At 71.0% G+C, this 111,722-nt stretch carries 111 protein-coding genes and 6 tRNA genes (2 of these 117 running past the window's edge); 57 read left to right on the top strand and 60 right to left on the bottom strand.

Going from position 1 to position 111,722, the window contains the following annotated elements; translation table 11 throughout:
• From rplI to ASG28_RS12970, 5 genes are all read right to left on the bottom strand, one after another.
• Positions 1–280, bottom strand: the 5' portion of a protein-coding gene (gene rplI, locus ASG28_RS12990) for a 50S ribosomal protein L9 (protein ID WP_055975811.1). 173 nt of this gene lie to the left of the window's left edge; the window shows 280 of its 453 coding nt (coding positions 1–280); it begins with the start codon at positions 278–280; its stop codon lies beyond the left edge, outside the window.
• 14 nt (positions 281–294) lie between these two features.
• The gene (gene rpsR, locus ASG28_RS12985) at positions 295–555 is read right to left on the bottom strand and encodes a 30S ribosomal protein S18 (protein WP_043595327.1); all 261 of its coding nucleotides are present in this window, start codon (positions 553–555) and stop codon (positions 295–297) included.
• Between the two features lie 50 nt (positions 556–605).
• Positions 606–1,181 (bottom strand): single-stranded DNA-binding protein, encoded by a 576-nt coding sequence (locus tag ASG28_RS12980; protein ID WP_043595325.1) that lies wholly within the window; start codon positions 1,179–1,181, stop codon positions 606–608.
• A gap of 4 nt (positions 1,182–1,185) precedes the next feature.
• The gene (rpsF, locus tag ASG28_RS12975) at positions 1,186–1,602 is read right to left on the bottom strand and encodes a 30S ribosomal protein S6 (RefSeq protein WP_055975808.1); all 417 of its coding nucleotides are present in this window, start codon (positions 1,600–1,602) and stop codon (positions 1,186–1,188) included.
• Between the two features lie 192 nt (positions 1,603–1,794).
• The gene (locus ASG28_RS12970; protein ID WP_055975805.1) at positions 1,795–3,234 is read right to left on the bottom strand and encodes a CCA tRNA nucleotidyltransferase; all 1,440 of its coding nucleotides are present in this window, start codon (positions 3,232–3,234) and stop codon (positions 1,795–1,797) included.
• Positions 3,235–3,398: 164 nt separating this feature from the next.
• Between ASG28_RS12970 and ASG28_RS12965 the strand changes: the two genes are divergently transcribed.
• The 6 genes from ASG28_RS12965 (at position 3,399) to ASG28_RS12940 (ending at position 11,356) form a co-directional block, all read left to right on the top strand.
• On the top strand, positions 3,399–5,657 hold the full coding sequence (locus ASG28_RS12965) for a DUF6049 family protein (RefSeq protein WP_055975802.1): 2,259 nt from the start codon (positions 3,399–3,401) through the stop codon (positions 5,655–5,657).
• Positions 5,654–7,318 (top strand): murein biosynthesis integral membrane protein MurJ, encoded by a 1,665-nt coding sequence (gene murJ, locus ASG28_RS12960; RefSeq protein ID WP_055975797.1) that lies wholly within the window; start codon positions 5,654–5,656, stop codon positions 7,316–7,318. Before ASG28_RS12965 ends, murJ begins: the two co-directional genes overlap by 4 nt.
• A gap of 211 nt (positions 7,319–7,529) precedes the next feature.
• On the top strand, positions 7,530–8,522 hold the full coding sequence (gene trxB, locus ASG28_RS12955; RefSeq protein ID WP_055975793.1) for a thioredoxin-disulfide reductase: 993 nt from the start codon (positions 7,530–7,532) through the stop codon (positions 8,520–8,522).
• Positions 8,523–8,570: 48 nt separating this feature from the next.
• Entirely contained in the window at positions 8,571–8,897 is a 327-nt protein-coding gene (trxA, locus tag ASG28_RS12950) for a thioredoxin (RefSeq protein WP_043595317.1), read from the top strand.
• A 117-nt stretch (positions 8,898–9,014) separates the two neighbouring features.
• The gene (locus ASG28_RS12945; protein ID WP_055975790.1) at positions 9,015–10,319 is read left to right on the top strand and encodes an aminotransferase-like domain-containing protein; all 1,305 of its coding nucleotides are present in this window, start codon (positions 9,015–9,017) and stop codon (positions 10,317–10,319) included.
• Positions 10,320–10,393: 74 nt separating this feature from the next.
• Positions 10,394–11,356, top strand: a complete 963-nt coding sequence (locus ASG28_RS12940; protein WP_055975787.1) for a D-alanine--D-alanine ligase family protein — start codon at positions 10,394–10,396, stop codon at positions 11,354–11,356.
• A gap of 785 nt (positions 11,357–12,141) precedes the next feature.
• Here the strand turns inward: ASG28_RS12940 and ASG28_RS12935 are convergent.
• The 8 genes from ASG28_RS12935 to rpmH form a co-directional block, all read right to left on the bottom strand.
• Positions 12,142–13,089, bottom strand: a complete 948-nt coding sequence (locus ASG28_RS12935) for a ParB/RepB/Spo0J family partition protein (protein ID WP_055975784.1) — start codon at positions 13,087–13,089, stop codon at positions 12,142–12,144.
• Positions 13,089–14,021, bottom strand: coding sequence for a ParA family protein (locus tag ASG28_RS12930; RefSeq protein ID WP_055975781.1), 933 nt, complete (start codon positions 14,019–14,021; stop codon positions 13,089–13,091). The genes ASG28_RS12935 and ASG28_RS12930 overlap by 1 nt, the downstream gene beginning before the upstream one ends.
• Before the next feature lie 214 nt (positions 14,022–14,235).
• Entirely contained in the window at positions 14,236–14,871 is a 636-nt protein-coding gene (gene rsmG, locus ASG28_RS12925; protein WP_055975779.1) for a 16S rRNA (guanine(527)-N(7))-methyltransferase RsmG, read from the bottom strand.
• A 10-nt stretch (positions 14,872–14,881) separates the two neighbouring features.
• Positions 14,882–15,445, bottom strand: coding sequence for a Jag family protein (locus ASG28_RS12920; RefSeq protein WP_082454643.1), 564 nt, complete (start codon positions 15,443–15,445; stop codon positions 14,882–14,884).
• Positions 15,442–16,398, bottom strand: coding sequence for a membrane protein insertase YidC (gene yidC, locus ASG28_RS12915; protein ID WP_043595308.1), 957 nt, complete (start codon positions 16,396–16,398; stop codon positions 15,442–15,444). Before yidC ends, ASG28_RS12920 begins: the two co-directional genes overlap by 4 nt.
• A 10-nt stretch (positions 16,399–16,408) precedes the next feature.
• Complete coding sequence (yidD, locus tag ASG28_RS12910) at positions 16,409–16,771, bottom strand: membrane protein insertion efficiency factor YidD (RefSeq protein WP_055975776.1); 363 nt, start codon at positions 16,769–16,771, stop codon at positions 16,409–16,411.
• Complete coding sequence (rnpA, locus tag ASG28_RS12905; RefSeq protein WP_043595305.1) at positions 16,768–17,103, bottom strand: ribonuclease P protein component; 336 nt, start codon at positions 17,101–17,103, stop codon at positions 16,768–16,770. Before rnpA ends, yidD begins: the two co-directional genes overlap by 4 nt.
• Before the next feature lie 8 nt (positions 17,104–17,111).
• Positions 17,112–17,249 (bottom strand): 50S ribosomal protein L34, encoded by a 138-nt coding sequence (gene rpmH, locus ASG28_RS12900; protein ID WP_043595303.1) that lies wholly within the window; start codon positions 17,247–17,249, stop codon positions 17,112–17,114.
• 389 nt (positions 17,250–17,638) lie between these two features.
• Here rpmH and dnaA point away from each other — a divergent pair, with 389 nt between their 5' ends.
• From dnaA to ASG28_RS12850, 10 genes are all read left to right on the top strand, one after another.
• Complete coding sequence (gene dnaA / locus ASG28_RS12895; protein WP_043595301.1) at positions 17,639–19,054, top strand: chromosomal replication initiator protein DnaA; 1,416 nt, start codon at positions 17,639–17,641, stop codon at positions 19,052–19,054.
• A gap of 497 nt (positions 19,055–19,551) precedes the next feature.
• Positions 19,552–20,700: a DNA polymerase III subunit beta gene (dnaN, locus tag ASG28_RS12890; protein WP_043595299.1), complete on the top strand. Its 1,149-nt coding sequence runs from the start codon at positions 19,552–19,554 to the stop codon at positions 20,698–20,700.
• 60 nt (positions 20,701–20,760) lie between these two features.
• Positions 20,761–21,648, top strand: a complete 888-nt coding sequence (gene gnd / locus ASG28_RS12885) for a phosphogluconate dehydrogenase (NAD(+)-dependent, decarboxylating) (RefSeq protein WP_055975773.1) — start codon at positions 20,761–20,763, stop codon at positions 21,646–21,648.
• A gap of 17 nt (positions 21,649–21,665) precedes the next feature.
• The gene (gene recF, locus ASG28_RS12880; RefSeq protein WP_082454642.1) at positions 21,666–22,946 is read left to right on the top strand and encodes a DNA replication/repair protein RecF; all 1,281 of its coding nucleotides are present in this window, start codon (positions 21,666–21,668) and stop codon (positions 22,944–22,946) included.
• Positions 22,943–23,497, top strand: a complete 555-nt coding sequence (locus tag ASG28_RS12875; protein ID WP_082454641.1) for a DUF721 domain-containing protein — start codon at positions 22,943–22,945, stop codon at positions 23,495–23,497. The genes recF and ASG28_RS12875 overlap by 4 nt, the downstream gene beginning before the upstream one ends.
• 166 nt (positions 23,498–23,663) lie before the next feature.
• A complete protein-coding gene (gene gyrB / locus ASG28_RS12870) occupies positions 23,664–25,637 on the top strand; it encodes a DNA topoisomerase (ATP-hydrolyzing) subunit B (RefSeq protein WP_043595296.1) in 1,974 nt (657 codons plus the stop codon).
• Between the two features lie 77 nt (positions 25,638–25,714).
• Positions 25,715–28,402 carry a DNA gyrase subunit A gene (gyrA, locus tag ASG28_RS12865; RefSeq protein WP_082454640.1) on the top strand — a complete coding sequence of 896 codons (2,688 nt, stop codon included), beginning with the start codon at positions 25,715–25,717 and terminating at the stop codon, positions 28,400–28,402.
• A complete protein-coding gene (locus ASG28_RS12860) occupies positions 28,395–28,802 on the top strand; it encodes a DUF3566 domain-containing protein (protein WP_043595295.1) in 408 nt (135 codons plus the stop codon). Before gyrA ends, ASG28_RS12860 begins: the two co-directional genes overlap by 8 nt.
• 73 nt (positions 28,803–28,875) lie before the next feature.
• Positions 28,876–28,949, top strand: a tRNA-Ile gene (locus tag ASG28_RS12855).
• A gap of 82 nt (positions 28,950–29,031) precedes the next feature.
• Positions 29,032–29,104, top strand: a tRNA-Ala gene (locus tag ASG28_RS12850).
• A 294-nt stretch (positions 29,105–29,398) separates the two neighbouring features.
• Here ASG28_RS12850 and ASG28_RS12845 read toward each other — a convergent pair.
• On the bottom strand, positions 29,399–29,935 hold the full coding sequence (locus tag ASG28_RS12845; RefSeq protein ID WP_043595293.1) for a hypothetical protein: 537 nt from the start codon (positions 29,933–29,935) through the stop codon (positions 29,399–29,401).
• A gap of 137 nt (positions 29,936–30,072) precedes the next feature.
• On the opposite strand from ASG28_RS12845, the gene ASG28_RS12840 reads away from it, so the two are divergent.
• On the top strand, positions 30,073–30,612 hold the full coding sequence (locus ASG28_RS12840) for a peptidylprolyl isomerase (RefSeq protein WP_054145712.1): 540 nt from the start codon (positions 30,073–30,075) through the stop codon (positions 30,610–30,612).
• Positions 30,613–31,461 (top strand): rhomboid family intramembrane serine protease, encoded by an 849-nt coding sequence (locus tag ASG28_RS12835; RefSeq protein ID WP_055975769.1) that lies wholly within the window; start codon positions 30,613–30,615, stop codon positions 31,459–31,461.
• Between the two features lie 161 nt (positions 31,462–31,622).
• Here the strand turns inward: ASG28_RS12835 and ASG28_RS12830 are convergent, their stop codons facing one another.
• The gene (locus tag ASG28_RS12830; protein WP_043595289.1) at positions 31,623–31,856 is read right to left on the bottom strand and encodes a cell division protein CrgA; all 234 of its coding nucleotides are present in this window, start codon (positions 31,854–31,856) and stop codon (positions 31,623–31,625) included.
• A gap of 152 nt (positions 31,857–32,008) precedes the next feature.
• Here ASG28_RS12830 and ASG28_RS12825 point away from each other — a divergent pair, with 152 nt between their 5' ends.
• The 3 genes from ASG28_RS12825 to ASG28_RS12820 are packed head-to-tail and all read left to right on the top strand — an operon-like array spanning position 32,009 to position 33,584.
• The gene (locus ASG28_RS12825) at positions 32,009–32,785 is read left to right on the top strand and encodes a class E sortase (protein ID WP_055975765.1); all 777 of its coding nucleotides are present in this window, start codon (positions 32,009–32,011) and stop codon (positions 32,783–32,785) included.
• Between the two features lie 2 nt (positions 32,786–32,787).
• Positions 32,788–32,949 (top strand): hypothetical protein, encoded by a 162-nt coding sequence (locus tag ASG28_RS16785; protein WP_043595285.1) that lies wholly within the window; start codon positions 32,788–32,790, stop codon positions 32,947–32,949.
• Complete coding sequence (locus tag ASG28_RS12820; RefSeq protein WP_055975762.1) at positions 32,946–33,584, top strand: anthranilate synthase component II; 639 nt, start codon at positions 32,946–32,948, stop codon at positions 33,582–33,584. Before ASG28_RS16785 ends, ASG28_RS12820 begins: the two co-directional genes overlap by 4 nt.
• 96 nt (positions 33,585–33,680) lie before the next feature.
• On the opposite strand, the gene pknB is transcribed toward ASG28_RS12820, so the two are convergent.
• The 7 genes from pknB to ASG28_RS12785 all read right to left on the bottom strand — a co-directional run bounded on the left by pknB (position 33,681) and on the right by ASG28_RS12785 (position 42,724).
• Positions 33,681–35,387, bottom strand: coding sequence for a Stk1 family PASTA domain-containing Ser/Thr kinase (gene pknB, locus ASG28_RS12815; protein ID WP_157485723.1), 1,707 nt, complete (start codon positions 35,385–35,387; stop codon positions 33,681–33,683).
• 157 nt (positions 35,388–35,544) lie between these two features.
• A complete protein-coding gene (locus tag ASG28_RS16955; protein ID WP_055975760.1) occupies positions 35,545–37,326 on the bottom strand; it encodes a serine/threonine-protein kinase in 1,782 nt (593 codons plus the stop codon).
• A complete protein-coding gene (locus tag ASG28_RS12805; RefSeq protein WP_055975757.1) occupies positions 37,323–38,798 on the bottom strand; it encodes a peptidoglycan D,D-transpeptidase FtsI family protein in 1,476 nt (491 codons plus the stop codon). Before ASG28_RS12805 ends, ASG28_RS16955 begins: the two co-directional genes overlap by 4 nt.
• Positions 38,798–40,153, bottom strand: a complete 1,356-nt coding sequence (locus tag ASG28_RS12800) for an FtsW/RodA/SpoVE family cell cycle protein (RefSeq protein WP_055977604.1) — start codon at positions 40,151–40,153, stop codon at positions 38,798–38,800. The genes ASG28_RS12805 and ASG28_RS12800 overlap by 1 nt, the downstream gene beginning before the upstream one ends.
• 85 nt (positions 40,154–40,238) lie before the next feature.
• Complete coding sequence (locus ASG28_RS12795; RefSeq protein WP_055975755.1) at positions 40,239–41,486, bottom strand: PP2C family protein-serine/threonine phosphatase; 1,248 nt, start codon at positions 41,484–41,486, stop codon at positions 40,239–40,241.
• A 6-nt stretch (positions 41,487–41,492) separates the two neighbouring features.
• A complete protein-coding gene (locus tag ASG28_RS12790; RefSeq protein ID WP_055975752.1) occupies positions 41,493–42,014 on the bottom strand; it encodes an FHA domain-containing protein FhaB/FipA in 522 nt (173 codons plus the stop codon).
• Positions 42,011–42,724 (bottom strand): FhaA domain-containing protein, encoded by a 714-nt coding sequence (locus ASG28_RS12785; protein WP_054145701.1) that lies wholly within the window; start codon positions 42,722–42,724, stop codon positions 42,011–42,013. The genes ASG28_RS12790 and ASG28_RS12785 overlap by 4 nt, the downstream gene beginning before the upstream one ends.
• A gap of 108 nt (positions 42,725–42,832) precedes the next feature.
• Here ASG28_RS12785 and ASG28_RS12780 point away from each other — a divergent pair.
• Together ASG28_RS12780 and ASG28_RS12775 are read left to right on the top strand one after the other, a co-directional pair.
• Positions 42,833–42,916 (top strand) — tRNA-Leu (locus ASG28_RS12780).
• A gap of 104 nt (positions 42,917–43,020) precedes the next feature.
• On the top strand, positions 43,021–43,620 hold the full coding sequence (locus tag ASG28_RS12775; RefSeq protein ID WP_055975750.1) for a hypothetical protein: 600 nt from the start codon (positions 43,021–43,023) through the stop codon (positions 43,618–43,620).
• 32 nt (positions 43,621–43,652) lie between these two features.
• On the opposite strand, the gene ASG28_RS12770 is transcribed toward ASG28_RS12775, so the two are convergent.
• From ASG28_RS12770 to ASG28_RS12720, 11 genes are all read right to left on the bottom strand, one after another.
• Positions 43,653–44,105: a hypothetical protein gene (locus tag ASG28_RS12770; protein ID WP_055975747.1), complete on the bottom strand. Its 453-nt coding sequence runs from the start codon at positions 44,103–44,105 to the stop codon at positions 43,653–43,655.
• Entirely contained in the window at positions 44,102–44,593 is a 492-nt protein-coding gene (locus ASG28_RS16495; protein WP_157485722.1) for a hypothetical protein, read from the bottom strand. Before ASG28_RS16495 ends, ASG28_RS12770 begins: the two co-directional genes overlap by 4 nt.
• Positions 44,590–45,063, bottom strand: a complete 474-nt coding sequence (locus ASG28_RS12760) for a hypothetical protein (protein WP_055975741.1) — start codon at positions 45,061–45,063, stop codon at positions 44,590–44,592. The genes ASG28_RS16495 and ASG28_RS12760 overlap by 4 nt, the downstream gene beginning before the upstream one ends.
• A 224-nt stretch (positions 45,064–45,287) precedes the next feature.
• A complete protein-coding gene (locus ASG28_RS12755) occupies positions 45,288–45,812 on the bottom strand; it encodes a T6SS immunity protein Tdi1 domain-containing protein (protein ID WP_157485721.1) in 525 nt (174 codons plus the stop codon).
• 54 nt (positions 45,813–45,866) lie between these two features.
• On the bottom strand, positions 45,867–46,349 hold the full coding sequence (locus ASG28_RS12750) for a hypothetical protein (protein ID WP_137846903.1): 483 nt from the start codon (positions 46,347–46,349) through the stop codon (positions 45,867–45,869).
• Complete coding sequence (locus ASG28_RS12745) at positions 46,339–48,780, bottom strand: DNA/RNA non-specific endonuclease (protein WP_055975735.1); 2,442 nt, start codon at positions 48,778–48,780, stop codon at positions 46,339–46,341. The genes ASG28_RS12750 and ASG28_RS12745 overlap by 11 nt, the downstream gene beginning before the upstream one ends.
• Complete coding sequence (locus ASG28_RS12740; RefSeq protein WP_055975732.1) at positions 48,780–49,136, bottom strand: DUF6507 family protein; 357 nt, start codon at positions 49,134–49,136, stop codon at positions 48,780–48,782. Before ASG28_RS12740 ends, ASG28_RS12745 begins: the two co-directional genes overlap by 1 nt.
• Positions 49,133–49,522: a hypothetical protein gene (locus tag ASG28_RS12735; RefSeq protein WP_055975729.1), complete on the bottom strand. Its 390-nt coding sequence runs from the start codon at positions 49,520–49,522 to the stop codon at positions 49,133–49,135. Before ASG28_RS12735 ends, ASG28_RS12740 begins: the two co-directional genes overlap by 4 nt.
• Entirely contained in the window at positions 49,512–50,603 is a 1,092-nt protein-coding gene (locus ASG28_RS12730) for a DUF6177 family protein (protein WP_055975726.1), read from the bottom strand. The genes ASG28_RS12735 and ASG28_RS12730 overlap by 11 nt, the downstream gene beginning before the upstream one ends.
• A 9-nt stretch (positions 50,604–50,612) precedes the next feature.
• Positions 50,613–50,921 (bottom strand): pore-forming ESAT-6 family protein, encoded by a 309-nt coding sequence (locus ASG28_RS12725; protein ID WP_043595262.1) that lies wholly within the window; start codon positions 50,919–50,921, stop codon positions 50,613–50,615.
• A gap of 12 nt (positions 50,922–50,933) precedes the next feature.
• The gene (locus ASG28_RS12720) at positions 50,934–51,275 is read right to left on the bottom strand and encodes a WXG100 family type VII secretion target (RefSeq protein ID WP_307785006.1); all 342 of its coding nucleotides are present in this window, start codon (positions 51,273–51,275) and stop codon (positions 50,934–50,936) included.
• A 272-nt stretch (positions 51,276–51,547) separates the two neighbouring features.
• Here ASG28_RS12720 and ASG28_RS12715 point away from each other — a divergent pair, with 272 nt between their 5' ends.
• Genes ASG28_RS12715 through ASG28_RS12690 form a run of 6 tightly spaced genes read left to right on the top strand, consistent with a single transcriptional unit; the run spans position 51,548 to position 59,720 of the window.
• Positions 51,548–52,555 carry an RDD family protein gene (locus ASG28_RS12715; RefSeq protein WP_055975723.1) on the top strand — a complete coding sequence of 336 codons (1,008 nt, stop codon included), beginning with the start codon at positions 51,548–51,550 and terminating at the stop codon, positions 52,553–52,555.
• A complete protein-coding gene (locus tag ASG28_RS12710) occupies positions 52,552–52,881 on the top strand; it encodes a hypothetical protein (protein ID WP_055975719.1) in 330 nt (109 codons plus the stop codon). The genes ASG28_RS12715 and ASG28_RS12710 overlap by 4 nt, the downstream gene beginning before the upstream one ends.
• A complete protein-coding gene (locus ASG28_RS12705) occupies positions 52,878–54,200 on the top strand; it encodes an EsaB/YukD family protein (RefSeq protein ID WP_055975716.1) in 1,323 nt (440 codons plus the stop codon). The genes ASG28_RS12710 and ASG28_RS12705 overlap by 4 nt, the downstream gene beginning before the upstream one ends.
• Complete coding sequence (locus ASG28_RS12700; protein ID WP_055975714.1) at positions 54,197–55,183, top strand: hypothetical protein; 987 nt, start codon at positions 54,197–54,199, stop codon at positions 55,181–55,183. Before ASG28_RS12705 ends, ASG28_RS12700 begins: the two co-directional genes overlap by 4 nt.
• Positions 55,180–59,142, top strand: coding sequence for a type VII secretion protein EccCa (gene eccCa / locus ASG28_RS12695; RefSeq protein ID WP_055975712.1), 3,963 nt, complete (start codon positions 55,180–55,182; stop codon positions 59,140–59,142). Before ASG28_RS12700 ends, eccCa begins: the two co-directional genes overlap by 4 nt.
• Positions 59,139–59,720: a hypothetical protein gene (locus ASG28_RS12690; RefSeq protein ID WP_055975709.1), complete on the top strand. Its 582-nt coding sequence runs from the start codon at positions 59,139–59,141 to the stop codon at positions 59,718–59,720. Before eccCa ends, ASG28_RS12690 begins: the two co-directional genes overlap by 4 nt.
• A gap of 81 nt (positions 59,721–59,801) precedes the next feature.
• Here the strand turns inward: ASG28_RS12690 and ASG28_RS12685 are convergent, their stop codons facing one another.
• The gene (locus tag ASG28_RS12685) at positions 59,802–60,485 is read right to left on the bottom strand and encodes an SOS response-associated peptidase (protein WP_055975707.1); all 684 of its coding nucleotides are present in this window, start codon (positions 60,483–60,485) and stop codon (positions 59,802–59,804) included.
• A gap of 94 nt (positions 60,486–60,579) precedes the next feature.
• Here ASG28_RS12685 and ASG28_RS12680 point away from each other — a divergent pair, with 94 nt between their 5' ends.
• Genes ASG28_RS12680 through crcB form a run of 3 tightly spaced genes read left to right on the top strand, consistent with a single transcriptional unit; the run spans position 60,580 to position 61,923 of the window.
• On the top strand, positions 60,580–61,098 hold the full coding sequence (locus ASG28_RS12680; RefSeq protein WP_055977601.1) for a universal stress protein: 519 nt from the start codon (positions 60,580–60,582) through the stop codon (positions 61,096–61,098).
• A 13-nt stretch (positions 61,099–61,111) separates the two neighbouring features.
• Complete coding sequence (locus tag ASG28_RS12675; protein ID WP_055975704.1) at positions 61,112–61,549, top strand: fluoride efflux transporter FluC; 438 nt, start codon at positions 61,112–61,114, stop codon at positions 61,547–61,549.
• Positions 61,546–61,923: a fluoride efflux transporter CrcB gene (gene crcB, locus ASG28_RS12670; RefSeq protein WP_055975701.1), complete on the top strand. Its 378-nt coding sequence runs from the start codon at positions 61,546–61,548 to the stop codon at positions 61,921–61,923. Before ASG28_RS12675 ends, crcB begins: the two co-directional genes overlap by 4 nt.
• A 141-nt stretch (positions 61,924–62,064) precedes the next feature.
• On the opposite strand, the gene ASG28_RS12665 is transcribed toward crcB, so the two are convergent.
• Positions 62,065–62,979, bottom strand: coding sequence for a cation diffusion facilitator family transporter (locus tag ASG28_RS12665; RefSeq protein WP_055975698.1), 915 nt, complete (start codon positions 62,977–62,979; stop codon positions 62,065–62,067).
• Between the two features lie 277 nt (positions 62,980–63,256).
• Here ASG28_RS12665 and ASG28_RS12660 point away from each other — a divergent pair, with 277 nt between their 5' ends.
• Positions 63,257–64,165 carry an SDR family oxidoreductase gene (locus ASG28_RS12660; RefSeq protein WP_055975694.1) on the top strand — a complete coding sequence of 303 codons (909 nt, stop codon included), beginning with the start codon at positions 63,257–63,259 and terminating at the stop codon, positions 64,163–64,165.
• A gap of 55 nt (positions 64,166–64,220) precedes the next feature.
• On the opposite strand, the gene ASG28_RS12655 is transcribed toward ASG28_RS12660, so the two are convergent.
• The 4 genes from ASG28_RS12655 to nucS form a co-directional block, all read right to left on the bottom strand.
• Positions 64,221–65,522, bottom strand: a complete 1,302-nt coding sequence (locus ASG28_RS12655; protein ID WP_055975691.1) for an MFS transporter — start codon at positions 65,520–65,522, stop codon at positions 64,221–64,223.
• The gene (locus ASG28_RS12650) at positions 65,519–66,196 is read right to left on the bottom strand and encodes an HAD hydrolase-like protein (protein ID WP_055975690.1); all 678 of its coding nucleotides are present in this window, start codon (positions 66,194–66,196) and stop codon (positions 65,519–65,521) included. The genes ASG28_RS12655 and ASG28_RS12650 overlap by 4 nt, the downstream gene beginning before the upstream one ends.
• Before the next feature lie 40 nt (positions 66,197–66,236).
• A complete protein-coding gene (locus ASG28_RS12645) occupies positions 66,237–66,437 on the bottom strand; it encodes a hypothetical protein (RefSeq protein WP_055975687.1) in 201 nt (66 codons plus the stop codon).
• A gap of 81 nt (positions 66,438–66,518) precedes the next feature.
• Complete coding sequence (gene nucS / locus ASG28_RS12640; RefSeq protein WP_055975684.1) at positions 66,519–67,214, bottom strand: endonuclease NucS; 696 nt, start codon at positions 67,212–67,214, stop codon at positions 66,519–66,521.
• A gap of 135 nt (positions 67,215–67,349) precedes the next feature.
• Here nucS and ASG28_RS12635 point away from each other — a divergent pair, with 135 nt between their 5' ends.
• Together ASG28_RS12635 and ASG28_RS12630 are read left to right on the top strand one after the other, a co-directional pair.
• Positions 67,350–68,012, top strand: coding sequence for a hypothetical protein (locus ASG28_RS12635; RefSeq protein WP_157510472.1), 663 nt, complete (start codon positions 67,350–67,352; stop codon positions 68,010–68,012).
• A gap of 64 nt (positions 68,013–68,076) precedes the next feature.
• The gene (locus tag ASG28_RS12630; RefSeq protein ID WP_055975678.1) at positions 68,077–69,156 is read left to right on the top strand and encodes a LacI family DNA-binding transcriptional regulator; all 1,080 of its coding nucleotides are present in this window, start codon (positions 68,077–68,079) and stop codon (positions 69,154–69,156) included.
• Positions 69,157–69,194: 38 nt separating this feature from the next.
• On the opposite strand, the gene ASG28_RS12625 is transcribed toward ASG28_RS12630, so the two are convergent.
• The gene (locus ASG28_RS12625) at positions 69,195–70,526 is read right to left on the bottom strand and encodes an MATE family efflux transporter (protein WP_055977597.1); all 1,332 of its coding nucleotides are present in this window, start codon (positions 70,524–70,526) and stop codon (positions 69,195–69,197) included.
• Positions 70,523–71,788 carry a uracil-xanthine permease family protein gene (locus ASG28_RS12620; RefSeq protein ID WP_055975675.1) on the bottom strand — a complete coding sequence of 422 codons (1,266 nt, stop codon included), beginning with the start codon at positions 71,786–71,788 and terminating at the stop codon, positions 70,523–70,525. The genes ASG28_RS12625 and ASG28_RS12620 overlap by 4 nt, the downstream gene beginning before the upstream one ends.
• 118 nt (positions 71,789–71,906) lie before the next feature.
• Between ASG28_RS12620 and ASG28_RS12615 the strand changes: the two genes are divergently transcribed.
• Both ASG28_RS12615 and ASG28_RS12610 read left to right on the top strand, forming a co-directional pair.
• Positions 71,907–73,871, top strand: a complete 1,965-nt coding sequence (locus ASG28_RS12615) for a M13 family metallopeptidase (RefSeq protein ID WP_055975672.1) — start codon at positions 71,907–71,909, stop codon at positions 73,869–73,871.
• Positions 73,865–74,782 (top strand): serine hydrolase, encoded by a 918-nt coding sequence (locus tag ASG28_RS12610; protein ID WP_235451126.1) that lies wholly within the window; start codon positions 73,865–73,867, stop codon positions 74,780–74,782. Before ASG28_RS12615 ends, ASG28_RS12610 begins: the two co-directional genes overlap by 7 nt.
• A gap of 72 nt (positions 74,783–74,854) precedes the next feature.
• On the opposite strand, the gene ASG28_RS12605 is transcribed toward ASG28_RS12610, so the two are convergent.
• Positions 74,855–75,262, bottom strand: a complete 408-nt coding sequence (locus ASG28_RS12605) for an NUDIX hydrolase (protein ID WP_055975669.1) — start codon at positions 75,260–75,262, stop codon at positions 74,855–74,857.
• 48 nt (positions 75,263–75,310) lie between these two features.
• Positions 75,311–76,597, bottom strand: coding sequence for a glutamyl-tRNA reductase (locus ASG28_RS12600; protein ID WP_055975667.1), 1,287 nt, complete (start codon positions 76,595–76,597; stop codon positions 75,311–75,313).
• A 153-nt stretch (positions 76,598–76,750) separates the two neighbouring features.
• Here ASG28_RS12600 and ASG28_RS12595 point away from each other — a divergent pair, with 153 nt between their 5' ends.
• The 12 genes from ASG28_RS12595 to hemL all read left to right on the top strand — a co-directional run bounded on the left by ASG28_RS12595 (position 76,751) and on the right by hemL (position 87,617).
• Positions 76,751–77,764 carry an NADP-dependent oxidoreductase gene (locus ASG28_RS12595; RefSeq protein ID WP_055975665.1) on the top strand — a complete coding sequence of 338 codons (1,014 nt, stop codon included), beginning with the start codon at positions 76,751–76,753 and terminating at the stop codon, positions 77,762–77,764.
• Positions 77,765–77,886: 122 nt separating this feature from the next.
• Positions 77,887–78,954, top strand: coding sequence for a uroporphyrinogen decarboxylase (gene hemE, locus ASG28_RS12590; protein WP_055975662.1), 1,068 nt, complete (start codon positions 77,887–77,889; stop codon positions 78,952–78,954).
• The gene (locus ASG28_RS12585; protein ID WP_235477787.1) at positions 78,951–80,315 is read left to right on the top strand and encodes a protoporphyrinogen/coproporphyrinogen oxidase; all 1,365 of its coding nucleotides are present in this window, start codon (positions 78,951–78,953) and stop codon (positions 80,313–80,315) included. The genes hemE and ASG28_RS12585 overlap by 4 nt, the downstream gene beginning before the upstream one ends.
• A 117-nt stretch (positions 80,316–80,432) precedes the next feature.
• Positions 80,433–80,681, top strand: coding sequence for a hypothetical protein (locus ASG28_RS12580; RefSeq protein WP_071257584.1), 249 nt, complete (start codon positions 80,433–80,435; stop codon positions 80,679–80,681).
• Entirely contained in the window at positions 80,678–81,127 is a 450-nt protein-coding gene (locus tag ASG28_RS12575) for a phage holin family protein (RefSeq protein ID WP_055975656.1), read from the top strand. The genes ASG28_RS12580 and ASG28_RS12575 overlap by 4 nt, the downstream gene beginning before the upstream one ends.
• A 46-nt stretch (positions 81,128–81,173) precedes the next feature.
• Positions 81,174–81,401 carry a DUF3618 domain-containing protein gene (locus ASG28_RS12570; RefSeq protein WP_043595223.1) on the top strand — a complete coding sequence of 76 codons (228 nt, stop codon included), beginning with the start codon at positions 81,174–81,176 and terminating at the stop codon, positions 81,399–81,401.
• A gap of 111 nt (positions 81,402–81,512) precedes the next feature.
• Positions 81,513–82,286 carry a hydrogen peroxide-dependent heme synthase gene (gene hemQ / locus ASG28_RS12565; RefSeq protein ID WP_055975654.1) on the top strand — a complete coding sequence of 258 codons (774 nt, stop codon included), beginning with the start codon at positions 81,513–81,515 and terminating at the stop codon, positions 82,284–82,286.
• Positions 82,283–83,506, top strand: a complete 1,224-nt coding sequence (locus ASG28_RS12560; protein WP_082454636.1) for a ferrochelatase — start codon at positions 82,283–82,285, stop codon at positions 83,504–83,506. Before hemQ ends, ASG28_RS12560 begins: the two co-directional genes overlap by 4 nt.
• A gap of 4 nt (positions 83,507–83,510) precedes the next feature.
• The gene (gene hemC, locus ASG28_RS12555) at positions 83,511–84,497 is read left to right on the top strand and encodes a hydroxymethylbilane synthase (protein WP_082454635.1); all 987 of its coding nucleotides are present in this window, start codon (positions 83,511–83,513) and stop codon (positions 84,495–84,497) included.
• Positions 84,494–85,285: a uroporphyrinogen-III synthase gene (locus tag ASG28_RS12550; protein ID WP_055975648.1), complete on the top strand. Its 792-nt coding sequence runs from the start codon at positions 84,494–84,496 to the stop codon at positions 85,283–85,285. Before hemC ends, ASG28_RS12550 begins: the two co-directional genes overlap by 4 nt.
• On the top strand, positions 85,285–86,274 hold the full coding sequence (hemB, locus tag ASG28_RS12545; protein ID WP_055975645.1) for a porphobilinogen synthase: 990 nt from the start codon (positions 85,285–85,287) through the stop codon (positions 86,272–86,274). Before ASG28_RS12550 ends, hemB begins: the two co-directional genes overlap by 1 nt.
• Complete coding sequence (gene hemL, locus ASG28_RS12540; protein ID WP_055975643.1) at positions 86,274–87,617, top strand: glutamate-1-semialdehyde 2,1-aminomutase; 1,344 nt, start codon at positions 86,274–86,276, stop codon at positions 87,615–87,617. The genes hemB and hemL overlap by 1 nt, the downstream gene beginning before the upstream one ends.
• Positions 87,618–87,866: 249 nt before the next feature.
• On the opposite strand, the gene ASG28_RS12535 is transcribed toward hemL, so the two are convergent.
• From ASG28_RS12535 to ASG28_RS12510, 6 genes are all read right to left on the bottom strand, one after another.
• A complete protein-coding gene (locus ASG28_RS12535; protein WP_235477786.1) occupies positions 87,867–88,682 on the bottom strand; it encodes an ABC transporter ATP-binding protein in 816 nt (271 codons plus the stop codon).
• Positions 88,679–89,368, bottom strand: a complete 690-nt coding sequence (locus ASG28_RS12530; protein ID WP_055975640.1) for a GntR family transcriptional regulator — start codon at positions 89,366–89,368, stop codon at positions 88,679–88,681. Before ASG28_RS12530 ends, ASG28_RS12535 begins: the two co-directional genes overlap by 4 nt.
• 150 nt (positions 89,369–89,518) lie before the next feature.
• On the bottom strand, positions 89,519–90,499 hold the full coding sequence (locus ASG28_RS12525; protein WP_055975636.1) for an MDR family oxidoreductase: 981 nt from the start codon (positions 90,497–90,499) through the stop codon (positions 89,519–89,521).
• A gap of 54 nt (positions 90,500–90,553) precedes the next feature.
• Positions 90,554–91,951 carry an SPFH domain-containing protein gene (locus tag ASG28_RS12520; protein ID WP_055975635.1) on the bottom strand — a complete coding sequence of 466 codons (1,398 nt, stop codon included), beginning with the start codon at positions 91,949–91,951 and terminating at the stop codon, positions 90,554–90,556.
• Positions 91,952–91,962: 11 nt separating this feature from the next.
• A complete protein-coding gene (locus tag ASG28_RS12515) occupies positions 91,963–92,472 on the bottom strand; it encodes a hypothetical protein (RefSeq protein ID WP_055975632.1) in 510 nt (169 codons plus the stop codon).
• Positions 92,473–92,655: 183 nt separating this feature from the next.
• Positions 92,656–93,681 (bottom strand): 6-phosphofructokinase, encoded by a 1,026-nt coding sequence (locus ASG28_RS12510; protein WP_043596536.1) that lies wholly within the window; start codon positions 93,679–93,681, stop codon positions 92,656–92,658.
• Positions 93,682–93,824: 143 nt separating this feature from the next.
• On the opposite strand from ASG28_RS12510, the gene ASG28_RS12505 reads away from it, so the two are divergent.
• Positions 93,825–94,508, top strand: a complete 684-nt coding sequence (locus ASG28_RS12505; protein WP_157485720.1) for a hypothetical protein — start codon at positions 93,825–93,827, stop codon at positions 94,506–94,508.
• A 99-nt stretch (positions 94,509–94,607) separates the two neighbouring features.
• Here the strand turns inward: ASG28_RS12505 and ASG28_RS12500 are convergent, their stop codons facing one another.
• Together ASG28_RS12500 and trhO are read right to left on the bottom strand one after the other, a co-directional pair.
• Positions 94,608–95,093, bottom strand: coding sequence for a pyridoxamine 5'-phosphate oxidase family protein (locus tag ASG28_RS12500; RefSeq protein ID WP_055975626.1), 486 nt, complete (start codon positions 95,091–95,093; stop codon positions 94,608–94,610).
• A 74-nt stretch (positions 95,094–95,167) separates the two neighbouring features.
• The gene (gene trhO / locus ASG28_RS12495) at positions 95,168–96,061 is read right to left on the bottom strand and encodes an oxygen-dependent tRNA uridine(34) hydroxylase TrhO (RefSeq protein ID WP_055975623.1); all 894 of its coding nucleotides are present in this window, start codon (positions 96,059–96,061) and stop codon (positions 95,168–95,170) included.
• 99 nt (positions 96,062–96,160) lie between these two features.
• Between trhO and ASG28_RS17070 the strand changes: the two genes are divergently transcribed.
• The gene (locus ASG28_RS17070; protein ID WP_055975621.1) at positions 96,161–97,549 is read left to right on the top strand and encodes a GntR family transcriptional regulator; all 1,389 of its coding nucleotides are present in this window, start codon (positions 96,161–96,163) and stop codon (positions 97,547–97,549) included.
• Here the strand turns inward: ASG28_RS17070 and ASG28_RS12485 are convergent.
• Positions 97,530–98,540 (bottom strand): LCP family protein, encoded by a 1,011-nt coding sequence (locus ASG28_RS12485; RefSeq protein WP_055975618.1) that lies wholly within the window; start codon positions 98,538–98,540, stop codon positions 97,530–97,532. The genes ASG28_RS17070 and ASG28_RS12485 overlap by 20 nt on opposite strands.
• A 61-nt stretch (positions 98,541–98,601) precedes the next feature.
• Positions 98,602–99,339, bottom strand: coding sequence for a sugar transferase (locus ASG28_RS12480; RefSeq protein WP_055975615.1), 738 nt, complete (start codon positions 99,337–99,339; stop codon positions 98,602–98,604).
• Positions 99,340–99,460: 121 nt separating this feature from the next.
• Between ASG28_RS12480 and ASG28_RS12475 the strand changes: the two genes are divergently transcribed.
• Positions 99,461–100,423, top strand: a complete 963-nt coding sequence (locus tag ASG28_RS12475) for a DNA-3-methyladenine glycosylase family protein (RefSeq protein ID WP_055975612.1) — start codon at positions 99,461–99,463, stop codon at positions 100,421–100,423.
• Between the two features lie 57 nt (positions 100,424–100,480).
• Here the strand turns inward: ASG28_RS12475 and ASG28_RS12470 are convergent, their stop codons facing one another.
• The gene (locus ASG28_RS12470) at positions 100,481–100,951 is read right to left on the bottom strand and encodes a MarR family winged helix-turn-helix transcriptional regulator (RefSeq protein ID WP_055975609.1); all 471 of its coding nucleotides are present in this window, start codon (positions 100,949–100,951) and stop codon (positions 100,481–100,483) included.
• Between the two features lie 41 nt (positions 100,952–100,992).
• Between ASG28_RS12470 and ASG28_RS12465 the strand changes: the two genes are divergently transcribed.
• Entirely contained in the window at positions 100,993–104,643 is a 3,651-nt protein-coding gene (locus ASG28_RS12465; RefSeq protein ID WP_055975607.1) for a proline dehydrogenase family protein, read from the top strand.
• Between the two features lie 60 nt (positions 104,644–104,703).
• Here the strand turns inward: ASG28_RS12465 and ASG28_RS12460 are convergent, their stop codons facing one another.
• The gene (locus ASG28_RS12460) at positions 104,704–105,141 is read right to left on the bottom strand and encodes an Lrp/AsnC family transcriptional regulator (protein ID WP_043593232.1); all 438 of its coding nucleotides are present in this window, start codon (positions 105,139–105,141) and stop codon (positions 104,704–104,706) included.
• 102 nt (positions 105,142–105,243) lie between these two features.
• Between ASG28_RS12460 and ddaH the strand changes: the two genes are divergently transcribed.
• The gene (gene ddaH / locus ASG28_RS12455) at positions 105,244–106,122 is read left to right on the top strand and encodes a dimethylargininase (RefSeq protein ID WP_342212040.1); all 879 of its coding nucleotides are present in this window, start codon (positions 105,244–105,246) and stop codon (positions 106,120–106,122) included.
• Positions 106,123–106,125: 3 nt separating this feature from the next.
• Here ddaH and ASG28_RS12450 read toward each other — a convergent pair whose 3' ends face one another.
• The 4 genes from ASG28_RS12450 to ASG28_RS12435 all read right to left on the bottom strand — a co-directional run bounded on the left by ASG28_RS12450 (position 106,126) and on the right by ASG28_RS12435 (position 108,109).
• Complete coding sequence (locus ASG28_RS12450) at positions 106,126–107,643, bottom strand: glycosyltransferase family 39 protein (RefSeq protein WP_055975604.1); 1,518 nt, start codon at positions 107,641–107,643, stop codon at positions 106,126–106,128.
• A gap of 121 nt (positions 107,644–107,764) precedes the next feature.
• Positions 107,765–107,837: transfer RNA gene (locus ASG28_RS12445), tRNA-Phe, on the bottom strand.
• Positions 107,838–107,873: 36 nt separating this feature from the next.
• Positions 107,874–107,950 (bottom strand) — tRNA-Asp (locus tag ASG28_RS12440).
• 83 nt (positions 107,951–108,033) lie between these two features.
• Positions 108,034–108,109 (bottom strand) — tRNA-Glu (locus tag ASG28_RS12435).
• A 333-nt stretch (positions 108,110–108,442) separates the two neighbouring features.
• Here ASG28_RS12435 and ASG28_RS12430 point away from each other — a divergent pair.
• Positions 108,443–109,729, top strand: coding sequence for a M23 family metallopeptidase (locus tag ASG28_RS12430; RefSeq protein ID WP_055977588.1), 1,287 nt, complete (start codon positions 108,443–108,445; stop codon positions 109,727–109,729).
• An 81-nt stretch (positions 109,730–109,810) separates the two neighbouring features.
• Here ASG28_RS12430 and ppa read toward each other — a convergent pair whose 3' ends face one another.
• On the bottom strand, positions 109,811–110,302 hold the full coding sequence (gene ppa, locus ASG28_RS12425) for an inorganic diphosphatase (protein WP_043593233.1): 492 nt from the start codon (positions 110,300–110,302) through the stop codon (positions 109,811–109,813).
• Positions 110,303–110,372: 70 nt separating this feature from the next.
• Here ppa and tilS point away from each other — a divergent pair, with 70 nt between their 5' ends.
• Together tilS and hpt are read left to right on the top strand one after the other, a co-directional pair.
• Positions 110,373–111,365: a tRNA lysidine(34) synthetase TilS gene (gene tilS / locus ASG28_RS12420; RefSeq protein WP_055975600.1), complete on the top strand. Its 993-nt coding sequence runs from the start codon at positions 110,373–110,375 to the stop codon at positions 111,363–111,365.
• A gap of 44 nt (positions 111,366–111,409) precedes the next feature.
• On the top strand, positions 111,410–111,722 hold the 5' portion of the coding sequence (gene hpt, locus ASG28_RS12415; protein ID WP_043593236.1) for a hypoxanthine phosphoribosyltransferase. 239 nt of this gene lie beyond the right edge of the window; only the first 313 of its 552 coding nucleotides appear in the window; it begins with the start codon at positions 111,410–111,412; the stop codon falls past the right edge of the window.

The raw sequence follows: 111,722 nt of genomic DNA, 5'->3' as shown, positions 1-111,722 counted from the left end.
CCGAGCCGAACAGACGGCCGTCGGCACCGGTCTTCACCGTGAGACGGATCTTCTGGGCCTCGAGGCGCTGCTTGAGGTCGTGGGCCTCTTCGATCGTCTTGAGCTCGCGGGTCTCGCGGGCCGTACGGATCTGAGCGACCTGCTTCTCGCCACCGCGGCTCCACGCCACGGCGAAGCCCTGGGGCACCAGGTAGTTGCGGGCGTAGCCGTTCTTGACGTCGACGACGTCACCGGCGGAACCGAGGCCGGAGACCTCGTGGGTCAGGATTACCTTCGACATGGTGGTCCTTCCGATCAGCGGCCGGAGCCGGCGTAGGGGAGGAGCGCCATCTCACGGGCGTTCTTCACGGCACGGGCGATGAGGCGCTGCTCCTGGACGGAGACGCCGGTGATGCGACGGGCGCGGATCTTTCCACGCTCCGAGATGAACTTGCGCAGGGTCGCGACGTCTTTGTAGTCGATGACACCGACGCGGATCGACTTCGCGGGAGCGGCGTTCTTGCCGCCCTTGCCGCGGAGGGGCTTGCGGCGGTCGCCGCTGCTCTTTCCAGCCATTGGTTTCTACTTTCGATGAATGAAGAAGTACTAAAAGGGAACGGCGATGCCTAGAAGGGCGTCTCGTCGTTGTAGGTGCCGTTGCCACCGGGGGTGTTCCACACGTCGCCGCCAGAGGTGTTGCCACCCTGCTGGCCGCCGGCGGGCTGACCCCACGGCTCTTGCGCCTGACCGCCGCCGACCTGAGCCGGCTGGCCACCACGGTTGCCACCGCCGTTGCCGCCCCCGAAGGAGCCGCCACCGGCAGCGCCGTCGCGGGAGGACGCGGCGCGCGTCACCTGAGCGGTCGCGTAACGCAGCGAGGGGCCGATCTCGTCGATCTCGAGCTCCATGCTGGTGCGCTTCTCGCCCTCTTTGGTCTCGTACGAGCGCTGCTTGAGTCGGCCCTGAGCGATGACCCGGCTGCCCTTGGTGAGGCTGCTGGCCACGTGCTCGCCGAACTCGCGCCACACGCTGGCACGGAGGAAGAGCGCCTCGCCGTCCTTCCACTCGTTCGACGCGCGGTCGAACGTGCGGGGGGTCGACGCGATGGTGAAGTTCGCGACCGCGAGCCCGTTCTGCGTGTAGCGCAGCTCGGGGTCACTGGTGAGGTTTCCCACCACTGTGATGACGGTCTCGCCAGCCATCGGACTACTCGGCAGCCTTCTCGGCGGCGGGAGCAGCCGGGGCGGCGGGTGCAGCCGGGGCGGCAGCGGCGTTGGCGGCCTTGCGGGCGGCCTTCTCGTCGCTGACCTTCTTGGCGGCGGCGACCATGGCGATCGCCTCTTCGGCACGCAGGACCTTGGTGCGCAGCACGGCCTCGGAGAGACCCAGCTGGCGGTCGAGCTCGACCGTGGCGGCCGAGCTCGAGGTCAGGTTGACGACGGCGTAGATGCCCTCGGTCTTCTTGTTGATCTCGTAGGCCAGGCGACGACGTCCCCAGATGTCCACGTTGTCGATCGTTCCGCCATCGTTGCGGATGACGTTGAGGAACTTGTCCAAGCTCGGGGCGACGGTGCGCTCATCGATCTCGGGGTCCAGGATGACCATCAGTTCGTACTGGTGCATGACTAACCCACCTCCTTCGGACTTAACGGTCACAGACGGTCTGTGACAGGAGGGTATTCATGTCGCGGCGTCGGCCATGAGGCAGACGCAACCTTCCCAGCGTAGCCGAGCGCGCCTCCTGAATCAATGCCGCCGCAGCGGCCGCCGGCTCCAGAGAGCCGAGGAGGCGCGGGTCGACACCCGCAGGACGGGTTACGCCCCAGCACCCTCGCGTGCGTTCCACCAGGCGAGCAGGCGCTCGGTGGCGACCTCGGCCCCGAGCGGCCCCTCTTCGGTGCGCAGCTCGAGCAGGAAGCGGTAGGCCTCGCCGACCTCGCGGCTCGGGCCGATGCCCAGGACGCGTTGGATGTCGTCGCCGTCGAGGTCGGGCCGCAGCGAGTCGATCTCTTCGCGTTCGCGCAGCTCGGCGATCCGCGCCTCGAGGTCGTCGTAGGCGAAGCCGAGCCGGTCGGCCTTGCGCCGGTTGCGCGTGGTCACGTCGGCCCGGGTCAGCATGTGCAACCGCTCGAGCTGGTCACCGGCGTCGCGGACGTACCGGCGCACGGCCGAGTCGGTCCAGCCGCCCTCCGTGTAGCCGAAGAACCGGAGGTGCAGCTCGATCAGGCGGGAGACGGCGGCGATCGTGTCGTTGTCGAAGCGGAGCGCCTTCAACCGCTTCTTGGCGAGCTTGGCGCCGACGACGTCGTGGTGGTGGAAGGTGACGACCCCGCCCGGCTCGAGGCGACGCGTGGCCGGCTTGCCGCAGTCGTGCAGCAGGGCCGCGAGGCGCAGGGTGAGGTCGGGCGCCTCGCCCGGGTGCCGCTCCCGCTCGTAGCCGATGGCCTGATCGAGCACGGTGAGGCTGTGCTCGTACACGTCCTTGTGGTGGTGGTGCTCGTCGACCTCGAGGCGCATGGCGGCGAGCTCGGGCATGACGTGGTCGGCCAGCCCGGTGTCGACCAGCAGCCGGACACCGTCTCGGGGGGTTTCGGTCTTGAGGAGCTTCGACAGCTCGTCGGCGACCCGCTCGACCGAGACGATCGACAGGGTCTCGGCCCGGGCGGTCATCGCCTCGCGCACCTCGTCGGACACGGTGAAGCCGAGCTGCGCCGTGAACCGGGCGGCCCGCATCATGCGCAGGGGGTCGTCACGGAACGAGTCGACCGCGGTGCCCGGGGTGGCGAGCCGCGCCTCCAGCAGGTCGTCGACGCCGCCGGACGGGTCGACGAGCACGCGCTCGGGCAGACGCAGCGCCATCGAGTTGACCGTGAAGTCGCGACGGACCAGGTCGCCCTCGAGGGTGTCGCCGAACTCGACGACGGGCTTGCGGGTCTCGCCGTCGTAGACGTCGCTGCGGTACGTGGTGATCTCGACGGTCTCGCCGTCGACGCGGGCCGCGATCGTGCCGAACGCGCGGCCGACGTCCCAGTGCGCCTCGGCCAGGGGGACGACGATCGCCAGGATCTGGTCGGGGTCGGCGTCGGTCGTGAAGTCCAGGTCGTTGACCGGCCGGCCGATGAAGGCGTCGCGCACCGGACCGCCGACGAGGGCGAGCTCGTGACCGGCCGCGGCGAACGCGGCGGCGAGCTTCTCGATGCGGGGGGTGGCGGCCAGATCGTCCAGTCGCTGCAGGGCCCGTGCGACGCTGTCCATGACGAAACAGCTTGCCACAGCCGAGGAGGCGCGGGCTGAGTCCGCGACGGCGCCTCACGACCCCGTCCTCCCGCCTCGCAGGCGCTTCGCCGCTGCTTCTTGGTCGGCGTTGCCTAGACTCGGCATGCTCGAACGGCTCCTGTCGCCGTCGACACCTGACGCCTATGAGACTCTTCTTCGCCGTGATCGCCGCCCTGTTGGCGGTGTTCGTCGTGTCGGCGGGGCTGCCGGCGACCACGGCCCGGGCGGCGTCCGCCCCCACGGGCGACGGCATCACGATGACCGTCGAGCCGGCCTCCGACGGCGTGCTGCGACCCGACGACGACCTCACCCTCGGGGTCACCGTGACGAACGACGGCGACAGCGACCTCGCGGCGACCACGGCCCGGGTCTACCTCGACCGCGAACCGTTCACCACGCGGTCCAAGCTCGCCTCGTGGCTCGATCCCGACGACGTCTCGGGCGACGACTACCTCGGGCGCCAGCTCGTCCAGGTCGACGTGCCCGCGGTCTCCGCCGGGTCGTCCGTCGCCCTCGACACCGTCGTCGTGCCCGCCGACCGCCTCGGCCTGACCGGCCGCGCCTTCGGGGCGCGTGCGCTCGGGGCCCGCGTGCTCGACGCGTCGGGCAGCCAGGTGGCGCAGACCCGCAGCAGCGTGGTCTGGTACCCCGCCGACAGCTTCCAGCCGACCCGCGTGGCGGTCGCCGTGCCGATCACGACGCCCGAGAGCGAGACGGGCGTCCTCGACGCCTCCGCCCTCGCCGCCTACACCTCGGACGGCGGGGTGCTGCGACGCGAGCTCGACGCCGTGGCCGGCACCGGCGCGACCCTGGGCATCGACCCGATGATCATCGCGTCGATCCGCCTGCTCGGCACCGAGGCCCCGCAGTCGGCCGTCGACTGGCTCACCGAGCTGCAGGCCCTGCCGAGCGACATGTTCCCGTTGGCGTACGCCGACGCCGACGTCGCCGGGCTGCGACAGGCCGGCGCGACGACCGTCCCGGCCGTGACCTCGCTCGACACCCTGGTCGACCCCACCCGCTTCGAGGACATGCCCGCACCGACCGACACGCCCACCGAGGCGCCGGGTCAGGGGACGGACGACGGCTCGGGCACCGGCGTCGCCGGATCCGACCCCTCCGCCCTGCCGAGCGACGGGGCCACCGACCAGCCGACCGGCGAGCCGTCGCCCTCCGAGACGCCCGGCGACGGCGTGGTCCTGCCCACCACCGCCCAACTGCTCGACTTCCCGTGGACGCAGCGCGACGTCGTCTGGCCGCGCGAGTCGTCCGTCGTGTCCGCCGACCTGACCGCGTTCGCCGCCGGCTCGTACACGTCGACCATCGTCTCGAGCGGCAACGTCGACGTCGACGGCGACTCGACCGAGAACGCCGCGGTCACGATCGGTGCCGTCCCGGCCGTCGTCTCGGACGACCCGTTGTCCGACCTGGTCACCCAGGCGGCCGAGGCGACGAGCCTGGCCGAGTGGCAGGCCACGATGGCCCGGCTCTCCGCCACCGTCGCGACCATCGCCTACGAGCGGCCCAGCGACGCCCGCACCCTGCTGACCACGCTCGAGCGCGAGTGGCCGTCGACCGGGCAGTTCCTCACCCGCACGCTGCAGGCCGTCGACGGCCTTCCCTGGGTCAGCGGCGCCACCCTGACCGACGCCCTGGCGAGCACCCCGTCGACGGCGACCGTCGTCGACAGTCCCGAGAGCGACGCCCGTCTCGACCAGCTGCGTGACCTCGTGTCCGCCGACGAGAGGGTCGTCGACTTCTCGACCGCCCTCGCCGAACCGCAGCTCGTCACCGAGTCGGCCCGACTGCGCACGATGGCCCTGGCCTCGCACGCCTGGCGCGACAACGTCGACGGCTTCCCCGCCGAGGTCGCCTCGGCCGTGGCCGACGCGACCGCGACGTCGGGTCTCGTGGCCGTCGTCCAGGGCTCGCCGATCTCCATCCTCGGCGACCGCTCGGCCCTGCCCCTCTACCTCGAGAACAAGACCGACTCGGTCGCGACGGTGAAGTTGAACCTGACGCCGTCGAACTCCATCCTCTCGATCGAGCGAAGCCCCATCGAGGTGACGATCCAGCCTCAGTCCCAGACCCGGGTCAGCGTGCCCGTGCAGTCCGTCGCCAACGGGACGGTCTCGGTGCAGCTCCAGCTGGTCAGCCTCTCGGGCGTGGCGATCGCCACCCCGGTCGACGTCCCGCTCTCGGTGCAGGCCGGGTGGGAGACCGCCATCACCTGGATCTTCGGCGTCGCCTTCGCCGCGCTGTTCGTCGGCGGCCTCTACCGCACCTTCCGCAAGCGCCGCAGGGCGCGCGACGAGGCCCGGTCGTCCGGCGACGGCCCGTCAGCCGATGCGGCCCCGTCACCCGATGCGGCCGCCTCGCCGCCCGTCCAGGAGTCCATGTGAGCAACCAGGGCGGTCTCGGTCGCGCCAGCATCCTCCTTGCGTCCGGGACGATGGTCTCGCGCGTCCTCGGCTTCGTGAAGGCGGCCGTGCTGGCCGCCGCGATCGGGCAGTCGGCCAGCCGGGCAGCCGACTCGTTCGCCCTCGCGAACCAGCTGCCGAACAACATCTACGCGCTGATCGCGGGTGGCCTGCTCAGCGCCGTGCTCGTGCCCCAGATCGTGCGGGCGGCGACCTCCGACGACGGGGGGCAGCGGTTCATCAACAAGATCGTGACCCTCGGCACCATCGTCTTCGCGGCCGTGGGCCTGGCCGGCACGCTGCTCGCCCCCGTGCTCGTGCGGCTCTACGCGCAGCAGAGCACGGACGGCGGGGCGGGATTCACCTCGGACCAACTCGCCCTCGCGACCGCCTTCGCCTACTGGTGCCTGCCGCAGATCTTCTTCTACGCCATGTACTCGCTGCTGAGCGAGGTGCTCAACGCCCGACAGGTGTTCGGGCCCTTCACCTGGGCGCCGGTGCTCAACAACGTCGTCTCCATCGCCGGCCTCGTCGTCTTCATGGTCATGTTCGGCGGAGCCGTCGAGAACTCGGCGGTCGACGTCTGGACCGGCGACCGCATCTTCGTCATCGCGGCGACGGCCACCCTGGGCGTCCTGGCGCAGGCGGCGTTCCTGTTGCTGTTCTGGCGCCGTGCGGGTCTGACCTTCCGCCCCGACTTCCGCTGGCGCGGAGTCGGCCTCGGCGCGACGGGCAAGGCCGCCGGGTGGCTGTTCGGCATGGTGCTCGTCACCCAGTTGGCCGGGCTGGTGCAGAGCCGCGTCGCCACCCTGGGCAGCGAGGTCGGCGCCTCGAACGCGGTGCTCGCGAACGCCTGGCTGCTCTTCATGCTGCCGCACGGCATCATCGCCGTGTCGATCGGCACCGCCTACTTCACGCGCATGAGCGGCCACGCCTCGCGCGGCGACCTGCGGGCCGTCCGCACCGACATGTCGCAGTCGCTCCGCGCCATCGGCATGTTCATGGTGTTCGCCGCGGTCGCCATGTGCGTCGTGGCCTATCCGTTCGCCCGGTTCTTCGAGGTCGACTTCGCCGGGTCGACCCGCACGGCCGAGGTGATCCTCGGCTACATGCCCGGCCTCGTCCTGTTCAGCGTGCTGTTCATCGTGCAGCGGGTGTTCTACTCGATGCACGACCAGCGCACGCCCTTCTTCCTGCAGCTCGTCCAGTCGGGCATCTTCGTCGCGGGCGTCGCGATCTCGGCCGCCGTGGTGTCGCCCGAGCACATCGCGATGGCCATCGCCATCACGACCTCGATCGCGGGCTCCAGCCAGGCCGTGGTCGCGCTCGTCGTCGTCAAGAAGCGGCTGGGCGGCATCGACGGCCGCTGGGTGCTGCGCCGCTACGTGCAGTTCTTCGTCTTCTCGCTCGTCGCCGGGGCGGTGGGCGTCGTCGTCGTGACCGTCTTGGGTGGTTTCTCCGCCGACGGCTTCGCCCAGTCCGGCCGTGTGCCGGGCGTGCTGACGGTCGTCGTGGCCGGGGCCGTCATGGGCCTGGTCTACGGCGCACTGCTCTGGTTCGCGCGGATCCCCGAGCTGCGGGTGCTGACCACGCCGGTGACCGCACGTCTCGCACCGACCGTCTCGCGCCTCCTGCGTCGCTGACCGCCGCTGGCCGTCGCGGGCGGGCGGGCGTGCACGGCACTGCCGGGCGCTGCCAGGCACTGCGGGGCCCGGCCGGGCGCCGCACTGCCAGGCCCGCGGGAATGCCCCGTCGGTAGGATGCGTTCCACCAGACGATCGAGGGATCCGACCTCCGAGCCACCGCTCGCAGGTCGTCTTCCCGCTCGTGAAGTTCTCCCCCAGGAAGGTGCCCATGCGCCAGGTCATCATCATCGGTTCCGGCCCCGCCGGCTACACGGCCGGCATCTACGCCGCCCGGGCCGGTCTGCGCCCCCTCATCGTCGCGAGCTCGGTCGAGGCCGGCGGCGAGCTCATGAAGACCACCGAGGTCGAGAACTTCCCCGGCTTCCCCGAGGGCATCCAGGGCCCCGAGCTCATGTTCAAGATGCAAGAGCAGGCAGAGAAGTTCGGTGCCGAGGTGCTGCTCGACGACGTCACCGCCGTCGACCTGACCGGCGACGTCAAGAAGGTCACCCTGGGCAACGGCACCGTCGAGGAGAGCCTCACGGTGATCTTCGCGACGGGCAGCGCGTATCGCAAGCTCGGCCTCGCCGACGAGGAGCGCCTGAGCGGCCGCGGCGTCAGCTGGTGCGCCACCTGCGACGGCTTCTTCTTCAAGGAGAAGGCGATCGCCGTCGTCGGCGGCGGCGACTCGGCCATGGAGGAAGCGACGTTCCTGACCCGCTTCGCCTCGAAGGTCTACGTCATCCACCGCTCGAGCAGCCTGCGCGCGTCGAAGATCATGCAAGACCGGGCCCACGCGAACGAGAAGATCGAGTTCCTGTTCGACAAGCAGGTCACGGCGATCCTCGGCGGCGAGAAGGCCACCGGCGTCACCCTGACCGACACGGTCGACGGCAGCACGACCGACCTCGACCTCGACGGCCTCTTCATCGCCATCGGCAACGACCCCCGCGTGCACCTCGTGCACGGTCAGGTCGACCTGACCTCGGACGGCACCATCGCCGTGCAGGGGCGCAGCTCGAAGACCAACCTGACCGGCGTCTTCGCCGCGGGCGACGTCATCGACGCGACCTACCGCCAGGCGGCCACCGCCGCGGCCTCGGGCACCGTCGCGGCGCTCGACGTCGAGCACTACCTGGCCTCGCTCGACCAAACCTTCCTGGCCGAGCAGACCGTGGGGTCGGCCGAGGGCGTCGAGACGTCCGAGTCCGTGGTCGCCTGACCCGCGCCTCCTGAAGCCAACCCAGATCACCCTGACGAAAGGAACACCATGAGCAGCGCCAAAGCAGTGACCGACGCGTCCTTCGAGGCCGACGTCCTCAACTCCGACAAGACGATCCTCGTCGACTTCTGGGCCGAGTGGTGCGGCCCGTGTCGCGCCGTCTCGCCGATCCTCGACCAGATCGCCGCCGAGCACGGCGACAAGATCGAGATCGTCAAGCTCAACGTCGACGACAACCCGCAGACCGCCATGAAGTACCAGATAACCTCGATCCCGGCCATGAAGGTCTACCGCGGCGGCGAGGTCGTCAAGACCGTCATCGGTGCCAAGCCCAAGCCGGCCCTCGAGGCCGACCTGGCGGAGTTCATCGCGTAGTCGACGCCGACACCACGACGAGAGCCCGCCCAGCACACGCTGGGCGGGCTCTCGTCGTCCCCCGGCCGCACGGGCATAGTCTTGACCGAATCACCCTCTGACAGAACAGGGACATCGATGAGCGACAAGGGCACCAACCTCGACCCGTGGTACGACTCGTACGCCGACCGTACGGCCGGCCTCAGCGCCTCCGAGGTCCGAGCCCTGTTCGCCGTCGCCTCGCGCCCCGAGGTCGTCTCGCTGGCCGGCGGCATGCCCTACGTCTCCGCCCTGCCCCGCGAGCTCGTCACCGGCGCCATCGACCGCGTCATGGCCGACGGGGGAGCGATGGCGATGCAGTACGGCAGCGGCCAGGGCACCCCGGCGATCCGCGAGCACATCATGCAGATCATGGCGATGGAGGGCATCCGCGGCAGCGCCGACGACGTGGTCGTCACCACGGGCTCGCAGCAGGCCCTCGACCTCGTCACCCGCCTGTTCGTGAACCCGGGCGACGTCGTGCTCGCCGAGTCGCCGAGCTACGTGGGCGCCCTGGGGGTCTTCAAGGCGTACCAGGCCGACGTCGTGCACGTCCCGATGGACGAACACGGACTCGTGCCCGAGGCGCTGCGTGAGGCCATCGCGACGGTCACGGCCCGCGGCGGGCGGATCAAGTTCCTGTACACGATCCCGAACTTCCACAACCCTGCCGGTGTCACCCTCACCTGGGCCCGCCGCGTCGAGATCCTCGAGATCTGCCGCTCGGCCGGCATCCTCGTCCTCGAGGACAACCCCTACGGGCTGCTCTACTTCGACCAACCGGCCCCCCAGGCGATGCGCTCGATCGACGACGAGGGAGTGATCTACCTCGGGTCGTTCTCCAAGACCCTCGCACCCGGCTTCCGGGTGGGCTGGGCACTCGCCCCGCACGCCATCCGCGAGAAGCTCATCCTCGCCAACGAGTCGGCCACCCTGTCGCCGAACTCGTTCGGGCAGTTCGTCATCACCGAGTACCTCGACCAGGCCGACTGGCGTGGGCAGATCGAGACCTTCCGCGACCTGTACCGCGAGCGGCGCGACGCGATGATCTCGGCGCTGGGGGAGTACCTGCCGTCGCTCACGTGGAACGTACCCGACGGGGGCTTCTTCGTCTGGGTGGGGCTGCCGGCCGAGCTCGACTCGAAGGCCATGCTGCCCCGAGCGGTCAAAGAGCTCGTGGCCTACACGCCCGGCACGGCGTTCTTCGCCGACGGCGACGGTCGGCAGAACATCCGCCTGTCGTTCTGCTACCCGACGCCCGAGTCGATCCGCACCGGCGTGGCCCGCCTGGCGAACGTCGTCAACGGCGAACTCGACCTGCTGCGCACGTTCTCGCCCGCGAGCCTGTCGAACCCGGCTCTTCGCCCGCAGAGCGTCGTCGTTCCGCCGCCGAACACCAACTGATCAGCACTTTCGGCGTCTCGTGAGCTTTCCGTCCACGAGACCGGCCTCCGTCGTGACACAAGGAAGAGACCCCCATGGCATCGAGTGAGCTGCGTACCGTCACCGTCCTCGCCGGAGGCATCTCGCACGAACGCGACGTCTCCCTGAGATCGGGGAGGCGCGTGGTCGACAGCCTCGTCACCCACGGCATCGAGGTGGAGCTCCGTGATCCCGACGCCTCGTTGCTCGGCCATCTGACCGCGTCACGTCCCGACGTCGTGTGGCCGGCCCTGCACGGAGCGAGCGGCGAGGACGGAGCGCTGCGCGGTCTGCTCGAGGCGCTCGACGTCCCGTTCGTCGGCAGCACGGCGGCCGCGGCGCGACTGGCCTGGGACAAGCCGACCGCGAAAGAGCTCGCCCGACGCGCCGGGGTCTCCACCCCGCGAGGCATCACCTTGTCCCACGACGCCTTCCGTGAGCTCGGCGCCGTCGGCGTGTTGGCGGCCATCGCCGAGGAGCACCCGGTACCCGTCGTCGTGAAGCCGGCGCGAGGTGGCTCCGCCCAAGGCGTGACGGTCGTCGACGACATCGGTGCGCTGCCGAGGGCCATGGTCGACGCGTACACGTACTGCGACGACGTCATCGTCGAGCAGAAGATCACCGGTACCGAGATCGCCATCGGGGTCATCGACACCGGTGACGGCCCGCTCGCCCTCCCCGCGGTCGAGATCGTGCCCCGTCAGGGTTTCTACGGTTTCGAGGCTCGCTACAACGCGGGGGAGACCACGTTCTTCACCCCCGCACGGCTCGACTCGGCTGCCTCCGATGCTGCCGCCCGCGCCGCAGTGGCCGTACACGAAGCCCTCGGGCTCCGTCACCTCTCGCGGGTCGACCTCATCGTCGATGCCGCCGGGACCCCGTGGTTCCTCGAGGTCAACGTGCTGCCCGGGCTGACCGAGACGTCACTCGTCCCGATGGCTCTGGAGTCGGCCGGCTACGAGCTCGGCATGTTCTACGCCGCCCTCGCCGAGAAGGCTGTCACCGACCACCGTCGCTGACGGACGCGGGTGCAGCGCGACGTTTCACGTGAAACGTAGCCCACCTGGAGGTCGTGACAACGGCCTAGCCACGCGTGGGGCGCGAGCGGGCCACACCGCTGGCCGGTGTTACGTGCGGAGCAGGGTCTGCCCGTGTCAGGTTTTTCGATGAGACCAACGTAAGGCCCGAGAGGTACAGCGTCGTGCTCGGGGACGACAGACTCTCATCGGCACTGTCGGGGTTGAACCGGTCGTGATCAGGCCGATCGACATCTGCTGCTGGTCGCTTTCACGAGTTGGATGAGCGTCGTCGCTCTCGGACCCCTGCCGTCCCACGACAGGTGTGCAAACTCACGGTCGCTCGAGCAACTCGGTTGTGCGACTCCTCTCGATGGTGACTCGTGTCTCTAGCCCGAATCGACACCATCCCTCTCCACGACAGGAACCTCAGATCAGCGATGGGGCAGCGTACTGATTCAGCCGTCACCAACTGGAGGAATCGATGGGGCAGCGTACTGGTTCAGCCGTCACCAACTGGAGGAATCGATGGGCCACCTCCAGGTCACACGATGAGCGACAACACGTTCAGATGGCATGCCCACTCATCTGTTTTCCTCGGTCACGCTGATGACCTACCGGGCATAGAAGTAGATGCCTAGAACAAGGCCCGTTTCACGTGAAACACCGGCGGCACACAGCGGAGAGCGCTGAGAGCCAGCCGCAGCAACAACCGCCCCTGCTCTGAAGAGCAAGGGCGGTCGATGTTTCACGTGAAACAGTTGGTCAGGGGCCCTACGAACGAGCAGTCACTCCTCTTGCTCGTGCCCCAACTGGCCGAGGATGCGGTTGAGATCCTGCATGGACGCGAAGTCAATCGTGATGGAGCCTTTGCGAGCACCCAACGACACCTTCACCCGGGTGTCGAACCGGTCACCGAGGCTCTCTGCCACCTCGTCCAAGTGCGCCTGGTGCTTACCCGGCGTCGAGGTGCGCGTCGACTTCGGCTTGGCGCTCCCACCCGCGGCGATGGCCTCGGCCGCGCGCACGCTGAGGTCTTCGTTGACGATGCGATCCGCGAGTCGAGCCATGAGCACCGGGTCACCCGTGCTCAGGATGGCTCGGGCGTGCCCGGCCGTCAGGACGCCCGAGGCGACCCGGCGCTGCACGGCAGCCGGCAGCCTCAGCAACCTCAGGGTGTTGGTGATCTGTGGGCGGCTGCGGCCGATGCGGGTGGCCAGCTCGTCCTGGGTGATGCCGAAGTCGGCGAGAAGTTGCTGATAGGCGGATGCTTCTTCGAGCGGGTTGAGCTCGGCTCGGTGGAGGTTCTCGAGCAGGGCGTCGCGCAGCATCGCGTCGTCCGCGGTGTCCTTGACGATGGCAGGGATCGTCGCGAGACCCAGCTCTTTGGTCGCCCGGAGGCGTCGCTCGCCCATGACGAGCTCGTACTGTGCTGCCCCCTTGCCGCTCTTCTTGATCGGACGGACGACGATGGGCTGCAACACACCGACCTCGCGGATGGACGTCACCAACTCGGCGAGCTCTTCGGCACGGAACTCGGCCCGTGGCTGCTGCGCGTTCGGGGTGATGTCCAACGGATTGAGGTTCGCCAGGCGTGCACCCGGCACGGCGATGAGCTCGTCGGCCGTCTGTTGTGCCGTCGGGAAGAAGACGTCTACCGGGCGGTCCTGGCTCTCGTCGGAGACGGGGATGAGGGCGCCGATGCCGCGCCCGAGTCCGGTTCGCTTGGTTGCCATTACTGGGGTGCTCCTCGACGTGCTAGTTCGGCGGCCGCCTCGAGGTACGAGATCGACCCGGGGGAGTTGGTGTCGTAGCTGATGACCGTCTGCCCGTAGCCGGGTGCCTCACTGATCCTGACCGACCGGGGAATCAGGGTGTTCAGTGCTTCATCAGGGAAATGGTCGCGAACGTCGGCGACGACCTGCTGAGCCAGGTTCGTCCGTCCGTCGTACATCGTGAGCAGGATGCTCGACACCTTGAGCTTCGGGTTCAGGTGCTTCTCGATGAGCTGGATGTTGCGCAGCAGTTGGCTCAACCCTTCGAGTGCGTAGTACTCGCACTGGATGGGGATGAGCACTTCACTGGCGGCGACGAAGGCATTGATCGTGAGCAATCCGAGAGACGGGGGGCAGTCGATGAAGACGTAGTCGTATCGCTCGCCGGCCTTCTCGGTGGCGCTGAGGTACTCGGACAGCGCTCTGCTCAGTCGCTGCTCGCGAGCGACGAGCGAGACGAGTTCGATCTCGGCTCCGGCGAGGTGGATCGTGGCCGGGATGCAGAAGAGCGTGTCGAACTCGGGGCTCTTCTGGACGACGTCCGCGACCTCGCCGTCGTTCACCACGACGTCGTAGACGCTCGGCGTCTCGGCCCGGTGTTCCACACCGAGGGCCGTCGAGGCGTTGCCCTGGGGATCGAGATCGATGACCAACACCTTCGCCCCACTCCGCGCCAGAGCGGCCGAGAGGTTGACGGTGGTCGTGGTCTTGCCGACGCCACCCTTCTGGTTGGAGACGGTGATCACTCGTGTCGAGGCGGGGGAGGGAAGAGGTTCTCGTGACAGGGCCTGCTTGCGTCGATTCAGGTCGGCGAGCTCCCGAGCCAGGGGAGTGCTTCTGTCGTCGTCAGCCGAGGAACTCACTGAAGGGGTCTCCGTATCGCCATGTTTCACGTGAAACGACCTGCCCGGAGGTGTGACCACACCGCTTGGAAACGGCTCGGTGATCATCGGGGATCGAAGGCCGAGTCTATCGTCAGGCCCCGACAAAGAGAGGGAGCCCACGTGCGCGTGCCCGACGAGACCTCGTGGGCGACCACCGTCCCGAAACAATAAAAAGACAATAATACCTGGTCAAAGGGTACTCAAGCTGAGATCCTCGGTCTGGTCAGTCCAGAGTGGCGATGAACACCCGAGTCGTCTCGTCGACGAGTCCGACGCCCAGCTCACGAGCCTCGACGTCGATCAGGTGGTGGCGCGCGATGACCTTGCGTGCGGCGGCGATCTCGTCGTCGACCCGCGCACCCTTCATCAACAGGAGTTGTCCGCCGGTCTTCACCAGCGGGGCGGTCAGCGGGATCAACTTGGAGAGGGCCGACACCGCACGGGCGGTCGCCTGGTCGAGCCAGCCGTCCAGCTGTACGTCTTCGGCGCGGGCACGGACGACCTCGACGTTGTCGAGACCCATGCGCTCGGCCTCGGCCGTCAGCCAGTCGACGCGTCGCTCCATCGGTTCGATCAGGACGAGCGTGGCGTCCGGACGAGCAGCCGCGAGCACGAGTCCTGGCAGGCCGGCACCCGACCCGATGTCGCCGACTCGACCGGAGACCAGCAGGGGCGCCAACAGCCCACAGTTGATGACGTGCCGGGTCCAGAGACGCGGCAGCTCGAGCGGTCCGATCAGGCCGAGTTCTTCCCCGTGCTGGGCGAGGTCGGCGACGTAGCGGCGCACGACGTCGAGACGGTCGCCGAAGATCGTCGCCGCGACGGCGGGCTCGACCTCGAGGGTCGACGTGTCGGTCATGTCCGTGGGCTCAGGGACGGGTGATGACGGTGTGACGGTCGCGGCCTTCGCCCTCGGACTCCGAGGTGAAGCCCCGCGCGGCCACGATGTCGTGGACGAGTTTGCGCTCGTAGGACGACATGGGCGGGAGGGACGCCGACGTGGCGCCGTCCTCGAGCTTCGCGACGGCGACGTCCACGAGACGGCCCAGCTCGGTCTCACGCGTGGCGCGCGAGCCTCCGATGTCGAGGATGAGCCGCGAGAACTCGCCCGTCTTCGTCTGCACCGCGATGCGCGTCAGCTCTTGCAGGGCGTTGACCGTGTCGGGCTTCGACAGGACGCGCAGCTTCTGCTCGCCGCTCGAATCGACCGAGATGTACGAGCGACCGCCGCGGACCTCGATGTCGATGTCTCCGTCGAAGTCGCAGATGTCGAGCAGCTCTTCGATGTAGTCGGCTGCGATGTCGCCCTCGTCGAGGACGTCGGCCGTGTCGTCCGAGGCGACCCGCGCCTCCTGGTCGTTGCTCGAGGCGACGGCACCGTCGTTCTCGGCGGCAGGCTCGACGATGTCGGTCGTGGAGTCGTCTGAGGTCATTTCTTGGGGCCGTTCTGCTTCTTGGAGCGGTTCTTGCCGACGGGCTGGGTGCGCTGGGTCGTCTTCGGCACGGCGGGTGCCGACTCGATCTCGGTCACGGTGATGCTGGGCAGGCCCTTGCGCTGCTGCTTGCGTGCGAGGCGCTCTTCACGCGCCAGTGCCGCCTCGCTGCCGGGGGTGGGCATGTTGCGGATGACCAGGAACTGCTGGGCCATGGTCCAGACGTTGGAGGTGAGCCAGTAGAACATGACGCCCAGGGGGAACGACAGACCCGAGAAGACGAACACGAGGGGGAGGAAGTACAGGAGCATGCGCTGCTGCTTGAACATGGGGCTCGCCTTGGTCTCGGGCGACATGTTCTTCGAGACGATCTGCAGCTGGGTGATGAACTGCGACGCCGTCATGATGACCACCATGGCGCCGGCCATCAGGCGGACCTCCCAGGTGGTGGCGCCGAGGAAGGTCTCTTTCAGGGGAGCACCGAAGAGCGCCGACTCACCGAACGAGTTCGACAGCGCCGAGTTCAGCAGGCCGATGCCCACCTTCTCTTGCTGGGCGTTGTGCAGCACGGTGTAGAGGCTGAAGAAGATCGGCATCTGGATCAGCAGCGGCAGGCACGAGCTGAGCGGGTTGGTACCGGTGTCCTTGTAGAGCGCCATGGTCTCGCGCGACATCGCCTCGCGGCTGAACTGGTCGCGCTTGCCCTTGTACTTGTCCTGGATCTTCTTGAGCCGGGGCGCGATCTCCATCATGCGTCGCTGGCTCTTGATCTGCCGGACGAAGATCGGGATGAGGCAGGCCCGCACCACGAGGACCAGGCCGACGATCGAGAGCACCCACGTGCTGCCGGCCGCGGTGTCCATGCCGAACGCCGTGAGGACGTTGTGGAAGCCGACGAGGATCGCCTCGACGACCCATCTCAGGGGCCAGAGGATGGTGCCGATGAAGTCCATGGTGTTCGGGTCAGCCCTTTCCGTGGCTCTGTGCGACGATGCGGCCCGCCCCGACGAGGTCGGGGGTCGTGGTGCCGGATCGCGGTGTCACGAAGCCGGACTTCGTGACGCGGTACTTCTGTGTACGGGGCTCGGGGACGTCGTCGACGCCTCCGGCTGCCCAGGGGTGACACCGGGCGATGCGCCAGCTGCCCATGGCCACGCCCCGCACCACGCCGTGCAGCTGGATGGCCTCGAGGGCGTATCTGGAACACGACGGGTAGTAGCGGCAGACGTCGCCGTAGAGCGGGGAGACGACGGCACGGTAGACGCGGAGCACGAGGACGCATGCGTTGCGGGGAAGCAACGCGACGAACTGCACCGCTCTTTTCACGCTTTCACGCCCCTGTCGACGACCTCGGAGATGTCCGACAGCAGGGTAGACCACGCAACGTCGGGGCTGCCTGGCAAGGCTCTGATCACGACGTCGAGCCCCCGGGGGAGTGTCGGCAGCATCTCGTGACAGACACCCTTGAGCCGGCGACGGACCGTGTTGCGGACGACCGCGTTGCCCACGGTCTTGGCCACGATGAAGCCGAACCGGACCAGGTCGTCGTCACGACGACGGACGTAGACGACCGAATGCGCCGTGCCCGACTTGCGGCCACGGCGCACGGTGGTTCGGTAGTCGTCTGCGCGGACGATCCGGTTGGCCCGGGCCAACACGGAGGTGGCTACGCCGAGAGCTCGGTGCGGCCCTTGCCACGACGGGCGGCGAGGATGGCGCGACCGGCGCGGGTGCGCATGCGGGCACGGAAACCGTGCTTCTTGGCGCGACGACGGTTGTTCGGCTGGAACGTTCTCTTGCTCATGGTGGTCCTCCAGGAAAGCGGACCAGGCCTGTTGCCACGATCCGAGAAGTCTTGTACAGCCAACGCGGCTGAAATCAACTGATTAAAAGTACGCGTGATCGGAGCCGTGGTCAAACGGCGTCTTCTGGAGGCGCTTGTCCACAGTGTTGAAAACTCTGGTTGCGGACTCCACACCCGGTCGAACTAAGGTGGGTACTTCTCGCGGTACTTCCGCGTGACGACGGGGAACACGCAGCGATCCCGGCCCGAACGGCGCCAACCGATCGGTGGAGAAAGCTGTGCATAACTCGTCCCGCACTCGTACCCTTCGAACACCGGCGGGTCTACGCGACCCGCACGCGGAGGCGGCCGGATCCGTCCGCTGCCGAACCGCGAGAAAGAGACTCCCAGTGGCGCACACCGTCGACCCGGTCCAGGACCTGTGGCGTTCCGTCCTCGCGACGCTGACGACCGACGACCGCATCACGCCGCAGCTGCACGGCTTCATCAGCCTCGTCGAACCGAAGGGCGTGCTGGGCGGCACCCTCTACCTCGAAGTGCCCAACGACCTGACCCGGGGCATGCTCGAACAACGGATCCGCGAGCCGCTGCTCGAGTCCATCGCGGGGCTGGGCGACACCACGGTCTCGAGCTTCGCCATCACCGTGAACCCCGACATCACCCCCGACACGCTCACCCAGCAGGTCGAGCAGTCGGAGCCGGTCCACTACATCGAGGCGCCGTTCGTGCCGGCGCCGGTCGAGACGAGCGCGAGCGGCAAGCGCAACGACTCCCGACTGAACCCGAAGTACAGCTTCGACAACTTCGTCATCGGCGCGTCGAACCGGTTCGCCCACGCCGCGGCCGTCGCCGTCGCCGAGGCTCCGGCCAAGGCCTACAACCCGCTCTTCGTCTACGGCGAGTCGGGGCTGGGCAAGACCCACCTGCTGCACGCCATCGGCCACTACGCCGAGACGATGTACCCGGGGATCCGAGTCCGGTACGTCAGCAGCGAAGAGTTCACGAACGACTTCATCAACTCGATCGCCAACAACCGGTCGAGCCTCTTCCAGCAGAGGTACCGCGAGATCGACATCCTGCTGATCGACGACATCCAGTTCCTGCAGGGCAAGGACAGCACCCAAGAGGCGTTCTTCCACACCTTCAACACCCTGCACGACCACGACAAGCAGCTGGTGATCACCAGCGACCTGCCGCCCAAGCACCTCACCGGCTTCGAGGACCGCATGCGGTCACGCTTCGAGTGGGGCCTGATCACCGACGTGCAGGCTCCCGACCTCGAGACCCGCATCGCCATCCTGCGCAAGAAGGCCCAGAGCGAGAAGCTGCAGATCCGCGACGAGGTCCTCGAGTTCATCGCGACCAAGGTGTCGAGCAACATCCGCGAACTCGAGGGCACACTCATCAGGGTCACGGCCTTCGCCAGCCTCAACCGGACCGCCGTCGACCTCGCCCTCGTGCAGACCGTCCTGAAGGACCTCATCACGCTCGACGAGGACAACATCATCGCGCCGGTCGACATCATCAACCACACGGCGGACTACTTCAAGCTCACGGTCGACGACCTGTACGGGTCGTCCCGCTCGCAGGCGATCGCCACCGCCCGACAGATCGCCATGTACCTGTGCCGCGAACTCACGAGCCTGTCGCTGCCCAAGATCGGCCAGCTGTTCGGCAACCGCGACCACACGACGGTCATGTACGCCAACAAGAAGATCAGCGAGCTGATGAAGGAACGCCGGTCGATCTACAACCAGGTGACCGAGCTGACCAGCCGCATCAAGCAGGACACCCGCTACAAGTGACGGGTCGACGGGCCAGGCCGGCTCGTCCGCCACGACCGTCCCGTCCGGGCGCCGACCACGTGTCGGCGCCCGTTCGTCGTTCCAGGGGGCACCGGACACGTCTCGACGGGGCCTGAGGAGGCACGTTCCACACAGTGTGGATAACTTGTGGAAACTCGTGGATAACCTCGACGACGTTGTTCACGGATCCGGGGGACCTGTGGGATCCCACTCGACGCCGACGACCGACCACCAGGATTCTTGTCATTCCGTTCCACACCCCGTCCACAAGTCACACGCGTGTAGTTCAGTTGAGCCACGGGGTTTTAAACAGGTTATCCACACTGTGCACAACGGTTAAGACTGTTAATCCTGGTTACAAGAAATTGATGGAGAGACAACCTTGTGGATCGATCCGGGCCCAGGCCCTCGGCTTTCGCCCACCGGAAGGGCGGACCCCGATGCTGTGCCACTATTAACCGGCCATCCACGAGAGCGAAGTCGATAGGGGTCCCCGCGTGAAGTTCCAGGTCAACCGTGACGTCTTCAGCGATGCGGTCTCCTTCGCCGTCAAGCTGCTGCCCCAGCGCACCACCTTGCCGATCCTCAGCGGTGTGCTGATCGAGGCCGACGCCGACGGGCTGACCCTGTCCTCCTTCGACTACGAGGTCTCGGCCCAGACGAGCATCCCCGCCGAGATCGACGAACCGGGGACGATCCTGGTCTCGGGCCGACTCCTCGCCGACATCGCCAGCCGTCTGCCGAACGCACCGGTCACCTTCTCCACAGAAGAGAACCGCATCGCCGTCAGCTGCGGATCCGCGAACTTCTCCCTGCTGAGCATGCCGGTCGAGGAGTACCCGACCCTGCCGACCGTCGGTGACCGCTCGGGCGTCGTCCCCGGCGACTCCTTCGCCCTCGCGGTCTCCCAGGTCGCGGTCGCCGCGTCCCGCGACGACGTCACCCCGGTCATCACCGGCGTCCAGCTCGAGGTCAGCGAGAACGCCCTGTCGCTGGTCGCCACGGACCGCTACCGAGTCGCCGTCCGCGGCATCGAGTTCGACCCCGGCACCGTGGCCAGCACGACCACGACGACCGCTCTCGTCCCGGCACGCACCCTGCAAGAGGTCGGCAAGACCTTCGGCAACGCCGGCACCGTCTCGGTCTCGATCACCGGATCCGACGAGCGCGAGCTCATCGCGTTCCAGGCGGACAACAAGACCGTCACCTCGTTGCTCATCAAGGGGAACTTCCCCCCGGTGAAGCGGCTCTTCCCCGACACCGTCGAGAACTACGCCGTGATCAACACGGCCGAGCTCGTCGAGTCGGTCCGCCGCGTCTCGCTCGTGCTCGAGCGCGAGGCGGCACTCAGGTTCACGTTCACGATCGACGGCCTCACCCTCGAGGCCATCGGAAGCGAACAAGCGCAGGCGTCAGAGTCGATCGATGCGTTGTTGACGGGAGAGGACACGGTGGTCTCGTTGAAACCGCAGTTCCTCCTCGACGGTCTCGGAGCGGTTCATTCCGAGTTCGTCCGCATCTCCTTCACCAAGACGGAGAACCCGAACAAGCCCGGTCCCGTGCTGATCACCAGTCAGTCCTCGAGGGACCAGGCCGGTGCTGACAGCTACAAGTACCTGCTGCAGCCCAACCTCCTCCTGCGCTAAGAGCGCTCTGCACGCAACGGTGCCGCCTCCGGGCCCCACCGCCACGAACAAAGGATCCTCATGCACATCGGCCTCGTCGGTCTCGGCAAAATGGGCAACAACATGCGCGCCCGCCTGCGCGACAACGGCATCGAGGTGACCGGCTACGACGCGAACCCCGCCGTCTCCGACGTCGCCAGCCTCGCCGAGCTCGCCACCACGCTCCCCGCTCCCCGCATCGTCTGGGTCATGGTGCCCGCGGGCGACATCACCGCCGGCGTCATCGAAGAGCTCTCGAAAGAACTCTCCGAGGGCGACCTGGTCATCGACGGTGGCAACTCGAAGTTCACCAGCGACTTCGCCAACGAGAAGCTCCTCGGCGGCAAGGGCATCAAGTACGTCGACGCCGGCGTCTCGGGCGGTGTCTGGGGCAAGGACAACGGCTACGGCCTCATGGTCGGCGGTTCCGCCGAGAACGTCGCCCTGGCGCAGCCGATCTTCGACGCCCTGCGTCCCGAGGGTCCCCGCGAAGAGGGCTTCGTCCACGCCGGCGACACCGGTGCGGGTCACTACGCCAAGATGGTCCACAACGGCATCGAGTACGCGATCATGCAGGCCTACGGCGAGGGCTACGAGCTGCTCGAAGCCCGCAGCGACCTGATCAAGGACGTCACCGGCACATTCAAGGCCTGGCAGCGCGGCACCGTCGTGCGCTCCTGGCTGCTCGAGCTCATGGTCCTCGCCCTCGAGGCCGACCCGAAGCTCGCCGAGATCTCGGGCTACGTCGAAGACAGCGGCGAGGGCCGCTGGACCCTCGAAGAGGCGATCAACCACGCCGTCCCGATGCCGACGATCAGCGCCTCGATCTTCGCGCGCTTCGTCTCGCGTCAGGGCGAGGGTTCGCCGACCATGAAGGCCGTCGCCGCACTGCGCAACCAGTTCGGCGGCCACGCCGTCAAGAAGGCCTAGCGCCTCCACCGGCCCGCGTGCGAGTACTGCATCTCAGCCTGACGGACTTCCGCAACTACACGTCTGCCGAAGTCAGCCTCGCGCGCGGGCCGAACCTCTTCGTCGGCAGCAACGGCCAGGGGAAGACGAACCTCGTCGAATCCCTCGGCTACCTGTCGAGTCTCGGATCCCACCGGGTGTCCTCCGATGCGGCACTCATCCGCCAAGGATGCGACTCGGCCGTCGTCCGGGCCCGGTTGCTCGCCGACGACCGTGAACTGCTGGCCGAGGTGCAGATCAACCGGTCGTCGCCGAACCGCGCGCAGGTCAACCGCGGGGCCATCAAGCCCCGCGAGTTGCCGCGCTACTTCACGAGCGTCCTCTTCGCCCCCGAAGACCTGGCGCTCGTCCGGGGCGAGCCCTCCGGTCGTCGACGCTTCCTCGACGAGCTCCTGGTGGCCCGGTCGCCCCGGTTCGCCGGCGTGCAGACCGACTACGACCGGGTGCTCAAGCAACGCAACACGCTTCTGAAGTCGGCCCGCGCCTCCGGGGTCAAGGCCGGTCAGCTCGGCACGCTCGACATCTGGGACGAACGTCTCGTGTCCCTCGGCAGCGAACTCGTCGTCGCGCGCGATCGGCTCGCCGCCGACCTGGCCCCCGAGGTGGCTCGTGCCTACGCCGCGGTGGCCGGCGCCGACCACGCCGCGCGGTTGTCGACGGTGCTGAGCATCCGGGGCGCGACACCCGACGACGAGACGACCGCGGCCGAGGGACCGACCGAGTCGATCCCCGCCGACGAGGTGCCCGAGGTCTTCCGCCAGGCGCTGGCCCGCGTCCGACCGACCGAGCTCGAACGGGGCCTGACGCTCGTCGGCCCGCACCGCGACGACCTCTTCCTCTCACTCAACGGTCTGCCCGCGCGCGGATACGCGAGCCACGGCGAGTCCTGGTCGTTCGCCCTGGCGCTCAAACTTGCCTCGGCCGCGGTGGTGCGGGTCGACTCGCCGACGGGTGACCCCGTCATCGTGCTCGACGACGTCTTCGCCGAGCTCGACGGATCCCGTCGCGAACGCCTGGCCGACGCGGTCGCCGGCTACGAGCAGGTGCTGATCACGGCTGCGGTCGAGGGCGACGTCCCCTCACGGCTCAAGGCCCACACGGTCCGCATCGCCAAGGGGACGATCGTCGACGACGCCCCCGTCGACGACGCCCCTATCGACGGCACCCCGGTCGCCGACGGTCCGGGTGACGACGCGGTCGTCCCCGAGGCGAGTGGCGACGAGCGGCCCCGTGCGGCCGACACCGAGGAGGCGCGGTGAGCGTCGACGACGCACCGCAGCCTCCGGCGTCCACGCCACCCGCGCCTCCTGAACCCGAGGCGCAGCCCGACAGCGAGGCCCAACGGGTCTACCTGCGGTTCCGCCGGGTGTTCGGCGACCCCAACTCGCGGTCGCGCGACGCCCGGAAGCGCAAGTCGATCAAGCTGGGGTCCCCGAGCCAGCCGTTCGGCACCGGACGCGAGCCCCGAGGCATCGCCGACGTGCTGTCGGCCGTCACCAACGAACTCGGCTGGAACAGCCCGTTGGCGCAGTCCGAGCTGATGACCGCCTGGCCCGACATGGTGGGCGCCGAGCTGGCCGCGCACTCGGATCCGGTGTCGATCGACGACGGCACCCTGACCGTTCAATGCGACTCGACGGCCTGGGCGACGCAGCTCCGGCTGATGCGCACGCAGGTCACGACGACCATCGTGCAGAGGTACCCGGACGCGGGCATCCAGTCGGTGCGTTTCTTGGCACCCAACGCCCCGACCTGGAAACGCGGCCCCAGATCGGTTCCAGGGCGGGGCCCTCGCGATACTTATGGTTGACGAGGGTGAATCGTCCAAGTGCGGTGGGAAAATCCGTCTGAGGGCGGATTTCGCCCCGCGGCGGACGGGCCTGCGGTAGACTCGGAAGGTCGTCCGAGGGCCGCCCAGACAGCGGTCGCGACCGGTCGGCTCACCTTCGTCCCGTCCGGCAGGAGCCCCTACGCACATGTCAGCTGATCCCACCGACGCCCAGCCCGACGACACCTACGGCGCCAGTGCGATCCAGGTCCTCGAGGGTCTCGAGGCCGTCCGCAAGCGTCCCGGCATGTACATCGGCTCGACGGGCCCCCGTGGTCTGCACCACCTGGTCTACGAGATCGTCGACAACTCCGTCGACGAGGCCCTGGCCGGCCACTGCGACCACATCGAGATCACCATGCGCGAGGACGGCGGCGTGCGCGTCGTCGACAACGGCCGCGGCATCCCGGTCGACGTGCACCCCGTCGAGGGCCGGTCGACCGTCGAGGTCGTCCTGACCGTGCTGCACGCCGGTGGCAAGTTCGGCGGCGGCGGTTACGCGGTGTCGGGTGGTCTGCACGGCGTCGGCAGCTCGGTCGTCAACGCCCTGTCCAGCGAGCTCGACGTCGAGGTGCGCCGACAGGGCAACGTCTACCGTCAGAGCTTCACCGACGGCGTGCCCGTCGCACCGTTGGCCAAGGGCGAGGACGACGACACCACCGGCACGACGATCACGTTCTGGCCCAACGCCGAGATCTTCGAGACCGTCGAGTTCGACTACGAGACGCTGCGCACGCGGTTCCAGCAGATGGCCTTCCTGAACAAGGGTCTGCGCATCGAGCTCAGCGACGAGCGCGTGCAAGAGGACGACGCCGAGCCCCGCCACGACGTCTTCCACTACGAGAAGGGCCTCGTCGACTACGTCGAGTACCTCAACACGACGAAGAAGGTGGAGACCGTCCACGACGACATCATCGCCTTCGAGCAAGAAGACACCGAGAAGAAGATCTCGCTCGAGGTCGCGATGCAGTGGAACACCTCGTACCAAGAGAGCGTCCACACCTACGCGAACACGATCAACACCCACGAGGGCGGCACGCACGAAGAGGGCTTCCGCGCGGCGCTCACCACGCTGATCAACCGCTACGCGCGCGAGAAGAACTTCCTCAAGGAGAAGGACGACAACCTCTCGGGCGACGACGTCCGTGAAGGCCTGACCGCCGTCATCTCGATCAAGCTCGGCGAGCCGCAGTTCGAGGGCCAGACGAAGACCAAGCTCGGCAACACCGAGGCCAAGTCGTTCGTGCAGAAGGTCGCCGGCTCGCAGCTGAACGACTGGTTCGACCGCAACCCCAAGCAGGCCGCCGAGATCGTCCGCAAGGGCATCCTCGCGTCGCAGGCCCGTCTTGCCGCGCGCAAGGCGCGTGAGCAGACCCGCCGCAAGGGCGTGCTCGAGTCGAACGGCATGCCCGGCAAGCTCAAGGACTGCCAGAGCAAAGACCCCTCGCGCAGCGAGATCTTCATCGTCGAGGGCGACTCCGCCGGCGGTTCGGCGGTGCAGGGGCGCAACCCCGAGACCCAGGCGATCCTGCCGCTGCGCGGCAAGATCCTCAACGTCGAGAAGGCCCGTCTCGACCGTGCCCTCGGCAACAACGAGGTCCAGGCCATGATCAAGGCCTTCGGCGCCGACATCGGAGAAGACTTCGACCCCGACAAGGCGAGGTACCACAAGATCGTCCTGATGGCCGACGCCGACGTCGACGGCCAGCACATCACGACGCTGCTGCTCACCCTGCTTTTCCGCTACATGCGCCCCCTGATCGACCTCGGCTACGTCTACCTGGCGCAGCCGCCGCTCTACAAGCTCAAGTGGAGCAACGCCGCCCACGAGTACGTGTACAGCGACGCCGAGCGCGACGCGGTGCTCGTCTCGGGTCGCGCGGCCGGCAAGCGCATCCCGAAAGAGAACGCGATCCAGCGCTACAAGGGCCTCGGCGAGATGGATTACAAAGAGCTGTGGGAGACCACGATGGACCCCGACACCCGCACGCTGCTGCAGGTGACCCTCGAGGACGCCGTGGCCGCCGACACCATCTTCGACACCCTGATGGGCGAGAACGTCGAATCGCGACGCAACTTCATCCAGCAGAACGCGAAAGACGTCCGCTTCCTCGACATCTGATGCGCGCCTCCGGCTGATCCGGAGCACGCCCGCGCCCCGACGAGCACCACGGGGCAGACCACGACAAACGGAGAATCATGGCCGACGAGCCGACAGACACCCCCGAGGGCATCGACGCCGAGGGAACCCAGACCTTCGCCGAGGCACCGAAGCGCGACAGCATCGAGCAGGTCGACCTGCAGCTCGAGATGCAGCGCTCGTACCTCGACTACGCGATGAGCGTCATCGTCGGCCGGGCCCTGCCCGAGGTGCGCGACGGTCTCAAGCCCGTGCACCGTCGCGTCATCTACGCGATGTACGACGGCGGCTACCGCCCCGACCGCGCGTTCTCGAAGTGCTCGCGCGTCGTCGGCGACGTCATGGGCCAGTTCCACCCGCACGGCGACACGGCGATCTACGACGCGCTGGTCCGCCTCGTCCAGCCGTGGAGCCTGCGCTACCCGCTCGCGCTCGGCCAGGGCAACTTCGGCTCGCCCGGCAACGACGGCGCCGCCGCCCCGCGGTACACCGAGACGAAGATGGCTCCGCTCGCGCTCGAGATGGTCCGCGACATCGACGAGGACACCGTCGACTTCCAGGACAACTACGACGGTCGCACCCGCGAGCCCGCCATCCTGCCCAGCCGGTTCCCCAACCTGTTGGTCAACGGTTCGGTCGGCATCGCCGTCGGCATGGCGACGAACATCCCGCCGCACAACCTGCGCGAGGTCGCGTCGGGTGCCCAGTGGTACCTCGAGAACCCCACCGCGTCGCGCGAAGAGCTGCTCGAGGCGCTCATGCAGCGCGTCAAGGGTCCCGACTTCCCGACGGGCGCGCAGATCCTCGGCGTCCGCGGCATCCAGGACGCCTACCGCACGGGCCGCGGCTCGATCACGATGCGCGCGGTCGTGAACGTCGAAGAGCTCCAGGGGCGGACCTGCCTCGTCGTCACCGAGTTGCCGTACCAGGTCAACCCCGACAACCTCGCGATCAAGATCGCCGAGCTCGTCAAGGACGGTCGCATCGGAGGCATCGCGGACATCCGCGACGAGACCTCGGGTCGTACCGGCCAGCGACTCGTCATCGTGCTCAAGCGCGACGCCGTCGCCAAGGTCGTGCTGAACAACCTCTACAAGCACACCAGCCTGCAAGAGAACTTCGGCGCGAACATGCTCGCGATCGTCGACGGCGTGCCCCGCACCCTCGCGCTCGACGGCTTCATCTCGGCATGGGTCGACCACCAGATCGAGGTCATCGTCCGTCGGACGATGTTCCGCCTGAAGAAGGCCGAAGCCGACGCGCACATCCTGCGCGGCTACCTGAAGGCCCTCGACGCCCTGGACGAGGTCATCGCGCTCATCCGCCGGTCGCCGACCGTCGAGGAGGCGCGCGCGGGTCTCATGGACCTCCTCGACGTCGACGAGATCCAGGCCTCGGCCATCCTCAACCTGCAGCTGCGTCGCCTGGCCGCCCTCGAGCGTCAGAAGATCCAGGACGACGCCGACAAGCTCGAGCGCGAGATCGCCGACTACCAGGACATCCTGGCCAAGCCCGAGCGTCAGCGCACGATCGTCAGCGACGAGCTCGCCGAGATCACCGACAAGTACGGCGACGACCGCCGCACCGAGATCATGTTCGGCTTCGACGGCGACATGAGCGTCGAGGACCTCATCCCCGAAGAAGAGATGGTCGTCACCATCACGCGGGGTGGCTACGTCAAGCGCACCCGCAGCGACAACTACCGCAGCCAGCACCGGGGCGGCAAGGGCGTCCGCGGGGCCCAGCTGCGCGCGGACGACGTCGTGGACCACTTCTTCGTCACGACCACCCACCACTGGTTGCTGTTCCTCACGAACAAGGGCCGGGTCTACCGCGCCAAGACGTACGAGCTGCAAGAGGCCGGCCGTGACGCCAAGGGCCAGCACGTGGCCAACCTGCTCGCCATGCAGCCCGACGAACAGATCTCGCAGGTGCTCGACATCCGCGACTACGAGGTGGCCGACTACCTCGTGCTCGCCACTCGCGACGGCCTGATCAAGAAGACCTCGCTCACCGAGTACGACACGAACCGCACCGGTGGCATCATCGCGATCAACCTGCGCGACGACGACGAGCTCGTCTCGGCCCTGCTGGTCGACGAGCACGACGACCTGCTGCTCGTGTCCCGTCACGGCATGTCGCTGCGCTTCACGGCCACCAACGAGTCGCTGCGCCCCATGGGCCGGTCGACCTCGGGCGTGAAGGGCATGACCTTCCGCGACGACGACACGCTGCTCAGCGCCTCCGTCGTCGGTGAAGAGGGTTACGTCTTCGTCGTCACCGAGGGCGGCTACGCCAAGCGCACGGCCGCCGACCAGTACCGCGTCCAGAACCGTGGCGGCCTCGGCATCAAGGTCGCCAAGCTCGCGGAGGCGCGGGGCGACCTCGCCGGCGCCCTGATCGTCGGCGAGGACGACGAGGTGCTCGTGGTCCTGTCCGGAGGCAAGGTGGTCCGATCGGCCGTCTCCGAGGTTCCGGCCAAGGGCCGCGACACGATGGGCGTCGTCTTCGCCCGCTTCGCGAGCGACGATCGCATCATCGCGGTGGCCCGCAACAGTGAGCGCAATCTCGCTGCCGAGGTCGACGAGAGTGCGGACGCCGTGGCCGAGGCCGTAGTGTCTGTCGAGTCCGTCGAGTCCATCGACGCCGACACCGAGATCCCCACGACCGACGCCACGTCGGTCGACGCCGAGTCGACCGACGACGAGGCCACCGGAACCGCCGGAGAGGAAACGAACAATGAGTAGTGTCGCCGAGAGACTGCAGAAGAAGGCGAAACGACCGTCCGGCACCAAGCAGGTCCGCCTCAAGCTCGTCTACATCGACTTCTGGTCGGTCGTGAAGCTGGCCTTCCTGATCTCCGTCGCGATCGGCATCATCACGGTCGTCGCCACCTTCCTGATCTGGGCCATCCTCAACCAGACGGGCATCTTCGACGACCTCGACGCCTTGCTGCGTGACATCCTCGGCGACTCGAGCTTCTCGATCCAGGACACCTTCAACGTCGGTCAGATCATGCTCTTCTCGATCGTCGTGGCCATCCTCAACGTGGTCGTCGGCACGGTCCTCGGGGCCATCGTCGCCGTCCTCTACAACCTGAGCGTGCGCATCACCGGCGGCCTGCTCGTCGGTTTCACCAACAACTGATCCATCGCTCGCGTCGGTGGAATCCGCCGATTCGAGTTCGCCGTCGTGGTGCTGTAGGCTTTACGACGGTCCGGGGGCTATAGCTCAGGCGGTTAGAGCGCTTCGCTGATAACGAAGAGGTCATAGGTTCAAGTCCTATTAGCCCCACGCAGTACCGGTCTCATCTCGAGCTCGTCTCACGACGCGCACAGGGTGAGATCGTGCTCGTTCCCCCGGTGACCGGGGGGTCGGGGCCTTAGCTCAGTTGGTAGAGCGCCTGCTTTGCAAGCAGGATGTCGGGAGTTCGATTCTCCCAGGCTCCACGATCGAATTGCCTTGCCCCTGTCCGCTGACGGTGTCAGCTGACGGGGGCAATTCTCTTGTGCTGGTCTGGGGGCCCTCCGGGCCCGTGTCGGCTTCGCCGACGTGGCGTGCGATGTACGGCGGGATCAGGCCGGAGCCCGTCGGGCCCGTGTCGGCTTCGCCGACGTGCGTGCAACGTTGGGCAGAAGGTAGTGTCTGGGCCGGGGCCATCGTCGGCTGTTGCAGTCGTGGGGGCAGGGACGACGAAGGGCCCGCCTCCGGGGGAGGCGGGCCCTTCGTGGGGGTGCGGGGGACTAGGCCTTGGTGTCGGCGTCGTCGTCGGCGACCCAGAGCTCGTCGTCGGCACGCAGCGTCTGCACGGCCGCGAACACCAGGGCACCGAGAGCGACGACGCCCACGCCGATCAGCAAGACGCCGCCGACGCCGGGGCCCGACTTCTGCTGGCGCGGCACGTACTTCGCCGCGGCCTTCTTGCCCTGCTTCTTGGCGTTCTTCACGGCCTTCTTGACCTTCGGGTCGTTCGCGAGGTCGAGGTTGCCGAGAGCCGACGAGAACGCGGGGTACACGTCGTGCTTCAGGCGGTCCTGAGCGACCGACGCGTAGTGCGACCCGGTCGAGAGGCCCTGCGAGACCACGGGGCGGACGTTCGAGTCCACGGCGTGCTTGATCTGGGGGACGACCTTCTTGTTCGCGATCTTGACGGCGTCGTCGCGGTAGCCGCCGATGACCTTGCCGGCGTGGTCGATCACGCCGCGCTGCTCACCCCACACCGCCGCAGCGTGCTTCTTGAACTTCTTGAGTTCTTTCTTCTGCTTGCGTGACAGGGCCATGAACGTTCCTCCAACGAGTAGGCAGTGGAGCCAGAGTTGCTGGCCCGTCCCAGTGTGGCACGGAGGTTCCTGACAGGTCACGGAACGGTGCCTGGGGAGTCGCTGGTGCGCCGAGGTGGCTGTGGAAGAATGACGACATGTCAACGCACACCGCTGTCGCCACCCTCACCACCAACCTCGGCACCATCAAGGTGAACCTCTTCGGCGACCACGCCCCGAAGACCGTCGCCAACTTCGTCGGCCTCGCCACCGGCACCAAAGAGTGGACCCACCCGGCCACCGGCAAGGTCAGCACCGACAAGCTCTACGACGGCGTCGTCTTCCACCGCATCATCAAGGACTTCATGCTGCAGGGCGGCGACCCGCTCGGCCAGGGCGTCGGCGGTCCCGGCTACCAGTTCGACGACGAGATCCACCCCGAGCTGAACTTCAACGCCCCCTACATCTTCGCGATGGCCAACGCCGGCACGCGTGGCGGCAAGGGAACCAACGGTTCGCAGTTCTTCATCACGACGGTCCCGACCCCGTGGCTGCAGGGCAAGCACACCATCTTCGGCGAGGTCGCCGACGACGAGTCCAAGAAGGTCGTCGACGCGATCGAGGCCGTCAAGACCGACGCGCGCGACAAGCCGCTCGAGGACGTGGTGCTCGAGAGCGTCACCATCGACGAGGTCTAGGTGACCGATCCGCACGATCGGTCGAACTACTGCTACCGGCACCCCGATCGGCAGAGCTTCGTGCTCTGCCAGCGGTGCGGTCGCACCATCTGCGGCGAGTGCCAGACGCCCGCCGCGGTGGGCGTGCACTGCCCTGAGTGCGTGAAGGAGGCGCGGGGCAACGCACCGCGCCTCCAACCGCAGGTGGTCGGCCGCGTCCGTAGCGCCTCCCGGCGTGGGGCCCCCGTCGTGACCTACGGCATCATCGCCGTGACCGTCGCTGTCTTCCTGTTGCAGCTCGTGACGGGGACGGGCAACGGCGTGGTCACACGGGCCCTGGCCTTCTACCCACCGCTCGAGATCGTGCAGCCGTGGCGCGCCGTGACGACGATGTTCGTCCACGGCAGCATCTTGCACATCCTCTTCAACATGTACTCGCTGTACATCTTCGGGGCAGAGCTCGAACGACAGTTGGGACGAGGTCGGTTCGCCGCCCTCTACCTCCTCTCGGGCATCGGCGGGTCGGCTGCGGTCGCCCTGCTGGCACCGGGCAGTTTCGTGGTCGGCGCCTCCGGGGCGATCTTCGGTCTGATGGCGGCGTTCTTCGTCATCGCTCGCAGCCTCGGCGGCCGCAGCATCCAGCTCCTGGTGCTCGTGGGCATCAACCTCGCGATCGGTTTCATCGTGCCCGGCATCGCCTGGCAAGCCCACCTCGGGGGCATCGTCGTGGGCGGGGCCGTCGCGTTCCTGTTCTCGAAGACCCGTCACCGCTCGAAGCACGCCCTGCAGACCGCCGTGCTCGTCGCGATCGGCGTGATCGTGGTCGCGGCGCTCCTGGCCAGATCAGCTCAACTCGCAGGCCTGTTCTGACACAACCGGCCCACGAACGACGAGAGGCGGCTCCCCATCGGGGAGCCGCCTCTTCTCGTCGGCCGACGCGATCTCAACCGCCCGAGTTATCCACAGGAAAGTTATCCACAGGGTTTCCCACAATGGGGATAGTTACAGGCGTGTAAGTTCGAAGGTGCGTTCTAGCGCCACCGGGTGGTCATCAGGAAGCCGATGAACATGATGCCGAAGCCGACCAAGATGTTCCACGAGCCGAGCGACGCCACAGGCAGGGTGCTCTGGCTGACGTAGAAGACCACGATCCAGGCGAGACCGACGAGCATGAAGCCGAACATGACCGGCTTGAACCACACGGGGTTCGGTGCGTCCTCTGCGGTGCGGGCGGGCTTCGTGCTGCGGTTCGTGTCTTTGGCCATGGCGCACAGTGTACCGTGAGGCCCTTTTCGGTCCTGGGAAGGCCGTCATGCCCGTCCACGGGAACGACCGCGTTCTCCACATGCTCTCCACACGTTGTCCACCGCCGGTCCCCGCCGCCTCGGAGGCACGGAAGCCCGCCTAGAATCGAGTCATGACGGACCACGGGGGCGAGGCCCTGATCGCGAGACGCACGACGCGTCGGCCTCGATCACGCGCCTCCTTCGTCAGCGTCCTCGGAGAACTGCTCATCACCGCCGGTGTGCTGGTGCTGCTCTTCATCGGGTGGCAGCAGTGGTTCAACGACCTCGTCGTCGCCGACGCCTACAAGGGCGACGCGGCACGTCTGAGCGAACAGTTCGACCAGGCGGCGACGCCGGCCCCCGAGCCGTCGAGCGACGGCTCGTACGGCGAACCGCCCGTGGGGGCGGCGCCGGGAGAGGCCGAGACGTTCGCCAACTTCTACGTCCCGCGGTTCGGCGCCGACTACGCGGTCCCGATCGCCGGGGGCACGAGCACCGTGCGCACCCTCAACAAGATCGGCATCGGTCACTACGACGAGACCCAGATGCCCGGCCAGGTCGGCAACTTCGGCATCGCCGCCCACCGGACCACCTACGGGGCGCCCTTCAACAAGATCGCCGACCTGCAAGAGGGCGACAAGATGTACGTCCAGACGCAGGACGGCTGGTTCACCTACTCGTTCCGCAACCTGCAGTACGTCCAGGCCACGCAGGTCTCCGTGCTGCAGCAGGTGCCCGACGCCCCCGACGTGTCGGCGACCTCGGGTGACCGCCTGATCACCCTGACGAGCTGCAACCCGATGTTCACCGCCCAGGAACGCATCGTCGCCTACGGTGTGTTCGACTCGTGGCAGCCGTTGTCGGCCGGGGCACCCGCCGAGCTCGCCGCTGCCGGAATCGGAGGCTGACCGTGTACTCCGCCCTCTGGCGCATCCTGCCCGGCCCCTGGTGGGTGAGGCTCGTGCTCGTGCTCGTCCTGATCGCCGCCGTGCTGTTCGCCCTCGTCGAGTGGGTCTTCCCCTACGTCAACGAACTCCTGCCCACCCCCGACGTCACCGTGGAGCAACCATGACGCGTATCCTGGTCCTCGACAACTACGACAGCTTCGTCTACACGCTGAACGGTTACCTCCAGCAGTTGGGCGCCGAGACGGACGTCGTGCGCAACGACGCCTTCGAGGCGGCCGACACGGCCGACCGCATCGCCGAGTACGACGCCGTGCTGCTGTCGCCCGGCCCGGGGACGCCCTCGGCCGCCGGCGTCTCGATCGACGTCGTGCACGCCGCCCTGGCCGCCGACAAGCCGCTGCTGGGCGTCTGCCTCGGGCACCAGGCCATCGCCGAGGCCCTGGGGGCCACGGTCACCCACGCCGACGAACTGATGCACGGCAAGACGTCGAAGGTCGAGCACGACGACAGCGCGTTCTACGACGGGGTCCCTCAGCCGTTCACCGCGACGCGGTACCACTCGCTCGCCGTCGTGGACGAGACGGTGCCCGAGACGCTCGAGGTGACCTCACGCACCACGGGTGGCGTCATCATGGGCCTACGCCACCGCTCCTCGCCCGTGTACGGCGTGCAGTTCCACCCCGAGTCGGTGCTGACGCAGGGCGGTTACCAGATGATCGGCAACTGGCTGTCGGTCGCCGGCCTGCCGGAGGCGGCCGTGACGGCCCGAGGGCTCGACCCGCTCGTCGACCTGGGCTGAACGTCGCGCTCTCGGCGTCGAACAGTCGGAACCGAACTCGCGGAGTCGAACTCGGGGCGTCGAACCCTCAGGGACGAGTTCTGACTCCCGAGGGGATCAGCCGGTGCAGATGCGCAGGGTGACGGCCGAGCCCTGAGCCACGTCGCCGGGCGGAACGCTCATGCCCGACACGGTCTCACCGGTGCAACCGGGGTCGGACTGCGGGGTGACCGTCAGACCCAGCTGGTCACGGAGGGTCGTGATGGCCTCTTCGGAGGGCTGCCGGGTGACGTCGGGAAGCTGCACGAGGCCGTTGGACACCACGAGGTCGACATCCGAGCCGAGGGCGACCTGCGAGGCCGCTGCCGGATCGGACGAGAGGACGGACCCCTCGGGCACCGTGGGCGAGTAATCGGTGCTCTGCTGACCCCGTTCGAGACCGGCATCGGTGACGGCCTGCCACGCGGCGTCGACTGTCTGCCCGGTGACCGCGGGCATCGCGACGAGTTGCGGCCCGGACGAGACGGTCACCGTGACCGCGAACTCTTTCGGGACGGACGTGCCGGGCAGGGGATCCGTCGAGACGATGTCGCCGGCATCGATGGTCGGGCTGCTGGCGTCGGCACGGACGACCGTCAACCCCAGTTCGTCGAGGCGGGCGGTCCCGGTCTCGAAGCTGACCCCGACGAGGTCGGGGATGCGGGACGACTGGGCGTTGTCGACCGTGGGAGGGGTGAGGTTGACCACCCAGAAGACGACGGCGACGATGACGACGGCCACGAGCACGATGCCTGCCCAGATCCAGGCCACGGGTGGCCGGGTCTGGGTTCGTTGAGGTCGTCCCGTGTCGTCGGACTGCAGCTCTTTCAACGCGGCCTCGCTGCCGGCGCTCGAGTGCGGGTTGACGCCGAAGAGCGTGGAGCCGGCGTCGACGGCATGCGGTCGTCGGGCCGGCGCGCGACCGGCACCGGCGGCCTCGAGGTCGTCACGGAACTCGGCGGCGCTCTGGAAGCGGTCGAAGCGGTCTTTGGTGAGCGCGTGCAGGACGACGGCGTCGAGCGCCGGACTGACGCCGCGCTCGACGGTGCTCGGCGGGACGGGAGGCTCGCTGACGTGACGGTAGGCGACCGCCACGGCGCTGTCGCCGGTGAAGGGCGGCTTGCCCGTGAGCAACTCGAAGAGCATGACGCCGGTCGAGTAGAGGTCGGTGCGGGCGTCCACGGTCTCACCGCGCGCCTGCTCGGGGCTGAAGTACTGGGCGGTGCCGAGGATGGCCGTGGTCTGCGCGACGGTGGCCGCGGAGTCGCTGATGGCCCGGGCGATGCCGAAGTCCATCACCTTGACCTGACCGGAGTTGGTCAGCATGACGTTGCCGGGCTTGATGTCGCGGTGGACCACGCCCGCCCGGTGCGAGTACTCGAGGGCCGTCAGCACGCCCGCGGTGACCCGGACGGCCTCGTCGGGGTCGAGCGGGCCCTCGGCGACGATGTCCTTGAGCAGGCGCCCCTCGACGTACTCCATGACGATGAACGGGACGACCACGTCGAGCCCACGGCTGTCGCGGACGACCTCTTCGCCGGCGTCGAAGACCCGGACGATGGTCGGGTGCGCCATGCGAGCGGCGGCCTGGGCTTCTTGGCGGAACCTCGAGCGGAAGGCCGGATCGGTGGCGAGGCTGGGCTTCATCAGCTTCACGGCGATCTTGCGACCGAGCCGGGCATCGGTGCCGACGTGGACGTCGGCCATGCCACCGCGGCCGATCAGGTCACCGATCTGGTACCGGTTGGCGAGGAGATGGATGCTCTCTCTCACACCTTCAGCCACGCCTGTTCTCCCAACGACCCACCCCTGTCTGGCGACACGGTCGGAGCCAGTGTACCGGGGCGGGCTCCCCCGGACTGGGTACGCGTATCGGTCGCGGGGATGATTGTCAGGGCTTCGTGACCCCGGCCGACTCGTCCGCCGGGGTCACGAGAGGGGCCTACTCGGTGTCGGATCCGTCCGAGGGGCTCGGAGCGGGCGTCGTGGGCGGCGCCGTCACCGTGATGGTGACACCCGGCGACGGCTCGGACGCGATCTGACCGCAGTTGGCCACGTAGCTGACCGTGAGGTTGCCGACGGCCGAGGCCGTCACCGTGAGGGAGGTCGCGTTCGCACCGAGGCCGCCGGCCGACTGACCGGAGGTGTCGGTGCCGCCGGTGATCGTGTACGAGTAGCCGGTGAGCGCATAGCCGGTCGGGCACCCCGTGTAGGCGGGCCAGTTGATGGTGGCGGTCTCGCCGGCGGCGATCTGACCCGGCGTCGCGGTGGGCGTCGAGGGCTGGGCAGGGGTCGGGGCTGCGCGGTAGATGTAGATCGTCACCGAGGAGCCCTTCTCGAGCGCACCCGTGGGATCGATGCTCGCGACGGTGCCGACCTGGTCGGGGCTCGGCGCACTCGATCCGGCATCCGCCGAGTCGACCTGCAGACCGAGCTCTTCGAGGGCTGCGCGTGCCGCGGCCTCGGTCAGCCCCACGTAGTCACCCGAGGACACCGTCACCGACGTCGGGGTCGGGGTGGGTGTCGGGGTCGTGCGGGTCGGTGACGGCGTGGAGCTCGACGTCGTCGGCGCGGGCGCCGGGTCGTCGGTGTTGCCCACCGCGAAGACGATGCCGACGACGAGGGCGATGACGGCCAGGACGGCGAGGACGATCAGCGGCCAGAACCAAGGGCTGCGCTTCTTCTCGTCGGCGGGCTCGTCGTCACCGTCGCGCAGGGCGTCGGGGTCGGCGGAGCCGGCCACGTAGCCCGCAGCCGCACCACCTGCGGCGCTCTGTGCCCGGGTGGCCATCGGATCGAAGAGTTGCGTCGTGGCGTCCTGGGCGCTGAAGGCCTGGGTCGCCGCGTCGGCGGGCGTGGCGGCGGCCGCACCGATGGCCGGCACGGCGATGGTCGCGGCGGCGACGTCGCCGCGGCGGAGGGCGCGAGCCGCCTGGGCGAGGGCCGAGGCCGTCGCCGGTCGCTCGCCCGGCTTCTTCGCGATGCACGACAGGACGAGACGGCGGACGGGCTCGGACACCGTCGACGGGAGGTCGGGCGGCTGCTCGTTGATCTGTGCCATGGCGATGGCGACCTGGGACTCGCCCGTGAACGGTCGACGACCGGCCAGGGCCTCGTAGGCGACGATGCCGAGCGAGTAGATGTCGGTGCTGGGGGAGGCCGGGTGACCGCTCGCCTGCTCGGGCGACAAGTACTGAACGGTGCCCATGACTTGACCCGTTGCCGTCAGCGGCACCTGGTCGGCGATGCGTGCGATGCCGAAGTCGGTGATCTTCACGCGGCCGTCGGGGGTGACGAGCAGGTTGCCGGGCTTGATGTCGCGGTGCACGAGACCGGCGGCGTGGGCGGCCTGAAGCGCCGACGCGGTCTGCGCGACGATGTCGAGGACCTTGTCGGTGGGCAGGACCCGATCGCGCTCGAGGACCGTCGACATGGCCTCGCCGGGGACGAGCTCCATCACCAGGTAGGCGCTGCCCTCTTCCTCGCCGTAGTCGAAGACGTTCGCGATGCCCTCGTGGTTGACGAGGGCCGCGTGGCGGGCCTCGGCGCGGAAGCGCTCGAGGAAGCCCGGATCGCCCAGGTACTCGTCCTTGAGGATCTTGATGGCGACCGTGCGGCCGATGACGAGGTCGGTGGCTTCCCAGACCTCGCCCATGCCGCCGATGGCGACTCGGGTCGACAGCTGGTAACGCCCACCGAAGGTGACTCCGCCGGATGGTCTCATTTGTTCAGCACCGCCTCTAGTACTTTCTTCGCGATCGGTGACGCGACACTGTTGCCGAATGCGGACTGGCCCTGTCCGCCGCCGTTCTCGACGACGACGGCGACCGCGACCTCGGGGTCAGCGGCAGGCGCGAACCCGGTGAACCAGAGGGTGTACGGCTCGCCGGGGCCGTTCTCGGCCGTTCCTGTCTTGCCGGCGACGTCGACGCCGTCAATTCTTGCATTGCTCGCCGCACCGTTCGCGACGTCCTGCACCATCATGTCGGTCATCGTGGCCGCAGTCTGGGAGCTGATGGGCTTGCCGTACTCGGAGGGCGAGAAATCCTCGACCGGGCTCAGGTCGGGGTTCAGGACGCTCTCGATCAACGTCGGGTTCATCTCGGTGCCGCCGTTGGCGATGGCGGACGAGACCATCGCCATCTGCAGGGGCGTCACGCGGTCGGAACCCTGCCCGAAGGACTGGAGCATGAGGGTCGCGTCGTTGATGGCCTGACCCTTGGAGTCCTCGATGGGGAACTGGCTCGGCGTGACGGCCTGGGGGACGCCGATGGAGTCGTCGCCGAAGCCGAACTTCTCGGCCTGCTCTTGCAGGGCCTTCGCCCCGAGGGCCTGGCCGAGCTGAGCCATGGGGATGTTGCAGGACAGGCGGAGGGCCGTCGCGATCGTGGCCGTCTCACCGCCGCCGCAGCTTCCGCCCTCGGCGTTGTTGATGTTGGTGCTGGTGCCGGGCAGCGTCAGCGTCGACGGGTTGGGGAACGCACTGTCGGGCGTGTAGTCGCCGCTCTCGAGCGCCGCCGCTGTCGTGATCAGCTTGAAGGTCGATCCCGGCGCGTAGAGGTCACCCTGGATCGCCCGGTTCTGCAGCGGGGCCGAGGGGTCGGCGATCAGCGAGTCGTAGGCGTCGGTGACGGTCTGGCGATCGTGGCTGGCCAGCGGGTTGGGGTCGTAGCTGGGCTTCGAGACCATGGCGAGGATCTTGCCGGTCGTGGGATCCATCGCGACGACCGAGCCCGAGTTCGAGCCGAGCGCGTCGTACGCGGCCTGCTGGACCGCGGGGTCGAGGGTGAGGTTGACGGTGGCCCCCTCGGGGTCCTGACCCGTGAGCAGCGAGTTGACCTGGTCGAAGAACTGCGAGTTCGCGTTGCCCGTGAGGTACCGGTTCATGGCGTCCTCGATGCCTCGGGATCCCTGGCCCAGGGTGTAGTAGCCGGTGACGGGCGCGTAGAGGTCGGGCTGGGAGTACGTGCGCTGGAACTCGTACTGGTCGTCGACGGGGGTCGACTGCGCGATCGCCTGGCCGCCGACCAGGATGGGGCCGCGCTGGGCCGAGTAGCTGGCGAGCAGCGCCCGCGAGTTGCGGGCGTCGGCGTTCAGCGCGTCGGCCTGGAACGCCGTGATGTAGGTCGTCGAGAGGAAGAGCGCGACGAACATGGCGAGCACCACGTAGCTCACGCGTCGGAGTTCTTTGTTCATCAGCCGATCACCAGCCTCGGTTGGTTGCGCACGGAGTCGGACAGTCGCAGCAGCAGGGCCACGATGATCCAGTTCGCCACGAGCGACGAGCCGCCCGCGGCGAGGAAGGGAGCGGTGAGGCCCGTGAGCGGGATCACCCTCGTCACGCCGCCCATGACCACGAAGACCTGCAGGGCCACGACGAAGGCGACGCCGACCCCGAGCATGCGACCGAAGTCGTCCTGTCCGACGAAGCCGATGCGGAACCCGCGGGAGACGAGCAGGAGGTAGAGCGCCAGGATGGCGAAGAGCCCGGTCAGGCCGAGTTCTTCACCGAGCGAGGCGAAGATGTAGTCGCTCTCGGCGAGCGGGGTGGTCTGGGGTCGGCCCTGACCGAGGCCGGTGCCGATCAGCCCGCCGTTCGCCAGGCCGAACAGGCCCTGCACGAGCTGGAACGACCCGCCGACGGCGTCGTACTCAGACTGGGCGAACGGGTTGAGCCAGGCGGCGAAGCGGCCCTGCACGTAGCCCAGGAAGGTGCTCGCGACGAGGGCGCCGCCGACGAACAGCCCGACGCCGAGGATGATCCAGCTCGCGCGGCCGGTGCCGACGTAGATCATCACCAGGAAGAGGCCGAAGTAGAGCAGCGAGGTGCCGAGGTCGCGCTGGAAGATCAGGACGCCCATGGCGACGAGCCAGACGATCAGGATCGGCCCGAGGTCGCGCGGGCGCGGGAACCGCATGCCGAGGATCTTCGGCCCCATCAGCGAGAGGTTGTCGCGGGCGGTGACGAGGTAGCCGGCGAAGAAGATCGCCAGCGTGATCTTGGCGATCTCACCCGGCTGGAACGAGAACGGGCCGATGTCGATCCACACGCGGGCGTTCAGCCCCTCGCGCCCGATGCCCGGCAGCAGGGGCAGCAGCAGCAGGACGATCGACACGAACATCGCGATGTAGCGGTAGCGGGAGAGCACCCGGTAGTTGCGGATCACGAGCAGCACGGCGAGGGAGATCACCATGGCGAGGACGGTCCAGACCATCTGCTTGATGCCCAGGGCACCCCAGCCCTCGCGGCCCTCGGCCAGGTCGAGTCGGTAGATCATGGCGATGCCGATGCCGTTCAGGGTCACGGCGATCGGCATGACGAACGGGTCGGCCTCGCGGGCGACGACGCGCAGGACCACGTGGAAGATCAGGGCCAGGCCGAGCACCATCGAGCCGGCGATCAGCACGGTCGGGTCGACCTCGCCGGTCGCGCCGAGCTGGACCAGAACCATCGCTCCGGCCGCGACGCCGCAGGCGATCAGCAGCATGAGCAGTTCGAGGTTGCGCAGACGTGCGGGTTCGCGCAGGCGCACCGTGATCGCCTGCGTCATGTTCGTGGGACGCGACGCCTTCGCGGACGGCTTGCGCGCGCCTCCTACGCGACCGATGACCTCGGTCGCGTCGCCGCCGGGTGCGTCAGGGGTTGCTGGCATCGGCCAACCTCTCGACGATCGCCCGGGCGTCCGCGAGGGAGCCGGCGTTGATGGTGTCCTCGACGGTGGTCTGCGTGTAGTTCGGCAGGTCGTCGACCTGGACGTCGGTGGTCTCGTAGACGCTCGAGAGGCCGATCGGCCCGAGGCTCTGCTGGACGCCCTTGTAGATGACGACCGTGCCCCGCTCTTCGCCCACGTAGTAGTGGTCCTGCGTCCACTGGTAGGTCAGCACGAGCCCGGCGACGAGCGCGGCGATCGCCACGACGAGGGCGGTCAGCCAGGTGACGCGGCGACGGCGACGGCGACGCTTGTCTTCGGCGATGAGCTCGGCGAGGTACTCGTCGCTCTCGGGCTCGAAGTGGCTGTCCTCCGGCGTCGTGGCGACCTTGAGCGGGTGCAGCAGGATCGTCGGCAGGCGCAGCTGCTTGCGGCCGGCGTCGCTGTCGAAGCTGAGGGGCGCGGCGGCCGACCCGACCGTGACGGGCTCGTCGAGGGCCGAGTCGCCCGACTCGTCGACGTCGACGATGACCACGGTCACGTTGTCGGGGGCGCCGTGGTCGAGCGTCTCTTTCACCAGGCGCCGGGCGGTCTGCTCGGCGTCGAGGCCCATGGCCAGCGCCTTCTTGATGCGCTCCTCGGCGAGGTAGCTGCTGAGGCCGTCCGAGCAGATCAGCCAGCGGTCGCCGGGCTGCGTGCCGAGGGTGGCCGTGTCGATCTCGGGGGCCGCGTCGACGTCGCCGAGCACGCGCATCAGCACGCTGCGTCGCGGGTGGACCGCCGCCTCTTCGGGCGTGATGCGACCGCTGTCGACCAGGCGCTGCACGAAGGTGTGGTCGGCCGTGATCTGGCTGAGCTCGCCCTCGCGGAACAGGTAGATGCGCGAGTCGCCGATGTGGGCGATCGCCATGCTGTCACCGACGCGCAGCATGGCGCTGACGGTGGTGCCCATGCCGGTGAGCTCTTGGTGCTCGAAGACGGTCTCGGCCAGCAGCTGGTTCGCCGCGATCAGCGACGACTGCAATGCGAACTCGGCGTCACCCGGCGAGGTGTAGACGCGGTCGGTCTCGCGGATCCGTCGGATCGCGATGGCCGAGGCCACGTCGCCGCCCGCGTGCCCGCCCATGCCGTCGGCCACGACGAACAGCTGCGTGCCGGCGTAGCCGCTGTCTTGGTTGTTGGACCGGATCTTGCCCACGTTGGACAGAGCGGCACTCTTGGCGTGCGTCGTCATGAGGGCCTACCGCCGGAGCTCGAAGCTCGTCTGCCCGATCGTCACGGTCGCGCCCGTGGGCACGGGGGTGGGGACCGACACGCGATCACCGGCGAGGAACGTGCCGTTGGTGGAGTCGAGGTCTTGGACGACCCAGCGGCCGTTCCAGAGCATGAGGCGCGCGTGGTGGGTCGAGGTGTAGTCGTCGCGGATCACGAGGTTGCTCTCTTGCGATCGCCCGATCGTGAGCGGACCGTCGCCGAGCGGCATCTCGAGGCCCGCCTTGGCGCCCTTGGTGATGACGAGGCGCGTGGCGCGGCCGTCACCCTGCGGGGTCGGCACCGGCGCGGCGGGCGCGGCGCGCGGAGCGGGTGCAGGAGGCGCGGTGGCGGTCGAGCTCGCCTTGCCGGGTGTGGCGTCGGCGGGCATCTTGCGCGCCCGCTGCCCGAACAGGTCGCTTCTCAGCGCGAACACGATCACGAAGACGAACAGCCACAGGACGGCCAGGAAGCCGAAGTGGAGCACCAGGAGGGTCAGGGCTGAGGTCATCGTCGGCCACCCGTCGAGTCGGGCCCGTCGAAGGGGTCGGGCGTCGATGACTGGGGGAGCACGCGGAACACGATACGCGTACGACCGATCTGGATCACCGAATCGGGCTGCAGCGGGGCCTTCGTCAGCGGGTTGCCGTTGAGTTTCGAGCCGTTCGTCGAACCGAGGTCGCGGACCTGGGCCCGCGAACCGTCCCACAGGATCTCGACGTGCTGGCGGGACGTCCCCGTGTCTTGCACGGTGATGTCGGCGTCGCTGCCGCGGCCGATGATGGTGCGGGCGCCGCTGAGCTCGCGGCGCTTGCCGTCGATCTCGACGAACGGCTTCCACTGCACCTCGCCGCGCAGGTTGCGCGAGTCGACGGTCATGATGCCGACGCTCAGCGAGTCGTCCTCACGTAGGCGGATGCCGAGCGGGCCGGCGAACTGGTACCCCTGGGCGGTGGCGTGGCGCTGCGTCAGCTGGGTGAGCTCGTCGATCAGGGCCGGACCGATGGCCGACATCTTGTCGTAGTCGATCGGAGCCAGGCGGACCTGCAACTCGTTGGGCACGAGGATCCGGTCGCGCGAGACCACGGCAGCCTTGGTGTCGAGCTCGCGGCGCAGCGCGTTCGTGATCTCGAGTGGTTGCACGCCCGAACGGAACGTCTTGGCGAAGGCACCGTTGACGGCACGCTCCAACCCGCGTTCGAAATTGTCGAGCAGTCCCATGGGTCTCCAGGTTCGGGGTCTCTGGTCGCCCGATCTTAGCCCGAACGAGTGAAAGGTACTCACCGCTGCTCTTCCGGGCCTCCGACGCGTGCTAAAGTCTACGAGTTCGCGCGAGTGGCGGAATTGGCAGACGCGCTGGCTTCAGGTGCCAGTGCTCGAAAGGGCGTGGGGGTTCAAGTCCCCCCTCGCGCACGAACGTGAAGGCTCACCTCCGGGTGGGCCTTTTCACTTTCTCGGGCCCGCTCCCGGCCCGTTTCGGGGTCTGCTCACCGGCCCGTAGGTGCTTGGCTGGTGCGATGAGCCAGCAGAGCGGGGTCGTGTTCGAATTCGACGAGGTGCTCTTCGACGAGTTCCCGAAGGCTCCGTGGGTGCCCCGCAACCAGCGCATCGTCGTCGACTCCGACCGCCGCGTGGTGGGTCGCCGCGACGGCGTCGTGGTCAGCGTCACCGACCTGCCCCCGGTGTACGCGCACGCCGACATCGGGCCGAGGATCAGCAGCATGCAGTCCTTCGTCACCGTCGGCGACCACGTCTCGTGGATCGTCCGGACCGTCGAGGGCACGCGGTTCACCTCGTCCGCCGACGACCTCGACGAGGAGGCGCGGCTCGAGATCGCGAGGGACGCCACCCTTCACGGGTTCCTCGACGACCTCGAGTGCATGGTCATCGCCGACCTGTCGGACATGCGATTCGGACAGGACCGCGAACTGACGCGCTGCCGTCTCGAGGTGACTCGCGCCTCCGGGGGGCCGGTCACCTGGGCGCTCGTCGTCGAAGGCACGGGGCACCGGATCGAGTCGGACACGGTCGAGGCCGCGGAGTTCGTCGGCCGGCAGCTCAACGACATCGCGATCGACGGCGACCCGCTCGCCCTCGAGGCCGTGCTGCCGCTCTGAGGCGTCTCGGCCCGATCAGCCCGTGAGGCCGGTCACGGAGAGCCTCCGGTCGATCGCGAGGCGATGACGGCGGCGAGCCAGCCAGGGATCGCCTCGGCGGGCCGTGGGTACGACTCGAGATCGTCGAGGTAGGCCTGGTCGTCGATCCAGGTGTGAGGAGCGCGGTGGTCGAAGTCGAACGAGGTGCCGAGCTTGCCGGCGGCGGTGACCCGGAAGCGGGCGCTGAACCACGATCCGACGTCGGCTCGGTACATGAGCCGTCGGAGGTCGGAGGCGGCGGCGCCCGCCTCGTCCGTGTCGGGAGTGGACGACTCGTGGCCGGCCTCGTCGAAGAAACCCACGGATGCCACCCGGACGCCTCCGACCTCGGAGAAGTCGAACTCCGCCCGGACGGAGCCTCGAGGCATCATGCGGTGGACGGCGAGACCCACCCGACGGAGGGCATCACGTTCGGTCGGCACGCCGCCGCCGTCGTGTTCGCTCATCGCTCGGCCCCGCCGCCACCGTCGGCTCGGCCGACCAGGTCGTGGCGGGTCGGGGCACCGGCGAGGACGGCGGCGAGCCAGTCGGGGGTGTTCTCGGGGGTGCGGGGGAACTCGTCGAAGTCGGCTCGGTAGGCCTCGGCGGCGAAGTGGCCCAGTTCGGGTTCGTTGTCGTAGTCGAATCGCGTGCGGAGTTTCCCTTCCGCCGTGACCGTGAACCAGGCGGTGAACCATGTTCCGGCCCCCGGCCTGTACATGGCCTCTCTGAGTTCACGAGCACGGAGGGTGGAGTCCCTCGTGCCCATGATGGAGTCGTCCGTCCCGTCCGGGCGGTAGAGGCGCTTCTTTCCGGAGGAGACACCACCGACGATGCTGATCTCGGCCTCGATGCGATCGAAGCCCGCTGCGATCTCGCCATGAAGAGCCAGACCGACCCCTCTCGGCGCAGAGCGCCCTTGCTCGAGTCCGGGTGGGTTCTCATGTCGTGTCATGACTCGGGTTCTCCCTTCGGCTCATGTGTGCCACCCCTGCCGACGAGGTCGTGGCGGGTCGGGGCACCGGCGAGGATGGCGGCCAGCCAGTCGGGGGTGTTCTTCGGCGTGCGGGGGAACTCGTCGAAGTCGGCGCGGTACGCCTCGGCGGCGAAAGACCCGGGCTCGGACTCGTGGTCGTAGTCGTACCTCGCACTGAGCTTCCCCCCGGCGGTGACGGTGAACACGCCCGTGAACCACGTCCCGGCTTCGGGTTTGCTCATGACCCTCCGGAGATCGCGGGCCGCCCGGAAGACGCCACGACCGGACGAGAGAGAGGTCGAGCTGCCGTTTGCGGCATGCAGCTCGATCGTGCCGGCTGTCACTCCGCCGACCACGCTGATCCGGGCGATCACTCGATCGTGGTCGCGCGGGATGACGGCATGGAGCGCTTTGCCGAGGATGCGGAGTGCGTCCCTCTCGGCAGGCATGCCGTGGGGCTCCGAGTCGTGAGCGGACGGCACGGGCCCGAGTACTCCTGAGTCCGCCAGTTCTCTCGAGGTCGTGAGGCATGCCTCGAGGTGGGCATCGGGCGATGCGCCGCCTCCGACGAGGATCAGGGTCCCGCCCGTTGTCGACTGCGCGGTCGCGACCGACAGCCCCACCTCACGTGCACATGGATGCGAGCATGCGGCGTCTGTGCCGCTGGCGTGAGTCACGGCAGTGGGCCCGCGACGGAGGAGATCAGGAGGACGTGCTCGCGCATGTCGACGACCTCGAGGGACGCAGCAGATCGTCGGCCTCCGAGGGCGAGCAGCGGGCTGAAACCGAAGCATTCGTGGGAGCGGGGCACCCCGAGACGCTCCCGCGCCTCCGGGAAAGGGCTCCAGTCGAAGTAGTCGGGGTCGGCCAGGAACGACTCGTAGCCGAGGATGACGAGGAGCGTCGAGAGCCTGTTGGCGATGATCCGGCTCGTGCCCCGTCGGAATTCGAGGAGGTGCGCTCGGCCGTCGAGCCAGACGACCAGGTCTCCGAGGGCGGACGACATCAGGGGCGTGGCCGCCGCGAATCGAGGTGCGACCTCGGCGAGGACGTCCTGCCACGCGGTGGGGTCGACGATGCGCAGGTACCCGTCAGCCGTCGCGCCCAGCCCGTGGTCACGCCACAGGGCCACGACGTCGTCGGGAAGACGCTCGACAGCGGCGTCGAGGCTGGCGGAGGACAGTGGAGGCCCTGGCATCAACGGCTGCGTCACGTGACTCCAGCCCTGTTGCGCGAGTCCATGTCTCGACTCTCAGACGGGACCCTCGTCACGGCCGACGAGGTCGTGCCGGGTGGGCGCACCCGCGAGGATCGCGGCGAGCCACTCGGGCGTGTTCTCGGCAGTCCGGGGAAAATCCTCGAAGTCGGCACGATATTCCTCGGCACCGAAGTGACCTAGTTCGGGTTCGTTGTCGTAGTCGTACTGTGCGCTGAGTTTCCCGGCGGCCGTCACGGTGAAGACGGCGGTGAACCACGTGCCTGCCCCTGGCTTGTACATCAGGCGCCTCAGTCGACGAGCCGCTTCGAACGTGCGTCGCGCGGGAGCAGCCGACTCCTGGGAGCCGTCGGCTGCGAAGAGCAACGTCTCGCCGGCCATCACACCCCGAGCCATGCTTGTCTGCATGCGGATGCGGTCGGAACCCGAAGGAATCAGTGCAAGGAGCTGCGAACCCAGTTCTCTCAGTGCATCACGTTCTGCTTCGAGACCCGACTTCACCTTGTCGTCACCGGACATTGTCGTAGAACTCCTGTCGTAGCGGTTGACCGTGAGCCTGGATCTTGACTTGGACACCGGTCGGGACTGTGTTCGTGCCCTCGTACTCCGGAAGCACTTTGAGGTCGGCGGCGCCTCCGTCGGACGCGGTCAGGGCTTGCCGGAGTTCGCGTTCGAGGTTACCGAAGGAGTGGCCCCGGCCGCGATTGACCTCTCGGAGCATCGGCACGATGTTGATCTTCTCGCCGCCGCCGCCGAACATGTTGGCCAGGAGGTGGCCTCCCTCGTACCCGACACCGCCCTCCTTGCCGATGCGCTTCTGCACCGACTCGGACCGGTCGGCATCGCCGAGCTGGAGGTCGTCGAACTCGGCGAGCACCGTGCGGCTGGCATGGTCGGTGACGTAGACGTGCTTTCCACCGACGACGTAGGTCGTGTCCGCGGCAGGCTCCATGAGGTCGTAGTTCAGGTTGCCCTTGCCGCCGTACTCGGTCTCGACGTGGACGATGCGACCTGTCGCGTCGGTCGAGAACACACCCCGGCCAGGCACCGTGTACGCCGTGTCCGGGGCGAGGACCTGACCGTGGGCGAACGGCTTCTCCTTCGTCGGCAGGTCGGAGCCCGAGACCGTCACGTGGTGCTCGACGGCCGGTGTGGCGTGCGGCGTCGGTTCGGTCGGGGTGGGCGTCCGGTCAGGGCCCGACAGGTCGAGCTCCCCGATGTCCGTGTCATGGCCGCCACCGGCTGACCGGTCAGGGGTTGCACCCGCGCCGTCGACGGGACCGTCGGCCCGACCGGGCTCGTCCGTCCCAGGGCCGTCCGCGCGACCTGCGTCGCTCGTCCCAGGGCCGTCGGCCCGACCTGCATCGCTCGATCCGGCACCGTCGGCCCGACCGGCATCGGACGCCCCGCCGCCGTCGCCACGTTCGAGCAGCGTCGTGCCGCCCGATCCGGGGTCGGCGGCGCGGGCGGCACCGGCGGCCGGGTCGGAGCCGGTGCCACCACCCGCGTGGGCGGACGCGTCGGCGTGCGTGGCGGACGCGGCCCGCGCCTCCTCGGCTGTTCGACCGAGGTCGCCGTAGTCGGCGAAGTCCTCGAGCTTCGACAGCGAGCCGAAGTCGACGGTCTCGCCCGCCTTCAGGGCGCCGGTGAGACCGGAGAACTCGACGTCGGTCATGCGCTCGAGGGCGGCCATCGTGTCGGTCAGACCGTCGAGGTCGTCGAGTTTCGACAGGCCGCCGGCGTGCTCGCCGAACTCCGCGACGAGGTCCTCGACCCGTGACAGGCCCTTCGGCAGGTGCGACGCGTCCTCCGCCACCTCGGCCAGCCGGCCGGTGAGGGTCGCCGCCCGGGCCGCGCCCGACCCGACCTTGAGGCCCGCTCCGACCTGGCCCGCACCCGGGATGAAGAACGAGGCGACGTTCGCCACCGCGAAGGTGCCGGCGGCGACCGGGTCCTCTTCCCACTGCTCGGGCGTGCCGACGATTCCGCCGACCATGCCGTCCATCGTCTGCTTGTAGTTGTCGCGGAGGCCGCGCAGCGATTCCGGTACGGCCGAGTCGGGCAGGTTCGCCAGGGCGGGCGCCACCGGGAAGGCCACCGTGATGGCGAGGGCGCCGAGACCGGTCAGCATGCCGGTCCACGCCTCGCCGGCGAACGACCAGTCGTGCTTCCAGCCGTTCGCGGCGTCGAAGCCGACGAGCGACACGGTGCCCTCGACGAAGCTGGTGCCGAACTCGACGAGTCCGTCGCCGACCGACTCCTGGCACGACCGCTCGCCCTTGCCCTGGGCACCCCACGGGTTGTCCTCGGCGAGGTCGAGCTGCTCACCCGTCACGGCGGTCTGCGGAGCCACGCAGAGGTCGTCACGCAGGGCGTTGACGCCGTTCTCGAACTCGACCCGGGCCGCGTCGATCTTCGCGATCTCGGCGTTGTACTGCGACTGCAGCTCGTTGTTGCGCTCGACCGACGGTGTGTGCTCGTTCCACGGGATGGTCGTCTCGCCCTGGCCCTCGGGCACGATCGGCACCCCGCCGCCGCTCATCTGGCTGGCCTGGAAGAGCGGGTTGTCGGGGTCGTAGAAGTCGAGGGTCACGCCGCCGGCCACCGACGCGCGGAAGGCGTTCGCCTCGGTCACGAGCTCTTTGATGCGCGCGACCGGTGCCGTGACCGACTCGGCGAGCGTCTCGAGGAGGTCGGCCACCGTGGAGAGCTTGCCGGCGACGGCCTCGGCGTCGGTGCGCACCGGGTCCATCGAGGCGAACAACTGCGGCCCCTCGGGTGCGGTGTACGACGCGGACAGCCCCGACCAGTCGGTCATCACGGCCTCGGCGTTCGTCGTGACCGCGGTCGACGTGGTCTTGTAGCCCTCCGCCGCCGACGCGATCGACTCGGGCACGATGTCGAGACCGTAGAACTCGGACGGTGCGATCAGCGACCCCTTCGTGGCCATCAGCGACCCCCCTCGAAGAAGCTGAGGTCGCCCGACTCGGCGGCCTGCACGGCGGCGGCCTGCGTCTGCGCGGCCATCTCCTCGTCGCCGTTCACGTAGGCCAGCGTCGCGTCACCCGCCCCGGTCGCGCAGGCGAGGATGCGCGCGTTGATGCCCTGCACGCGGTTCGTCTCGGACGAGATCAGGTCGACGACGGCCACGGCCGACGACACGAGGATGTCGCTGCCCACGCCGGCGTTCAGCTCGGTCTGGGCTGTCTCGACGCCGGTGAAGGTCGCCGCGAACGTCTCGGCCGAGCCCTGCACCTTGGTCAGGACGCTCACCACGCCGTCGGTCTGGATGCTCCACGAGCTCATCGGTCGTCTCCTGTCGTCACGAGGGTGCCCTGCACGTCGTCGGCCAGGCGCCGGGCCAGCGCCTGGGTGAGAGGCCCGTCGAAGGGGCCGTAGGCCTCCGTCCACCAGCGGTCGGTGGCGGGGTGGTCGTTCGGTCGGCCCGCGGGGTGGTCCTGGGACGCCGGGTCGGTCACCGGCAGGCCGAGGCCGCGCCGCGCCTCCCGGGGGTCCTCGAGCTGTGTGCTGCGCAGCACGGCCAGGACCAGGCCCTCGCCGGACGCGATCTGGATGCCGCCGCCCTGCCAGAGGCGCCCGGCACCGAGGCCGCCGTCGACGGCCGCGGCCGCGGTGACGACCTCGACGGCCGTCACGGGCTCGGCCGAGAGGATCACGAACTCACGGGGCACGGCGCACCGCCGGAGGGACGAGGGCGTCCGCGACGACCCCCGGGCCGATCGCGTCGAGGGCCGCCGCGAAGCGCTGCCACCGGGTCGCGTCGGCGCCGAACGGCACCACGAGCGAGGGGGTGCGGGCGTTGCCGGTCGTGGTCCCGCCGTGTTCGACGGCGAACGAGGCCGCGTCGAGGCCCAGGCGGCGCACGGCCCGCGCGCCGACCACCGCGGCGAGGGGCTGCGGCGTGGTGGGGCGGTAGGGCGTGATGGTCGCGTCGGCGGCGCCGCGCAGGCTCCACGCCGTCGCCAGCAGCACCTGCTGCCGCTCGGACAGGCTGCGCAGAGCCGAGGAGGCGCGGGTCGCGTCGTCGACGCCGGTCGCCTCGGGCAGCGCGAACAGCAGCCGCGTCTCTTCGGTCAGGCCGGTCTCGCTGCGCGCGATGCGGATCGTGCCGGTCCAGACCGTGCCGTCGGGTGCGGAGCCCGCGACGTGCACCCGGGAGTCCCGCGGCATGCGCGCCCGGGCCAGGGCCGTGATGCGACCTCGGTCCCAGACGGTGGCGGGGGGTTCGGAGGTGCCCCACACGGTGGGCGCGACGCCCGCGACCGCGGTGACCAGCGCCTCCGTCGTCGAGCCGGTCAGGGCCTCGGCCCTGGCCGTGTGGTGCACGGCCACGGAGAACTGCAGCCAGGGGCGCGTGGTCTCGACGGCCGGCTGCGGCAGCAGCGCGAGCTGGTCGGCGGGCGCCGTGACGCCGGCCGCCCGGTCGACCGGGTCGGTGAGGGGATCGAGCAGGGCCTCGTCGTACGACCCCACCCGGGCACCGCCGATCGCGTGGCGGAGGTGGCCGTCGGCGTCGCGCACCAGCCAGGCCCCGGCGACGAGGCGCAGGGCCTGGTACAACGCCCAGCTCAGCCGGGCGTCGTCGTGGGTGACGACGACGACGCGGACACCGGCGCGGGTCGCGTCGGTGAGCAGGGCCTGCCGCCCCGAGGTCAGGCCGACGACGGGGGCGGTGCTGACCGTCGCGATCCACCCCGGCCCGCTCGCGTCGGCGAGCGGGTGGGGCAGGGTCGTCGCCCGTGAGTCGCTCACGGGCGTGGCCTAGATGCCGTCGACGGCGGCCTTGGCCCGCTGCATGGCGGTCTGGGCCGACTCGTCGTTCGACGCGAGCGACTGGCGGAGGGTGTTGATGATCGTGCGCACCTCGGTGGCGACGCGGTTCCAGCGCTGCTCCTTGCCCGCGTACTCCTCGCTGGAGCCGTCGGCCTGGTAGTCCGCCATGGCGGTCTTGACGTCGGAGTCGCGCTGCGTGATGAGCGCCTCGAGGCGGCTCGCGACGGCGTTGAAGTTGTCCTGGGCATTGCCCGAGGCTCCGAGGTCGAAGTCGCGGCGGTCGGTTGCGTTGGCCATGGTCGTTCCCCCTTATGCGCGCGATCCGCCGAAGCGGGCGCTCTCGAATCCGGCACCGGACTGGGCCGAGGTGGTCTCGTCGGCGATCTGCTGCTCACCCTCGACGAAGGCACGGTTCTGGCCCGTGATGCCGGTCAGCACCGACGACAGGGCGGCGTTGAGCTCGACGGAGATGCCGTCGACCTCGCCCTTGAACCGGTCGAAGGCGGCGCGGCCGGCTCCGTTGAAGCGGCCTTCGAGCGGCGCGGCCGCGTCGGCGAGCTGGCGGACGAGCGCACCGAGGTCGTCGCCGGCCCCGCTCGTCTTCTGGCTCAGTTGCGTGAGGGTCTCGCTCCCCATGGCGAACTTCATCATGTCGTTCTCCCCTTGCTTCGATCTGATGGCGACCCGTCACGGGTCGACTCATGAGGAAATCACGATTCCGTTTCGATCGCCACCCGTTCGCGGGGTACATGTCGGGGGACCGGGGCGGGGGACAGGGGGGTGTCGACCCCGGAACGGGTGTCTCACCGGGGGACACGGGGTCGGCTAGCCTGGGGCCGATCGTGCGCTCCGGGGACGCGGACGGTCGCTCTTCGTCGGCCACGACGACCTGGTCCGGAACCCCGCAGGCGAGAGGCGGAAGCGTGGGCGCACTGGTGGGCGCGCGAAGCTGCGGGCGCTGTGGTCAGCCGCTCGGCTCGGGCGCGACGTGGTGCTTCTGGTGCGGCGTACGGATCGTCTCGGCGGCCACCGGCAGCGCCATCGGCACCTACTCGGGTCTGCTCGCGGGCGTGCAGACGGCGACCCCGTCGAGGCGTCGCAGCGCGGTCGCCATCGACTGGGGAGTGCCCCTCCTCCTGCTCGGTGTCCTCGTCGTCGGCGTGGCCACGGGCGCCTCGTCCGCCACGGCCGGCGCGGCGCTCGTCCCCGTCCCCGTCGAGGTCGCGGTCGTCGTCGTCGCCCTGGCCTTCGTGGCGCTCGACGTCGTGCTCTACGTGCGCGGCGGTCGCTCGGTGGGCCGACTGCTCCTCTCGTTGCGCACCGTGGACGACCTGACCGGTCGCCCGCCGGCCGTGCTGAGGGTCGACCGGCGCGGGCGCTTCAGCATCCGTCGTCAGGCGGTGACGGTCGACCTGCGGCGCGGCCGCGATCCCATGACGTCGTCGCCGCCGCTCGTGCAGAGGCCTGCCCTGCCCGCCGCGGCCTCCGCTCCGCTGCCGCCCCACCCGACCGACCCGCTCGACGCCGCGGGACGGCCCGACGAGAACACCTTCGGGCGCACCGGCCAGGGCCGCCCCGCGACCGCCGCGCCGTCGATCGTCCTCGAGCTCGACAGCGGCGAACGCCTCGACCTCGAGTCGACCCTGCTGATCGGCCGCGCCCCGGTCAACCGCGAGGGCGAGGAGCACCCGGTCTTCGCCTGGGCGGACCTCGCCCGCAGCCTCACCAAGACCCACGCCCTCTTCGCGTGGGAGGGCGCCGTGCTGTGGGTCACCGACCTCGGGTCGACCAACGGCTCGTCCCTCGTGGCGCCGGACGGCACGCGCCAACCGCTCGTGGCGGGCCTGCGCGGGCCGGCCGCACCGGGATACGTCGTCGAGCTCGGCGAACGGACCCTCACCGTGCAGCCGTCGGGGGTGGTGGACGCATGAGCGGGGACCGCGACGTCGTCCTGCTCGAGACCGTCAAGACGCACCGCGCCCGCCTGGTCTCCGCCCTCCTGTTCGGCGAACTCGACGAGCGTCGACTCGTCAACGACAACGTGCGTCGCCTGATCGTGAGCCTGGTCATCGCGGCGGTCGCCTGCGCGGGCTGCGCGGGCACCTCTTTCGTGCTCTCGGTGCTGGCCGACCAGCGCGCGACCCAGTCGCAGACCACCGGAGGGTCAGGAGGCGCGGTGCCGGTCACCGGCTCGCCGTCGCCTTCTCCCGCGTCGACCGACGTCCCCGACCCCACCCCCACGACGGAGCCCCGATGACCGACTACACCCGGCTGACCATCGTCGGCACGGCGCGCAAGGCCGAGATGGTCGTGCCCGCCGACGAGCCGATCGGTGGTCTGATCCCCCGGCTGATGGAGCTGCTCGACGAGCGCCCGGGTGCCGTCTCTCGCCCGCTGACGCTCGTCCGCTCGACGGGGGAGCAGCTCGACACCTCGCTGTCGGTCGCCGAACAGCGCATCGTCGACGGCGAGCTGCTCCGGCTGCTGCGCGAGGACGCCGCGCCCCCGCCGCCCGAGGTCGCGGACGTCACCGACGTGTTGGCCGAGTCGCTCGCCAGCCGACCGGGTCTGTGGACGCGACGGTCGCGCACGGCCACGGCGGCCGTCGCGATCGGCCTGCTCTCGCTGGCCCTCTCGACGGTGCTGGCCCGGGCGTCCGACGTCGATCCCGTCGGCACGCTCACGATCGTCTACGGACTCGCCGTCGTGGTCGCCGTCGTGTCCGGTCGCTTCGGCGGCCGCTGGCTCGCCGTCGCCGCGACCTCGGTCGCCCTCGGCTGCGCGGCCCCCCTGGCGGTCGTGCTCGGAGCCGTCCCGGCCCTCGAGCTGCCGCCGGTCGACGTGGCGCTCGCCGTGATCGTGCTCGCCTGGGTCGCGCTGGCGCTCGGCGCGGGCGCCGGTCTCGGCTCCCGGTCCGCGTGGTGGGGCGGCGTCCTCGGCGTCGTGCTCGGTGCCGTGCCGATCGTGCTGCGGTCGCTCGGCGTCGCCGACGCGGGTGCCGTGGGCGTCGGCGCCGTGCTGGCCGTCGTCGTCTGCGGTCTGCTGCCGTGGTTCGCCATGAGCGCCTCGGGCCTGACCGGTCTCGACGACCAGGTGGTCGACGGGCGCCGGGGCCGCCGCGACGAGGTGCTGCTGACGGTCGGCGACGCCTACCGCACCCTGACCTGGTCGACCTTCGCCGTGGCGGGGCCCGTGGCCGTCACGGCCGTCTCGTCCGTCGGGTCGGCCGACCTGTGGCAGGTCGGCCTCGGGGTCGCCGTCGTGCTCGTCGTCGCGGCCCGCACCCGGGCCCTGCCGATCGCCGCCCAGGGCTGGGTGCTCTGGGCCGCCGCCCTGATCGGCCTGCTCGGCGGTCTGCTCGTGCAACCGCTCGCTCCCGGGTGGCTCGTGGTCGTCCTGTTCGCGGCCGGCGTCGTGGTCGCGGTCGTGGCCGGCGGCGTCGACCCGGTCGCGCACCAGCGCGCCTCGCTGCGCCGCGTGGGCAACTTCGTCGAGGCGCTGGGCGTCGTGGCCTTGCTGCCCGTCCTGCTCGGGGTGTTCGGCGTCTACGCCGACCTGCTCGGGGCCTTCTCGTGAGCGCCTTCGACGCGTTCGTCCGGTCGGCGCCGCTCGCCCTGCTCGGCAGCGTGAGCGCCCGGGTGCACGAGGTGACGACGGTCGACGAGATCGTCCGGCGACCGCTGCCGGTGTCGCGCCGCATCGGCTTCGTGCAGGCGCGGGGCGGAGCCGGGGCGAGCTCGACCGCCGGCTACGTCGCTGCCCTGCTCGCCCGGCGCCGTCCCGGGCTCGTCCTCGGCGTGGACGCGTCGCGCGGCCCCCGCGGGATGCTCTGGCAGGCCGGTGCGCCGGTCGGTTCGAGTGCGGCGCCGAGCTCACGGAGGCGGACGGCCCGTCGGTCGGTCGACGCCGTCGACGGCCTGCCCCGCACGCCCTCGGGCCTGTACGCCCTCTCGCTCGACCCCCGGGGCGAGTCCCGGGCCGTGGCCGCCGCGGCCGGCTGGTTCGACGAGGTCACGCCGATCAGTCGGTTCTTCGACCTCGTCGTGACCGACTGGGGAGTGCGCGACTGGCGCGCCGACCTCACCGACGTGGTGTCGGCGAGCCGGACGGTCTGCATCGTCGCCCGCGCCGACCGCCACGCCGCCGAGGAGGCCGCGGCACTCGTGCCGGCGATCAAGGACCACCCCGACCGGCCCGAGGTGGTCATCGCCCTGGTCGACGTCGGCGACGCCGGTCGCGCGGCCCCCGTCACGGTCGGCGACGACCCCACCGTGCCCGTCGTGCGCGTGCCCTACGACGCGGCCCGTTCCGGTGGCCGGCCGGTGTCGAGCGCGGCACTCGGCACCCGCACCCGGATCGCCTACGCCCGCCTCGCCGCGGCACTGCTGCCCCTCGACGCCCCGTCGGTCCCGAGGGGCACCCCGCCCGTCGACGGCCCCGGCCCGGCCCCCTCCGCGGCCGACCCCGGCACCTCGGAGCGCCGCCCCTCGGAGCGCCGTCAGGCCCGCGGGCGGGACGCCCGTCCGGCGATCGCCGACGACCAGGAGGCCCGACGATGACCGTCAAGCTCGTCCACCGGCCCACGCGCATCACGCGACCCGTCCAGCCCGCCGAGCACGAGGACATCACGCCACCGCCCCAGCTGGCCGACGGCAAGGTCGGCGGTGTGCCCGTGCAGGCCCTGCTGCCCGTCGTGGGCGCCCTCTCGAGCGTCGTCATGATCGTCGTCTACCGCGGCAGCTCGAACCCGCTCTTCCTGCTGGTCGGCGCGGTGCTGCTGATCGTCGCCCTCGTCGGCGGCCTCGCGGTCACCCTCAGCCAGCGGGGCAACGCGGCGCGGCAGCGACGCCTGCAGCGCGAGCGCTACCTCGACTTCCTCGAGCGGCTGCGGTCGCGCATGCGCACCAAGGCCCGGGCCGTCCGGGCGACGGCGGCCGTGCTCGACCCCGAACCCGCGGCCCTGCTCGAGCTGGTGCGCGACCCCGCGCGACTCTGGGAACGCCGTCGCCAGCACGACGACTTCCTCTCGGTGCGGATCGGCGAGGGCGACCTGACCTGGTTCCCGATGTCGGTCCCCGAGGACCCGAACCCCGTGCAGCCCTTCGACCCGATCATGGCCAGCGAGGCCGAGTCCGTGGTCGAGCACCTCTCGACCGTCCGGGGCATGCCCATCACGGTCGACCTCGACCGGGCCGGGTCGGTCGCGGTGCTGGGCGACCGCGAGTCCGCCCTCCGGGTCGCGCGCTCGATGATCCTCCAGCTCGCCGCCCTGCACTCGCCCGACGACGTGCACCTGGCCGCGGCGTTCCCCGAGAGCGCGGCCGACGACTGGCGCGGCTTCGACCTCGTCCCGCACGCCGTGGACGACTCGCTGTACGACGGACCGGTGCCGGCGCGACGGGTCGCGACCAGCGCCTCCTCGTTGCTCTCGGTCATCGGCGGCGAGCTGGGCGACCGGGCGCAGGAGGCCGCCACGACGAAGCGCTCGATCGGCACGACGGCGCGCACCGAGGGATCGCGCCTCGTCGTCTTCGTCGACGACTGGGGGCACGTCGCCTCGAGCATCCCGGTGCCCGACGCCGACCTCTCGCTGACCGACCTCGGCGTGACGACCGTCCACCTGCTGAGCGACCGCCTGCACGAGCCGTCCGACGTCACGCTGCGCATCACCGTCGAGGGCGACGAGGCGGTCGTCACCGACGCCCGCGTCGAGGAGGACGGCCAGGTCCGCGTGCAGACGGCGACGATCGACGCCACGACCCCGCAGCTGTTCGAGGCCGTCGCCCGCACGCTCACCCCCCTGCGACTCAGCCTCAGCCGGCAGGACGAGGTCGACTCGGCCCAGGCCGTCGAGATCACCGACCTGCTCGGCATCGACGACGTGACCACGCTGACGCCGGCGACGGCCTGGACGCCGCGCTCGCCGCGGGACTTCCTGCGCGTGCCGATCGGCATCGACGACTTCGGGGCGCCGGTCCTGCTGGACCTCAAGGAGTCCGCGCAGCTCGGCATGGGCCCGCACGGCATCTGCATCGGCGCGACCGGCTCGGGCAAGAGCGAGCTGCTGCGCACGCTCGTCCTCGGCCTGGCCCTGTCGCACTCGCCCGACGACCTCAGCATGGTCCTCGTCGACTACAAAGGAGGCGCGGCGTTCGCTCCGTTCGCGGGGTTGCCGCACGTCGCCGGGTTGATCGACAACCTGGCCGACGACGCGCAGCTCACCGAACGCGCACGGGTCAGCATCCAGGGCGAGGTCGTCCGGCGTCAGGAGCAGCTGCGCGACGCCGGCGGGGCGTCGTCGATCAGCCACTACCGCGAGCTGCGCGTCGGCCGCCCCGAGCTGCCGCCGATGCCGCACCTCTTCGTCGTGATCGACGAGTTCGGCGAGCTGCTCACGGCCGAGCCCGAGTTCGTCGACCTGCTGCTCACCATCGGGCGCATCGGACGGTCGATCGGCGTGCACCTGCTGCTGTCGAGCCAACGCATCGAGGCGGGCAAGCTGCGCGGCCTCGACACCTACCTCTCGTACCGGATCGGCCTGCGGACCTTCTCCGAGGCCGAGAGCTCGATCGTGCTCGACCGACCGGACGCGTTCCACCTCCCCGCGGTCCCCGGGTTCGGCTTCCTCAAGGTCGACACCTCGGTGTACCGGAGGTTCCGCGCGGGCTACGTGTCGGGCCCCCTGCCGACCGAGGCCGCCCGCTCGCTCGCCGGCGACGACGCGCGGCCGACCGCCCTGCTGCTGCCGACCTTCAACGGCATCGCGGGGGGCGACGACGAGGGCGGCGAGGAAGAGCTCTCGCGCCCCGACGTCGGTCGCGCCGTCATCGACGAGGCCGTCGACCGCCTGATGGGCGGCGGCACCGACGTCGACCCCGTCTGGCTGCCGCCCCTGCCCGACCGGCTCGCGCTCTCGCGGGTGGTCGGAGCGGACCAGGCCGGCGGCCTGCGGGTGCCGATGGGACTGCTCGACGACCCGGCGCGCCAGCGGCAGGACCCGTGGCTGCTCGACCTGGCTCGGGCCGGCGGACACGTGGCCGTGATCGGGGCGCCACAGACCGGTCGCAGCACGTTCCTGCGTACTCTCGTCGCCTCGCTGGCCCTGACGCACACGCCCCAGGAGGTCGGCATCTACGGCATGGACCTCACGGGTGGGGGACTGGGCCGGATCGAGGGGTTCCCGCACGTCGGCGGCGTGGCGACACGTGCGAGCAAGGACCGCCTCCTGCGCCTGCTCGAAGAACTGGCGGCCATGCTGACGACCCGGGAGCGCGTGTTCCGCGACCACGGCATCGACTCGCTCGCCATGCTGCGTCGACTGCACGCGGCGGGCGAGGTGCCCGAGCTGATCTCGGCCGACGTGGTGCTCGTCGTCGACGGCACCGGTCAGCTGCGGGGTGACTTCGCCGAGCTCGAGACGGCGTTCGGCGACCTGCTGCTGCGCGGCGGCAGCTACGGCCTGCACGTCGTACTCGGGATGACGCGGTGGAACGAACTGCGGATGGCGCAGCAACCGCTGGTCGGCACCCGGGTCGAACTGCACCTGAACGACCCGGCGGACTCGGTGATCGGTCGCAAGCTGGCCCAGACCATCCGGGCCGACCAGGCCGGTCGGGCCCTGACCGACGACAACCTGTTCGCCCAGGTGGCGTTGCCGGTGCTGGACGACACGGACGACGACGAGGTCGGCGACGCACTCGAGGCCCTCGCCCGCCGGTCGGCGGCGAGCTGGAACGGCCCCGCGGCGGCACCGATCCGCCTGCTGCCCACCGAGCTCTCGCCGGACGAGCTGCCCGACGCGCTGGACGAGCCCGAGGCCATCCCGTTCGGCCTGCGGCAGGACACCATGCAGCCGGTCGCCCTCGACCCGGGCGCCGACCAGCACCTGCTCGTCTTCGGCGACTCGAAGGCCGGGAAGTCGACCCTGCTGCGCGGACTCGTCCGCGGCTTCGTCGACCGGGCGACCCCGGACGAGCTCGTCGTGGCCCTCATGGACCTCCGCGGCGACCTGGTCTCCGAGGTGCCGGACGACTATCTCGGTGGTCATGCCTCGACGAGCACGGACGCCCGTGCCCTCGCCGTCGCTGTCGCCGACGAGCTCGCCAAGCGCCAGGCCGGCGACCGCGACGCCGGGCCCCGCATCGTCGTGGTGATCGACGACTACGACATCGTCGCCTCGGGTGGCACCGAGCCGCTCAAGCCGCTGCTGCCGTTCCTGCCGTCGGCACGCGACCTCCGGCTGCACGTGTTGATCAGCCGGCCGGTCGCCGGTTCGGCACGGGCGCTCTACGACCCGGCGCTGCAGACGCTGCGCGACACGGGCGGGTCGTCGTTCATCATGTCGGGCGAGCGCAGCGAGGGACCGATCGTGCCGCAGGTCTACGCCGAGCAGATGACCGCCGGTCGTGGCCGGCTGGTCCGTCGGGGCCAGGCGCCGCGCATCGTCCAGGTGGCACGGTTCGAGGCCGAGGCGCGAGCCGAAACCGAGCGATCCGACGCCGCCGGAGCGGGCTCGTGACGGGCCGGACGGTCGTCGTGGCGGGAGTCGCCGGCGGCGTCGGGACGACGACGGTCACGGCCCTGCTCTTCACCCAGCTCTCGGGGGAGTCGGTGCCCCGGCTGGTCGACCACTCGGGCGGGGACCTCGGGTCCCGGCTGACCGGGGGCGACGACGCGCCACGGGTCGACCACGAGCTGACCCTGCACGACCTCGGTGCCCACGCCGACGGCGCCCTCCTCGACCTGCTCGACGACACGAGCGTGTTCGGGGTCGTCGTTGCCCCGACGACCCCGGTCGGGTTCGCCGACGCCCAACGGGTCCTCGCTCGGATCCGCGAGCGACACGGGGTCGGCGGCCTGCGCCGGGTGATGCTCGTGGTCGTCGGCGTCTTCGGTGAGCACCGGACCACGCGCTCGAGCGAGGCACTGCAGAACGAGTTCGGCCGACGCTCGCTCGTCGTCGTCCCGCGCGACCCCGCACTGGCGGCGGGCGGTCGCGTGCCGCTCAACCGACTGACCCGGGAGTCCCGACGGGCCCAGGGCGAACTCGTGTCCTACCTGCGCGAACGCCTGGCGAGTCACCGCGACGCGCGCTGAGGCAGCGGGCCGCGCCTCCGGCTGGGACGCGAACCGCGCCTCCGGCTGGGACGCGGGCCGCGCCTCCTCGTCCGAGGGGCGTCAGCGCAGGGGGTCGATGAGGTGCGGGCCGTTGTTGCGGACGTTGTTCGCGTCGCGGCTCACCTCGTGCTGCACGAGGTCGTGGGCGACCTCGAACGAGTCCCGGTCGAGCAGCGCCAGCAGCTCGTCGGCGTCGAGGCCGTCGCCCAGCCAGTCGTCGTACGAGTCGGGCGTCAGGCAGGCCGGCATCCGGTCGTGGACCTCGCCCGGCGCCACGTGGGCGTCACGCGTGATGATCGTCGTCGAGAGCACCCAGCGGTCGGGGTCGTCCTCGGCCCTGGCGGGGTCGGGCCACGCGGTGACGAGACCGGCCATGGCGAGCCCGGCGTCGGGCTGGTGCACGTAGTGCGGCTGCTTGCCCGTCTCGGTCACGACCCACTCGTAGTACCCCTGCGCGGGCACGATGCACCGGCTCGTGGCGAACGCCCGACGGAACATGCCGCTCGTCGCCACGGTCTCGATGCGCGCGTTGATCGGCTGCGGCCGCTTCTTCAGGTCGGGGTACCACGACGGCACGAAGCCCCACCGGGCACCGGGCAGCTGCCGCTCGCCGTGCCGCTCGCGGACGACCGGCACGACCGTCGTCGGCGCGACGTTGAAGTCGTCGGGCAGGGGCCCCAGGCCGTCGAGCAGGCTCGGCAGCAGATCGGACGTGGCCCGGGCAACGACGTAGCGACCGCACATGCCGACAGTCTGCTCTTCCGCGGAGGGGCGTGACGGTGGTTCACTGTCGCCGTGGCGCCGCACGGGTCGGCGACGCGGTGAGAGGGTGGTGACCATGTCCGACGAACAGAACCCCGCCCGCGGCTTCGTCGTCGTGGGCGTCGTGCCGAACTCGGGCGAGTCCGTGGTGGCGACCGCGGCCGACCTGGCGGCACGCTTCGGCACCGGCCTGCTGTGCGTCTCGGTCGAGCCCGACCGGCTCGCCTTCGCCGAGGGCATCGACGGCACCGTCCTGTCGTACCCCCTCGACCCCGACGACTACAGCGAGACGCTGTCCTTCGACGCCGACCTGGAGGCGCGGCTGCGGCCGATCGCCTCGGCTCGCGGCGTCGAGCTGCGCACCTCGGTCGTCGCCGGCGACCCCGCCCAGTGCCTGTCGCGCCTGGCCGAGCAGCTCGACGCCCCCCTGATCGTCGTCGGCAGTCGCGAGGCCGGCCTGCGAGGCAGCGTCCGCGAGTTCTTCGCCGGTTCGGTCGCCCTGCACCTCAGTCACCGTCAGCACCGCCCGGTCGTCGTCGTGCCGCTCGCCCCCGTCCCCCGCAGCCAGACGCTGCCGTGGGAGGACGAACTGTGACGCGAGGCCGCCGGTGACGGGGGCTGCGCGCCCTCGCGCCCCGCACCTCCGTCCGTCCCTGATCGCCCTCGTGGCGCTGGGCGGCGCCCTCGGGACGGCTGCGCGGGTCGGGGTCACGCTCGTGGTGCCGTCGTGGGGTGCGTTCGACACGGCGATCTTCGCGATCAACGTGGTCGGGGCGTTCGTGCTCGGCGTCCTGCTCGAGCGGCTGCTGCGCTCCGGGCCCGACGAGGGCGGGCACCGCCGGACCCGACTCTTCGTGGGGACGGGCGTCCTCGGCGGGTTCACGACCTACAGCTCGCTCGCGACCGAGACCGCGCAGCTCGCCGGGGCAGGTGGAGGCGACCTCGCCGTCGCCGCGCTCTACGGGCTGCTGAGCCTGGTGGTCGGGGTGCTCGCCGCGGCGGCGGGCATCCGGGTCGGCGCACGTCTCGCCGGGCGCGCCTCGTGAGCCCGCTGCTCGTCGTCGCCGTCGCGGCGGCCGGTGGGATCGGTGCCGCCGCGCGCTTCGTCGTCGACGGCCTCGTCAAGGATCGCCTGGGCGCCGCCTACCCGTGGGGCACGACCGTCATCAACGTGTCGGGCTCGTTCGCGCTGGGGCTGCTGACCGGCCTCGCCCTGCAGGCGGTCGTCGCGCCCGAGTGGAAGGCCGTCCTCGGCACCGGCCTGCTCGGCGGGTACACGACGTTCAGCACCGCGAGCGTCGAGACGGTGCGACTGCTGGCCGCCGGGCGACGCGGGGCCGCGATCGCGAACGGCCTGGGCATGCTCGTCGCGTGCGTCGGCGTCGCGTCCCTCGGCCTGTGGCTCGGCTCGCTGGCCTGAGGGGCTCGTCGGCCTGACGGGCCCGCCGGCCTGACGGGCTGGCACGCCGAGTGGGCAGAAATTGTCCTTCGGTGGCTGGGGAAGGACCATTCCTGCCCACTCGACCCGCGCCTCCGGGGGAAAGCGACGACGAATGCCGGGTCAGGCGTGCGTCTCGCGCTCGTGCCCCGCGTGGTCGGCCGGCTCGAGCTGGAACGTCGCGTGCTCGACCGAGAAGTGGGCGGCGAGGCACCGGTCGAGGGCGTCCAGGGTCTCGTCGACCTTCATGTCGCAGAACACCTCGCGTTCGACGACGACGTGCGCCGAGAAGACGGTCGCCCCGCTGGTGATCTGCCAGGCGTGCACGTCGTGCGCCGAGACGACGCCGGGGGTGTCGCCGATGTGCGTGCGGACCGATTCGAGGTCGATGTCGCCCGGTGCCGACCCGAACAGCACCCGGATCGCCTCGCGCAGCAGCGACCAGGCCCGCGGCACGATCATCGCCGCGATGATCAGCGACCCGACCGAGTCGGCCTGCGTGAAGCCCGTGGTCAGCACGACGACGGCGGCCACGACGACGGCCGCCGAGCCGAGCAGGTCGCCGAGCACCTCGAGGTAGGCCCCGCGCATGTTGATGGAGTGCGTCGCCCCGCCCCGCAGGACGAGCAGGGCCGCGACGTTCGTGGCCCCGCCGACCAGGCCGACGACCAGCATCGGCAGGCCGAGCACCTCGTGCTCGCCGACCGCCACGAGGCGGGACACGGCGGCGACGGCGACCGAGAGCGACACGGCGAGCAGCACGAGGCCGTTGACGAACGCGGCGAACACCTCGGCCCGTCGGTAGCCGTAGGTCTGTCGGCCGCTCGCCGGGCGGGCGGCGACGATCGTGGCCACGAGCGCGACGATCAGCCCGGCCAGGTCGGAGAGCATGTGCCCCGAGTCGGCGAGCAGCGCGAGCGAGCCCGAGAGCCAGGCGCCCACCAGCTGGGCGACGAGGCCGAGGGCGATGATCGCGATCGCGAGGCGCAGCCGTCGTCCGTCGGCGGCGACGTGTCCGTGTCCGTGGTCGTGGCCCATGGGCGCCTCTCGTCGGGGTGGAGGTCGGGTGTGGAGGTCGGGGGTGGCGGATCGGGGGTGGCGGGTCGGGGTGGTGATCGGCCCGCCGGGTCGGTCCGTCGGGGTGTCGGGCCGGCGTCGAATCTACCGGCGCCCGTCGGCGACGGCCACCGATCCCGGCAGTCGATAACGAGTCTCGATCCCCGCAACGACGCCGATCGGGGCGCGCCGGGCGGACGAGGAGGCGCGGGTCGGCCCCGCCTGGGAGCCGCCCCCACCGCGCATGGTTCAGTGAGGCATGACCGACTCGCCCGAGACCTCGTCCGCCTCCGTGGGGGAGCCCGCCCGCGCCTCCTCGCCGCTCGTCGCCGTGACGGGCGCGACGGGTGCCGTCGGTGGCATCGTGGCGCTCCACCTGTCGGAGCGGGGCGTGCCGTTGCGGCTCGTCGTGCGCGACGCCGCCCGCGCGCCCCGGCTCGACGGCGCCGAGGCCGAGGTCGCCGTCGCGACCTACGGCGACCGGGCCGCCTCCGTCGAGGCGCTGCGCGGCGTCGAGACCCTGTTCATGGTGTCGGCGGCCGAGGCCCCCGACCGCGTCGACCAGCACCGTACGTTCGTCGACGCCGCCGTCGAGGCGGGCGTGCGGCACGTGGTCTACACGTCGTTCGCCGGGGCGTCGGCCGACTCGGTGTTCACGCTCGGGCGGGACCACTTCGCGACCGAGCAGCACATCCGCGAGTCGGGTCTGGCCTTCACGTTCCTGCGCGACAACTTCTACCTGGACTTCATCCCGCTGTTCGCGGACGAGCAGGGCGTCATCCGTGGCCCGGCCGGCGACGGGCGCGTGGCCGCGGTGGCCCGGGCCGACGTCGCGGCGGTGGCGGCCGTCGTGCTGCTCGACCACGAGTCGCACGCCGGGGCGACCTACGACCTCACCGGGTCGGAGGCGTTCACCCTGACCGAGGCGGCCGCACGCCTCACCGCCCTCGGCGGGCGGTCGTTCACGTTCGTGGACGAGACGGTCGACGAGGCCTACGAGTCCCGTCGTGTCTTCGAACCCGAGCCCTTCCAGGCGGACGCCTGGGTCAGCACCTACACGTCGATGGCCTCGGGCGAGGTGGCGCAGGTGACGTCGTCCGTGCGCGACCTGACCGGACGCGACCCGCTGACGCTCGAGGTGCTCTTCGCCGGAGGCGTGCAGGACTGACCCCGCCCCTCGGGCCCCCCGTCCGTCAGGCCCCCGGGCCGTCTGCCCGGTCGGCTCAGGGCACGCGCCGCGACGACAGCACGCCGCTGACGCCGAGCACGACGACCGCCGCCGCGACGCCGATCATCGGGATCTGCCAGTTGCCGCTGACGTCGTGCAGCCCGCCGATGGCGAGCGGGCCGAGTGCCGCGATCGCGTACCCGCCGCCCTGCACGAGGGCCGACAGGCGCCGTGCCTCGACGTCGGTCGACGCCATGCGCACGATGACGATGAAGATGATCGTGATCCCGCCGCCCTGCGCGGCCCCGCCGAAGATCGACCAGAGCAGCCAGTGTTCGGGGGCGAAGAGCAGGCCCAGCGGCATGGCCGACCAGAACACGGCGATCAGACCGATGACGACCGCGGGTCGCACCCGCAGCGCGAGGAACGGCACGCCGAGCGCGCCCACCACGGCGAGGATCTGGAAGACCGACGAACTCGCGCCGGCCGCCTCGCGGGTCAGCCCGACCTCGTCGCGCAGCAGCGTCGGCATCCAGGCCGTGAGCCCGTAGTAGCCGAACGCCTGGCCCGAGAAGGCCAGCGTCAGACCCCAGGTGGTCCACCGACGCAGCAGCGGCGTGGCGCTGCGTCGACGTTCGCGCGCGTCGGCCTCGGCCTCACCGGGCTCGACGACGTCGATGCCGCCGGTGAAGACGTCGGTCGCCGAGGAGGCGCGGTGTCGGTCGTCGACGTCGGCCTGCGACCCCGGCACCACGGCCACGCTGCCGCCCCGCACCGCCACGCGGGGTCCCACCGCGATCGACCAGACGACGGCGGCCAGGACGGCGAGCAGCCCCCAGGTGACGAGGGCGAGGGGCCAACCGACGACCGAGGCGATCGGGGCCGTGGCCAACGAGGTGATCATCGACCCGACGTTGAGGGCCGAGGTGTAGATGCCGGTGACGAAGCCCGCCCGCTCGGGGCTGAAGTCGCGGCGGATGACGACGGGCAGCACGACGTTGCCGATCGTGATCGCGACGCCGATCACGATCGTGCCGACGTAGAGCCAGACCGTGCCGCCGGCCGTGCGCAGCAGGGTGCCGAGCAGGACGCCCGCGAGCCCGAGGGTGACGGCGCGCTCGGCGCCGATCCGGCCGATCAGGGCCGAGGCGAACGGGCTCGCCACGGCGAAGCAGAGCACGGGGATGCTGGTGAGCAGCCCGGCGACGACCGCCGTGAGGCCGAGGTCGGCGCTCATCTGGTCGAGCACGGGCGCCGGGGCCACGATCGGCCCCCGCATGTTGAGGGCGATCAGCACGATCGCGAGGGTGAGCAGCCAGGCGGCGGGCGACCGCACGGCGGCCGCGGCGCGGGTCACGCGGCGCCGCGCAGCAGGGAGACGCCCAGCAGGTCGGCCACCTCGTCGACGTCCGCCGCGACGGCGACCGCGCCGACGTGTTCGTCGGGCTCGCCGTAGCCCCAGCCGACCAGGATCGTGGGCACGCCGTGCACGGCCGCGCCCTCGACGTCGTGGCGGCGGTCGCCGAGCAGGACGGGCCGCGAGAGGTCGGCGCCGCGCGCCCGCAGGCGCTTCAGGGCCTCTTCGACGACGTCGGCCTTGGTGTTGCGCACCTCGTCGTCGGAGGCGCCGGTGATGACGTCGAGGTAGCGGTCGAGTCCGTGCGCCCGCAGGATCGCCGTGGCCGGGGTCTCGGGCTTCGAGGTCGCGGTCGAGGTGGGGATGCCGGCCGCGTGCACGGCCGCCATGAGGTCGGGCACGCCCGGGAAGACCTCGCCCTCGAGGGCGCCGTGGGCGAGGTAGTGCGCGCGGTAGAGCCGCATGGCGTCGACGAGGCGCTCGCCGTCGAGGCCGAGGCGCACCTCGAAGCTCTGCGGCAGGGGCGGGCCGACCCAGGCCATCAGGTCGGCGGCGGAGGGCACCGGAAGACCGAGTTCGCCGATCGTGTGGGCGAGGCTGGCGGTGATCGCGGGCGCCGAGTCGGCGATGGTGCCGTCGAGGTCGTAGAGGACGGCCGTGTAGGGGAGGTTCATCGCCCCCAGCTTACGGATCGGGCAGCTTACGGATCGGGGGTCAGCAGGGGACCGCCCGGAGCGGCCACGTCGCGACGGCCGTCACGGCGTTCCGCGTCGACGTCGGGCTCGGGGCCGGGGCGGGGCTCGGGTGCGCGGTGTCGAACGCCCACCGGGGGTCGTCGCGCCTCTGCGTGAGGGACTCGAAGACGGGGGTCGCCTCGCGTTCGGCGGTCAGGGTGTCGAAGATCGGTGAGGTCACGGGTTGCTCCTGCGGTCGATGGGGGTCGTAGGAGAAATATAACCCTGAAATGTGAGTATCACAAGGTTTCGTCGCGTCCGGTCAGAACAGGCGGGAGTGCGAGTCGTCCAGTCCGCGCATGGCGTCGTAGTCGAGCAGCAGGGTGCGGATGCCCCGGTCGTGGGCCAGCGTGCGGGCCTGCGGTTTGATCTCTTGCGCGGCGAACACCCCGGTCACGGGGGCGAGGTGCGGGTCGCGGTTCATCAGTTCGAGGTACCTCGTGAGCTGCTCGACCCCGTCGATGTCGCCCCGACGCTTGAGTTCGACGGCCACGGCGGCACCCTCGGCGTCGCGGGCCAGGATGTCGACCGGCCCGATGGCGGTCATGTACTCGCGGCGGACGAGGGTGTGGCCCTCGCCGAGCAGGTCGATCTGTTCGGCCAGCAGCTTCTGCAGGTCGGCCTCGACGCCGTCCTTGGTCAGCCCGGGGTCGACGCCCATCTCGTGGGACGAGTCGTGCAGGACCTCGTGGATCGAGACCACCAGGATGTCGGCCGTCTTCGCCTGCGTGACCTTCCACAGCTCGACGACGCCGGCCTCGCGTTGGTCGTCGTCGGGTTCGACCGTGCGGATCGTGCAGGGCGGGCTCATCCAGTTCAGGGGCTTGTAGCTGCCGCCGTCGGAGTGGACGAGCAGGCTGCCGTCGCTCTTGACCATCAGGAGGCGCGTGGCCAGGGGCAGGTGGGCGGACAGTCGACCGGCGTAGTCGACCGAACAGCGGGCAATGACGAGACGCACCCGACGATCCTACGGGGCGACGAGAACGGCGCTCGGTCGCCGTGTTGACAGGTATGCATATGTGAAATACATTCATGACAGATGGTCGGCAGGACGACCACCGAGACGCTTCCAGGAGGAACGATGCCGAACCCGATGCCCGCCACGACCCGGGCGCTGCGGCCGACGACCCACGACACGGCCGAACTGCTGCTCGTCGACCTGGCCACGGCGCGCTACGCACCCGGCGACTCGCTCGACGTGGACACCATCGTGCGGGAGCACCGGGTCACCCCCGGCGAGGTGCACCTCGCCCTCTTCGAGCTGAGGCGCATGAAGGTCGTGGTGCGCGCTCCGTTCAGCGGGGCCCACGTCGTCGTCTGGCACCGGCGGTTCAACGAGGTGCTGCTGCGCGACCTCGTCCGCATGATCTCCGTGGCGTCGACCAAGGCGACCTCGCTCGAGGACGTCCCTGAGCCCGGCGTGCGCCGACCGGCCTGCACGGCCCACGGTCTCGCCCTGCCCGCGGACGTCGCCCACTTCCTCGACCTCGCCCGGGCGATCGTGCAGGTGCTCTCGCCGGCGGCCCGTCAGCACGTGCTGGACGACCTGCTGCTGCCGCTCGAGATCCTCTGCAGCGCGAGGGCCGTCGCGGTGCACGACATGCGGCCCGCCCTCGGCGAGACCGTCCGCGGCGCGATCGTCGACCTCATGGAGGCCGCCGCGCACTACGGCGAATGGGCGCAGCTCCCGGGCCTCGCCTCCGACTACGTCACGGCCCTGGGCGTCGACGAGCCGCCGGTGCGACCCGTCGACTGACGCCGCACCGACCGTCACCGGCCACCCGGAGGCCGTGCGGTCCCGTCGGCTAGGCTGCGGCAGCATGAGCCGGGCAGAGGGCGACGTCGCCGCGAGGCCGACCCTCGCGTCGGTGGCGCGGGCCGCCGGGGTCAGCGCGAGCACCGCCTCCTTGGCCTTCAGCGGCACCGGCCCCGTGTCGGACGAGACCCGCGCGCGGGTGCTCGCCGCCGCCGACGAACTCGGCTACGCCGGGCCGGACCCGCGGGCGAGGTCGCTGCGCCGCGGGCGTTCCGGCATCGTCGGGGCCGTCCTCGAGTCCACCCTCAGCACGGCTTTCCGCGACCCGATCAACGTGGCGATGCTCGACGGCATCGCCGACGTGACGGGGCCGGCCGACAACTCGCTGCTGCTGCTCACCGAGACCGCGGGCGAGCGCTCCCGGCTGCTCGACGCCCCGGTCGACGCGGTCGTGCTGTTCGGCTGCAGCACCCGCCTCGACGAGTCCGTCTCGATCATGCGTCGGCGCGGCATCCCCGTCGTCTCGATCGAGGCCCCGCCGACCGAGGGCGTCCTCGACATCGCCGAGGACAACGTCGGCTCGTCCCGCCTGCTGGCGCAGCACCTGCACGACCTCGGCCACCGACGGGTCGCCGTCGTCGCCCTCGAACTCGGCCCCGGGCGCTCGACCGGTGGGCAGGACGACGAACTCACCGACGAGCGGGTGGCCCGTGGCACCTCGTGGCCGACGCTCGAGCGGCTGCGCGGCACCCGCGAGGTCTTCCCCGGCGTGGGCGGCCTGGCCACGCGCGGCAGCTGGACGAGCGAGGGACACCGCGCCGGCCTGCGGCTGCTCGACGTGCCCGAGGCGGAGCGGCCGACGGCCGTCATCGCGCAGAGCGACCTGCTCGCGTCGGGCGTCATCGCGGCCGCGGACGACCTGGGTCTGTCGGTGCCGGGCGACCTGAGCGTCGTCGGCTACGACGGCGTCCGGCTCGACGACCCGCGGGCCGCCGACCTCACGACGGTCGTCCAGCCCGCCGTCGAGAAGGGCCGCGCGGCCGGTCGCGCGGTGCTCGCGCTGCTCGCCGGCGAGCCGGTCGAGGGCACGACCTTCACGAGCGTGTTCCGCCCCGGCTCGACGACGGGTCCGCCCGCGCGCTGACGCCGCGCCGGGCGGCGGTGGCCGACCCGCGGCGACGCTCAGCGCGCGCCGACCACCATCCACCGGTCGGTGCGGGCCCGCAGGCCGAGCGTGACCGCCCGCGCCCCGATGTACCCGAGGCCGAACGCGAGCCAGAGCGCGACGGCACCCGACGTCGTGGTGCCGGCCCGCGCCTCCACCGGGAGCAGCACCGCGAGGTAGGCGAGCACGCTGACGACCGACGCGATCGCGAGGTAGCGGGCGTCGCCCGCGCCGAGCAGCACGCCGTCGAGCACGAACACGAAGCCGGCGAGCGGGATGCCGACCGCCATCGCGACGACCACCGACGGCAGCAGCGCCTGCACGCCCGGGTCCGGGCTGAAGACGGGCGCGAGCACCGGCGCGAGCAGGGCCAGGACGGCGCCCAGCACCACGCCGCCGCCCACGCCGAGGAGCATCAGCCGTCGCGTGATCGCCCGCACTCGTTCGCGGTCGCCCTGTCCGAGGGCGTGACCGACCATCGCCTGCCCCGCGATCGCGAGGGCGTCGAGGGCGAAGGCCAGCGTGCTGAAGAGCGTCAGCGCGACCTGGATGGTGGCCAGGCCGGTGACCCCCGAGGAGGCGGCGGCCGCGACGGTCGCGAGGAGCGCGGCCCGCAGACCCGCGTTCCGCACGAGCAGCCAGCCGCCCGCCTGCGCGGTGCGACCGACCCCGGCGAGCCCCGGACGGAGGTCGGCGCCGACGGCCCGGGCCGCCCGCACCGCGATCACCACGTAGACGGCGGCCATGCCCCACTGCGCGACGACGGTGCCGGCGGCCGAGCCGGCGATTCCCCAGCCGAAGCCGTAGAGGAACAGCGCGTTGAGGCCGGCGTTCGCGGCGAAGCCGACGGTGGCGACGACGAGGGGCGTCCGGGTGTCCTGCAGGCCGCGCAGCAGGCCCGTCGCGGCGATCACGAGCAGCATGCCGGGCAGGCCGAGCAGCGAGACGGAGAGGTAGGTCGTCGCCGCCTCGGCGACCTCGTCGGCCACGCCGAAGAGGCCCACGAGCGGCTCGGCGGCGACCGCGCCCGACCCTGCGACGACGATGCCGACGAGCAGCGCGAACCACATGCCGTCGACCCCGGCCCGGATCGCGCCCCGCTGGTCGCCGGCCCCCAGCCGCCGTGCGACCGTCGGGGTGGTCGCGTAGGCGAGGAAGATCAGCAGCCCCAGGGCCGTCTGCAGGATGACGCTCGCCACCCCGAGCCCCGCGAGCGGCACCGAGCCGAGGTGGCCGACGAGGGCGGTGTCGGTGAGCAGGAAGAGCGGCTCGGCCACGAGCGCCCCCAGCGCCGGCACGGCCAGGCGGAGGATCTCGCGGTCGAGGGGCGAGCGGAGGCGCACGCTCAGTCGGTGCCCCGGAGCCGACCCAGCCCGTTCATCACGTGGAACACCACGATGGCCGCGACCGTGCCGAGGATGATGCCGCCGAAGCTCGCGCCTCCGAGGGCCAGGGTGAAGTCGGCGATGCCCATGATGAGCGCGACGCCGGCGGTCAGCTGGTTCTTCGGGCGGCTGAAGTCGACCTTGTTCTCGACCCAGATGCGGATGCCGATCACGCCGATGAGACCGTAGAGCGCCGTCGTGACGCCGCCGAGCACGCCCGGCGGGATGGTGAAGATGACGGCGCCGATCTTGGGCGACAGCCCGAGCAGGATCGCCACGACGCCGGCGACCCAGTACGCGGCCGTCGAGAAGATGCGGGTGGCGCTCATCACGCCGATGTTCTCGCCGTAGGTGGTCGTCGCCGAGCCGCCGCCGAGGCCGGCGAGCACCGTGCTGAGGCCGTCGGCGAAGAGTGCCCGGCCGGTCAGCGGGTCGAGGTTGCGCTTCGTGAGCTGGCCGACGCCCTTGACGTGGCCGACGTTCTCGGCGATGAGGGCGAGCACGACGGGCAGGAACCCGAGGTAGATCGGCAGCTGTCCGAGGTCGAAGGCGGGGGCCGTGAAGGTCGGCAGGCCGACCCACGGCGCGGCCGCGACGGCGCTGTAGTCGACGGCTCCCGCGATCACTGCGGCGACGTAGCCGACGACGACGCCGACGAAGATCGACAGGCGGCCGAGCAGGCCCTTGAAGAGCACGGCGCTCAGCACGACCGCGGCGAGCGTGATCAGGGCGATGCCCGGTGAGAGCGCGAAGTTGTCGCGGGCGGCCGGGGCCAGGTTGAAGCCGATGAGGGCGACGATCGAGCCGCTGACCACCGGGGGCAGCAGGGCGTCGATCCAGCGGGTGCCCGCGAGGTTCACGACCACGCCGATCACCGCGAGCAGGGCTCCGACGACGATGATGCCGCTGAGCGCGAGGGGGATGCCGCCCACGTCGGTGGCGGCCGCGATCGGGGCGAGGAAGGCGAACGACGAGCCCAGGTAGCTGGGCAGCCGGTTCTTCGTGATGATCAGGAAGAGCAGGGTGCCGATGCCCGAGAAGAACAGCGTCGTGCTCGGCGGGAACCCGGTGATGATCGGCACGAGGAAGGTCGCGCCGAACATCGCGACGACGTGCTGACCGCCGAGGCCGATCGTGCGCGGCCAGCTGAGCCGCTCCTCCGGGGCCACGATCTCGGTCGGGTCGACCGTCTTGCCGTCACCGTGCAGTGCCCAGGGGAGTGCCATGCCGAGAACTGTACTGGGGGTGCCGTTTCCTCCGTGTTTCCTGGGACGACCTCGTCGGCCCGGGCCGCGGCGGGCCCGGCCCGGCCCGCCGTCGGGGGCCTCACCTAGGCTGACGGGCATGACCAGCGACGCACTGAGCAGCGGAATCCAGACCGACGAACTCGACCCGGCGGTCCGCCCGCAGGACGACCTCTTCCGGCACGTCAACGGCGCGTGGATCGACCGCACCGAGATCCCCGACGACAAGGCGCGCTACGGCTCCTTCTACCTGCTCGCCGAAGAGGCCGAGAAGGCTGTCCGCGAGATCGTGATCGAGTCGCAGTCCGCCGAACCCGGCACCGAGGCCCGCAAGGTCGGCGACCTCTTCACCAGCTTCACCGACGAGGAGCGCATCGAGGCGCTCGGCGCCGCGCCCCTCGAACCGCTCCTGGCCGAGGTCGAGAAGGTGACCGACGTGACCTCGTTCACGCGCCTCGTGGGCTCGCTCGAGAAGCAGGGCATGCCGAGCGTCGTGCAGCTCTTCGTCGACAACGACCCGGGCGACCCCGAGCGCTACGTCGTCTTCGTCGAACAGGGCGGCCTCGGCCTGCCCGACGAGTCGTACTACCGCGACGAGAAGTTCGAGTCCGTGCGGACCGCCTACCGGGCGTTCGTCGAACAGATGCTCGGGCTCGCCGGCCTCGACGACGTCTCGGCCCGTGCCGACCGCGTGATCGAGCTCGAGACCGCCCTCGCCTCGCACCACTGGAGCAACGTCGCCACCCGCGACAGCGACAAGACCTACAACCTGCTGCCCTGGGCCGAGTTCGACGCGCTCGCCGAGGGGGTCGACCTGACGGCCTGGCGGGACGCCGTCGGCGGCCCGGCCGGGGTCTTCGACGAGCTCGTCGTGCGCGAGCCGTCGTTCGTGACCGGGCTGGCCACGTTGCTGACCGACGACCGCGTCGACGCCTGGCGCGACTGGCTGCGCTGGCAGATCGTCCGCTCGACGGCCGCCTACCTGTCGACGCCCTTCGTCGAGGCGAACTTCGGCTTCTACGGTCGCACGCTGACGGGCACCCCCGTGCAGCGCGCCCGCTGGAAGCGCGGCGTCTCGCTCGTCGAGGGTGCCCTCGGCGAGGCCGTCGGCCGCATCTACGTCGAGCGGCACTTCGCGCCCGAGGCCAAGACGGCGATGGACGTCCTCGTCGCCCACCTCGTCGAGGCCTACCGTCAGAGCATCACGGGCCTCGAGTGGATGACCGACGAGACCCGTGCCCGGGCCCTCGACAAACTCGAGAAGTTCACGCCCAAGATCGGCTTCCCCTCGACCTGGCGCGACTACTCCGCCCTGTCGATCGACCCCGCCGACCTGGTCGGCAACGTGCGTGCCACCGCCGCCTTCGGCTTCGACCGCGAGCTGGGCAAGATCGGCAAGCCGCTCGACCGCGACGAGTGGTTCATGACGCCGCAGACCATCAACGCGTACTACAACCCGGGCATGAACGAGATCGTCTTCCCCGCGGCGATCCTGCAGTTCCCGTTCTTCGACGAGAACCGCGACGCCGCCGCCAACTACGGGGCCATCGGCGCCGTCATCGGCCACGAGATCGGCCACGGCTTCGACGACCAGGGCTCGAAGTACGACGGCGACGGCAAGCTGACCGACTGGTGGACCCCCGCCGACCGCGAGGCCTTCGAGAAGCTCACCTCGTCGCTCATCGCGCAGTACGACGCCCTCGCCCCGAAGCAGGTGCCCGACCACCACGTCAACGGCGCTCTCACGATCGGCGAGAACATCGGCGATCTCGGTGGGCTCTCGATCGCCTGGAAGGCCTACCTCATCTCGCTCGACGGCGACGAGCCGCCCGTGGTCGACGGTCTGACCGGCGCCGAGCGGTTCTTCCTCAGCTGGGCCCAGGCCTGGCAGATCAAGCTGCGCGACGAAGAGGCGATCCGCCTCATCTCGATCGACCCGCACTCGCCGAACGAGTTCCGCTGCAACCAGATCGTGCGCAACATCGACGAGTTCTACGAGACGTTCGGCGTCACCGAGAGCGACGCGCTGTGGCTGCCGGTCGAGGAGCGCGTCACGATTTGGTAGGTCCGGGGCCCGGGCGCCGCGCCCGACGCGAGAACGCCGACGGCGCCGACCACGAGCCGCGTCACGGCGGCGGTCGCGCGCTCGAGTCGTTCTCGTCGTCGTTCGCGGCACTGGGCGACCTGGCCCTCGCGGGCGGTCAGGTCTCGGCCTCGGTCGGTGACCTCGACTCGGGTGCCGACCTGCTGAGCGTCGACGAGCACCTGGCTCTGCCGGTCGGGCAGCTCGGTGCCGTCCTGCTGCTGATCGAGGTGTCGGCCCGCATCGAGGACGGCACGCTGCGCCCGCTCGACGAACTCGACCGACCGGGCGACCCCGGCGACCAGGGGCCCGGCGGTCTCTGGCCCTACCTCCGCCGGACGAGCCTCCCGGTGACCGACGCGGCGACGCTCGTCGGAGCCTTCCGCGACGCGGCGGCGATCGACGCGCTCATCGGGCGGGTCGGCTTGGCCGCGGTGCGGGCACGGGGCGAGTCGCTCGGGCTCACGAAGACGGCCCTCCTCGACGTGACGCGGTCGTCGCGCGGCCCCGACGACGCGCCCGCGCTCGCCGTGGGCTCGGCCCACGAGCTGGCCGGCCTGATGGTGTCCCTGGCCCGCGGCGAGGTCGTCGACCGCGCCGTGTCGAACCGGGTGCTCGGCTGGCTGTCGCTGGGTGCCGACACGTCGCTCGTCGCCGCACCGTTCGGTCTCGATCCGCTCGGGCACCGACGACTCGACCACGACCTCCAGATCGTCCACACGACGGGCGGCGACCCGGGGGTGCGCTCCGAGCTCGGGGTGCTGCGCGGGCCGCACCGCAGCGTGGCGTACTGCGTGATCGTCACGTTCGACGACCTGACGCTCGCCCACCGCCTCCGCGCCCTCGACGCCCTGCGGGCCGTGGGCACCGACGCGCTCGAGTACGTGCACTGAGCGGCGACACGAGCCGTGCCGTGCCGTGCCGGGCCATGCCGTGCCAGGCCGTGAGCCGTGCGGCGCGTCGGCTCAGTCGACCAGGTCGAGCCCTCGCAGGCGTTCGAGCGTCGCGACCCCGGCCGGCGGGCACCGGTCGGCGTCGGCCGAGGTCACCCAGTGCACCGCGCCGACCTCGGCGGCGGGGGCCGGCTCGGGGCTCGTCGCCGCGAGCTCGGCGGCGAAGACCGTCATGGCGACCTGACGGCCTTCGGGCTCGCCGTGTGCCTGCGTCACGACCGTGAACAGTTCGGCCACGGTCGCCGGGTCGAGTTCGACGCCGACCTCTTCGCGTGATTCTCGGACCAGTGCCTCGGCCGCGGTCTCGTCGGCCTCGAGCTTGCCGCCCGGCAGGTAGAGCACGTCACGCCCCCGAGCCGTGACCATCAGCATCCGCCGATCACGGACGAGGGCGAGCGCGCTGACGACGATGGTGTCCATCAGGCCATCTTCGGGCACCAGCGCGGGGGAGCGGTGCCGCGACGGCGGTCAGCCCGCCGAGGCCTGACGCTCGTCGTCGACGGCGCGCAACGCCGAGGACGAGGAGGCGCGGCGCGCGTCGGTCACGCCGAACAGCGCCTCGAGACCGTCGCGGAACTCGTCGCCACGGCCCTCGCGGGCCAGCTCGCGCGCCCGGACGGAGGGGGTGTGCAGCAGGACGCCGGCGAGGTGTCGCAGGGCCGACTCGGTGCGCTCGGACGAGTCGCCGCGCGACCGCGCGCGCTCGATCTCGGCGTCGAGCAGGTCGAACACGTGCTTGCGCAGCGCGACGACGGACGGGGTGAGCGACTGCTCGGCGGCGACGGCCTGGAACTCGGCGGCCGCCGACGTGACGAGGGCGCGGGCATCGTCGGCCGCACTGAGCTGGGGCAGCGGGGCGTGCAGGCTGATGGTCTCGAGGTCGAGCAGCTCGACACCCTCGACGCCCGAGACGAGCGGGTCGACGTTGCGGGGCAGGCCGAGGTCGATCACGAGGCGGCGACCGCCGGGGCGGACCACGTCGCGGGTCACGACCGGCTCGGTGGTCGACGTGCAGGTGATCAGCACGTCGCTCCAGGCGACGGCGGTGGCGAGGTCGTCGTACGGCGTCGCGGCGTGCTTGAGGCCGAACCACTCGGCGCGACCCGAACCCGAGTAGACGGCGAGCTGGTCGGCGCCGCGGTCGCGGAGGGCCGCGACGGTGGTGGCCGCGTACTGGCCGGTGCCCACGATGAGGACGCGCGCCTCGGACCAGTCGGTCACGCGTGAGGACGCCAGTTCGAGGGCGAGGCGCACGAGTGAACGACCCGCGCCTCCGACGTTCGTCTGGTTCTTGATGCCGCGCGAGGTCTGCGACGCCTTCTGGAAGAGGCGCTCGAGGTCGCGCGAGGTGGTGCCGTCGTGGCGGGCGCGCTCGAGCGACCGGCGCACCTGGCCCGAGATCTCGTCCTCGCCGACGACGACCGACTCGAGGCCCGAGCTGACGGCGAACAGGTGCTCGACGACCTCGTCGCCGGTGATGACCCGCACGCTGTCGCGCAGGTCGTCGGGCTCGACTCCGCTGGCCGTGCTCATCGTCTCGATCGTGGCCTCGACGGCCAGGGCGCTGCCCGCGGTGAGGGGCTCGTCGACGTCGAGGTAGGCCTCGAAGCGGTTGCAGGTCGCGAGCACGACCGCGCCGCTGACGAAGTCGCTGCCGTCGACCAGGGTGCCCGCCGCCGAGGGTGCGCCGATGCTCAGCCTCTCGAGGAGGTCGAAGCTGGCGTTCTGATGGGACGCCGTGAGGCAGATGAGCACTGAGTGATCCTAACTCTGATCGGCGTTTTCGGCTGGGCGTTGACTCGACGTCGAGTGGCCGGGAATGCATCCTGGCAGTTGCAACTTGCAACACGGGTGTCGGCGTCCGCATTCCGGGCGGCGGCGCGTACCGCATCGACGAAGGAGAACACCATGACCTCGACCACCAGCATCCAGTGGCAGCTCGTCGCCCGCCCGCACGGCGAGCCCACCCCCGACGACGTCGCCCGGGTCGAGGTGACCCTGCCCGAGCTCGCCGACGGCGAGGTGCGCGTGCAGAACGAGTTCCTCTCGGTCGACCCCTACATGCGCGGTCGCATGAACGACGTGAAGTCGTACATCCCGCCCTTCGCGCTCGGCGAGACCATGACCGGCGGTGCCGTCGGCCGCGTCGTCGAGTCGCGTTCGGACGACCTGCCCGTCGGTACCGTCGTGCTGCACGACCAGGGCTGGCGCGACGTTGCCCAGGGAGGCGCGGCCGCCTTCCGCGCCGTGCAGCCCGTCGACGGCGTGCCGCTGTCGGCGTACCTGGGCGTGCTCGGCCTCACCGGCCTCACGGCGTACGTCGGCCTGACCGAGATCGCCGGCATCCGTGAGGGAGACGTCGTCTTCGTCTCGGGCGCCGCCGGGGCGGTCGGCACCATGGTCGGCCAGATCGCCCGCCTCAAGGGTGCCTCGCGGGTCATCGGCAGCGCCGGCTCGGCCGAGAAGGTCGAGCTGCTGACCTCGAAGTACGGCTTCGACGCCGCGTTCGACTACAAGGACGGCGACGTCTCCGAGCTGCTCGCCGAGGCCGCGCCCGACGGCATCGACCTCTACTTCGACAACGTCGGCGGCGACCACCTGTCGGCCGCTCTCGCCTCGTTCCGCACCGGCGGCCGCGCCGCGCTCTGCGGCTCGATCGCGAACTACAACTCGACCGGAGACCCGGTCGGCATCACCGGGATGACGAACATGGTCACCCGCGGCCTGACGATGAAGGGCTTCACGCTGGGCGACTACCGCCACCTCGCGCCCGCGTTCCAGGCCGAGATGGGTCCCTGGCTCTCCGCCGGCGACGTGGTCTACGACGAGACCGTCGTCGAGGGCATCGACAACGCGTTCGACGCCTTCACCGGGCTGATGCGCGGCGACAACGTCGGGAAGATGGTCGTCGCGGTCTCCTGACCCGCGCCTCCTCGGCCGCTCCCGCGTTCGAGGCGACCCGACCGTGAGGGTCTCGCCGCGGGCGGGGCCGGCGGCGGGTCGCCTCGACGTGACGTCCAGCGGGCGATGGGACAATCGACCACGTGACCCAGACCTCCGCCCTGCCCGAGCAGCACCCGCTGGCCGCCGGCCTCACGACGCGTTCACCGTTGGTCCGCGCGTTGCGCGGCGACCGGCCCGAGACGCTGCCGGTGTGGTTCATGCGCCAGGCGGGGCGCTCGTTGCCCGAGTACCGCGAGCTGCGCGTCGGCACCGAGATGCTCGACGCCTGCCTCACGCCCGACCTGGCGAGCGAGATCACGCTGCAGCCGGTCCGCCGTCACGGCGTCGACGCGGGCATCTTCTTCAGCGACATCGTCGTGCCGATCAAGCTGGCCGGCGTGGCCGTCGACATCGTCCCGGGCCGTGGACCGGTGCTCGAGACGCCGATCCGCACGGCGGCCGACGTCGCGGCCCTGCGGCCCCTCGATCCGGAGGCGCTGGCCCCGATCGCCGCGGGCGTCGCCCAGACCGTCGCGCAGCTCGGCAGCACGCCGCTGATCGGGTTCGCCGGTGCGCCCTTCACGCTCGCCGCCTACCTCGTCGAGGGCGGGCCGTCGAAGGACCACATCCGTGCCCGCGCCCTCATGCACAGCGACCCCGAGACCTGGGACGCCCTGCTCACCTGGGCCGCCGACGTGACCGGCGCCTTCCTGCGGGCCCAGGTGCTCGCGGGTGCGAGCGCCGCCCAGTTGTTCGACTCGTGGGTCGGGTCGCTGTCGCTGGCCGACTACACCGCGCACGTCGCCCGCCACTCGGCGCGAGCTCTGTCGCACGTCGCCGACCTCGACGTGCCCCGCATCCACTTCGGCGTGGGCAGCGGCGAGGTGCTGGCCGCCATGCGCGACGTCGGCACCGACGCCGTGGGAGTCGACTGGCGCATCCCGCTCGACGAGGCCTCGCGCCGCCTCGGTGGCTCGACCCCGGTGCAGGGCAACATCGACCCCGCCATGCTGCAGGCGCCGTGGGCCGTGCTCGAGGCGCACGTCCGCGACGTGGTCGAGCGTGGTCGGGCGGCCCCGGCGCACGTCCTCAACCTCGGCCACGGCGTCAGCCCCGACACCGACCCCGACGTGCTCACCCGCATCGTCGAGCTCGCCCACACGCTGTGACCCCGCCCGTCGTCACCCCGGGCGCCGTCGTCGACGTCGCCGTGGTGGGCGGCGGCATGGGCGGCATCGTGCTCGCCCGCGACCTGGCCGCCGCCGGGCTGAGCGTCGTCCTGTTCGAGGCGTCCGACCGTCTCGGCGGCGAGGTCTCGCGACACGTGGTCGCCGGCATCGCGCTCGACGCCGGGGCCGAGAGCTTCGCCACCCGTGGCGGCACGGTCGCCGGCTTCGCCACCGAACTCGGCCTGGGCGACGACATCGTCCTGCCCGACCCCCGTGGCGCCTGGCTGCACGAGGCCGACGGTGAGTCGTTCCCGATCCCGCGCACGGGGTTGCTCGGCATCCCCGGCGACCCGTCCGCCGCCGACGTCCGCGCCGTCGTCGGCGAGGCCGGGGTGAGGCGCGCGCTCGACGACGCCGAGCTGCCCGCCGAGGTCGGGACCGAAGAAACCACCCTGGGGGGTCTTGTCCGCGCCCGCATGGGTGACGCGGTCGTCGACCGGCTCGTCAGCCCCATCGTCTCGGGCGTCCACTCGCTCCACCCCGACCTCCTCGCCGTCGACCGCGTCGCCCCCGGACTGCGCTCGGCCCTGCAGCGCGAGGGCAGCCTCGCCGCCGCCGTGCTCGGGCTGCGAGCCCTGGCCCCGGCCGGGTCGGCCGTGGCGGGCATCCGCGGCGGCCTCGCCCGCCTGGTCGACCCGATCGTCGCCGACCTCGAGCGGCACGGCGTCGACGTCCGGCTCGGCACCCGCGTCCGCTCGATCGACGAGACGAGCGTCGAGACCGCCGACGGTGAGCACGTCCGGGCGAGACAGGTCGTGCTGGCCGTGGGAGACCACGACGCGGTGGCCCTGACGACCCGCGCCTCCTCGGTTCCACCCGGGGCGATCACCCTCGCGACCCTCGTCGTCGACCGGCCCGAGCTCGACGCGGCGCCCCGGGGCACGGGCGTGCTCGTCGCCCCCGGCTCGACCGGCCTGCGCGCCAAGGCCCTCACCCACGCGACCGTCAAGTGGAGCTGGCTGGCCGACCTCGCCGGGGGACGCCACGTGCTGCGGCTCAGCTTCGACTCGCCCGTCGTCGATCGCGGCACGCCCGACGCCGAGGTGCGTGACGCGGCGCTCGCCGACGCCTCGACCCTGCTCGGCGTCGACCTCGCCGAGCGCCACCTGGTCGGTTTCGGCCGGGCCACCTGGGACGCCCCCCGCCGGGCCGAGGCGGCGGCCGTCACCGAGCCCGTGGTCGAGGTCGTGCAGGCAGGAGGCGCGGTGGCGGGCCGCGGGCTGGCCGCGATCGTCGCCCACTCGCGTCGTCAGGCCGCCACCCTGGTGGCGTCGCTCTCGTCGCCCCCGTCCCGCGACTGAGGCCTCGGGGTCGGTCGGCTTCGGTCCGGCGCGGGCGTCGGGCAGCCGCCTCGGGCTACATTGGACGGACGTGTGCGGCACATGCCGTCGCGCGTACGACCACGAATGGAGTCCCCCGTGCGAGGCAAACTGATCTTCGTCGCCGGAGCCGCTGTCGGATTCGTGCTCGGCGCCCGCGCCGGCCACGACCGGTACGAGCAGATCACCGAGAGGGCGTCCAAGGTCTGGAACAGCCGGGCCGTGCAGCGCCAGGTCGCCAAGGGCCAGGACTTCGCCGGCGCCAAGACGGCCGACGGCGTCGACGCCGTCGTCACGGGCATCACCCGCGGCATCTCCAAGCTCTTCGGCGGCGGCCGCAAGAAATGACCGACTCGACGCGCAGCGACAAGGTCCGACACAAGACCAGGCCACGGTCGCTCTTCGCCCTCGTGCAGGACGTCCCCACGCTGGTCACCGACCTCGTCAAGGGCGAACTGGCCCTGCTCAAGTACGAGGTCATCGGCACGCTCAAGGCGTTCGGCATCGGTGCGGGGTTCCTGGTCGGGGCGCTCGTCTTCGTCTTCGCCATGCTCGGCGTCCTGCTGACGGGCATCGTCCTGCTGCTCGCCATCTGGCTTCCCGGCTGGGCCTCGGCCCTCATCGTCGCCGGCGTGCTGCTGCTCGTCGCCGCGCTGCTGGCGTTCCTCGGGTACAAGTCGATCAAGAAGGGGCTCCCCGCGGTCCCCGAGAAGACCATCGCGAGCCTCAAGGCCGACCTCAAGGCCGTCAAGGGCGTGGGCTCGATCCCCGGCGCCCGCCTCGACGAGCGCTGACGCGCCTCCTCGACCCCCCATCCTTCCCGTTCCCGACAGGAGCACCGTGAGCGACAGCAGTGACATCCAGGCCCACATCGACCGCACGCGAGCCGAGCTCGCCGCGACGCTCAACGAGCTCGAGGACAAGCTGAACGTGCCCAAGCAGCTGGGCATCGCCGGGCACCGCGCCAAGGCGTCGTTCGACCGCGACAAGACCCCGTGGCTCGCCGCCGCCGGGGCGGGCGCCCTGGCCGTCGCGGGCGTCGTCGTCGCGGTCGTCAAGCGCCGCTGACCGGTCGCCGGGCTCGCCCGACGGCTCGTCCCCGGTGAGCACCCGGACCCGTTCGCTCGACCGGGAGCAACCTGGTTGGGCTCCCAGCGTGCCGAGAGGGAGAATGACTGCATGACTTCCAGCGCCGACGCGGCAGCGCCCGTACTGCCGACGTCCGATTCACCCGCAGCACCCGTCGAGACCGAGCCAGGTGACGCCGCGGCGAGCACACCGCCGCCCGTCGAACGCCTCGGATACACGCTCTGGGCCGTGCTGCGTCGCGACCCGCAGAACCCCTACGCCCCCGAGCTCGACGACGTCCCGCAGCTCGACGCGGTCGTCGACGCCCTCGCCGGGGTCGGCGTCACCGTGCGCGGCTTCTACGACGTCAGCGCCCTCCGGGCCGACGCCGACATCATGATCTGGCTGCACGGCGAGGTCCCCGAGGCCGTCCAGTCCGCCTACCGGCAGCTGTTGCGCACCGACGTGTTGGGCGGCCTGCTGCCCACCTGGAACGCCATGGGCATGCACCGCGAGGCCGAGTTCTCGCGCAACCACAGCCCGGCCTTCATGCGCGGCAAAGAGCCCGAGACCTGGCTCACGGTGTACCCGTTCGTGCGCAGCTACGAGTGGTACCTGCTGCCAGAGGCCGAGCGCCGTCAGATGCTCGCCGAGCACGGCAAGCAGGGCTCCGAGCACCGCGCGGTGCTGACGAACACGGTCGCCAGCTTCTCCCTCGGCGACTACGAGTGGATCCTCGCGCTCGAGGCGCCCGAGCTCGTCCAACTCGTCGACCTCATGCGCGACCTGCGCTACACCGAGGCCCGACGCCACGTCCGTGAAGAGATCCCGTTCTTCACGGGCCGCCGCATCCCCACCACCGACATCATCGAGGTCTTGTCGTGACCGACACCAGCAACATCACCAACGGGCAGCTCGTCCGCAACGCCACACCCGCCGCCGCCAAGGGGCCCGAGCACGTCTCCGAGCCGACCGACTACGACGCCATCCTGCTGGCCGGCTTCGGTGGGCCCGAGGGGCAGGACGACGTCATCCCGTTCCTGCGCAACGTCACGCGCGGTCGGGGCATCCCCGAAGAGCGACTCGAAGAGGTCGCGACGCACTACCGCCACTTCGGCGGCGTCAGCCCGATCAACGAGCACAACCGCGAGCTCAAGGCTGCCCTCGAGGCCGAGCTCGAGCGTCGCGGCATCGACCTGCCGGTCATCTGGGGCAACCGCAACTGGCAGCCGTACATGGCCGACGCGGTGCGTGAGGCCGACGAGCGTGGGTTCCGCAAGCTGATCGCGGTCGCGACCAGCGCCTACTCGTCCTACAGCTCGTGCCGCCAGTACCGCGAGGACTTCGCGATGGCGCTCGACGCCACCGGGCTCGAGGGCACCATGCAGATCGACAAGGTTCGCCAGTTCTTCGACCACCCCGGGTTCGTGCAGCCGTTCATCGACGGTGTGCGCGACGCGCTCGTCAAGGCGCGCGCCGAGAACGAGGGCCTCGATCTCACGACCGAGGTGCAGGTGCTGTTCGCCACGCACTCGATCCCCTCGACCGACGCGGCCAAGAGCGGCCCCGAGGCGCGCGGCTTCGACGCCGACGGCGCCTACGCCGCGCAGCACAAGGCCGTCGCCGAGGTCGTCATGGCCGCCGCCGAGGCCGCCCTCGACCTCGACCTGCCCGAGGGTGGCGGCACGACCGTCCCCTGGCAGCTCGTCTACCAGTCGCGCAGCGGCCCGCCCTCGATGCCGTGGCTCGAGCCCGACATCAACGACGCCATCGACGACCTGGCCGGCGGCCCGACCCGCGCCGTGATCATCGTGCCGCTCGGATTCGTCAGCGACCACATGGAGGTCATGTGGGACCTCGACAACGAGGCGATGGAGACCAGCGAGAAGAACGGTTTCTGGGCGACGCGCACCCCGACGCCGGGCATCGACCCGAACTACGTCACCGGGCTGGTCGACCTCGTGCTCGAGCGTCGTGACGGCGTACCGGCAGAAGACCGTCCGCACGTGACCGACCTCGGGCCCTGGTACGACGTGTGTCGTCCCGGCTGCTGCGAGAACGTGCGACTCGGCTTCAAGCCTGCCCTGTCCGGGCTGGTCCCCTGACCCCGTGGCGACCATCCGCATCGGAACCCGGGGCAGCGCGCTGGCCGTCGCCCAGTCGACCACCGTCGCCGACCGCATCGCGGCGGCGACCGGCCACGACGTCGAACTCGTCCGCATCAAGACCGAGGGCGACCGGTCGCAGGGCACCGGTGAGTCGCTGGCGTCGCTCGGGGGCACCGGCGTGTTCGCCAGCGCCCTGCGCGAGGCGCTCCTCGCGGACGAGTGCGACGCGCTCGTGCACTCCCTCAAAGACCTGCCCACCGCCACGCACCCCGGTCTCGTCATCGGGGCGACGCCCGGTCGTGCGGACGCCCGCGACGCCCTGTGCGCCCGCGACGGGCTGACCCTCGAGGGACTGCCCGAGGGGGCTCGCGTCGGCACGGGGTCGCCGCGTCGTGCCGCCCAGTTGCTCTCGCGACGTCCCGACCTCGAGGTCATCGACATCCGCGGCAACGTCGACACGCGGCTCGGTCGCGTCGGCGTCGACCTCGACGCGGTCCTGCTCAGCGCGGCCGGGCTCGGCCGCCTGGGACGGCTCGACGCCGCGACCGAACTGCTGGGGCTCGGCTTCTGGCCCAGCGCACCGGGCCAGGGCTCGCTGGCCGTCGAGGTCCGCGACGGCGACCCCGACGAGGCACTCGCTCGCGGTCTGGCCGCCATCGAAGACGAAGAGACCCGTCTCGTGGTGACGGCCGAGCGGGCCGTGCTGGCCGGCCTCGAGGCCGGGTGCGCGGCACCCGTCGGTGCCAGTGCCGTCGTCGACGCCGGGTTGCTGCTGCTCAGCGCGACCGTGTACAGCCCCGACGGCAGCCGACGCCTCAGCTCGTCGCACGCCGTCTCGCTCGACGACGGCCCGCTCGTCGCGCGGCTCGCCGACGTCCACGAGGTCGCCGGCCGTGTGGTCGACGAACTGCTCGACTCCGGCGCGGCCGAGTTCGCCCCGTTGGGCGGCGGACCGTCCGGCGGTGACCCCCTGGGCAGCGCCTCGTGACCGCCGACAAGCCGCTCAAGGGCGTCCGCGTCCTGGTGCCGCGCGGCGGCAAGTGGGGCGACGGGGTCGCGGCCTCGCTCCGGTCGCGCGGTGCCGCGCCGGTCATCGCCCCCCTCATCAACTTCGCTCCCGCCGAGACGCCCGAGCTGCTCGCCGCCGCCCTGGCCCGTCTCGAATCCGGCGTCTACGAGTGGCTCGTCGTCACGAGCGCCACCACGGTCGACGTCCTGGTCGGCAACGGCATCCGGCCCCCGGCGTCGACGCGGGTCGCCGCGGTCGGCGAGACGACCGCGGCCGCCCTGAGCCTGGCGGGCATCCGCGTCGACTTCGTCCCCGAGGGCGACAACTCGGCCCGAGGGCTCGTGAAGGAGTGGCCGGCCGACGAGGTCACCGGTCGCGTGCTCGTGCCGCAGTCCGACCTGGCCGAGCCGACCCTCGTCGCCGGGCTGTCGGCCCGCGGGTTCGACGCCGAGTTCGTCTCCGCGTACCGCACGGTCGGCGTGCCCGTCTCGGCCGAGGTGCGCGACGGCGTCGCCGACGGCTCGATCGGCGTGCTGCTCGTGACCTCGGGCAGCGTGGCCCGTCAGATCGCCGCCCAGCTGGCGCCCCTGCCGTCGGCGACCCTCGTCGCGTGCATCGGCCCGCGCACCGCCTTCGACGCCCGTGCCGCGGGACTGCCCGTGCACCTGATCGCCGAGACCCGATCGGCGGCCGCCCTCGTCGAGGCCGTGGTGGACCACGCCCTCGACGGCCCGTCCGCCGGAACGACCCCCACCGAGAAGGACTGATGTCTGACTTCCCCCGCGTGCGGCCCCGCCGCCTGCGTGCCACCCCTGCCCTGCGCCGTCTGACAGCCGAGACCCGCCTGCACCCCGCCGATCTCGTCCTGCCGATGTTCGTCCGCGAGGGCATCGACGAGCCGTCCCCGATCTCGTCCATGCCGGGCGTCGTCCACCACAGCCTGTCGAGCCTTCCCCGGGCGATCGAGCAGGCCGCCGAGGCCGGAGTCGGCGGAGTCATGCTCTTCGGCGTGCCCCTCGAGAAGGACGCCGTCGGATCGGGCGCGACCGACCCCGAGGGCATCCTCAACGTGGCCACCCGCGTGGCGGTCGACGCCGCCCAGGGCGCGCTGGTCGTGCAGACCGATCTCTGCCTCGACGAGTTCACCGACCACGGCCACTGCGGCGTGCTCGCCGCCGACGGTTCGGTCGACAACGACGCCACCCTGGTCCGCTACGACGAGATGGCGGTCGTCCAGGCCGAGGCCGGCTCGCAGCTGATCGGCATGAGCGGCATGATGGACGGCCAGATCGGTTCGGCTCGTGACGCGCTCGACGAGGCCGGGTTCGGCGGCACGGCACTGCTCGCCTACGCCGCCAAGTACGCGTCGGCCTTCTACGGCCCCTTCCGCGAGGCCGTTCAGTCGACCCTCGTCGGCGACCGCCGTACCTACCAGATGGACGCCGCGAACGGGCGCGAGGGTCTCCGCGAGGTCGACCTCGACATCGCCGAGGGTGCCGACGTCGTCATGGTCAAGCCGGCCATGAGCTACCTCGACGTCCTCGCCGAGACCGCCGCGACCAGCACGGTGCCGGTCTGGGCGTACCAGATCAGCGGTGAGTACGCGATGATCCACGCGGCCGCCGCGAACGGCTGGATCGACCTCGACGCCGCGTCCTACGAAAGCGTCCTGTCGATCAAGCGGGCGGGGGCGGACGCGATCCTGACGTACTGGGCCACCGAACTGGCCACGCGCCTCCAGAAAGAGCGGTTCTGATGACCGAGCAGAGCAACGACACCTACTTCACGCGGGCCAAGCGGTCCATCCCGGGCGGCGTGAACTCGCCCGTCCGCGCCTACGGCTCCGTCGGCGGGACGCCACGGTTCCTGGTGGGCGCCAAGGGTGCCTACGTCACCGACGCCGAGGGGCGCGACTACGTCGACCTCGTCGCCTCGTGGGGCCCCGCCATCCTCGGGCACACGCACCCCGAGGTGCTCGAGGCCGTGCAGCAGGCCGCGGCGCGTGGCCTGTCGTTCGGGGCGTCGACCCCGGCCGAGACCGAACTCGCCGAGCTGGTCCGGGAACGCGTCGCCGTCGGCGACCAGCGGCCGATCGGCAAGCTGCGCATGGTGTCCACCGGCACCGAGGCGACCATGACGGCCATCCGTCTCGCCCGCGGCTACACCGGTCGCGACCTGCTCGTGAAGTTCGCCGGGCACTACCACGGGCACTCCGACTCGCTGCTGGCCGAAGCCGGCTCGGGCGTCGCCACGCTGTCGATGCCCGGCTCGGCCGGCATCACGGCCGAGACCGCGGCCCAGACGCTCGTCCTGCCCTACAACGACCTCGACGCCGTGCGCGCGGCCTTCGACGAGCACGGCCCCCGCATCGCGGCCGTCATCGTCGAGGCGGCCGCCGCGAACATGGGCGTGCTCGCGCCGCAGCGCGGCTTCAACCGCAGCCTGTCCGAGATTACGCGACGCCACGGCTCGCTGCTGATCGTCGACGAGGTGCTCACCGGCTTCCGGGTCGGTCGCGCCGGCTGGTGGGGCCTCGAGGCGTCGCAGGTCGTGCCCGACGGCGCCGGGTGGGAGCCCGACCTCATCACGTTCGGCAAGGTCATCGGCGGGGGCATGCCGCTGGCGGCCCTGGGCGGACGCGCCGAGGTGATGGACTTCCTCGCCCCGCTCGGGCCGGTGTACCAGGCGGGCACGCTCAGCGGCAACCCCGTGGCCGTCGCCGCCGGCATCGCCACGCTGAGGCTCGCGACGCCCGAGGTCTACGCCCGGCTCGACACCGTCGCCGACCAGCTGTCGGCCGGCGTCTCGGCCGCCCTGTCCGCCGAGGGGGTCGAGCACAGCGTCCAGCGCGCCGGGTCGCTCTTCTCCTTCGCCTTCACGCCGACGGCCCCGAACGACTACGACGACGTCCGGGCCCAGCAGACCTGGCGCTATCCGCCGTTCTTCCACGCCATGCTCGACGCCGGGGTCAACCTGCCGCCGTCGGTGTTCGAGGCGTGGTTCGTCACGGCGGCCCACGACGACGACGTGGTGTCGCGCATCCTCGACGCCGTGCCCGCAGCGGCCAAGGCCGCCGCGGCCGCCCAGGCGCCGCACTAGTCCGCGCGAGCGCGCCGGCCTCCGTTCCGGTTCGCCGGGGGGCTCGGCCTGCCCCGCCGCATCCCGCCACGATGTAAACAACCCGCCACATCATTTCTTGGCGGGTTGTTTACATCGTGGCGGGGTGGCGGGGTGGCGGGGTGGCGGGGTGGCGGGGTGGCGGGGTGGCGGGGTGACCGGCTGGCCGGGTGGGCCGGCGGCGGGCGCTCCGGCAGCGGCTACGCGTGGCGCCGTGATGCACCGGGCGGCTCAGCGGCGGCGGGCGCGGGCCGACCAGCGACCGTCGGCCCGATCGATGACGAGCGGGTGGTCGAACGCGCCCGACACGAGGTCGGACGTCAGCACCTCGTCGGCCGGGCCGGTGGCGAAGACCTCGCCGTCGCGCAGCAGCAGCGCGTGCGACGTGCTGCTCGGCAGGTCCTCGAGATGGTGCGTCACGGTGACCGAGGCCATCCCGGGGTGGGCCGTGCGCAGCTCGTCGACGGTGTCGAGCAGGTGTTCCCGCGCCGCGACGTCGAGTCCCGTCGCCGGTTCGTCGAGCAGCAGCAGGGCCGGCTCCGAGACCAGGGCGCGGGCGATCAGTGCCCGACCGCGTTCGCCCTGGGACAGCACGCTCCACCGTGCCGAGAGGCGGGACGAGAGGCCGACGCTCGCGACGAGGTCGACGACCCGCGCCTCCTGCTCGTCGCCGGGCGCCCAGCGGGGCACCGGGTCGCTGCTGCCCGTGAAGCCGGTCAGCACGACCTCGCGCACGGTGTTGTCGCCCACCATGCGGTGCCGGGGATCGACGTGGCCGATGTGGCGGCGCAGCTCGCTCAGCTCGACGCGTCCGAGACGGCGGCCGAGGACGTCGACCGTGCCCGCGGTTGGGTGGCCGAGCGCCCCGCACAAGGTCAGCAGTGTGGTCTTGCCGGCTCCGTTGGGGCCGATCAGCGCCCAGTGCTGGCCGGCGTCGACGCGCAGCGACACGTCGTGCAGCAGATCACGACCGCCCCGGGTCACCCGCGCGTCGACGACGTCGAGCACGGGCGGCACCGGGGCGGACGCGGAGGGGGCTGAGGTCACGCGCGGTAGATGCCCGCCTCGCGTACCTGGTCGAACAGGCCCTGCAGGCGTGCGGGCTGCTCGCGCACGGCGGCGGCGGCCGCCGCGGCGTCGTCGGCCTTGACGGCGTCACGGAACGCCACGGTGAAGGCGTGCGCCTGCGGGTAGTCGAAGATGCCGTTCGCCGACGGGCGACGCAGCAGCAGCAGGAGGCGCGGGCCGGTGTTCGACCACAGGCGCGTCAACGACTCGCTGTCGGCCGCGGCCAACAGGATCTCGTTGGCCCGCACGAGGCCCGCGATGTCTTCTTCCTTCTTCGCCTTGAAGGCCTTGGCCCGGGTGTCGAGCAGGCCGACGACCTCGGCACGCTGAGCCTTGTCGAGCTTGGGCACGGCCCGCTCGACGAAGAGCGACCAGACGGCGTAACCGACGTCGACGGTGTCGACGAACTCGCCGTAGGACGGGTCGACGATGCGCGTGTAGCGGTTGGCCTCGATGTCGACCAGGGCCTGGTCGGCGAGCTTGGCGATGGCCTCGCGGACGGGTGTGCGGGAGACGCCGAGCCAGGCGACCAGCTGGTCGTCGTTCAGACGCTCGCCGAACTCGAGGGTGCCGTCGATGATCGCGGCGAACATCTTGTCGTAGACGACGTCGCGCAGCAGGCGGCGGGGAGCGGGCGTCTGGTCGTCGTTCTGGGGGATCGGCATCGGGGGCCTCCGTCGTGTGTGCGGATGGGTGGCGACGGTCGACGGTGCGGGGCACCGCGGTCGGTCGGGTTCGTCGACCCGGCCCTGAACCGGTCGCCGACATGTCGAGCATAAACCCGTGGGCTGAGTACGTATGGGTGATCCGGAGTTCTAGATTCGCGATCCGCCGACGCGCACGACCGTCCGGCCGCGGGTCCGACCCGCCAGGATCGCCTCGCCGGCATCCACCACGTCGGCCAGGGCGACCTCGTCGGTCATCGAGTCGAGCAGGTCGAGGTCGAGGTCTCGCGCCAGCCGGTCCCAGGCGTGCTGCCGCAGCTCGAGGGGCGCCTCGACCGAGTTCACGCCGGCCAGGGTCACCCCTCGCAGGATGAACGGCAGCACCGTCGTCGGGAGGTCGGCGCCCTGGGCGAGCCCGCAGGCCGTCACGGTGCCGCCCCAGCGGGTCTGGGCCAGGACGGTGGCGAGGGTGTGGCTGCCGACCGAGTCGACGCCGCCGGCCCAGCGGGCCCGCTGCATCGGCTTGCCCGCGCCGGACAGCTCGTCGCGGTCGATCAGGGTGGAGGCCCCGAGCGAGCGGAGGTAGTCGCCCTGCTCGGTGACGCGACCCGAGGAGGCGCTGACCGAGTACCCGAGGCGGCTCAGCACCGCGATCGCCACCGACCCGACGCCTCCGGCCGCCCCGGTCACCACGACGTCGCCGTCGTCCGGGCCGACGTCGCGTTCGAGCCGGAGGACGCTGAGCATCGCCGTGAAACCCGCCGTGCCGATGGCGGCGGCGCGTCGGCCGTCGATGCCGCGGGGGAGCAGCACGGCGCTGTCGGGGTCGATCACGACCCGTTCGGCGAAGCCGCCGGGCCTGGTCTCGCCGTGGCCGGCACCGTTGACGAGCACCTCGTCGCCCGGTGCGAAGCGTGACGAGCCCGAGGACGCCACGACGCCGACCAGGTCGATGCCGGGCACGAGCGGGTCGACCCGGGCGACCCCGGGGTCGCCGCGCAGGGCGAGCCCGTCCTTGTAGTTGATGCCGGACCAGGTGACGTCGACGACGACGTCACCCGGCTCGGCGACCGGTTCGTCGAGCTCTCTCAGCTCGACGGCCCTGCCCTTCTCGACGACGATCGCACGCATGCGACCGAGGCTACGCGGGCGCGATCAGGCGAGGCCAGGCGAGGCCAGGCGAGGTCAGGCGCGATCGACGGGGCCGGACGCCCCGGCCTTGCCCCCGAGGAAGCCGCCCAGCGCGCTGACGAGGTCGAGCCCCGTCGTGGCCTTCACGACGTCCTGCAGCTGCGTCATGTTGTTGGCGACGGACTTGGTCAGCTCGTTGGCGCCGTCGGTCGACACCACCGTCAGGGCGTCGATGTTGCCCATCGGGGCCGCCATCTCGCGGGCGATCTCGGGCAGGCGCGAGATGACCTGCGACGCGAGCGCCGCCTGGCCGAACTTGCCCTGCGCCTCGGCCAGGGCATCGACCGCCTCGGCCTCGGCGAGACCCTTGGCCTTGATCGCCGCGGCTTCGGCCCGACCGGCGGCCTCGACGGCCGCGGCCTCGTTCTCGGCCGCGTTGCGGGCGGCGTCGGCGAGCTGGGTGCGGCGGAACGCCTCGGCCTCGACGGCCGCGTTGGCCGCGTCGCGCTCGGCCTCGGCGTTCTGCACGGACGCGTAGGCCGCGGCCTCGGCGGGCTGACGGACCTCGATGTTGAGTCGCTCCTGGTTGACCTTGGCCTGCTCGGCGACGGCGATGCTCTCTTGTTCGGCGACCAGCTTGTCTTGCATGGCCCGGGCGAGCTCGCCGGCGGCGGCGGCCTCGGCCTGTGCCCGGTCGGTCTCGGCCTTGATCTGGGCCTGGCGCACGTCGAGCTGCAGCTGGCGCTCGGCCGTCTGCTGGGTGTTGCCGATGCGGGCCAGTGCGGCGATGCGCTCGGCCTCGGCCTCGGCGACGTCGGCGTTCTGCTTGGCGACGGCGGCCTCGGCACGCCCGCGGTCGGCCAGGTACGTGCTGCCCGGCGTCTCGATCTCGCGGATGTTCATCGTCTCGATCTGGAGGCCGAGCTCGGCGAGCTCGCCCTTCGTCTCGTTCACGGCGTCGGCCGCGAGGCGCGAGAAGTTCTTGACCAGGTCGTCGACCGGCTGGCCACCGATGAGGCCGCGGATCGACCCCTCGAGCGACTGCTGCACGATGACGGGGAGCTGCTGCTGCTGCAACAGGTAGCGCTGGGCGGCGCGACGCACCCCGTCTTCGGTGCCGGTCACCTTGAAGTTGACCGTCGCCTTGACCGCGGTGCGGATGTAGTTGGCGTCGATCGCCTGCACCTCGACCGGGGTCTGGTACTGCTCGAGCGACAGCTTGAAGCCCTCTTGGAAGATCGGCCAGACGAAGGTGCGGCCACCGATGATGACCTTCTGCGGGCTGGAGATGCCCCCGCCCTCGGAGCGTTCGGCACCACGGCCGACCACGATCAGCGCCTCGTTCGGCGGGACGCGGCGGACGCGGCTGGCGACGAACGACAGCAGGGCGAGCACGATGACGACGGCGACGACGATGGCGACGACGCTGACGTTCGAGGATATGAAGTCCACAGGGCTTCCTTTCAGTTGGTCCGGGGATCACGTGACACGGAGGCCTCGCCGGCGTCGAGCGCCTCGACCTGCACGCGCGGGCCGTTCTCGGCCACGACGCGGACGCGGACGCCGCGCTCGATGCGTGCGTCACTGGTCGCGAGCCGACGCTCGAGCTCGCGGACGTCGTCGAGTCGCACCTCGCCGCCGGCCGGGCCGGTGGCCTCGGTCGTGACGCCGACGAACCCGACGGGTGACCAGTGGCCGCCGCTCTCGCGGCGGGTCACGCGGCGGACGACGAGCTGGATCAGCACGAGGGCGACGAGCGCCATGCCGACGGCGACGGCGTACGTCCACCCCGCCGCGAGGTCGGTCTGCGACGTGACGACCCCGGCGAGCCCGAAGATGGCCAGGGCAGCGCCCAGGGCGACGCCCGAGACGAGCCCGTCACCGACGTCGAAGACGTCGAGCAGGTCGCCCACGACGATGCTGACGAGCAGGAGCAGGAGTCCGATCGCCCCCACCACGATGAACGTGATCATGTGCCGAGCCTGTCAGAGTCCGGCCGGGTGCACATCGCCTGCGCGACGGACCCGGGGGTGACGACGAGGTGGCCGGCCCTGGGGACGAGCCGACGACGGGTCCACGGGGACCCCGCCCACGACTTGCCCGCCCCTGCCCACGACCTGGCTGCCCCGCCCACGACCTGCCCGCCCCCGCTCCCGTCAGCCGAAGAGGATCGCGGCCTCGTCGTAGCGGTTCTGCGGGACGACCTTGAGGCTGTCGAGGGCCTCCTCGAACGAGACGTGGACGATCTCGGTGCCGCGCAGGGCGACCATGCGACCCCAGCGTCCCTCGACCACCGCGTCGCTCGCCGCCATGCCGAGTCGCGTGGCGAGCACGCGGTCGTAGGACGTGGGCGTACCGCCGCGCTGGATGTGCCCCAGCGTCGTGGCGCGGGTCTCGATGCCCGTGCGCTCCTCGATGACGGGGGCGAGGCGCTCGCCGATGCCGCCGAGGCGCGGGCGGCCGAAGGCGTCCAGGCCGCGCTCGGAGTGCACGTCGCTCTCGTGGTCGGGCACGAAGCCCTCGGCGACGACCACCAGCGGTGCGCGCCCCCGGTCGTAGGCCGACTGAACCCACTCGACGATCTGGTCCATGCTCGTCGCCTGCTCGGGGATGAGGATCGCGTGGGCACCCGCAGCCATGCCCGAGTGGAGGGCGATCCACCCCACGTGCCGGCCCATGACCTCGGCGACCATGCAGCGGCTGTGCGAGTCGCCCGTGGTGCGCAGGCGGTCCATGGCGTCGGTGGCGATCTGGACCGCGGTGTCGAAGCCGAAGGTGTAGTCGGTCGCGCCGAGGTCGTTGTCGACGGTCTTGGGCACGCCGACGATCTTGAGCCCGGCGTCCGTCAGCCGCTTGGCCGCGGCCAGGGTGCCCTCGCCGCCGATGGCGATCATGGCGTCGATGCCGAAGCGCTCCATGTTCTCGGCGATGCGGTCGACGCCGCCGTCGCCCTCGAACGGGTTCGTGCGACTCGTCCCGAGGATCGTGCCGCCCTGCTTCGCGATGCCCTGGATCTCTTTGCGGGTGAGGGGCATCACGTCGCCGTCGACGACCCCGCGCCAGCCGTCGCGGAAACCGACGAACTCTTGTCCGTGGATCTGCGTGCCCTTGAGCACGGCGCCGCGGATGACCGCGTTGAGACCGGGGCAGTCGCCACCGCTGGTGAGGATTCCGATTCGCATCGAGGGGCTCCATCGCATCGAAGGGCCCGATCGACGGGCCGAGGTCGAGACCCATCATGGACCACGAGGAGGCGCGGCACCTGTCCACGGGGCCGGTCGCCCCCCTGCCCGGTCGCGCAGGCGGCCGTACTACCCTCGCCTGCATGAGCAACGAGCAGCCGGGGCGTCCGCCGTCGCCGTGGGCACGCTTCGCCCGGCCGACGCCGACAGAGCCCGACCGGGGCGAGTTCCCGTTCGGCCCCCCTCGGCCGGTGCACCCCGAGGCGGCCGCGGCCGACCACGGCTGGCCGTTCGACCACTCCGGTGCCCCGCAGCAGCCCGTCGCTCAGCAGGCGTTCTTCCCCCAGGCGGGCGGGCAGCAGCCCGGCGTCCAGCAGACCGCCGCGGCCACGTGGGACTCCGACGGTCGTCAGGTCTGGGCGCCGGCCCCCGGGGCCGCACAGGCCACCGGGTCCACGACCGACGCCCGGCCCGAGAACGCCGGCCTCGGCTCGTACTTCTTCCCCGCCGACGACGACTGGTCGTCGGCGCCGCCCCGCACCGACGACGAGGGTCGCGGTCTCGCGATCGCGTCGATCGTCTTCGGCGTCTTCTTCGCGCCCCTCGGCCTGGTCTTCGGCATCGTGGCCGCGCGACGCGCCCGGTCCGCCGGTCGGCCGGCCACCCTCGCCCTGACCGGCATGGTGATCGCCTCGATTTTCATCGTCCTGGGCCTCGCGTACGCCATCGCGGCACTCGACTACTTCTCGCAACTCGCGACGGCGTGCGCCCAGCTCGGGCCCGGCGACTACGTGAACGCCAACGGCCAGACCGTCACCTGCGAGTGACCCGGGCGGCCCCCGGCCGGTGCCCGACGCGGGCCGACACCGGACGCGGGAAGTCGGCGGCGCGGGCCGTCGTGGACGACCCGCGCCGCGCCTCCTCGGCTAGAGCGAGACGGTGCCCGTGTCGGCGACGTTCTTCGGGTGCCCGCCGGTGACGGCCGCCTTGGCGTACTTGAAGAGGGTGACGGCCTTCGGCTCGTTGCTGATCCAGTACTCGGCCGTGTCGACGTCGACCTCGAGGAGGGCGACGCTCGGGTCGTCGCGGCCCTGGTCGAACCAGGCCTCGGCGCCGGTCGTCCACAGTTCGTCGACGAGCGCGGAGTCCTTGACGATCGACGCCCGGCCCGCGAGCGACAGGTAGCCCTTTCCGGTCTCGACGGCCACGTTCACCTGGGGGTGCGCCTTGACGTCGTCGACCTTCGGAGAGGGGTCGCGCGTGAAGAAGTACACCTTGCCGTCGAAGTCGCGGTCGACGAGCGCGAGGGGCCGGCTCACGAGGTGGCCGTGGCTGCTCTGCGTGGTGAGGATGCCGATGCGGCCCGCGTCGAGGACCTCGCCGATCTTCTTGGTGTCGTTGGTCTCAGTCATGCCGGGGACCCTACGCCGGAGGCTCGAGGACGGTCACAGCGCCGGAGGCACGTCGACGGTCACCGCGCCGATGGTCAGCCGGCGGTCACCGCCGAGGAGGCGCGGTGCCGGTCGCAGGTCACGTCGCCTCGTGCGCCGCACCCCTCGCAGGCGACCAGTTGCTCTCGGCACTGCACGTCGACGCAGTTCTGCATGCGACTGGTCGCGGTGCCGCAGACCTCGCAACGACCGATCACGGCCGCGTGGTCGCTGAACTCGACCGAGCCGCGACCGTCGAAGACGTAGAGCGAACCGTCCCACAGGCCGTCGTCGCCGAAGCGCTCGCCGTACCGCACGACACCGCCGTCGAGTTGGTAGACCCGCGAGAAACCGCGGGCCGTCATGAGGGACGACAGCACCTCGCAGCGCACGCCACCCGTGCAGTAGGTGACGACGGGCTCGTCCTTGAGGTGGTCGTAGCGCCCGCTGTCGAGTTCGGCCACGAAGTCGCGGGTGGTGGCCACGTCGGGCACCACGGCGCCTCGGAACCGGCCGATGCGCGACTCGTACTCGTTGCGTCCGTCGAAGAAGGTGACCTGCTCGCGCTCGACGAGTTCGTGGAGTTCGTCGGGGGAGAGCCGCTCGCCCGTGCCCACCACGCCGGACTCGTCGACCTGCAGTTCGTCGGGGGCGCCGAAGGTCACGATCTCGTCGCGCACCTTGACCGACAGGCGGGGGAAGTCGTCACCCCTGCCCTCGGCCCATTTCACGTCGAGCCCGGCCAGGGCCGGATGCTGCCGGGTCTTCTTGAGCCACCGCTTGACGTCGGGCAGGTCGCCGCCGAGCGTGCCGTTGAGGCCCTGGTGGGACACGAGCACGCGCCCGCGCAGGTGGAGGGACTCGGCGAGGTCGCGCTGCCAGAGACGCATCGCCTCGGGATCGCCCAGCGGGGTGAAGGCATAGAACAGAACGATCTTCGGGGTCGCCACCAGGAGATCCTACGGGCGAGCCTTCGGGAGCGCCGTACGCCTGAGGCATGTATGCCTTATGCTGATGCCTGGAATGCCAGACATCGACGAAAGGCGACGATGCCCGTCCCCACTCCCGCCCGCCCGGTCATCCCTCGGCGCCTGCAGAAAGACGCCGTCTTCGAGCACCTCGTCGGGGCGATCCTCGACGGCACGCTGCGACCGGGTGAACGTCTGCGGGACGCCGAGTGCGAGACGTGGCTCGGTGTCTCGCGGACGCCCATCCGTGTCGCCATCGCGAAGCTCGAGCAGGTGCAGCTGGCCGAGACATCGGCCAGGCGGGCGACGAGCGTCACGGTCCCTCGCCGCGAGGTCGCCGTCGATCTCCTGGCGGTGGGGTGCGCTCTGCTGGCGGCCGTCGTGGCCTCGGCGGGCCTCGACGAACGATCCGAGCTCGGGCGTCGCCTGACGGGCCTCGTCGATGCCAGCCGCGCCTGTTCGTCGTCGGCGGACGGTTCCGTCGAGGGGGTCGGTGACTCCTGGGCGGCGGTGTGGTCGGCCGTCGACGACCACCCGTTCGGCCGCCTCGTCGTCCGGCACGCGCAACGCCTGTCGCTGCCCTTGCGTCTCCATCTCCGAGAGCTTTCCGCCGACGACCTCGGTGTCGTCGCCGACGAGCTCGTCGACGTTCGCCGCGCGCTCGGCAGCGGGCTGGTCGACGCCGCGGCCGCGGCGTGTGCCCGGGTCACCTCGCGGCTCGTCCCGCCCGACGTCCAGCGGGCCGGGCCGTCGGACTCGTGCGAGGCCTCCGCCACCACCGAGGGCCGTGGCGTCCTCGCCCGGGGCAACGACGTCGCGAGGGCGAGTGCCCGTGCGACCCTCGTCCGACCACGCCTCAGCGACGACGTCTACCGCATGATCCTGGTCGCGATCCTGGACGGCACCCTGGTGCCCGACGAGAGGCTCGCCGACGACGAACTCACCACCTGGTTGGGCGTCTCGCGGACGCCCATCCGCTTCGCTCTCGAGCGGCTGGACGAGAGGGGGCTCGTCGACATGGCTCCGAACCGCTACACGCGGGTCGCTCGCCCCGACGTCGCCGACGTCGTCGCGGCCCGCGATCTGTACGCACGACTCGTGTCGTGGTCGGCCGATCGGCATTCGACGAACCGTCGCGCCGACAGGGCCGAGATCGCGGCGGCGACGAGCCGTCTGCTTCCCGTCGCGACGAGGTCCGAGGGGTCCCCGGCGACCCTGACGACGGTGACCTGCCTCGGCGCCACGATCAGGCGACTCGCTTCGGTGCACGGATCACCGGCGCTGTCGCGCGAGCTCGACATCCTCGAGCCTCGTCTCGCCCACGGCCTGATCTCGTGCGGCTTCGGACTGCCACCGGGCTCGTGGCGGACGTTCTCGAGTGCCGCATGCGCGTCGCCCGACGCGCCGGGCGGCGGCTTGGGCCCTGCCGCGGCAGCCCTGATCCGCTCGCTCAGCCCGCAGGGGGGCTGAGCGTCCCCAGGTCGTCGTCGGCGAACGCGCGGCGGAGGTCGTCGAGCATCGGGTCGTCGACGACGACGATCGACTGCCCGTCCGGCGACGTGCCGGTGCCCGAGACGGGCATCGTCAACGACGTCACGTCGGCCGGTCGGAGCTGCCTCAACGAGAGGCCGAGGCCGATCATGTCGCCCGTGGTCCACGAGCTGTCCACGCCGACGTGACCGGCGGAGGTCTCGACGAAGGCCGAGACGCGCGCCGGGTCGGTCAGGGTGCGTGTGCTCACCAGACGGTCGGCGATGCCGGCGACCAGAGCTTGTTGGTTGCGCATGCGCTGGAAGTCGCCGTCGGCGAAGGCGTACCGCTCGCGCACGAACTCGAGCGCGCTCGGACCGTCCAGCGTGATGGACCCCTCGGCGAAGACGCGGTCCCCTCGACGGAACTCCACCTCGTTCTGCACGGTCACGGCTCCGAGCGTCGAGACGATCGATTCGACGCCGCCGAAGTCGACGACGGCGGCGTGGTCGATGCGGGCGCCCGTCAACGCCTCGACCGTCCGCGTCTGGAGGGGGACACCGCCCCAGGCCAGGGCGGCGTTGATCTTCGCCGGGCCGTGGCCCGGCACCTCGACCCAGGTGTCACGAGGGATCGACATCAGGTCGACGGAGTGACGGTCCGCGGCGATGTGGGCGACCATGATCGTGTCCGCCCGTTGTGGCCCCGAGTCGGCGAGATCGAGTTCGTCGACGGGTGCGCGGCTGTCCGACCCGAGGAGCAGCAGGTTCACCGACCCGTCGGGTGCGGGGGCGGGACGGCCGGCGTAGTCGGTCAGGGCGCCGACGTCGTCGAGTGCGTTCTCGGCCGATCGGATCGTCGTGACACCGAAGATCGCGAGGGCCCCACCCCCTGCGATCACGAGGCCGGTCAGCACGAGCAGGCTCGTCATGGCGAGGCGATGACGTCGGAAGAACGATCGACGTCGTCTGCGGGCACGGTGGTCGGTCATGGTGGCTCCGCGTCGGAGGGCTGGTCGGCGATCGGGTTCGGGGACGCGTGCCGCGTCTCGTTCAGTAGGCGCCGGAGGGTCGGACGACGGCACCGACGGTCTGGACGAGCAGCCGCGCATCGGTCGTCGGCGTCCAGTCGTGGACGTAGCCGAGATCGAGGTCGAGCCCGGCGTCCCAGTCGAGGTCGGAGCGACCGCCGACCTGCCACGGCCCGGTCAGCCCGGGCAGCACCGTCAACCGCTCACGGGCGCGGCTGCAGTACTGGGCGACCTCTCTCGGCAGGGCCGGGCGCGGCCCGACCAGGCTCATCTCGCCCCGCAGCACGTTGACCAGCTGCGGCAGTTCGTCGAGCGAGTGCCTGCGGAGCACGCGGCCGACCCGGGTCACTCGAGGATCGGCGCGGAGCTTGAAGAGCGGCCCGTCGGCGTCGTTCGTCTCGGGGAGGATCGTGACGGCCCGAGCGGAGTCCTGCATCGACCGGAACTTCAGCATCTCGAAGGTCTGGCCGTCGAGGCCACAGCGTTCTTGGCGGTAGAAGACCGGGCCCCGGCTGTCGAGCCGCACCGCCAGGGCGACGAGGGCGAGCGCCGGAGCGAGGGTGGTCAGCGCGGCGAGGGCCCCGACGACGTCGATCGCCCGCTTGGCCCGACGAGCGGCGGCCCGGCGGACGGGGGGAGTCGTCGGGGCGACGTCCGGACCATGGGCGTCGCCCTGGTGGTGGCGGTTCGGTCGGCCGGGCGCGGAGGAGGGGATGCGGGTGCCCGAGGGGGCGGACAGGGGTCTCGTGGTGATCGTCATCGGGTCTGCTCGGTGTCTCTCGTCTCATGCGCGGGCGGCGAACGGCCGACGCATAAAATATCACACAGAAATGAGCAATGACGCAAGAGGGGTTGTCGGCAGGAGCGTCTACGATCGCGACATGGACCAGCTCGAGCGCGCGGACGTCGCTCCCGACGCGGACGACCGACGGCTCGGCACCGTCTACTCGTCGGCACGCCCGGTCGACGTCCGGGCCACCCTGCGGCCGCTGAGCCGCGGCTCGGGTGACCCCTCGTTCCGGGTCGACGGCGACCGGACGTGGCTCGCCCTGCGCACCCCGGCAGGCGAGGCGACGCTGTGCGTGTCCGCGAGTCGCGCCTCCTCGTCCGTCCGCGCCGACGCGTGGGGGCCGGGTGCCGCCTGGGCGGTCGAGCACGTGCCCGAGCTGCTCGGCCGCGGTGACGACTGGTCGGGGCTCGACGTCACGACGAACGCGTTCCTCGCCGACGCCCGTCGGCGGCAGCCGGGGCTCCGCCTGACGCGTACCAACCTCGTGCTGCAGGCCGTCGTCCCGGCGATCCTCGAGCAGAAGGTCACGAGCGTCGAGGCCTGGCGCGCGTGGCGGCAACTCGTTCGTCGTCACGGCACGCCGGCGCCCGGTCCGGCACCCGAGGGGCTCGTCGTGCCGCCGGACGCCCAGGGCTGGCGTCGCATCCCGAGCTGGGAGTGGCACAAGGCGGGCGTCGGTCCGCAGCGGTCGGCGACCGTCATGAGGGTCTGCGCGGTGGCACCCGCGCTCGAGCGCACGCTCGCCGTCGGTCGGGGTGGCGACGAGGTCGCGACGCGCCTCCGGTCGATCCCCGGCGTGGGCGTCTGGACCGCCGCCGAGACGACCCAGCGTGCGCACGGCGACCCCGACAGCCCCAGCGTGGGCGACTACCACCTCCCCGCCGTGGTCGGGTGGGCGCTCATCGGTCGTCCCGTCGACGACGACGGCATGCTCGAGCTGCTCGAGCCGTGGCGTGGCCACCGTGAACGCGTCATGCGGCTGATCACGGGCAGCGGGTTCTCGAAGCCGAGGTTCGGGCCGCGCATGACCATCCAGGACCACCGCTTCCACTGACGCGGTCGCCGGCCGAGGTGGCCGCGCCTCCGCGACGGGACGCCGAGGAGGCGCGGGTCAGCCGTGCGGGTCGGGTGACGCGTCCGTGCCGATCGCCTCGAGCACGCGACCCGAGAACGCCTGGACGACCTCGGCGTCCGCCCCGAGCACGTCGGCGAAGTACCTCTTGATCGCGGCCGTGTGGCCCCGGGTGGCGGCGAGCATGGCCCGGCGGCCGTCAGGCGTCAGTTCGACCCAGGTGCCGCGCGCATCGGACGCGCACTCGGTGCGGCGCACCAGCCCGCGGCGTTCCATGCGCGTGACCTGGTGGCTGACCCGGCTCTTCTCCCAGCCGATCTGCTCGGCGATGTCGCGCACGCGCGAGCGTCGGTCGCTGCTCCTGCCCAGGCCGACGAGGATCTCGTACTCGGGTGCGGAGACGCCCGAATCGCTCTGCAGGCGGACCTCGAGGGCACGGTCGAGACGTCGTCTCATGACGTAGAAGGAGTCCCAGACGACCCACTCCTCGTCGGTGAGTTCGTCGGCCATTCGCCCAGTGTAGGGACGGTGGCGCGGCATATCCTCGACCCATGTCCGATGTGCACGCCGACGAAGTCACGCAGCAGACCGTCGAGACAGCCCGCCGCTGGTGGGACGCCGCGCGTGCCGTCCCGGTGCAGGGTCCGGCCGCCCGTCTGACCGAGGTGCTGCGCGACCCCCGCGGGCTCGACTTCGCCCGCGACTTCGCCGACCGCGTCGTCCGACCCGAAGACGACCGTGCGGCCGCGTCCGCACTCGACTCGCTCAGCCGACGCACGCCGGCCCTGCTGCCCTGGCACCTGCGGGCGGCGATCTCGTTCGGCGGGGGATTCGGTCCGCTCGCACCCAAGCCGATCATGCCGGTCGCGCGGCGGACGCTGCGCCACATGGTCGGGCACCTGCTCGTCGACGCACCACCCGAGAAGCTCACGCAGGCCCTCGCCGGACTGCGGGGCGACGGCGTCCGGCTCGACCTGACCGCCTGGGGGCCCGTGGTGTCGGGGCCGACCCAGGCCGAGCGGCGGGTCGCCGCGGTCCGGGCCCTGATCGAGCGGCCCGACGTCGAGCGCGTCACGACGACCGTCCGCGAGCTCGTCGGTCCGACCTCGCCCTGGTCCTTCGACGAGACGAGCGACCTGGCTGAGTCGAGGCTCGGGCCCCTGCTCGAGCTCGCGGCGTCGACGGGCACCCTCCTCACCCTCGGCGTCGACCGGCACGCCGACGTCGACCTGACGATCGACGTCTTCACGCGACTGCTCGACCGACCCGGGCTCGAGTCCGTCACGGCGGGCATCGTCGTCCAGTCGTACGTCCCCGAGGCGCTCGACTCGCTGCGGCTGCTCACCGACTGGGCCCGGGACCGTGTCGATCGGGGCGGCGCCCCGATCTCGGTCCGGCTGGTGAAGGGCGGGTCACGCCGCGACGAGATCGTCGACGCCCGCCTGCACGACTGGCCCGTCGTCACCTTCGAGGCCAAGCACGAGACCGACGCCAGCCACCTCCGGCTGGTCGAGTTCGCCCTGAGGCCCGAGAACGCCGCGGTCGCCCGGGTCGGACTCGCGGGTCACGACGTCTTCGACCTGGCCCATGCCGTCACGGTCGCCCGTCGCCACGGCACCGACCACCTGCTCGACGTCGAGATGTGGCTGGGGTCCGCGCCCGGTCTCGCCGAGGTCGTCCGCTCCGAGCTCGGTTCGCTCGTCCTCCAGGCGCCGGTGATCGTCTCCGGCGAGTTCGACTCCGCCGTGCGACACCTGGTGGGCCGGCTGGACGCGCTCGCCGACCCCGAGGGATTCCTCTCGAGCACCCTCGACGTCGACCACGAGGCCGCGTTCGCCCGCGAGGCTCGTCGGCACGACCGCGCCGTCGCGACCGTGGCCGAGCTGCCCTCCGTGCCCCGGCGGCGACGAGACCGGTCCGGGCCGCTAGACGAGGGTCCCGACCACGTCGTCGACTTCGCGGCCGAGGCCGACACCGATCCCTCGCTCGACGGCAACCGCCGGTGGGCCCGGGGTGTGCTCGGGCGCGCCCGTCGGTCGGTCGCCGGCGTCGAGACCGCCGACGCGGCCCCCTCCCTCGGGGCCGCGTCCTCCGGGGACGGAGCCTTCGACGACGGAGCCCTCGACGACGCGGCCCTCGACGACGCAGCCCTCGAGGCGCTGGTGACCCGCGCCTCCTCGGCCGGGGCGGCCTGGGGCGGCCAAGACCCCGAGACCCGCGCCGAGCTGCTCGACCTCGCGGGCCGAGAGCTCGCCCTGCGGCGCTCGCGCCTCGTCGAGGTGTCCGTCAGCGAGTCCGGCTCGACCCTGTCCGAGGCCGACCACGAGGTCGGCGCGGCCGTCGACTCGGCCCACCGGCTGGCGATCCTGACCCGCGACCTCGCGACCGTCGACACGGCCGAGCACCGGCCCCCGCGGCTGACGGTCGTCGTGCCCGACCTCGTCACACCCGTCGCCAGCACGGTCGAGGGGGTGCTCGCGGCGTTCGGCGCCGGCAGCGCGGTCGTCGTCCACCTGCCCCCCGGCCGGCGGCGGGCGGTCGCCGTCGTCGCGGAAGCGCTCTGGGCGGTCGGCGTCCCCGACTCGCTCCTGGCCCTGGTCGTCGCCGACGACCCCGACCACGAACGGGCCCTGCTGACGCACCCCGTGGTCGACCGGGTCGTCGGCCACGCGCCGGTCGAGACGGCCGTCGGCCTCCGCGACGCGCGCCCCGACCTCGACCTCGCCGTGCGGACCCGGGGGGTCACCTCGCTCGTTGTCACCCCCTCGGCCGACCTCGAGCTCGCCGCCGCCGACGTCGTCGCGAGCGTCGTCGACCACGCCGGCCGCGGCCACGGCGCCCTCGACCTCGTGCTCGCCGTCGGTTCCGTCGGTCACGGCGAGACGTTCCGCCGCCTGCTGCGCGAGGCCTTCGAGGCGGTCGTCGTCGGTCCGGCCGACGACGTCGCCACCGTGATGGGGCCGCTCGCCTCCGCCCCGACCGGGTCCGAGCTCGACGCCCTGACCGTGCTCGGCCCCGGCGAGACCTGGCTGCTCGAGCCGCGTCCCCTCGACGCGGCCGGGGCCCTCTGCTCACCGGGCGTGCGCGACGGTGTCGACCCCCGGGGTGCCTTCGCCTCGAGCACGCACGGGGTCCCCGTCGTCGGCATCGTCACCGTCGAGACCCTCGCCGAGGCGGTCGCGGTGCAGAACGCCGAGAGCGGCGGCGACGTGGCGGGCCTGCACTCCCTCGACGTCGACGAGATCGACGAATGGCTGCACACCGTGCGGGCGGGCGACCTCGTCGTCGGCGGTCCGACGACGGGCGCGCGGGTGCGCCGCCGGCCCACCGGCGGGTGGGGTCGACGGGCGATCGGTCGGGGCCTCAAGCCCGGTGGCCCGAACGCCCTGATCGGCCAGGGGGCCTGGCGCCACCGGCCCCACGACCCGCGCCCCTCGCTGCGCCTGCACGACGTCTCCGAGGGGGTCACCCGCCTGGTCGACGCGGCCCGACCCACCTTGTCGTTCGAGCAGTTCGACTCGCTCCGCACGGCCGTCGAGAGCGACCAGCGCGCCTGGCAGTCCGAGTTCGGGTTGGCCCGCGACGTCACCGGCCTCGTGGTCGAGCGCAACGTGCTGCGCTACCGACCGCACCCCGTGACGGTGCGACTCTCCTCCGGGGCCGATCCGTCGGCGCTCGTCCGGCTCGTCGCCGCCGGTGCGCGGGCGGGGTCGACCCTGGCCATCAGCTCGGCCGTGCCGTTGCCGGCGGGTCTCGTGCACCTGTGGCGCGCCTCCTCGTCCCCGGTGCGCGTGCGCGACGTCGTCGTCGAGAGCGACGAGGCGTTCGTCGCGCGGGCCGCCGCGGGGGCGTTGCAGGGCACCACGGCCGAGGCGACCGGCCCGGACGTGCTCGACCTGCTGGCGGAGGCCGCCGGGGGCGAGCGGGCCGCCACCGACGAGGCGCGCGTCGACGACTCGAGACCGGCCCCGTCACCCGAGGCGGTCGCCGCCTACCGCGGCCTGCGCATCCGGCTGATCGGCGGAGACCCCGCCGCAGTGGCCCGGGCGCTGCAGGGCAGCCCCGACGTGACGATCTTCTCGGGCGAGGTGACCGAAGAGGGGCGGATCGAACTGCTGGCGTTCGTGCGCGAGCAGTCCGTCTCGCTGACGGCGCACCGGTACGGCCGCCTCGACCCCGCGCTGGCCGACCTGCGGCTCTGACCGCGACCGGCCGCCCACCGGCCGCCCGCGGCCCGCCGTCAGGCCGTCGTCAGGCCGTCGTCAGGCCGAGCGGCGGCTGATGAGTTTCGACAGCACGATCGCGCTGCGCGTGTGGTCGACGTTCGGGGCGTTGCGGACGCGCTCGAGGGCTTCCTCGAGCGACGGGATGTCGCGGCTGCGCATGTGGACGATGGCGTCGGCACTGCCGGTCACCGTGCCGGCGTCGACGACCTCGGGCACCGTGCCGAGGATGCGCTGCAGTTCTTGGGGCGAGACGGTGCCGCGGCAGAACAGCTCGACGTAGGCCTCGGTGCCGAGCCCGTCGACGGCGGGGTCGACCTGCACGGTGAAGCCCTTGATCACCCCGTCGGCGACGAGACGGTCGACGCGACGTTTGACCGCCGAGGCACTGAGGCCGACCGAGGCGCCGATGTCGCCGTACCCGGCACGGGCGTTCTGGCGCAGGAGGTCGATGATGCCGTAGTCGAGATTGTCCACGAAGGCATGCTACGCGGGAAAACTGCACCAAAGCTGACAAATACGCAAGAATGTTGCGTGAGAGCCCGGCCTCGTGCGCGCCGGCGATGTGACACTGATCCGGTGAGCCTGACGATCGAACCTTCCGACCTGCCCGACGCGACCGCCCGACGGGACGCCGCCCGTGTGGCGAGCCACCGGACCATCTTGATGTGCCGACCGGAGCACTTCACCGTCAGCTACAAGATCAACCCGTGGATGGACCCCACCCAGCCGACCGACACCTCGTTGGCGCTGGCCCAGTGGCAGACCCTCTACGACACCTATGTCGGACTCGGATTCGACGTCGAGCTTATCGACCCCGAAGAGGGCCTGCCGGACATGGTCTACGCGGCCAACGGCGGCTTCGTCCTCGACGGCGTCGCGTACGGTGCGCGCTTCACCTACCCCGAGCGCCAGGCCGAGGGCCCGGCCTACATGCGCTGGTTCGCCTCGGCCGGCTTCGAGGTGGCCGAGCCCGCCGAGACCAACGAGGGCGAGGGGGACTTCCTGCTGGTCGGCGACGTCATCCTGGCCGGCACGGGCTTCCGCAGCGACTCGAGTTCGCACGACGAGATCGGTCGCGTCTTCGGGCGCGAGGTCGTCAGCCTCACCCTCGTGAACCCGAGCTTCTACCACCTCGACACCGCCATCGCCGTGCTCGACCCCGAGCCGGTGGACGGCCGTCACACCATCGCGTACCTCGAGAGCGCCTTCGACGACGCCTCGCTCGCGATCCTGCGGCAGCGCTTCCCCGACGCGATCCTCGTCAGCGAGGAGGACGCGGCCATCCTCGGCCTCAACTCGTACTCGGACGGCTACAACGTCGTGATCGCCGCCCGGGCGACCGGCTTCGAGCGTCAGCTGCGCGAGCGCGGCTACAACCCGATCGGCGTCGACCTCTCCGAGCTGCTGCTCGGCGGCGGTGGCGTCAAGTGCTGCACCCTCGAGCTGCGTCGCTGAGCGTCAGCCCGGCGGCCGCGCGAAGAGGTAGACGACGCTGCGTCCGGTGCGGTGCTCCTGCCGGATCTCGTACCCCTCGTCGCGCAGCTGGCGCAGGTCGGCCTCGCTGAGGACGTCGACCGAGAGTCGTGCGATCCACAGGCGGTTGACCGACGACAGCCGGTCGGCCAGCTCGACGGCGTCGTCCTCGTCGTCGAGACGCAGGGTGACGTCCGAGTACGAGCCCGACGGCAGCCCCGACCGCACGAAGGCGACATCGTCGAGCTCGGCGAAGCGCTCCGGGTAGGCGTAGATCGCCTGGCGGGGTCGCGTCGACACGGTGCCGGTCGCGTCGAGCAGGAACGCGTCGCCCGGGCGGGCCTGGCTCTCGATGTAGCTCGAGAGCTGGGAGAGGTCGCTGCCGCCCCCCTTGCCGGTCGGCAGCCGTTGCAGCACGTACGTCGGGACCGAGGCCGCCACCAGCAGGGCGACGAGGGCGATGCTGATCCAGCGCCGTCGGAACCCGGTGACGGCCACGGCCAGCAGCAGGCACATGCCCGGTGCCGAGAAGGTCACGAGTCTCGACGTGTACACGGGCGACAGGACGAGCCCCAACGCGAGCAGCAGCCCGGCGGGCAGCGCGACCCAGAGCGCGCCGAGCAACACCACGCTGCCCGGCGTCCGCGAGCGGTCACGCAGGCGGGTGCCGAGCAGGATGAGCAGGACCGCCGACACGACGGCGAAGGCCAGGCCCGTGACGAACCACGGTTCGACCAGGACCGTCCACCAGGTGACGTCGGCGCCCGTCGAGGGGTCGGCCACCCCCAGGAGGCGCGAGCGCTCGGCGAGGACCGTCCCGATCACCGGCGAGGTCACGAACAAGGCCGCCCCGGTCGAGACGGACCAGCCGAGGAGGCGGTGGCGGGCTCCCCGACGTCGGCGCTGTGCCGGCGCCAACAGCAGGAAGACGCCGTGCACCACGATGATCAGGCCGAGGGGGACGAAGGTCGCGATCGACCCGGCGAGGACCGCGCCGTACCCGATCCACCAGCGTCGGCGGTGACGCCGGGACGCCACGAGCAGCAGCACGGTCACCCAGACGGCCAGTGCGGCCGAGAGTGCGTAGGGACGGGCTTCGGCGGCCTCGAGCGTGAAGCGGGGCAGCACCGCGAAGAGGGCGGCGGCCAGCAGGGCCGTACGCCGGGTGGTCAGCATGCGCGTCAGGACGAGCACCCCGGCGGCGCCGGCCCCGACGAAGACGGCCGACGGGAACCTCGTGGCCACCTCGGCCTCACCGAAGGCGCCGACCCAGAAGTGCATGACGAGGTAGTAGACCGTGTGCACCGCGTCGCGCTGGTGGACGAACGCCAGCAACTCGCCGAGGGGAAGGCGCGCCACCTGCAGCGTCGTCGCCTCGTCGCTCCAGTACGAGGGCACCCAGCTGAACGCGGCACCGAGCAGCAGAGCCGCGAGGCCGGCGACGAGCGGGTCGAGCCAGCGGCTGCGGAGGGAGACGACCGCCGGGTCGTGTCCGATGCTCACGCGGCCGTCCTGCCGTGCCGGCTCACGGCCGCACCGCGGTGCCGACGGACGGCTTCGCAGCAGAGCCGCCGGGCGGCTAGGCCGTTAAACGAGTCAGGCCCCGCCTGAGCGGGGCCTTCTGTGGCTGGACACGGCATCGATCCGTGGACCTTTCGATTTTCAGTCGAACGCTCTACCAACTGAGCTACCCAGCCGTGAGGGCCCGAAGCCCCCAGGCGATGAACTCGCCTTGGCGACCCTGACCGGACTTGAACCGGCGACCTCCGCCGTGACAGGGCGGCGCGCTAACCAACTGCGCTACAGGGCCAAACTTGCTGCTGTGACACAGCGTACTCGATGTTCTGTTGTGTTTGGTGCAGATGGTGCCTCGGTACGGTCTTGCGGTGGTGCTGGTGACCCCAACGGGATTCGAACCCGTGCTGCCGCCGTGAAAGGGCGGTGTCCTAGGCCACTAAACGATGGGGCCGTGTCCGAGGACGTCATAGCAACCGATCACAGAGCATACGGATGATCGCGGGCAAATGCAAAACGGGGGCGACGCGGAGCGATGCGCGCGCCTCCTCGTCCCCCGTCCTGGTCACGCGACTCGCCCGCCACTCCGTCGTGATTGCCCGGCGATCGTCCGAGCGGAGGCTAGTTTCAAGTCGTTCTTGAGAGTTCGGGCCCGCCCCCGGGTCGGCCCGCCCGTCGTCACCGCCTCGCGGTGCTGTACGGGACCGCCCGCCGGGGTTACCGTGTCCAGCACGGCGACCACCGGCCCCACGGACTCGACGCCGTCACGACGAATCGGACCCACTCGATGACCACCACCCGCCGACCCGGTCGAGCCCGCCTGGCGAGCCTCACGTCGGGTCCCCTCGCGCCGTCGTCGCGGCTCGCCCGCGTCGTCGTCTCGATCGCCGCCGCGTCCCTGCTGCTCACCGCGGGCGTCGTCGGACTGCCGGCGTCCTCGGCCACCGCCGCGTCCTACCCGTCGTGGGAGGACGTCCAGAAGGCCCGGGGCGACGAGACCGCCAAGCAGGCCGAGATCACCAACCTCGAGGGCATCCTCACCCAGATGCAGGCGGACCTCGACGCCAAGAACACCGAGGCCGAGAAGCGCGGCGACGAGCTGCAGAAGGCCCAGTCCGCGTACGACGACGCGCAGTACAAGACCACGCAGCTGCAGTCGCAGGCCGACGCCGCCGACGAGGTGGCCGCCGCCAGCGAGGAGCGCGCGGGTCAGCTCGCCGCGCAGCTCGGTCGCTCCGGCGGAACGAACGGCGTCAGCGGCAGCCTGATCGCCGACCCGGGTGAGGCCGGGCAGCTGCTCTACAAGCTCGGCGCGATGAGCAAGCTCACCGAGCAGGCCGACGGCATCTACGCGCAGGCCACCCAGGACCGCAACACCGCCCAGGGGCTCAGCGACCAGGCCGCCGTCGCCGAGGCCGCCCTCGCCGTGCTGGCCGACACGGCACAGCAGGCCCTGGCCGACGCGAACGACGCCGCCCAGGCCGCGAGCGACGCCCTCGCCGCGCAGCAGGAGAACCAGGCGCGGCTCCAGGCCCAGCTCGAGACCCTCAAGACCAACGTCGACCACACCGAGGCCGAGTACCAGAAAGGCGTCGAGGAGTCCCGCGCGGCAGCGGCGGCCGCAGCGGCGGCGACCAACGGCACGGCGCTCGGAGTCGTCTCGCCCCAGGGCTGGACGCGCCCCGCCGGCGGCAACATCTCGAGCGGCTTCGGCATGCGCGTCAACCCGGTGACGCACGCGTACATCCTGCACGCGGGCACCGACCTCGCCGCGGGCTGCAACTCGCCGATCTACGCGGCGACCGCGGGCGTCGTCACCTACGCCGGCTGGTACGGCGGCTACGGCAACTTCGTGCTCATCGACCACGGCAACGGCGTCACGACCGGCTACGGCCACCAGCCGAACGGCGGCATCATGGTCAGCGTCGGCCAGGCGGTCGGCACCGGCCAGCAGATCGGTCACGTCGGCTCGACCGGCAACTCGACCGGGTGCCACCTGCACTTCGAGACCCGCGTCGGCGGCGTCGCGCAGAACCCGCAGCCGTTCATGGCCGACCGCGGCATCCGCCTGTAGGCGCCGTCCGCGCCCGGCGGGACGACGAAGGGCCCGACACCATGTGGTGTCGGGCCCTTCGTCGTGCCGGGGTGCGGGAGGTCAGTGCCCCTCGTCGGCCAGCTTCGTGATGCCGGCCTCGACGATGGCCTCGGCCTCGGCGGCGTCGCCCCAGCCCTCGGTCTTGACCCACTTGCCGGGCTCGAGGTCCTTGTAGTGCTCGAAGAAGTGCTCGATCTCTTTGCGGAGGTACTCGGGCACGTCGGTGACGTCCTGGATGTGCTCCCAGCGCGGGTCCTTCGCGGGGACGGCGATGACCTTGGCGTCGCTGCCGCCGTCGTCGGTCATGTTGAAGACGCCGACCGGACGCACCTTGACGCCCACGCCCGGGAAGAGCGGGTAGTCGAGCAGCACGAGCACGTCGACGGGGTCGCCGTCGAGGCCCAGCGTGTTCTCGAAGAAGCCGTAGTCGGTCGGGTAGACGAACCCGGTGAACAGGACGCGGTCGAGGTAGACGCGACCGGTCTCGTGGTCGACCTCGTACTTGTTGCGGCTGCCTTTGGGGATCTCGATCACGGCGTCGTACGCGGCCATGGGTGTGCTCCTTGCGATGCGTCGTTGGGGGTCCGACCCGACGGGTCGGCGGTGTCGCTAACGTTACAAGATGCCCGACAGACCCCGCCTGACCCCCGCGACGGCCGACGTCCGACGTGCCGTGCGCGCCTCCTTGTCCGGTCACGACGAGGGCGACCTGGTGCTGGTCGCCCTGAGCGGCGGACCGGACTCGCTCGCGCTCGCGGCGGGTCTCGCCTTCGAGGCGCCGCGTGCGGGGTTGCGCGCCGGGGCCGTCGTCGTCGACCACGACCTGCAGGGCGACTCACGCACCGTCGCGGCGCGCGCGGCCGACCAGGCGCGCGGCCTCGGGCTCGATCCCGTCGTCGTCGTGCGCGTCTCGGTGGGCACCGAGGGCGGCCCCGAGGCGGCGGCCCGCACGGCCCGCTACGAGGCGCTGTCCTCCGTCGCCGCCGAGCAGGGCGCCCGCACCGTGCTGCTCGGCCACACCCGAGACGACCAGGCCGAGACGGTGCTGCTCGGCCTCACCCGTGGCAGCGGCGCGACGAGCCTGAGCGGCATGGAGGCGCGCTCGGGCCTCTACGCCCGCCCCCTGCTGGCCGTCGGTCGCTCGACCACGGCGTCGGCGTGCACCGACGCCGGCCTCGAGGCCTGGGCCGATCCGCACAACGACGACCCGACGTTCACGCGGGTGCGGCTGCGGCAGACCGTCCTGCCGATGCTCGAGCGCGAGCTGGGCCCGGGCATCACCGAGGCGCTCGCGCGCACGGCGGACGCCCTGCGCGAGGACTCCTCCGCCCTCGACCACTTCGCCGACGAACTGGCCGAAGAGCTCGCCGACCACGCCGAGGCGGGCATCTCGCTCGACGTCCGCGGGCTCGCCGCGAACCCGGCGGCCCTGCGCCAGCGACTCATCCGGCTCGCGGTGCAGAGCGAGTTCGGCGTCTCGCTCAGCCGCGTCCAGACCCTCGAGGTCGCCCGGCTGGTGACCGACTGGCACGGGCAGGGGGCGGTGTCGCTGCCGGGCATTACAGTGGAACGCACCGGAGGCGCGCTGCACTTCTCGGCGACCGGCGCCTCCTGAGATCCCCCCTCGGCACCCCACGACCCCAGGAGCACGACACCACCATGGAACTCAGCGACATCGAGGCCGACCTGACCAGCGTGCTCTACACCGAAGAGCAGATCCACGCCAAGATCGCCGAGGTCGCGCGGCAGGTCGAGGCCGACTACGTCGGCCGCGAACCGCTGCTGGTGGGCGTGCTCAAGGGCGCCGTCATGGTGATGGCCGACTTCTCGCGCGAGCTCAAGCTGGCCTCGGCGATGGACTGGATGGCCGTCTCGTCGTACGGCTCGGGCACCAAGTCGTCGGGCGTCGTGCGCATCCTCAAAGACCTCGACAGCGACCTGCACGGCCGTGACGTCATCATCGTCGAGGACA

It is taken from the genome of Frigoribacterium sp. Leaf415 (genome assembly GCF_001424645.1).
In the GTDB taxonomy this organism is placed as follows: Bacteria; Actinomycetota; Actinomycetes; order Actinomycetales; family Microbacteriaceae; genus Frigoribacterium.
The sequence above is the reverse complement of the archived record's forward strand: the minus strand, read 5'-3'. Positions and strand labels throughout refer to the sequence as shown.

Excerpts from the sequence above, each read along its gene's own strand:
- ASG28_RS12515 (WP_055975632.1), bottom strand. The coding sequence starts at position 92,472 with ATGATCACGTTCATCGTGGTGGGGGCGATCGGACTCCTGCTCCTGCTC.
- ASG28_RS12650 (WP_055975690.1), bottom strand. The coding sequence starts at position 66,196 with ATGAACCTCCCCTACACGGCCGTCCTCTACGACCTCGACGGCACCATC.
- ASG28_RS12705 (WP_055975716.1), top strand. The coding sequence starts at position 52,878 with ATGACCGACTACACCCGGCTGACCATCGTCGGCACGGCGCGCAAGGCC.
- ASG28_RS12945 (WP_055975790.1), top strand. The coding sequence starts at position 9,015 with ATGAGCGACAAGGGCACCAACCTCGACCCGTGGTACGACTCGTACGCC.
- ASG28_RS12940 (WP_055975787.1), top strand. The coding sequence starts at position 10,394 with ATGGCATCGAGTGAGCTGCGTACCGTCACCGTCCTCGCCGGAGGCATC.
- ASG28_RS16955 (WP_055975760.1), bottom strand. The coding sequence starts at position 37,326 with ATGAGACCATCCGGCGGAGTCACCTTCGGTGGGCGTTACCAGCTGTCG.
- ASG28_RS12970 (WP_055975805.1), bottom strand. The coding sequence starts at position 3,234 with ATGGACAGCGTCGCACGGGCCCTGCAGCGACTGGACGATCTGGCCGCC.
- ASG28_RS12615 (WP_055975672.1), top strand. The coding sequence starts at position 71,907 with ATGACCAGCGACGCACTGAGCAGCGGAATCCAGACCGACGAACTCGAC.
- gyrA (WP_082454640.1), top strand. The coding sequence starts at position 25,715 with ATGGCCGACGAGCCGACAGACACCCCCGAGGGCATCGACGCCGAGGGA.
- ASG28_RS12500 (WP_055975626.1), bottom strand. The coding sequence starts at position 95,093 with ATGACTGAGACCAACGACACCAAGAAGATCGGCGAGGTCCTCGACGCG.
- ASG28_RS12525 (WP_055975636.1), bottom strand. The coding sequence starts at position 90,499 with ATGCGTGCGATCGTCGTCGAGAAGGGCAGGGCCGTCGAGCTGAGAGAG.
- rpmH (WP_043595303.1), bottom strand. The coding sequence starts at position 17,249 with ATGAGCAAGAGAACGTTCCAGCCGAACAACCGTCGTCGCGCCAAGAAG.
- hemL (WP_055975643.1), top strand. The coding sequence starts at position 86,274 with ATGACCGAGCAGAGCAACGACACCTACTTCACGCGGGCCAAGCGGTCC.
- trxA (WP_043595317.1), top strand. The coding sequence starts at position 8,571 with ATGAGCAGCGCCAAAGCAGTGACCGACGCGTCCTTCGAGGCCGACGTC.
- ASG28_RS12430 (WP_055977588.1), top strand. The coding sequence starts at position 108,443 with ATGACCACCACCCGCCGACCCGGTCGAGCCCGCCTGGCGAGCCTCACG.
- ASG28_RS12635 (WP_157510472.1), top strand. The coding sequence starts at position 67,350 with ATGCCCGCCACGACCCGGGCGCTGCGGCCGACGACCCACGACACGGCC.
- ASG28_RS12980 (WP_043595325.1), bottom strand. The coding sequence starts at position 1,181 with ATGGCTGGCGAGACCGTCATCACAGTGGTGGGAAACCTCACCAGTGAC.
- ASG28_RS12770 (WP_055975747.1), bottom strand. The coding sequence starts at position 44,105 with ATGAGCGAACACGACGGCGGCGGCGTGCCGACCGAACGTGATGCCCTC.
- ASG28_RS12595 (WP_055975665.1), top strand. The coding sequence starts at position 76,751 with ATGACCTCGACCACCAGCATCCAGTGGCAGCTCGTCGCCCGCCCGCAC.
- ASG28_RS12475 (WP_055975612.1), top strand. The coding sequence starts at position 99,461 with ATGGACCAGCTCGAGCGCGCGGACGTCGCTCCCGACGCGGACGACCGA.
- ASG28_RS12485 (WP_055975618.1), bottom strand. The coding sequence starts at position 98,540 with ATGACCGACCACCGTGCCCGCAGACGACGTCGATCGTTCTTCCGACGT.
- ASG28_RS12825 (WP_055975765.1), top strand. The coding sequence starts at position 32,009 with ATGACGGACCACGGGGGCGAGGCCCTGATCGCGAGACGCACGACGCGT.
- eccCa (WP_055975712.1), top strand. The coding sequence starts at position 55,180 with ATGACCGTCAAGCTCGTCCACCGGCCCACGCGCATCACGCGACCCGTC.
- ASG28_RS12575 (WP_055975656.1), top strand. The coding sequence starts at position 80,678 with ATGACCGACTCGACGCGCAGCGACAAGGTCCGACACAAGACCAGGCCA.
- ASG28_RS12920 (WP_082454643.1), bottom strand. The coding sequence starts at position 15,445 with ATGACCTCAGACGACTCCACGACCGACATCGTCGAGCCTGCCGCCGAG.
- ASG28_RS12660 (WP_055975694.1), top strand. The coding sequence starts at position 63,257 with ATGACCGACTCGCCCGAGACCTCGTCCGCCTCCGTGGGGGAGCCCGCC.
- ASG28_RS12785 (WP_054145701.1), bottom strand. The coding sequence starts at position 42,724 with ATGGGACTGCTCGACAATTTCGAACGCGGGTTGGAGCGTGCCGTCAAC.
- ASG28_RS12755 (WP_157485721.1), bottom strand. The coding sequence starts at position 45,812 with ATGCCAGGGCCTCCACTGTCCTCCGCCAGCCTCGACGCCGCTGTCGAG.
- ASG28_RS12630 (WP_055975678.1), top strand. The coding sequence starts at position 68,077 with ATGAGCCGGGCAGAGGGCGACGTCGCCGCGAGGCCGACCCTCGCGTCG.
- rpsR (WP_043595327.1), bottom strand. The coding sequence starts at position 555 with ATGGCTGGAAAGAGCAGCGGCGACCGCCGCAAGCCCCTCCGCGGCAAG.
- ASG28_RS12845 (WP_043595293.1), bottom strand. The coding sequence starts at position 29,935 with ATGGCCCTGTCACGCAAGCAGAAGAAAGAACTCAAGAAGTTCAAGAAG.
- ASG28_RS12820 (WP_055975762.1), top strand. The coding sequence starts at position 32,946 with ATGACGCGTATCCTGGTCCTCGACAACTACGACAGCTTCGTCTACACG.
- ASG28_RS12725 (WP_043595262.1), bottom strand. The coding sequence starts at position 50,921 with ATGGCCAACGCAACCGACCGCCGCGACTTCGACCTCGGAGCCTCGGGC.
- gnd (WP_055975773.1), top strand. The coding sequence starts at position 20,761 with ATGCACATCGGCCTCGTCGGTCTCGGCAAAATGGGCAACAACATGCGC.
- ASG28_RS12805 (WP_055975757.1), bottom strand. The coding sequence starts at position 38,798 with ATGAACAAAGAACTCCGACGCGTGAGCTACGTGGTGCTCGCCATGTTC.
- ASG28_RS12935 (WP_055975784.1), bottom strand. The coding sequence starts at position 13,089 with ATGGCAACCAAGCGAACCGGACTCGGGCGCGGCATCGGCGCCCTCATC.
- ASG28_RS12665 (WP_055975698.1), bottom strand. The coding sequence starts at position 62,979 with ATGGGCCACGACCACGGACACGGACACGTCGCCGCCGACGGACGACGG.
- trxB (WP_055975793.1), top strand. The coding sequence starts at position 7,530 with ATGCGCCAGGTCATCATCATCGGTTCCGGCCCCGCCGGCTACACGGCC.
- ASG28_RS12760 (WP_055975741.1), bottom strand. The coding sequence starts at position 45,063 with ATGCCTGCCGAGAGGGACGCACTCCGCATCCTCGGCAAAGCGCTCCAT.
- yidC (WP_043595308.1), bottom strand. The coding sequence starts at position 16,398 with ATGGACTTCATCGGCACCATCCTCTGGCCCCTGAGATGGGTCGTCGAG.
- ASG28_RS12750 (WP_137846903.1), bottom strand. The coding sequence starts at position 46,349 with ATGTCCGGTGACGACAAGGTGAAGTCGGGTCTCGAAGCAGAACGTGAT.
- rpsF (WP_055975808.1), bottom strand. The coding sequence starts at position 1,602 with ATGCACCAGTACGAACTGATGGTCATCCTGGACCCCGAGATCGATGAG.
- ASG28_RS12605 (WP_055975669.1), bottom strand. The coding sequence starts at position 75,262 with ATGGACACCATCGTCGTCAGCGCGCTCGCCCTCGTCCGTGATCGGCGG.
- tilS (WP_055975600.1), top strand. The coding sequence starts at position 110,373 with ATGCCCGACAGACCCCGCCTGACCCCCGCGACGGCCGACGTCCGACGT.
- ASG28_RS12480 (WP_055975615.1), bottom strand. The coding sequence starts at position 99,339 with ATGACGATCACCACGAGACCCCTGTCCGCCCCCTCGGGCACCCGCATC.
- ASG28_RS16495 (WP_157485722.1), bottom strand. The coding sequence starts at position 44,593 with ATGACACGACATGAGAACCCACCCGGACTCGAGCAAGGGCGCTCTGCG.
- ASG28_RS12830 (WP_043595289.1), bottom strand. The coding sequence starts at position 31,856 with ATGGCCAAAGACACGAACCGCAGCACGAAGCCCGCCCGCACCGCAGAG.
- hemB (WP_055975645.1), top strand. The coding sequence starts at position 85,285 with ATGTCTGACTTCCCCCGCGTGCGGCCCCGCCGCCTGCGTGCCACCCCT.
- ASG28_RS12510 (WP_043596536.1), bottom strand. The coding sequence starts at position 93,681 with ATGCGAATCGGAATCCTCACCAGCGGTGGCGACTGCCCCGGTCTCAAC.
- rsmG (WP_055975779.1), bottom strand. The coding sequence starts at position 14,871 with ATGACCGACACGTCGACCCTCGAGGTCGAGCCCGCCGTCGCGGCGACG.
- ppa (WP_043593233.1), bottom strand. The coding sequence starts at position 110,302 with ATGGCCGCGTACGACGCCGTGATCGAGATCCCCAAAGGCAGCCGCAAC.
- ASG28_RS12795 (WP_055975755.1), bottom strand. The coding sequence starts at position 41,486 with ATGACGACGCACGCCAAGAGTGCCGCTCTGTCCAACGTGGGCAAGATC.
- ASG28_RS17070 (WP_055975621.1), top strand. The coding sequence starts at position 96,161 with ATGCCCGTCCCCACTCCCGCCCGCCCGGTCATCCCTCGGCGCCTGCAG.
- ASG28_RS12465 (WP_055975607.1), top strand. The coding sequence starts at position 100,993 with ATGTCCGATGTGCACGCCGACGAAGTCACGCAGCAGACCGTCGAGACA.
- ASG28_RS12800 (WP_055977604.1), bottom strand. The coding sequence starts at position 40,153 with ATGACGCAGGCGATCACGGTGCGCCTGCGCGAACCCGCACGTCTGCGC.
- ASG28_RS12775 (WP_055975750.1), top strand. The coding sequence starts at position 43,021 with ATGAGCCAGCAGAGCGGGGTCGTGTTCGAATTCGACGAGGTGCTCTTC.
- hemQ (WP_055975654.1), top strand. The coding sequence starts at position 81,513 with ATGACTTCCAGCGCCGACGCGGCAGCGCCCGTACTGCCGACGTCCGAT.
- ASG28_RS12840 (WP_054145712.1), top strand. The coding sequence starts at position 30,073 with ATGTCAACGCACACCGCTGTCGCCACCCTCACCACCAACCTCGGCACC.
- ASG28_RS12710 (WP_055975719.1), top strand. The coding sequence starts at position 52,552 with ATGAGCGGGGACCGCGACGTCGTCCTGCTCGAGACCGTCAAGACGCAC.
- ASG28_RS12745 (WP_055975735.1), bottom strand. The coding sequence starts at position 48,780 with ATGGCCACGAAGGGGTCGCTGATCGCACCGTCCGAGTTCTACGGTCTC.
- ASG28_RS12740 (WP_055975732.1), bottom strand. The coding sequence starts at position 49,136 with ATGAGCTCGTGGAGCATCCAGACCGACGGCGTGGTGAGCGTCCTGACC.
- ASG28_RS12680 (WP_055977601.1), top strand. The coding sequence starts at position 60,580 with ATGTCCGACGAACAGAACCCCGCCCGCGGCTTCGTCGTCGTGGGCGTC.
- ASG28_RS12620 (WP_055975675.1), bottom strand. The coding sequence starts at position 71,788 with ATGGCACTCCCCTGGGCACTGCACGGTGACGGCAAGACGGTCGACCCG.
- ASG28_RS12530 (WP_055975640.1), bottom strand. The coding sequence starts at position 89,368 with ATGCCGATCCCCCAGAACGACGACCAGACGCCCGCTCCCCGCCGCCTG.
- ASG28_RS12685 (WP_055975707.1), bottom strand. The coding sequence starts at position 60,485 with ATGTGCGGTCGCTACGTCGTTGCCCGGGCCACGTCCGATCTGCTGCCG.
- ASG28_RS12790 (WP_055975752.1), bottom strand. The coding sequence starts at position 42,014 with ATGACCTCAGCCCTGACCCTCCTGGTGCTCCACTTCGGCTTCCTGGCC.
- ASG28_RS12470 (WP_055975609.1), bottom strand. The coding sequence starts at position 100,951 with ATGGCCGACGAACTCACCGACGAGGAGTGGGTCGTCTGGGACTCCTTC.
- ASG28_RS12720 (WP_307785006.1), bottom strand. The coding sequence starts at position 51,275 with ATGATGAAGTTCGCCATGGGGAGCGAGACCCTCACGCAACTGAGCCAG.
- ASG28_RS12505 (WP_157485720.1), top strand. The coding sequence starts at position 93,825 with ATGAGCAACGAGCAGCCGGGGCGTCCGCCGTCGCCGTGGGCACGCTTC.
- gyrB (WP_043595296.1), top strand. The coding sequence starts at position 23,664 with ATGTCAGCTGATCCCACCGACGCCCAGCCCGACGACACCTACGGCGCC.
- ASG28_RS12860 (WP_043595295.1), top strand. The coding sequence starts at position 28,395 with ATGAGTAGTGTCGCCGAGAGACTGCAGAAGAAGGCGAAACGACCGTCC.
- ASG28_RS12965 (WP_055975802.1), top strand. The coding sequence starts at position 3,399 with ATGAGACTCTTCTTCGCCGTGATCGCCGCCCTGTTGGCGGTGTTCGTC.